At 40.3% G+C, this 115,343-nt stretch carries 75 protein-coding genes (1 of these 75 cut by a window edge); 40 read left to right on the top strand and 35 right to left on the bottom strand.

From position 1 onward, the window contains the following. From P162_RS02260 to mnmE, 3 genes are all read left to right on the top strand, one after another. Positions 1-2,593 carry the 3' portion of an amidohydrolase family protein gene (locus tag P162_RS02260; RefSeq protein ID WP_031425569.1) on the top strand. 392 nt of this gene lie to the left of the window's left edge, so only the last 2,593 of its 2,985 coding nucleotides appear in the window; the start codon falls outside the window, past its left edge; it ends in the stop codon at positions 2,591-2,593. Position 2,594: 1 nt separating this feature from the next. After that, a complete protein-coding gene (locus P162_RS02265; protein WP_031425570.1) occupies positions 2,595-3,884 on the top strand; it encodes an amidohydrolase family protein in 1,290 nt (429 codons plus the stop codon). A gap of 215 nt (positions 3,885-4,099) precedes the next feature. Further along, a complete protein-coding gene (mnmE, locus tag P162_RS02270) occupies positions 4,100-5,533 on the top strand; it encodes a tRNA uridine-5-carboxymethylaminomethyl(34) synthesis GTPase MnmE (protein ID WP_031425571.1) in 1,434 nt (477 codons plus the stop codon). Positions 5,534-5,566: 33 nt separating this feature from the next. On the opposite strand, the gene P162_RS02275 is transcribed toward mnmE, so the two are convergent. Continuing rightward, positions 5,567-6,334 carry a DUF1206 domain-containing protein gene (locus tag P162_RS02275; protein WP_051907742.1) on the bottom strand — a complete coding sequence of 256 codons (768 nt, stop codon included), beginning with the start codon at positions 6,332-6,334 and terminating at the stop codon, positions 5,567-5,569. A gap of 294 nt (positions 6,335-6,628) precedes the next feature. Next, positions 6,629-7,777 (bottom strand): zinc-dependent alcohol dehydrogenase, encoded by a 1,149-nt coding sequence (locus P162_RS02280; RefSeq protein ID WP_031425573.1) that lies wholly within the window; start codon positions 7,775-7,777, stop codon positions 6,629-6,631. 201 nt (positions 7,778-7,978) lie between these two features. Here P162_RS02280 and uvrA (P162_RS02285) point away from each other — a divergent pair, with 201 nt between their 5' ends. Then, entirely contained in the window at positions 7,979-10,534 is a 2,556-nt protein-coding gene (gene uvrA / locus P162_RS02285; protein WP_031425574.1) for an excinuclease ABC subunit UvrA, read from the top strand. A gap of 137 nt (positions 10,535-10,671) precedes the next feature. On the opposite strand, the gene hxlA is transcribed toward uvrA (P162_RS02285), so the two are convergent. Both hxlA and hxlB read right to left on the bottom strand, forming a co-directional pair. Next, on the bottom strand, positions 10,672-11,301 hold the full coding sequence (gene hxlA, locus P162_RS02290; RefSeq protein WP_031425575.1) for a 3-hexulose-6-phosphate synthase: 630 nt from the start codon (positions 11,299-11,301) through the stop codon (positions 10,672-10,674). 38 nt (positions 11,302-11,339) lie between these two features. Then, a complete protein-coding gene (hxlB, locus tag P162_RS02295; RefSeq protein WP_051907743.1) occupies positions 11,340-11,924 on the bottom strand; it encodes a 6-phospho-3-hexuloisomerase in 585 nt (194 codons plus the stop codon). Between the two features lie 192 nt (positions 11,925-12,116). On the opposite strand from hxlB, the gene P162_RS02300 reads away from it, so the two are divergent. Next, on the top strand, positions 12,117-12,965 hold the full coding sequence (locus P162_RS02300) for a helix-turn-helix domain-containing protein (protein ID WP_031425577.1): 849 nt from the start codon (positions 12,117-12,119) through the stop codon (positions 12,963-12,965). A gap of 279 nt (positions 12,966-13,244) precedes the next feature. After that, positions 13,245-13,964, top strand: a complete 720-nt coding sequence (locus tag P162_RS02305; protein ID WP_031425578.1) for an NUDIX hydrolase — start codon at positions 13,245-13,247, stop codon at positions 13,962-13,964. A 99-nt stretch (positions 13,965-14,063) separates the two neighbouring features. On the opposite strand, the gene P162_RS02310 is transcribed toward P162_RS02305, so the two are convergent. From P162_RS02310 to P162_RS02320, 3 genes are all read right to left on the bottom strand, one after another. Beyond that, a complete protein-coding gene (locus P162_RS02310; protein WP_031425579.1) occupies positions 14,064-15,530 on the bottom strand; it encodes a RagB/SusD family nutrient uptake outer membrane protein in 1,467 nt (488 codons plus the stop codon). A gap of 12 nt (positions 15,531-15,542) precedes the next feature. After that, complete coding sequence (locus P162_RS02315) at positions 15,543-18,566, bottom strand: SusC/RagA family TonB-linked outer membrane protein (RefSeq protein WP_031425580.1); 3,024 nt, start codon at positions 18,564-18,566, stop codon at positions 15,543-15,545. Positions 18,567-18,881: 315 nt separating this feature from the next. Then, positions 18,882-20,375 (bottom strand): xylulokinase, encoded by a 1,494-nt coding sequence (locus tag P162_RS02320; protein ID WP_031425581.1) that lies wholly within the window; start codon positions 20,373-20,375, stop codon positions 18,882-18,884. A 211-nt stretch (positions 20,376-20,586) separates the two neighbouring features. On the opposite strand from P162_RS02320, the gene P162_RS02325 reads away from it, so the two are divergent. The 4 genes from P162_RS02325 to P162_RS02340 all read left to right on the top strand — a co-directional run bounded on the left by P162_RS02325 (position 20,587) and on the right by P162_RS02340 (position 28,101). Continuing rightward, complete coding sequence (locus P162_RS02325; protein WP_031425582.1) at positions 20,587-21,648, top strand: LacI family DNA-binding transcriptional regulator; 1,062 nt, start codon at positions 20,587-20,589, stop codon at positions 21,646-21,648. 224 nt (positions 21,649-21,872) lie between these two features. Further along, positions 21,873-24,047 (top strand): alpha-glucuronidase family glycosyl hydrolase, encoded by a 2,175-nt coding sequence (locus P162_RS02330; protein WP_117434191.1) that lies wholly within the window; start codon positions 21,873-21,875, stop codon positions 24,045-24,047. A gap of 78 nt (positions 24,048-24,125) precedes the next feature. Further along, entirely contained in the window at positions 24,126-25,250 is a 1,125-nt protein-coding gene (locus P162_RS02335) for an endo-1,4-beta-xylanase (protein WP_035916775.1), read from the top strand. Between the two features lie 4 nt (positions 25,251-25,254). Then, complete coding sequence (locus P162_RS02340) at positions 25,255-28,101, top strand: glycosyl hydrolase 115 family protein (protein ID WP_031425585.1); 2,847 nt, start codon at positions 25,255-25,257, stop codon at positions 28,099-28,101. 365 nt (positions 28,102-28,466) lie between these two features. On the opposite strand, the gene P162_RS02345 is transcribed toward P162_RS02340, so the two are convergent. The 7 genes from P162_RS02345 to P162_RS02375 all read right to left on the bottom strand — a co-directional run bounded on the left by P162_RS02345 (position 28,467) and on the right by P162_RS02375 (position 45,225). Then, on the bottom strand, positions 28,467-30,662 hold the full coding sequence (locus P162_RS02345; RefSeq protein WP_031425586.1) for an endo-1,4-beta-xylanase: 2,196 nt from the start codon (positions 30,660-30,662) through the stop codon (positions 28,467-28,469). Between the two features lie 64 nt (positions 30,663-30,726). After that, a complete protein-coding gene (locus tag P162_RS02350; protein WP_206340674.1) occupies positions 30,727-32,088 on the bottom strand; it encodes a glycan-binding surface protein in 1,362 nt (453 codons plus the stop codon). 41 nt (positions 32,089-32,129) lie between these two features. Further along, positions 32,130-33,761 carry a RagB/SusD family nutrient uptake outer membrane protein gene (locus tag P162_RS02355; protein ID WP_031425588.1) on the bottom strand — a complete coding sequence of 544 codons (1,632 nt, stop codon included), beginning with the start codon at positions 33,759-33,761 and terminating at the stop codon, positions 32,130-32,132. Positions 33,762-33,771: 10 nt separating this feature from the next. Further along, positions 33,772-36,933, bottom strand: a complete 3,162-nt coding sequence (locus P162_RS02360; protein WP_031425589.1) for a SusC/RagA family TonB-linked outer membrane protein — start codon at positions 36,931-36,933, stop codon at positions 33,772-33,774. A 616-nt stretch (positions 36,934-37,549) separates the two neighbouring features. Beyond that, positions 37,550-39,925 (bottom strand): sugar-binding protein, encoded by a 2,376-nt coding sequence (locus P162_RS02365; RefSeq protein ID WP_081868360.1) that lies wholly within the window; start codon positions 39,923-39,925, stop codon positions 37,550-37,552. A 265-nt stretch (positions 39,926-40,190) separates the two neighbouring features. Next, entirely contained in the window at positions 40,191-42,143 is a 1,953-nt protein-coding gene (locus tag P162_RS02370; RefSeq protein WP_031425591.1) for a RagB/SusD family nutrient uptake outer membrane protein, read from the bottom strand. 10 nt (positions 42,144-42,153) lie between these two features. After that, entirely contained in the window at positions 42,154-45,225 is a 3,072-nt protein-coding gene (locus P162_RS02375) for a SusC/RagA family TonB-linked outer membrane protein (RefSeq protein WP_051907744.1), read from the bottom strand. A gap of 677 nt (positions 45,226-45,902) precedes the next feature. Between P162_RS02375 and P162_RS02380 the strand changes: the two genes are divergently transcribed. Then, positions 45,903-47,018: a glycoside hydrolase family 43 protein gene (locus P162_RS02380; RefSeq protein ID WP_031425593.1), complete on the top strand. Its 1,116-nt coding sequence runs from the start codon at positions 45,903-45,905 to the stop codon at positions 47,016-47,018. Between the two features lie 10 nt (positions 47,019-47,028). Continuing rightward, complete coding sequence (locus P162_RS02385) at positions 47,029-48,951, top strand: sialate O-acetylesterase (RefSeq protein ID WP_031425594.1); 1,923 nt, start codon at positions 47,029-47,031, stop codon at positions 48,949-48,951. A 99-nt stretch (positions 48,952-49,050) separates the two neighbouring features. On the opposite strand, the gene P162_RS02390 is transcribed toward P162_RS02385, so the two are convergent. Then, complete coding sequence (locus P162_RS02390) at positions 49,051-50,766, bottom strand: RagB/SusD family nutrient uptake outer membrane protein (protein WP_031425595.1); 1,716 nt, start codon at positions 50,764-50,766, stop codon at positions 49,051-49,053. Positions 50,767-51,123: 357 nt separating this feature from the next. Further along, positions 51,124-54,444, bottom strand: coding sequence for a choice-of-anchor Q domain-containing protein (locus tag P162_RS02395; RefSeq protein ID WP_051907745.1), 3,321 nt, complete (start codon positions 54,442-54,444; stop codon positions 51,124-51,126). A gap of 441 nt (positions 54,445-54,885) precedes the next feature. Here P162_RS02395 and P162_RS02400 point away from each other — a divergent pair, with 441 nt between their 5' ends. Genes P162_RS02400 through P162_RS02415 form a run of 4 tightly spaced genes read left to right on the top strand, consistent with a single transcriptional unit; the run spans position 54,886 to position 58,325 of the window. Next, complete coding sequence (locus tag P162_RS02400; RefSeq protein WP_081868361.1) at positions 54,886-55,539, top strand: DUF4159 domain-containing protein; 654 nt, start codon at positions 54,886-54,888, stop codon at positions 55,537-55,539. A 26-nt stretch (positions 55,540-55,565) separates the two neighbouring features. Next, positions 55,566-56,072 (top strand): TrmH family RNA methyltransferase, encoded by a 507-nt coding sequence (locus tag P162_RS02405; protein WP_031425599.1) that lies wholly within the window; start codon positions 55,566-55,568, stop codon positions 56,070-56,072. After that, positions 56,044-57,138: an AI-2E family transporter gene (locus tag P162_RS02410; RefSeq protein WP_031425600.1), complete on the top strand. Its 1,095-nt coding sequence runs from the start codon at positions 56,044-56,046 to the stop codon at positions 57,136-57,138. The genes P162_RS02405 and P162_RS02410 overlap by 29 nt, the downstream gene beginning before the upstream one ends. 5 nt (positions 57,139-57,143) lie before the next feature. Next, positions 57,144-58,325, top strand: coding sequence for a THUMP-like domain-containing protein (locus tag P162_RS02415; protein ID WP_031425601.1), 1,182 nt, complete (start codon positions 57,144-57,146; stop codon positions 58,323-58,325). Positions 58,326-58,414: 89 nt separating this feature from the next. Here the strand turns inward: P162_RS02415 and P162_RS02420 are convergent, their stop codons facing one another. The 4 genes from P162_RS02420 to bcp form a co-directional block, all read right to left on the bottom strand. Then, positions 58,415-59,494, bottom strand: a complete 1,080-nt coding sequence (locus P162_RS02420) for a 3-oxoacyl-ACP synthase III family protein (protein ID WP_031425603.1) — start codon at positions 59,492-59,494, stop codon at positions 58,415-58,417. Positions 59,495-60,023: 529 nt separating this feature from the next. After that, a complete protein-coding gene (locus P162_RS02425; RefSeq protein WP_031425605.1) occupies positions 60,024-61,838 on the bottom strand; it encodes a cytochrome-c peroxidase in 1,815 nt (604 codons plus the stop codon). A 70-nt stretch (positions 61,839-61,908) separates the two neighbouring features. Further along, the gene (locus tag P162_RS02430; RefSeq protein WP_031425607.1) at positions 61,909-63,504 is read right to left on the bottom strand and encodes a collagen-like protein; all 1,596 of its coding nucleotides are present in this window, start codon (positions 63,502-63,504) and stop codon (positions 61,909-61,911) included. Positions 63,505-63,817: 313 nt separating this feature from the next. Next, entirely contained in the window at positions 63,818-64,276 is a 459-nt protein-coding gene (bcp, locus tag P162_RS02435; protein ID WP_031425608.1) for a thioredoxin-dependent thiol peroxidase, read from the bottom strand. 35 nt (positions 64,277-64,311) lie between these two features. Here bcp and P162_RS02440 point away from each other — a divergent pair, with 35 nt between their 5' ends. Continuing rightward, the gene (locus P162_RS02440; RefSeq protein WP_031425610.1) at positions 64,312-64,962 is read left to right on the top strand and encodes an endonuclease III domain-containing protein; all 651 of its coding nucleotides are present in this window, start codon (positions 64,312-64,314) and stop codon (positions 64,960-64,962) included. A gap of 55 nt (positions 64,963-65,017) precedes the next feature. Here the strand turns inward: P162_RS02440 and P162_RS17645 are convergent, their stop codons facing one another. After that, positions 65,018-65,164 (bottom strand): hypothetical protein, encoded by a 147-nt coding sequence (locus tag P162_RS17645; protein ID WP_164076188.1) that lies wholly within the window; start codon positions 65,162-65,164, stop codon positions 65,018-65,020. Between the two features lie 59 nt (positions 65,165-65,223). Continuing rightward, positions 65,224-65,808: an RNA polymerase sigma factor gene (locus P162_RS02445; protein WP_031425611.1), complete on the bottom strand. Its 585-nt coding sequence runs from the start codon at positions 65,806-65,808 to the stop codon at positions 65,224-65,226. Positions 65,809-66,039: 231 nt separating this feature from the next. On the opposite strand from P162_RS02445, the gene uvrA (P162_RS02450) reads away from it, so the two are divergent. Then, on the top strand, positions 66,040-68,823 hold the full coding sequence (uvrA, locus tag P162_RS02450) for an excinuclease ABC subunit UvrA (RefSeq protein WP_031425613.1): 2,784 nt from the start codon (positions 66,040-66,042) through the stop codon (positions 68,821-68,823). 74 nt (positions 68,824-68,897) lie between these two features. On the opposite strand, the gene P162_RS02455 is transcribed toward uvrA (P162_RS02450), so the two are convergent. From P162_RS02455 to P162_RS02485, 7 genes are all read right to left on the bottom strand, one after another. Further along, a complete protein-coding gene (locus P162_RS02455; protein WP_031425614.1) occupies positions 68,898-69,278 on the bottom strand; it encodes a hypothetical protein in 381 nt (126 codons plus the stop codon). After that, complete coding sequence (locus tag P162_RS02460; RefSeq protein WP_031425615.1) at positions 69,271-69,879, bottom strand: nitroreductase family protein; 609 nt, start codon at positions 69,877-69,879, stop codon at positions 69,271-69,273. Before P162_RS02460 ends, P162_RS02455 begins: the two co-directional genes overlap by 8 nt. A 535-nt stretch (positions 69,880-70,414) precedes the next feature. Continuing rightward, complete coding sequence (gene katG, locus P162_RS02465) at positions 70,415-72,712, bottom strand: catalase/peroxidase HPI (protein ID WP_031425616.1); 2,298 nt, start codon at positions 72,710-72,712, stop codon at positions 70,415-70,417. Positions 72,713-72,946: 234 nt separating this feature from the next. Further along, a complete protein-coding gene (locus P162_RS02470) occupies positions 72,947-73,204 on the bottom strand; it encodes an acyl carrier protein (protein ID WP_031425618.1) in 258 nt (85 codons plus the stop codon). Continuing rightward, positions 73,201-74,481: a beta-ketoacyl-[acyl-carrier-protein] synthase family protein gene (locus P162_RS02475; RefSeq protein ID WP_031425620.1), complete on the bottom strand. Its 1,281-nt coding sequence runs from the start codon at positions 74,479-74,481 to the stop codon at positions 73,201-73,203. Before P162_RS02475 ends, P162_RS02470 begins: the two co-directional genes overlap by 4 nt. Next, entirely contained in the window at positions 74,471-74,923 is a 453-nt protein-coding gene (locus P162_RS02480; protein WP_031425622.1) for a 3-hydroxyacyl-ACP dehydratase FabZ family protein, read from the bottom strand. The genes P162_RS02475 and P162_RS02480 overlap by 11 nt, the downstream gene beginning before the upstream one ends. Beyond that, positions 74,916-77,315, bottom strand: a complete 2,400-nt coding sequence (locus tag P162_RS02485) for a zinc-dependent metalloprotease (protein ID WP_031425624.1) — start codon at positions 77,313-77,315, stop codon at positions 74,916-74,918. Before P162_RS02485 ends, P162_RS02480 begins: the two co-directional genes overlap by 8 nt. Before the next feature lie 193 nt (positions 77,316-77,508). On the opposite strand from P162_RS02485, the gene P162_RS02490 reads away from it, so the two are divergent. From P162_RS02490 to P162_RS02515, 6 genes are all read left to right on the top strand, one after another. Next, entirely contained in the window at positions 77,509-78,969 is a 1,461-nt protein-coding gene (locus P162_RS02490; protein WP_031425625.1) for a circularly permuted type 2 ATP-grasp protein, read from the top strand. Between the two features lie 160 nt (positions 78,970-79,129). Next, positions 79,130-80,074 (top strand): alpha-E domain-containing protein, encoded by a 945-nt coding sequence (locus P162_RS02495; protein ID WP_031425626.1) that lies wholly within the window; start codon positions 79,130-79,132, stop codon positions 80,072-80,074. A 124-nt stretch (positions 80,075-80,198) separates the two neighbouring features. Continuing rightward, the gene (locus P162_RS02500) at positions 80,199-81,158 is read left to right on the top strand and encodes a transglutaminase-like domain-containing protein (protein ID WP_081868363.1); all 960 of its coding nucleotides are present in this window, start codon (positions 80,199-80,201) and stop codon (positions 81,156-81,158) included. A gap of 182 nt (positions 81,159-81,340) precedes the next feature. Then, positions 81,341-82,447: a peptide chain release factor 2 gene (gene prfB, locus P162_RS02505; RefSeq protein ID WP_031425629.1), complete on the top strand. Its 1,107-nt coding sequence runs from the start codon at positions 81,341-81,343 to the stop codon at positions 82,445-82,447. Between the two features lie 92 nt (positions 82,448-82,539). Then, positions 82,540-82,890, top strand: a complete 351-nt coding sequence (gene arsC / locus P162_RS02510) for an arsenate reductase (glutaredoxin) (RefSeq protein ID WP_031425630.1) — start codon at positions 82,540-82,542, stop codon at positions 82,888-82,890. A gap of 88 nt (positions 82,891-82,978) precedes the next feature. Beyond that, complete coding sequence (locus P162_RS02515) at positions 82,979-85,483, top strand: TonB-dependent receptor domain-containing protein (protein WP_031425632.1); 2,505 nt, start codon at positions 82,979-82,981, stop codon at positions 85,481-85,483. Positions 85,484-85,739: 256 nt separating this feature from the next. Here the strand turns inward: P162_RS02515 and P162_RS17650 are convergent, their stop codons facing one another. After that, positions 85,740-85,907 carry a hypothetical protein gene (locus P162_RS17650; RefSeq protein WP_164076191.1) on the bottom strand — a complete coding sequence of 56 codons (168 nt, stop codon included), beginning with the start codon at positions 85,905-85,907 and terminating at the stop codon, positions 85,740-85,742. Between the two features lie 186 nt (positions 85,908-86,093). Here P162_RS17650 and fumC point away from each other — a divergent pair, with 186 nt between their 5' ends. Both fumC and P162_RS02525 read left to right on the top strand, forming a co-directional pair. Then, a complete protein-coding gene (gene fumC, locus P162_RS02520) occupies positions 86,094-87,491 on the top strand; it encodes a class II fumarate hydratase (protein ID WP_031425634.1) in 1,398 nt (465 codons plus the stop codon). 199 nt (positions 87,492-87,690) lie between these two features. Next, the gene (locus tag P162_RS02525; RefSeq protein ID WP_031425636.1) at positions 87,691-89,028 is read left to right on the top strand and encodes a 7TM diverse intracellular signaling domain-containing protein; all 1,338 of its coding nucleotides are present in this window, start codon (positions 87,691-87,693) and stop codon (positions 89,026-89,028) included. A gap of 169 nt (positions 89,029-89,197) precedes the next feature. Here P162_RS02525 and ccsA read toward each other — a convergent pair whose 3' ends face one another. After that, positions 89,198-92,434 carry a cytochrome c biogenesis protein CcsA gene (gene ccsA, locus P162_RS02530; RefSeq protein ID WP_031425638.1) on the bottom strand — a complete coding sequence of 1,079 codons (3,237 nt, stop codon included), beginning with the start codon at positions 92,432-92,434 and terminating at the stop codon, positions 89,198-89,200. A gap of 126 nt (positions 92,435-92,560) precedes the next feature. Between ccsA and P162_RS02535 the strand changes: the two genes are divergently transcribed. Beyond that, positions 92,561-93,328: a Rossmann-like and DUF2520 domain-containing protein gene (locus P162_RS02535; RefSeq protein WP_031425640.1), complete on the top strand. Its 768-nt coding sequence runs from the start codon at positions 92,561-92,563 to the stop codon at positions 93,326-93,328. Next, on the top strand, positions 93,309-93,842 hold the full coding sequence (locus P162_RS02540) for a KdsC family phosphatase (RefSeq protein ID WP_031425642.1): 534 nt from the start codon (positions 93,309-93,311) through the stop codon (positions 93,840-93,842). Before P162_RS02535 ends, P162_RS02540 begins: the two co-directional genes overlap by 20 nt. Before the next feature lie 176 nt (positions 93,843-94,018). Here the strand turns inward: P162_RS02540 and P162_RS02545 are convergent, their stop codons facing one another. The 4 genes from P162_RS02545 to P162_RS02560 form a co-directional block, all read right to left on the bottom strand. Continuing rightward, a complete protein-coding gene (locus P162_RS02545; RefSeq protein ID WP_051907747.1) occupies positions 94,019-94,948 on the bottom strand; it encodes an ATP-grasp fold amidoligase family protein in 930 nt (309 codons plus the stop codon). A gap of 375 nt (positions 94,949-95,323) precedes the next feature. Continuing rightward, on the bottom strand, positions 95,324-95,926 hold the full coding sequence (locus P162_RS02550; RefSeq protein ID WP_031425645.1) for a porin family protein: 603 nt from the start codon (positions 95,924-95,926) through the stop codon (positions 95,324-95,326). 346 nt (positions 95,927-96,272) lie between these two features. Then, the gene (locus tag P162_RS02555; RefSeq protein WP_031425647.1) at positions 96,273-98,597 is read right to left on the bottom strand and encodes an ATP-dependent helicase; all 2,325 of its coding nucleotides are present in this window, start codon (positions 98,595-98,597) and stop codon (positions 96,273-96,275) included. Between the two features lie 332 nt (positions 98,598-98,929). After that, on the bottom strand, positions 98,930-100,024 hold the full coding sequence (locus P162_RS02560; protein ID WP_081868364.1) for an acyltransferase family protein: 1,095 nt from the start codon (positions 100,022-100,024) through the stop codon (positions 98,930-98,932). A 545-nt stretch (positions 100,025-100,569) separates the two neighbouring features. Between P162_RS02560 and P162_RS02565 the strand changes: the two genes are divergently transcribed. From P162_RS02565 to P162_RS02625, 12 genes are all read left to right on the top strand, one after another. Continuing rightward, on the top strand, positions 100,570-101,778 hold the full coding sequence (locus P162_RS02565) for an amidohydrolase (protein WP_241077793.1): 1,209 nt from the start codon (positions 100,570-100,572) through the stop codon (positions 101,776-101,778). Positions 101,779-101,921: 143 nt separating this feature from the next. Then, entirely contained in the window at positions 101,922-102,341 is a 420-nt protein-coding gene (locus P162_RS02570; RefSeq protein WP_164076193.1) for a hypothetical protein, read from the top strand. Positions 102,342-102,583: 242 nt separating this feature from the next. Beyond that, positions 102,584-102,796 (top strand): hypothetical protein, encoded by a 213-nt coding sequence (locus P162_RS02580; protein ID WP_031425655.1) that lies wholly within the window; start codon positions 102,584-102,586, stop codon positions 102,794-102,796. Positions 102,797-102,856: 60 nt separating this feature from the next. Beyond that, positions 102,857-104,473, top strand: coding sequence for an FMN-binding glutamate synthase family protein (locus tag P162_RS02585; RefSeq protein WP_031425656.1), 1,617 nt, complete (start codon positions 102,857-102,859; stop codon positions 104,471-104,473). A gap of 70 nt (positions 104,474-104,543) precedes the next feature. Further along, complete coding sequence (locus P162_RS02590) at positions 104,544-105,065, top strand: hypothetical protein (protein WP_031425657.1); 522 nt, start codon at positions 104,544-104,546, stop codon at positions 105,063-105,065. Between the two features lie 74 nt (positions 105,066-105,139). Beyond that, the gene (locus tag P162_RS02595) at positions 105,140-106,978 is read left to right on the top strand and encodes an OstA-like protein (RefSeq protein ID WP_081868365.1); all 1,839 of its coding nucleotides are present in this window, start codon (positions 105,140-105,142) and stop codon (positions 106,976-106,978) included. Beyond that, on the top strand, positions 106,975-108,156 hold the full coding sequence (locus tag P162_RS02600) for an aspartate aminotransferase family protein (RefSeq protein ID WP_031425659.1): 1,182 nt from the start codon (positions 106,975-106,977) through the stop codon (positions 108,154-108,156). Before P162_RS02595 ends, P162_RS02600 begins: the two co-directional genes overlap by 4 nt. A 124-nt stretch (positions 108,157-108,280) precedes the next feature. Further along, positions 108,281-109,669, top strand: a complete 1,389-nt coding sequence (locus P162_RS02605) for a tetratricopeptide repeat protein (protein WP_031425660.1) — start codon at positions 108,281-108,283, stop codon at positions 109,667-109,669. Positions 109,670-109,708: 39 nt separating this feature from the next. Further along, positions 109,709-110,689, top strand: coding sequence for a DUF368 domain-containing protein (locus P162_RS02610; RefSeq protein WP_031425661.1), 981 nt, complete (start codon positions 109,709-109,711; stop codon positions 110,687-110,689). Beyond that, entirely contained in the window at positions 110,679-111,728 is a 1,050-nt protein-coding gene (locus tag P162_RS02615; protein ID WP_031425662.1) for a DUF368 domain-containing protein, read from the top strand. Before P162_RS02610 ends, P162_RS02615 begins: the two co-directional genes overlap by 11 nt. Next, positions 111,694-112,422 (top strand): shikimate dehydrogenase family protein, encoded by a 729-nt coding sequence (locus tag P162_RS02620; protein WP_031425663.1) that lies wholly within the window; start codon positions 111,694-111,696, stop codon positions 112,420-112,422. The genes P162_RS02615 and P162_RS02620 overlap by 35 nt, the downstream gene beginning before the upstream one ends. Positions 112,423-112,510: 88 nt before the next feature. Continuing rightward, entirely contained in the window at positions 112,511-114,793 is a 2,283-nt protein-coding gene (locus tag P162_RS02625; protein ID WP_035916785.1) for a DUF349 domain-containing protein, read from the top strand. Positions 114,794-115,343: the final 550 nt, after the last annotated feature.

A 115,343-nucleotide genomic window follows, 5' to 3' on the forward strand; every position in this document is an offset into this window, starting at 1 on the left:
AACCAATGCCATTGACGATTTTAAATACGATAACAAAGCCGCAGAGGCGATGCTTAAAGCGGGTTTTGGCACCGTGCAAACCCATAAAGAAGACGGTATCGCACGAGGTACCGGCTTGTTGGTGGCACTCAATGAGCAGGGAACTGCGGCAGATCGTTTGCTCAATGTAGGTTCTGCCCAGTTTTTTTCCTTTGAAAAAAGCAATTTATCAGACCAGTCTTACCCCGGTTCTATCATGGGTGCAACGGCGCTGATAAGACAGGTTTTTGAAGATGCAAATTGGTATAAAGAGGGCAACGTCCCTACCCGTGACCTATCCCTTGAAGCCTTGAACGCCAATATGGGTATACCGCAAATTTTTAAGGGAGACGGTTTGTATGATGACCTGCGCATCGCCAGTCTTGCGAAAGAAATTGAAGTGCCCTTCATTATCGTGGGTGGCGGGGACGAATATTTACGTATCGACGAGCTTAAAGAAACCGGAGCGCAATATATCCTGCCTATCAACTTTCCCGAAGCCTATGACGTTGAAGACCCATATCAGGCCAGTTATGTTTCCCTAAGTCAAATGCTGGAATGGAACCAGGCCCCTACCAATCCCGCAAAATTACAGGAAGCAGGACTTACATTTGCATTGACCACTAATGGGTTAAAATCTCCTGACAAGTTCATGGAAATGCTTCAGAAAGCTATGAAATATGGCCTTACCGAACAACAAGCATTGGCTTCACTGACTACTGTTCCTGCAAAATTGTTAGGTCAGGACGATAAAATTGGTAGTTTAAAAAAAGGTGTCTGGGCCAACTTTTTAGTCACTTCAGGACCTATTTTTGATAAGGAAACCGTACTTTATGAAAATTGGGTACAGGGAAATAAAAATATCATCAAAGATGCCAGTACGAAAGATATAGATGGCAGCTATGCACTAACCATAGGTGATCAAAAATACACCCTTGAGCTTTCAAAATCCACCGAAAAACCAAGCGTAACCGTTAAACAGGGAGACACTAAATTAGGCTCTAAAATTACCTATTCAGACGGCTGGCTCAATGTGACTTTTACCACTCCAGATACAGCAGAGAAAAAATACATAAGGCTAATTGCCCAGACAGATCAGGAGCCGTTAAGCGGAAAAGCAATTTTAGCAGACGGAACAGAAACCCGGTTTACTGCCACACCTACCGGTACCACTGTTGCTTCATCATCTGACACGGAGGAAGATAAAGAGGAAGAAAAGGAAGAAATGGATACGCCGAAAGTAATGCCCCTCACCTATCCTGATGTTGCGTACGGTTTTGAGACTCAACCCAAAGCGGAAACCCTTCTTTTTCAAAACGCCACTGTGTGGACAGGAGAAGATGAGGAAGCCCTGGAAAATACAGATGTACTTATCAAAAATGGAAAAATAAGTGCTATTGGCAAAGGCCTTTCTGCCGGTAATGCACGGGTCATTGATGCCACTGGCAAATACCTTACCGCCGGTATCGTAGATGAGCATTCCCATATCGCCGCTTTTGACATTAACGAATCTGGGCAAAATTCTTCAGCAGAAGTGCGCATGAAAGATGCAGTCAATCCAGATGACATTGATATTTACCGTGACCTTGCCGGTGGGGTAACCACCATTCAGCTATTGCACGGTTCGGCGAATCCCATAGGCGGGCAATCTGCCGTTATGAAGCTTAAATGGGGCGCTTCCATAGATGAAATGGTGCTAGATGATATTAAATTTATAAAGTTTGCCCTGGGTGAAAACGTAAAACAATCCAACTGGGGAAGTTTCAGCCGTTTTCCACAGACGCGTATGGGCGTGCAGCAGTTGTATATGGATTACTTTCAGCGTGCCAGGGAATATGAAGCCAAAAAGAAAAGTGGCAAACCGTACCGGAAGGATTACGAGATGGAAACCCTGGTGGATATTCTTAACGGAGAGCGTTTCATCAGCTCGCACAGTTACATTCAAAGCGAGATCAACATGCTGATGAAAGTAGCCGAAGATTTTGGTTTTCGAATCAACACCTTTACCCATATTCTTGAAGGCTACAAAGTGGCTGATAAAATGAAGGAACATGGCGTTGCCGGTTCTACATTTAGTGACTGGTGGGCCTATAAATATGAGGTGAACGATGCGATCCCTTACAATGCCGCAATTATGTGGAGCCAGGGCGTACTTACGGGAATCAACAGCGACGATGCAGAAATGTCCCGCAGATTGAACCAGGAAGCGGCAAAAACCATGAAATATGGTGGTGTTCCTGAAATGGAAGCCTGGAAGTTCGTCACCCTTAACCCTGCAAAAATGCTTCATATTGACGATCGCGTGGGCAGTATTAAAAAAGGTAAGGATGCAGATGTCGTCCTTTGGTCCACAAACCCGATGTCTGTAAGTGCCGTAGCGGAAAAAACACTCATAGAAGGCGTTGTTTACTTTGATATAGAACGCGACAAAAAGCTCAAAGAAGAAGTCATGCAAAAGAAGAACGAACTCACCAGCATGATGATCGCGGCAAAGAACAAAGGTCTTAAAACACAACCCGCGAAAAAAGAAGAAAAGCAGCGCATGGACTGTGAAACCCTAGAAACTATCAATTGATATGAAAAATATTAGAATTATACTAATTGCTTTCCTTATTGCCATCAACGCTTCGGCACAGCAAACACCCGCACCGCAGCATAAAGGCGAGATTACCCTTAAAGGAGGTACCGCGCATATAGGCAATGGAAAAGTGATCGAGAACAGCATCATTTTTATTGAGGATGGAAAGATAACCGGAGTTTATGATGCAAAGAGCACTACGATGGAGCCTAAAGGCGAGGTCATAGATGTTACCGGAAAGCATATATATCCCGGCTTTATTGCAGCAGATACCACTTTAGGACTGGTAGAGATCAGCGCCGTTCGCGCTACCGAAGATCAGGACGAAATAGGAGAATTCAATCCTCATATTGAAGCTATTATCGCCTATAATGCGGAGTCCAAAGTGGTGGAAAGCATGCGGCCCAATGGTGTGCTTATTGCTCAGACCGTTCCGCAGGGCGGGACCATAAGTGGTACATCATCTGTAGTGCAACTTGACGCGTGGAATTGGGAAGATGCCGTAGTGGAACGCGGCGACGGAGTTCACCTCAACTGGCCCAGTAGTTTTAAGCGTGGCCGCTGGTGGTTGGGCGAAGAACCTGGTTATAGCCCCAATAAAAGCTATACGGAAGATATAACGGAAATCAAAGATTTTATTAAACAATCCAGTGCCTACAGCGGTGGTGAGAATGACGTCACCAACCTGACATATGGTGCCATGAAATCCATTTTAGATGGAGACAACAACCTGTATATCCATGTAGACGGGGAGAAGGAAATACTGGATGTCCTCCGTTTCAAAACGGAAATGAATCTGGATCATGTAGTCCTGGTAGGTGCTTACCGCGGTTATAAAATTGCAGATGAAATAGCTAAGGCTAACGTTCCTGTAATTCTTGCCCGCGTGCACAGCTTGCCCGGTGCGGAAGATGATGATTATGACGTTTCTTTTAAAATGGCAAAAACACTTAGCGATGCCGGTGTACTGGTAGCCCTGGGAAATAGCGGTGAATACTGGCAATCCAGAAATATACCTTTCTACGCAGGTCAGATAACCGCGTACGGTATGTCTTTTGAGGATGCCCTTAGCCTGATTACCTTGAATACAGCAAAGATTATGGGGATTGATGCTACCTTAGGTTCCCTGGAAGAAGGCAAAGATGCAACCCTGTTTGTTAGCACGGGAAATGCGCTGGAAATGAAAGGCAATAATGTGGAAAAAGCCATGATCAAAGGCAGAAACATAAGCTTGGAATCACACCAGACAGAACTTTGGAAACGTTATATGGAAAAATATAGCAGGTAACACTTCTGGAAAATCTCTTAAAAAGTCGGTGTAGGAACTATTTATAGGCCTTACACCGACTTTTTTGATTTTGCAGACCTTTTAAACAAATAGAATATATGGTTTTCAACCAGAAAACGCTGAAATGAAAACATATAGATTTAATAATAAAATCAGATATAAGTGTTCCCTTTTGAGGGTTAGGGGGAATAATATAATTCCGTAATTTTGTTGCCATGCACATTCAAGATACCATTACTGCACTGGCCACCGCCTCTGGCGCAGGAGCGATTGCCATCATACGTGTTTCCGGAGAACGCGCTCTGGAAATTGTGGATTCTATTTTCAGCACTAAAAGTGGTAAATCTTTAATTAAACAAGATTCGCACACGCTACATTTGGGCAACATTCATGATGAGAACCGAATTATTGATGAAGCGCTGGTTTCGCTTTTTAAAGGAACCCGATCCTACACTGGCGAACCTACCGTAGAAATTTCCTGTCATGGGAGTCCATACATTCAACAGGAGATTTTGCAATTGTTACTTCGGAAGGGCTGCCGGGCAGCAAAAGCCGGTGAATTTACACTACGTGCATTTATCAACGGAAAAATGGATCTGAGTCAGGCAGAAGCGGTCGCGGATCTTATTGCCAGTGACAATGCCGGTGCCCATCAAATTGCGATGCAACAAATGCGTGGTGGTTTTAGTGCAGAAATAGCCAGTTTAAGGCAGGAATTGCTTGATTTTGCTTCCCTCATCGAACTTGAGCTCGACTTTGCCGAAGAAGATGTAGAATTTGCGAATAGGGAGGAATTCCAGCTTTTGATCTCTAAAATCAGCCGTGTCTTAAAACGCCTTATCGATTCGTTTGCTACCGGTAACGTAATCAAAAACGGCATTCCTGTATCCATTGTGGGCGAACCCAATGTGGGCAAATCCACATTACTCAACGCATTGCTCAACGAAGAGCGTGCCATTGTAAGCGATATTGCGGGGACGACACGCGATTCCATTGAAGATGAGCTATCCATAGGAGGAATTGGTTTTCGCTTTATAGATACCGCTGGTATACGGGAAACCACAGACGTTATTGAAGGACTGGGAATAAAGAAAACCTTTGAAAAAATAAGTCAGGCGCAAGTGGTACTTTACCTGATCAATTCCCCCTCAGCCTTCGGTAGCTCTCCTAAAGGGAAAGCATTTGCTGAACTACGCCTGGAAGTTGAAAAGATTAAAAACCGTTTTCCCGATAAACCTTTAGTACTTGTTGCCAATAAAATCGATAACCTGAGCGAAACCGAACGGCATACGATCAACAACCAACTTTCTGAATTGATACCTGAAAAATCAAAGTCGAGGGTGTCACTTATTTCTGCTAAGACCGGAACAGGTGTTGATGCGCTCAAAGAACAATTGCTTCAATTTGTAAATACGGGCGCATTACGCAATAATGAAACACTCGTAACTAATTCCCGACACTACGATGCACTTCTGAAAGCCTTGGAAGAAATCGAAAAAGTGCAGGAAGGTATTAATATGGGACTTTCCGGCGACTTAATGGCCATTGATATCAGGGAGGCTTTATATCATTTTGGGGAAATTACCGGGCAGGTGACTAATGATGAATTGCTGGGTAATATTTTTGCTAATTTTTGTATCGGGAAGTAATAAAACATTCAGCACCTACAAATAGTAAATACCTTAAAATTTCCTGTACTTCGAGAGCAACACATAAAAGCAGCCATAAGCAATAAATCCCAAAGCGGTAAGTGCCATAAAAATTCGGCCTAAAAGTGATTGATCCATAACCTGGAAAGCATCTTTTATTCCCTTTATCTCATGATTTCCGGTATAGATCCCTGCCCGCAGAAAGAAGAACGCAATAATAACCACAATAAATGCGCGAGAATAAAAACCAAATTTCCCCAGGAATCGAATAAATTTTGAGCCCTTTTGATGTTCAAAGTGAAATTGATCTAACAGCGGACCTTTAAAAACGCCTATGACCAAAATGATGCCCTGTATCGCAAGAATAACCCCAACGGCTATGAATAGGTAGGAAATGGTTTTAAAATCAAAAAAAACCAGATAACTTGAGCTTTTACCGCCGCTACTTACAAAAGTAAATAAATGGTAAAAAGATAATAGTGCAACAAAAACGTAGACTAATCCGGTAGTAAATAGCCCAAATCGCTGTGCTTTAGCCTTTTTGTCATCCCCTATATCTTCAGGATCTTTAAACGCCTGATAAAACATCCAGTACGAGTAACAAAGCAACCCCAATCCTACTAAAGCCAGGAGTACGTTTCCAAAGATTTGCTTTTCTAAAAACTTTAAGGCTTGATTTGTACCAGAACTTTCTCCTCCCAGGTTTAAAGCTGACAAGAGGGAAAGTATACCGATAATTATATAAATCAAGCCCTTGGCTATGAAACCAATAATTGCAATAAACTGAAATTTTTTCTTCAAAATAAGATGTTGTGTTGGGCAGGTCAAAGATACATGGATTGCATCGGTTATTTGTAAATACTGCTCTAGTTCTTTTCTCAGGAGCTTTTGATAAAAATAGCAGTGCAGATTCTTTTTGAGAGATTAATGAAATACGGTGCAGGTTAGAATAAGATTTTTAAAGAAATACATTAATCTTTACGACCAACTGATTTAAACTTACTTGAATTATAAATAAAAAACCATGTCAATTGCATGACATGGTTCTCATAAAATTCTATCAAAATAACTAAATCTTTTAAGCTACTCCACTAATTAAGGAGTAAGTACTACCTTGACACAATTGTCCTCTTTATTTCTAAATTTTTTGTAAGCCTCTGGTGCATCATCTAACTTCATTCTATGAGTTATGATAAAGGACGGATCTATTTTTCCTTCTTCCACCTTCTTTAGAAGGGGTTCTAAATAATGTTGCATATGCGTCTGTCCCATTTTTAGATTTAGGGATTTGTTCATGGCAATACCTAGTGGCAAGCCATCAACTTTTCCTACATAAACACCAGGAATTGAAACATTTCCAGCTTTTTTACAGCTTTTGAATATTTGAGCTAAAGCATCTGGTTGCGCTTTTGATAGGTTTTTGTTGAAACCTTCCGTTCCATGTGCCTCTGCGCCCACGCAATCAATACAGCAATCCGGACCTTTACCATTCGTCATTTCCATAAGAAGCTGATAGACCTGGTCTGCATCTACAGTTCTAATAAGTTCCACATTACTGCTCCTTTCGGCCATATCCAGTCGCTCTTTTACAACGTCTATTGCAATAACACGTTCTGCACCTAGCATCCATGCACTCTGTATGGCAAACTGACCTACAGGACCACATCCCCATATTGCTACGGTATCGCCCCTTTTTATATTGGCATTTTCCGCACCCATATATCCTGTTGGAAAAATATCGGAAAGAAATAAAACCTTATCATCGCTCAAAGATTCAGGAACTTTAATAGGGCCCACATCCGCGTAAGGGACTCTTACATATTCCGCCTGCCCACCTGCAAAACCACCTAGCATATGCGAAAATCCAAACAGTCCCGATATGGAGTGACCCAAATTTTCTTTACATAACTCATCATTGGGATTTGAATTGTCACACAAAGAGAACAGATCATCATTACAATAATCGCAATTTCCACATGCAATTGTAAAAGGGATCACCACCCGATCCCCTTTTTTAAACTTCTTTACCTCAGAACCTAATTCAACAACCTCACCCATAAATTCATGACCTAAAACATCCCCTTCATGCATAGTGGGCATAAGACCTCCATAAATGTGAAGATCAGAGCCACAAATTGCGGTAGAGGTCACTTTAATAATAATATCCGTTGGTTCTTGGATTTTAGGATCAGGGACAGTATTAACCTGTACCTTCTCCTTACCTTCATAACATAGTGCTTTCATAGTTGGATTTTTTATTTAGTTTCAGTCAAGTTAGTATTATAATATATCATTAATAACAATTAAATATTTTTTAACTTGTTTTTATAGTTAATTCTTACCCTGTTTCATAAATCCCTATAAACAGTATAAATCCTTTTAAAACCTCTTGTTTTATTAAGAAATCGGGGCATCTTGGTATATTTTTTGACTAATGTTGGACCTATGAATATACAACCTAACAAAAACGCTATAAAAGAGGGATTTGTCACTATAAAAGGAGCTCGACAGAATAATTTAAAAAATGTATCCCTTAAAATCCCCCGGGATGCATTGGTGGTATTTACGGGTATATCGGGATCAGGAAAATCATCACTTGCCTTTGGCACTTTGTATGCCGAAGCACAACGTAGGTATCTCGAATCGGTCTCTCCTTACGCCAGGCGATTATTCAACCAAATGCCCATTCCGGAGGTTGATGAGATTGAAGGATTGCCTCCTGCGGTTGCACTGCAACAACAACGCAGTTCGGGGAGTACGCGATCTTCAGTAGGTTCGGTCACCACTATTTCCAATTTGCTGCGCATGCTTTACTCCCGTGCGGGCGATTATCCAGAAGGGCAATCCATTTTATATGCAGATTCCTTTTCCACTAACACCCCTGAAGGTGCATGCCCCACTTGTCATGGGCTGGGCAGGGTTTATGAAGTAACAGAAAAAAGTATGGTTCCAGATGATACTTTGAGCATCAGGGAACGGGCTATAGATGCATGGCCAAAGGCCTGGCAGGGGAAGAATCTACGCGATATACTGGTAACTTTAGGGTATGATGTGGATATCCCTTGGAAAGAGCTTCCACAGAAAGACCGCGACTGGATTTTATTTACAGATGAACAACCACAGGTGCCTGTTTACAGGGATTTAAACCGCAAAGAAGTTGAAATTGCCTTAGAGGAAAAAAGGCAGCCCAGTTACAAAGGCACGTTTATGGGCGCTAAAAAATACGTCCTTCACACCTTTGCCAATTCACCCAGCGCACTAATGAAAAAGCGCGTATCTGAATATATGTTGAGTGAAAAATGCCCTGACTGTCATGGTAAGCGCCTGCGCAAAGAATCTTTATCAGTAACCTTTGCCGGTTTTGATATCGCAGATATGTCTAAGCAACCCCTTCAAAAATTGCTGGCTATTTTCAGTCCGTATAGCGATGGCTCAGCTCCCGCTTTAGTCAAATTAAAGAAAAACCATCAGGAAAAAGTAATGGTCGCGCAACGCATTGCCGAAGACCTTGTGGGAAGGTTAAACGTTTTGCTGGAACTGGGACTGGGTTATCTTTCTCTGGAGCGAAGTACACCTACCCTTTCTCCTGGTGAACATCAGCGTTTGCGGCTGGCTACCCAGGTACGCAGCAATTTATTTGGCGTTGTTTATGTTCTGGATGAACCTTCTGCCGGCCTTCATCCTGCGGATACGGAAGCTTTACTAAAAACCCTGGATCGGTTAAAAGCAAGTGGCAATTCCATCTTCGTGGTAGAGCATGAGCTTGACGTCATTCGTAATGCAGATTGGCTGGTAGATGTGGGACCAAACGCCGGTGAAGGTGGTGGCGAAATAATATACAGTGGCCCACCAGAAGGATTAAAGGGGGTCTCCAGGTCTAAGACAAAAGAACATCTGTTTAATACCCTTCCCACAAAAAATCCAATACCCCGCAAGCCTTCCGGCTGGTTGAAATTAAAGGATATTACCAGAAACAACCTCGACAAACTTGCGGTTTCATTCCCACTGAATACACTAACGAGCGTTACGGGTATTTCAGGTTCGGGAAAAAGTAGTTTGGTAAGTCAGGCGCTAGTTGATCTAATGGCTGCCCGGCTAGGAAAAAATACAGTTAACGAAGAAGATTCCGAAGATGATCTACAACACGAAATGGTTGAGACCTTAGGAGGAGAAATCGCTGATGGTGGTGATAATATCAAACGCATGGTTGTGGTAAACCAAAAACCCATTGGGAGGACACCCCGTTCCAATCTGGCAACCTACACCGGCTTGTTTGATGTGGTTCGTAAATTGTTTGCCTCAACCAAACTGGCAAAATCCCGTAAATACAAAGCAGGACGTTTCTCTTTTAACGTGGGCAAAGGGCGTTGCTCCAATTGTGAAGGGGAAGGTTTTGTGATGGTAGAGCTCTTATTCCTACCCAGTGTTTACGCACCCTGCCCTGTTTGTAACGGCACGCGCTACAATGATAAAACGCTGGAAGTAACTTATCGTGATAAAAATATCGCAGATGTACTCAACTTAACCGTACGCGAAGCTGTTGAATTTTTTCAGGAAGAAGAGCAGGTTTCTCGCCCACTCCAGGTTTTAAAAGAAGTAGGCCTGGGCTATTTGCGCCTTGGCCAACCAGCAACGGAACTTTCTGGAGGGGAAGCCCAGCGCATAAAACTAGCAAAAGAACTACAACGCGTAAATAGGGGGAATACGCTTTACATCTTAGATGAACCAACTACGGGCCTACATCCCTCTGACGTAGAAAAATTACAGTTTCAGCTAACTAAATTAGTAGATTCTGGCAATACGGTCATTGTTGTGGAGCACGATATGCAAATAATAGCGGCAAGCGACTGGGTGATAGATATAGGTCCAGGAGCTGGAGACGAAGGTGGCAATGTCGTAGCTTCGGGAACGCCTGAAACGGTTGCTAAAAACAAAGAAAGTAAGACTGCAGTATACTTGAAAAAGAAATTAAATGGTACTGCACAGCCTGTTTTTCAATAAGCTGTACGCGCCCTGAGTATTTAAAGCGAATACAAAGGATAATTTAGATTTCAAAATATATAATTACTTCTAAATCAGAAAAAGCCCTGTAAATCTAGGATTTACAGGGCTTTTTCTGACTTTATTAAAATGTCAATCTATGCATTTAATGCATCGTACAATTCTTTGGCGGCTTTAGCAGGATCATCTGCTCCATAAATAGCACCACCAGCTACAGCAACTACCACTCCAGAATCCTTGACAGCTTTAATACTATCTTTATTAACTCCACCAGCAATAGAAACAGGAACTCCTGCTCTAGTAGCCTCGTCAATCAAAACCTGGATAGAGTAACCATCCTGCCCCTGCTCATCAAGACCAGCATGCAATTCAACAAACGCTACACCCAGTTCTGAAACTTCGCGTGCGCGTTTTACGCGGTCCTTTACACCTATGGTATCAACAACCACAGCCCTACCATGTTTTTTCGCTGATTCCACAGCGCCTATAATAGTAGAATCGTCTATAGATCCTAAAATGGTAACATAGTCCGCACCAGCCTCAAAAGCTAAATCTGCTTCCAGTCCTCCTGCATCTGCAGTTTTAAAATCAGCAAACACTTCTTTATCTGGAAATGCATCTTTCATAGCTCTTATAACAGCTACCCCCTCACTCTTAATAAGTGGTGTGCCCAATTCTATAATATCTATGTAAGGAGCTACTTTTTTTGCCAGAGCCAGGGCATCTTCTGTTTTTAATAAATCAATTGCTACTTGTAACTTAGCCATAACGTTTTCTATTTTAATTGTTTATGTTGCATTCTCGGTTATTCCATATTTGCGTGACGCTCATAAAGCGTTTCTGCAGTACTGCCGTCAATCTTCCACAAGGTTTGTATCAAAGCGTCGAAGTATAGAAGCAATGCCTGTTCAAAAAGACTGCCTGCATATTGCTCCGAAACCGTGTTTTGATGTTGTTGTTTTTTTGCGGCAGGTAAAACGACAATATAATCTGCTTTCTTTGCCAGGGGGGATTCTTCATCTGTCGTGAAAGCTATTACAGTCGCTTTCTCTTTTTTTGCGGTTTCAGCTGCACGCAGTACACTGGTTGTGGTACCAGAACCAGAACCAGCGATCAATAAATCCCCTTTTCCTATGGCTGGCGTGGTGGTTTCTCCTACAACGTATGCCTCAAAGCCCAAATGCATCAATCGCATGGCCGCAGCTTTCATCATAAGTCCGCTACGTCCCATTCCCATAAAGAAAATAGCATTGGCCTTTTTAATTGGGGATACAATCGAAGCAAAAGTTTTGAAATCAACATGTTTTACCAATTCTAAATGCTCTTTTAATATGGCATCCATGGCATGTTCATTCCATAGCTTCAATTCTTCTTTTGTTGGTTCTTTCATTGGTATTGTTTAATTGGTTAGGCAAAATTACACTGCTCATCCTCGCTGCGATGTTACAATCTGACAGATGTATGGTACTATTTGCCCATTGCGTATAAATATTTGTTAATAAGGCCTAATTTTGTGGTACTATATGGAACCTATTGGGTTCGATGATGTGAATAATATAAATTTTCAAACCCCTTTGATAACATGCTAAGCGATAAGACGATATATATTCGTGATCTTACAAATTGTCCACCTTCCTATCTTAATGATCCCGGAAGGCGCGATTTTTTTGAAATCGTCTGGTTGAGGAATGAAAAAGCGCTCCACGAACCTCAGCATGATTTTCAAACCTTGCGGGGGGACTGGATCTATCTTATTCCACCCTATCGGGTGCACCAACTCAACAAAGCGGGCAAGAAAGGTGTTCTTATTTCCTTTAAACAAGAGCTGTTAGAAGATGATTTGAAGGAATTTTTACTGGACGTATTCCGCATTTTTAATGTTCAGGGCGAATTTTCCTGTCTTCAGGTAAATCAGGAAAGCGAGAAGACCTTGCGCTCCATTTACGATCTCATGCAGGAAGAATATGATCAGCAACAGGCCAACCTAACGATGATTAGGGCACTTCTCAAGGTTTTTCTACTCAAACTTATTCAGCTCAAAGAACATCATTTTACCTTGCAGGATATCAATGAAAAAAGGATCTATGAGTTCATGATGCTTTTAGAAGGGAATTTTTCAGATAAAAGAAAAGCCCAATTTTATGCTGAAAAAATGGGTTTGAGCACAAAAAGACTGAACCAGATATTAAAAGAAAAACTAGATAAAACCGCAGTACAGCTTATACACGATAGGATTATTCTGGAAGCAAAGCGGCAGATCATTCACAGCAAACATACGTTGAAGGAGATCGCTTATGACCTACAATTTAAAGATCCCTCTTATTTTAGCCGGTTTTTTAAATTGCACACCCAGCAGACACCAAATGAATTTCAGGATAAAGTGAATCAACATATTATAGCCTACAAAAACACCCTTTACGCTCAGGAATAGCACCTTATATTAAGGTACATTATAATAGCTAAAACATTAATCTCTAAAAATGATCGAAAAATGGCTATAATCTGCTATTTTTAGCGCTAATTCAAGGATTTTGATGATTATGCGAGGTTATTTTAAAAAAATGTAGGTAGGGACTTTTTCGTTAATATCTAGAATATTAACAGCTCGCTGCTATACATGAAGTGCGCTCTAAAACAGATCTTTAATTTCACTATATATTCCAAAGCTGAATTGTCATAAAGGCTAAATCCTTTAAGTCATGCCTTTTTAATGAAAAAAACTATAATAAACACGGAGACCGGCAGTATTGTCAAAGCCTCTGTGATGGATTCAATAACAATTGATTGCGTTATTTTTGGTTTCCGTAATTCTAAACTAGAGGTTCTACTTGCTAAACATGCTGTAGGTATACGTAAAGGGGAATGGGGGCTGCCCGGTGGCTGGATCAAAAAAGATGAAAGCATTGACAATGCCGCAAACAGGTTGCTGCATGAACTTACCGGGATAGAGAACATTTTCCTTGAACAGTTAAGGGCTTTTGGTGATCCTGATCGTTTTCCGGCCGGTAGGATCATAACTATAGGTTATTACGCACTTATAGATACCTCAAAATACGATATCAGACCGGGTTATACTGCCTCAGAAGTCAAATGGTTTATGATAGACCAGATCCCTGAACTTATATATGACCATTCTGAAATACTTCATGTAAGCCTTAAACAATTACGTCGCAGGGTGCGCCAGGCTCCCATAGGTTTTAATCTCCTGCCAGAAAGTTTTACCTTGTTACAACTGATGCAGCTTTATGAAGAAATTCTGGGAGTCTCCATGGATAAACCCAATTTCCGAAGAAAAATCCTGAGTATGAAATTATTGGTTGATCTGAAAGAAAAAGAAAAAAATGTATCGCACCGAGCGGCAAAATTATATCGTTTTGATGATGAAATCTATCGCAAACTGACCGAAAAAGGCTTCAATTTCGAATTTTGACAGTTACCCTATATTCAAAAAAAATACCAGATCTTTAAAAATCAAAAAGCTCCTTTTTAATTAAAAGGAGCTTTTTGATTAATAGTATGAATCAAAATTTTAGTATCCAGGATTCTGATCTGCAGAAGTCATGTTTTCATTAGAGCTAATCTCTGCATTTGGAATGGGCAACAGTTCGCTTTTGCCAGTTTGAAAACCAAATTGTCCCAATACCTCAGCTGCCATTCCCCAACGTACAAGATCTGCAAAACGAACCTGTTCTCCTGCTAATTCTACCTTACGCTCATGTACGATTGCATCAAATACCTGCTGCTTAGAAAGTGTATCCTCTAAATCAGACAGCCCAGCGCGTTCCCTCACCTGGTTGATATAGCCTGTTGCGGTTACCTGATCTCCCAGTTCATTGGCGCTTTCGGCCATCATTAAAAGAACATCTGCATAGCGAATTACTTTCATATTGATCCCAGATGCCTGGTCCTCGTTGGTATCTTTGTAGTAATTCTGATATTTTCTCCAGGCTGCCCTGCGATTATTAGGAATAGAGTTGATTGCAACCCCGGCTCCTGTGGTATCCCCCACTACATAGAAAGTTTCATCAAAGCGTATGTCATCATCTTCATACTCATCAATAAGATTATCTGCCGGATAGACGTTGAACCAGTCAAACATACCATATTCCTGCCCACGGAAAGTAACCTCATTAGGTCCTGCCCCACTTACGTTAGAATTCCATTTAGCGCCATCGCCAAGATCATCATTATATTCAACTTCAAAGATAGATTCTGGACCGTGTTCGGTTTCTTCCTGAAAATTATCCTCATAATCAGTTTCCAGGCTATAACCGGTAACTTGATTCAATGCCTGCAATGCACTTTCATAATTTTCACGATACAGGTAGACTTTTCCCAACAACGCGTATGCAGCACCTTTTGTGGCCCTTCCTTGTTCCTCGGCACCCTTGTCAAGTAAGGTAGTAGAAGCTTCCTGAAGATCTTTGATGATTTGATCATATACCTGCTCTTTAGGAGATCTGGGTACACCTTCTCCAGCTTCTGATATTGTCGTAATTAAAGGAACATCCCCAAAACGTGTTACCAGATAGAAATAATACAGCCCTCTTAAAAATTTTGCTTCCCCTAAAAATTTATCTTTTCTTGATTGCGTTAGAAAAGACTCAGGAATAGCATTTATGGCCTCCTCGTTGTTGAGTACAAAATTGGCCTTATTGATTCCTCTAAAGCAGCTATCCCAATATTCTGTTATACCACCGTGACTGGAATCAAAAGAGAAATTAAGATATTCTACCTTATCTGCTTCTAATTGTGAATTACCCGCATTTTCATGTGCCATATTATCCATCATAAAATACATATGCCTGGTATACATGCCAATTGTTTGCAGGTTCGCATAAATTGCATTAACAGAGGCTTGCACCTGGGATTCATTTTTAAAAAATGTTTCCGGTGAAAGTTGATTTGGGTTTGTAAGCTCCAGATCGCTTTCGTTACAGGAATTGATAAGGAATATACCCCCTAAAAAAACCATGATTATTTTTATTTTTTTCATAACATTATTTTTTTAAAATGATAGTTGTAATCCGAAGAGAAAGGACTTCGGCTGTGGGTAATTTCCGCGATCTATACCCAGTTCATAAGCACTTGAATTGATCACTGTAGAGTTACCCACTTCAGGATCTAGACCAGAATATCCTGTAAGGGTAATTAGGTTTTGACCACTTACGTATACCCTGCACTTACTTATGTAGTCTTTAAAAAACCGTAGAGGTATTGAATATCCAAGAGTCACATTTCTCAAACGGGTATAGGAGCCATCTTCAATAAAACGATCTGATGCAGATACATTTTGACCCGCACCCAGAGCGCGAGGAATTTCAGTGGATGTGTTTGGTCCCGTCCAGCGATCAAGGACCGCAGTACCAGAATTAAATAATCGTGTCATCCCCTGAAGATCATAAATATTGGTATTATATACATCATTACCGGCAACACCACTTACAAAAACGTTAATGTCAAAATTTTTATAGTTGGCATTGGCATTAAAACCATAGGTAACATCAGGGTATGGATTTCCAATTTTAGTTCGGTCATCGGCATTTATGGCACCGTCACCATTAGTATCAATAAACCGGATGTCTCCAGGTTTTACAATAGTCTGATCTGGATTTGCAGTAAATACCGCATCTACCTCGCCCTGGTTTTGATAAATACCATCAGTACGCAGGCCATAGAAATAAAATAAGGGCTCACCCACGGTAATCCTGGAAAGATTTTCACCTTCAAAGCCACCTCCATTAATTTCAGCTACGGTACCCAATGACTTTACTTCATTGGTACTGCTACCTAAATTCAAACTGGCTGACCAGGTAAAATCCCCTTCATAATCATTGTAGCCTAGGTTCATTTCAAAACCTTTGGTCTCAACAGAACCTACATTTTCAGTAATATTAGGATCATTGAACCCTAAGGATACAGATAAAGGCCTATTGATAAGTAAATCGTCACTCTCATTTTTATAATATTCAAGGGAGAGCGTTAATTTTTCATTGAAAAGTCCCATATCCAATCCCAGGTTCAACATAGTCGTTTCCTCCCATTTAAGGTTTGGGTTAGGCAATCCATTAGCCGTTGTACCATCTGCAGCGCCCCCAGCGATAGGATAAATAAAATCTGTAATCAAAGTAGCACTGTAGCGATAATCCCCTATTTTATCATTACCTACTACCCCATAACTTCCTCTCAATTTTAAGTTGCTGAATTTAGTATCCTGCATAAATGATTCCCGTGCTATGTTCCAACCCAGTGAAACCGATGGAAACCAACCCCATCTGTTATTAGGACCAAATCGTGAAGACGCATCTCTCCTTATAGAGGCAGAAAACAGATATTTTAAGTCATAATCATAATTTAAACGACCTAAATAACCAATACGGTTATACTCTGAAGAGGCAGAGCTTAAACCGGCCCCTGTGAGTGAAAGTTGATTAACTTCATCACTAATCGGGTTTTGACTGGTCGCGTTGATACTCTCATTTTTTATCTCTTGTTGTTCTGAGAGCAGCAAGAATTCAAAATTGTGAATATCTGCAACGGTCTTTTTATAGTTAAAGCTATTGGTAAAAGTTAAAGATTGAAAAATACCGGTATTCTTAGTAATTTGTGCAAAATCAAAAAAGTGAGTTGCACCTAAGCTATCATCATTGTATGAGGGAATAAAATTACTGTTTTTGAAATTACTGTAATCCAGTCCTACTTGAGATCTAAACGTAAGTCCCTCAACTATTTTATATTCTCCAAATACACTTCCAGTAATGGAAACCGATTTATTGATGGCTTCCCCCAGAGTTTGTGCCCGTACGGGATTTACCGCATCCTGCCCGTCTATAGAGCTGTTGGGGCCTTGAAAACCACCATTATTATTAACATTATAAACAGGAAGATAAGGAGCAGCTTTAATTGCATGCTCAATTAGCGAGCGACCTCCATCTGCACGTTCGGGATTCTGAACGTTAAACGAAATACCCATGGTCTCCCCAAAACTGAATTTACCTGTGGTAAAATTACTGTTGGCTCTAAAGGAAAACCGCTCAAACTCGGTTTCTATAATTGCACCTTCCTGATTCAAGTAACCAGCAGAGAACCTGAAATTACTGTTCTCACTACCTCCTGAAAGTCCGAGATTATAATTTCTTATCACCCCGGTACGAAATATTTCATCCTGATAATTCACATTATTATCAAGGATATCGGCATATTGAGGATCAGTAAAACGGGCGGGTATAGGATCTGTTATTGCCCTTGCATAACCTATATATTGATCAGTATTAAGCACATCATAACGCTGATCTATAAATTGAGTCCCGGTGTAAGCATCAAAAGTCAGTTTTGTAACTCCCGACTTAGAACCTTGTTTCGTGGTTACTAATACCACACCGTTAGAACCCTGTGAACCATAAACCGCTGTAGTAGAAGCATCTTTTAACACCTGGATGGATTCTATATCGTTTGCATTTAGATTTCCGATACCTGCGGAAATTACACCATCAATCACATAAAGCGGTGAATTGTTATTGGGCGTTCCCAATCCTCTAATGCGCACTTCAGGAGAAACACCGGGGGAACCACTGTTTATAACACTTACCCCTGCTGCTCTCCCCTGCAAAGCCTGATCTGCCGTTGCAACAGGTAAACTTGATATCTCTTCTGAATCAACAGATGATATTGCTCCCGTCACGGCTGCTCTGGATTGTGTACCGTAACCAATAACAACAACATCCTCTAGGGATGTAGAATTCTCTTCTAGTGTTACATCAAGACTTGTTCTGTTATCTAAAGGGATTTCCTGAGGATTGAACCCTACATAGCTAAATACGAGCGTTGCACCGGAATCTACATTCGCAAGTGAGTAATTCCCGTCAAAATCTGTTGTGGTACCATTTGTTGTACCTTTTACGATAACATTGGCGCCAGGTAACGGCCCTGTGTTATCTGAAACGATTCCTGTTATTGTTTGCTGTGCAGTAATCAGACCAAAGGTTAGAAAACCGAAAACAAACAAAATAAGATCGGAGTATTTCTTCTTCATAAATTGATTATTTAATTAGTTCTTATAGTCATCTAAACTATAATAAATAATGCAACTACGCAAACGTTTTCATAATTTAATCAATGTTTTATTATAAAGAACGTAACTACCGTATAAATCACTAAAAGTTAATTGATTATATTCGTGACGTATAAAAATGAGTAAGTTAACCTAAAAATCCAATCTGATCCAGTGAATTTGAATTCCCTGGATCAGATTGGATCTCATGATATAAAATTTACTTGAAAAATGGACTGGACTTTTAAGGTCAAATTCCATTGAAACTCTTAAAAAAAAGATAGAAGTTGATAAGGTTTATTTAAAAGTGGCCAATTTTTCTTCAAGGCACTCTTTCCATTTATCATAAGCCTTTTGATAATCTTCTTTTTTTTCTGATAAAGGTTTATAAACATGCTCTACCTTATCTGTAGCGGTAGCCTCATCAAAACTTGCAAAAGCGCCAGCAGCATAAGCTGCTGCGCGTGCAGCTCCTACAGATCCCGTAGTTTCGGTGATACTTATATTTTTACCTACAAGTGTCGCGATCGTATTGGAAAATACCGCAGAACGAAAAAGATTATCATTACCGGCCTTTATGGTAGTAAGTTCAATGCCATCGCCCTGTAAAATTTGCAAACCATAAACAAAAGAAAAAGCAATCCCTTCAAGAGCGGCCCTAAACAGATGCTTCTGCTGGTGTATATTGAAATTAATTCCATTCATGCTACTGCCCAGATTCCTATTCCTGAGCATACGCTCCGCCCCGTTTCCAAAGGGTAGGATCATAAGTCCATCAGATCCTATCGTCACTTCTTCGGCTAAAGCGTTCATTGCACCATAATCCATCGCATCGGTAAGTTGGTTTCGCATCCAGCTGTATTGAATTCCCGTACCATTTATACAGAGCATTTTACCAATGCGTGGAGCATTTTCATCATGGTTAACATGCGCAAAACTATTGATACGCGTGGATTCTTTTGTCCTGATTTGATCAGAAATGGCATAGACCACACCGCTTGTGCCACCGGTAGCGGCAATTTCACCTGGTTTAAAAACATTGAGCGCTAGCGCGTTATTAGGTTGATCACCAGCGCGATACATTACAGAAATACCCTTGGTTAACCCGGTTTGTTCAGCGGCCTGTTGCGTGACGCTGCCCTGATCAGAAAAAGTAGGTACAAGTTCAGGAATTAAATCTGTATGAATCCCTGCTTCGGCAAAAAGCCAATCTGCAGGTGCATGTTTGGTAAAATCCCATGCAATCCCTTCAGAAAGTCCAGAGGGTGTCGTAGTGATCGCACCGGTAAGTTTCATGGCAATATAATCCCCGGGCAACATAAATTTATCTACGCGCTTATAAAGTTCGGGTTCATTCTCCTTAACCCATTTTAACTTTGATAATGTAAAATTTCCAGGGGAATTCAAGAGTTGGCGTTCACATTTTTCGGTTCCTGCCTTTTCAAATAAATGTTCTCCTGTATCTACCGCCCTGCTGTCGCACCATATTATAGAGGGTCGCAATATTTTTTGTTCCTTATCTACAAGTACCAGACCGTGCATTTGATAGGAAATTCCTATACCCTTTATTTCCCTGGTATCAACTTCTGTATTCTTGAGTAGTTGCTGGGTTGCTATACAGAGGTTCTCCCACCACGATTCCGGGTCCTGTTCCCCCCACCCCGATTTAGGAGAGCGTATTTGCATTTCAACTTTGGGATATTGTGCAGTATCCACAACATTTCCATTTTCATCATTGATCAAAGCTGCTTTTATAGAGGAGCTTCCTATATCATATCCTATCCAGAACATAGTGTAATAATTTAAATCCTATTGAACAAACGAAATCGATTGCATGTAATTTGTGCAAATTTCCAAATTCCCCCATGCAATTGACCACAATATAAAAATTAAATCTCTAATTTGGCCAAAACCCACAAATAATGATCCTTTAGCTGATATGATCCATATTAATTTACTTTTGAGGGTATTATATACATGGTAACTTTACACTTTTACTTACATGAACAAAAAAAAGGAAATTACTATATACGATATTGCAAAAAAACTGAATTTTTCCCCATCTACGATATCAAGAGCCTTAAACGATCACCACAGTATCAGTGATAAAACTATAAAACTCATTAAGGCCACCTCCCAGACGATGGGCTATAGACCCAATACTATTGCGGCAAGCCTACGCAACAATAAAAGTAAAACACTTGGGATTATGATCCCGCGCATTAACAGGCCATTTACCGCATCCCTGATTAGCGGTGTTGAAGCTACCGCAAGGCAGGCCGGTTTTAACGTGATTATTACACAGAGCAATGATAGTTACGAAAATGAGGTGAATAACGCCAAGGCTCTCTATGATAGTCGTATAATGGGTCTCGTGGTTTCGCTCGCAATGGAGACAAAAGACCTATCACATTTTCAGCAATTTATAGATCAGGGCACACCTATAGCTTTTGTAGATCGCATTCCTAAAGGACTTGACGCTTACTATGTAATCATAGATAATTATATGGCGGGTTACAATGCAACAACACATCTTATAGAACAAGGCTGCACCCGTATTGCACATTTTGCAGGTGCGCAGCACCGCAATATATACAATGAGCGCAGAAAAGGTTATGAGGATGCTTTGCGCGCACATGATATTACCGTAGATCCTGAACTCATCCTTGAATTTAGTACCCTAAGCTCTTCCGAAGGAAAAAAAGCTACCAAAAAACTGATGAAGCTCGTCAACCCGCCTGATGGAATTTTCTCTGCTAACGATACTGCGGCTGTAAGTGCCATTCTTTATGCAAAAAGACATGGTGTGCGAGTACCAGAAGATCTGGCAGTAGTAGGTTTTAACGATGATCCCATCGCTTCAATTGTTGACCCGGCACTTTCTACGATCACCCATCCGGCACAGAAAATGGGGAAAATTGCTACCCAACTTGTTCTTGACCACAGCGACAAAAAACAGGACATCGACCTTACCGATATCAAAATGCTTAGAACAGAACTTAAAATAAGGGCATCTTCCCTCAGAAAAAAAATATCTGCGACTTCCGTCATCCTTGAAGGATAAGGTTTTAAAAAGCAATGATCCTAATCAGAAAACCTCCGTTTTTTATAATAATACGGTGTAAAATGTGTGTTTTTAACCTGTTTTTTCATGACTTAGGGCAAAATTAATACTGAATTTTAATATTTTAGACCTTTTCGCAATCGATTGCTAAAATAATCCTTTATATTAGTTTTGTCAAATTCGACCTTGTAGTCATCTGCACATTAACCCTTAACTTAAATCATTTGAAACCGCATCCTACATTCCTTTTTATACTCGTTTTTTTTGCGGGTCTGCTTCACATAACAGCTTCTGATGGCTATGACCTTTGGCTTCGCTATGTTCCCATAGAAAACCAGACCGTGTTGACCGACTATCAGGATATTTTCAGATCTGTTTATTTTGAAGGTGACAGTGATAAACACCTTGTTTCAAAAGATGAACTTAAACGTGGTACTCAGGGTATGCTTGGGCAAGAAATAGAACTGCTACCTTCCTATTCTGATAAGAATACCCTGGTCATCGCTCCTGCAACAAACTTAAATGAAGTTCTTTCTGCTGGGCTGAAAAAAGATCTAAAAACTATTGGAAAAGAGGGTTTTATAATAAAAACAGTACAAAATAAAGGTAAAAATATCCTCGTTGTTACGGCTAATACTTCAACGGGAATCTTATATGGAACGTTCAGATTTCTGATGTTGATGCAACAAAATCAGGATTTTTCAGCTATAAATCAGGTGGAGAAGCCAAAAGTTGACCTGCGCATCCTCAATCACTGGGACAATCTGGACCGCACCGTAGAACGTGGTTATGCTGGTTTTTCTATATGGAACTGGCAAAAGCTTCCGGGTTTTATTGATCAGCGTTATATTGATTATGCCCGTGTCAATGCATCTATTGGGATTAATGGTACCGTACTTACTAATGTAAACGCAAACGCGCTTGTCTTGACACCTCAATATATAGAAAAAGTCGCTGCGCTGGCTGATGTGTTTCGACCTTATGGCATAAAAGTGTACCTAACAGCACGTTTTTCTGCCCCCATTGAAATTGGCGGACTAGAAACTGCTGATCCGCTTGATCCAAAAGCAAAACAGTGGTGGAAAGACAAAGCTGATGAAATCTACAAGAAAATACCTGATTTTGGCGGTTTTTTGGTAAAAGCCAATTCAGAAGGACAACCAGGTCCGCAAAATTACGGCCGTAACCACGTGGATGGTGCAAACATGCTTGCCGAAGCAGTAGCACCTCATAACGGAATTGTGATGTGGCGCGCGTTTGTCTATTCCGAAGATGACGCGACAGATCGTGCAAAACAAGCTTTTAGTGAATTTGTACCTATGGATGGCAAATTTCTGGACAATGTGATCATACAGGTCAAGAACGGCCCAATCGATTTTCAACCACGGGAACCTTTTCACCCCATGTTTGGCGCCATGCCAAAAACACCGCTAATGATCGAATTTCAGAATACACAGGAATATCTGGGCTTTAGCACACATCTGGCCTATTTACCAAAATTATATGAAGAAGTGTTACAGGCTGATACATACCAAAAAGGAAAAGGATCCACCGTTGCCAAGGTTATTGATGGTTCGCTTCATGATAAAAAACTCACGGGAATGGCCGGAGTGGCCAATATAGGAACCGATATCAATTGGACCGGGCATCCATTCGCGCAGGCAAACTGGTACGGTTTTGGTCGGCTTGCCTGGGATCCTGAACTTGATTCCCGTGTTATCGCAAAAGAATGGCTTCGGGCTACTTTTTCCAATAATGAAGAATTTGTAGATACGATGGCAAAGGTCATGATAGATTCGCGCGAAGCGGTGGTTAATTATATGACACCGCTGGGGCTGCACCATATGATGGCCACGGGTCACCATTATGGCCCGGGCCCTTGGGTGGACAACCTTTCCAGACCAGACTGGAATCCGGTTTATTATCATAAAGCAGATAGTCTGGGCATTGGTTTCGATCGTACTAAAAGCGGCAGCGATGCCGTTGATCAATATGCGCCAGAACTGGCCAAAAAATTCAACGACCCCAGAACTACTCCGGAGGAATTATTGCTGTGGTTTCATCACTTGCCCTGGGAGTATACATTAGAGAGTGGTAAATCCTTATGGGACGGTATTGCGCTAAAATACCAGAAGGGTGTTGATGAAGTGAAGACGATGGCAAACACCTGGAAAAAAATGCAACCCTATGTCAACAAAGAACAATTTGAAGAGGTACGCATGTTGCTGGAGATTCAGCTGAAAGAGGCCAAATGGTGGCGCGATGCGTGCCTGCTCTATTTTCAGCAATTCTCACAAAAACCACTACCGGAAGGAGTAGAAAAACCAGCGGAAAGCCTGGAATATTACGAAGCTTTGCGTTTTCCTTTTGCACCGGGAATACGGCCACAATGGGATTAAGAACACTTTCCTGGGCATTGTGGACTTTTTGACTAACTACCTGGTATCGCACAATAATTAATTTAAAATTCAATCTGTATGCGCATTTTTAATTCAAGAGTTGTATTGCTTCTATTCGCTGTTTCCATAGGGCTTTGTAGTTGCAAAAACGAGACAAAAACCACTAATACTGATGTTGCAAAAACTGATCAGGAAGGATTAAAAGACTATTACAAAGAGTATTTTCCCATGGGAGTGGCCGTATCCCCACGCGCGCTAAAAGATTCTTCGCAGGCAGCACTCATTACAACACAATTTAAGAGCATGACTCCTGAAAATGTAATGAAAATGGGACCGCTCCACCCGGAGCAAAACCGCTACAACTGGGGACCTGCCGATGAGATCATCGCTTTCGCGGAAGCTAATGATATGATCGTTCGCGGCCATAACCTGATCTGGCACCAGCAATATCCCGACTGGTTTTTTAAGGATGCAGACGGGAATCAAATTACAAAAGACACACTCTATACCCGCATGAAAAAACATATTACAGATGTGGTTTCCCGCTATAAAGGCAAAATCTACGCCTGGGATGTGGTGAATGAAGCAGTTTCTGATGATAGTACCAAAGTATATCGAGAAGAATCGCCTTTTTATAAGATCGCGGGGGAAGACTATCTGGCCAAAGCTTTTGAATATGCCCATGAAGCGGACCCGGATGTAAAATTATATTACAACGATTATAACGCAGTGCGGCCCGAAAAAAGGGAGCGTATTTACACCTTGGTCAAAAAACTTGTAGATGCGGGTGTTCCCATAGACGGTGTGGGCATACAGGGGCACTGGTCCATTTTTGAACCTACCGAGGACGAACTCAAAAAAGCGATTGCTCAATACAGTTCCCTGGATCTTGATGTGCAGGTCACTGAACTCGATATTTCGCTTTACAAATGGGAAAAAGAAAGTCGTAAGAAACGGGCAGATGAGCAGGATGATTTTATTCCTGAACTAGAGCAAAAACAGATAGATCAATACGATATGGTTTTCAACGTTTTCAGGGAAAATAAAGGCACGCTTACGGGGGTCACTTTCTGGAATATCTCTGACCAGTACACCTGGCTGGACACCTATCCCGTACCTGGACGTAAAAATTACCCTCTGCTTTTTGACGAGAATTTAAAACCTAAAAAAGCCTTCTATAAAGTAACCGACATCAACGAATAAACCTATGCGATTCAGATCCTTATTTTTTCTATTTCTTTTTATTTTCAGTGCCACTTTAATTGCTCAGAAATCTGGTGATTATGTATCAAAAACACCGGTTTCAGGTGGTTTTTCGCTTATTTCTAAAGGTAAAACGCCTGATTTACTGGTAAGCGAAACAGATTTTCCGGGCATTTTTCGCGTAGCGGAAGATCTGCAAAATGATATGGAAAAAGTAAGCGGTACAAAACCAGAACTTCTAAAAGAGAAAAAAGCGGCAGAAAACCTTATTATCATTGGCACTTTGGGCAAAAGTGAACTTATTGATGATTTGGTTCAAAAAGGTAAAATCAACACCGATTCCCTTACCGGAAAATGGGAGAAATTTACCGCTCAAATCGTGAAGAATCCAATGGAAGGCGTAAAGCAGGCATTGGTCATTGCTGGGAGCGACAAACGCGGTACTATTTACGGGATGTACGACCTCTCCCGGCAACTGGGTGTTTCACCATGGTATTTCTGGGCAGATGTTCCGGTGGAAAAAGAAAGTGAACTGTACATAAAACCGGGGATTTATACCTGCGGCGAACCCAAGGTAAAATACCGCGGTATTTTTCTCAATGATGAGATGCCCGCGCTGGGCGGTTGGGCAGATGAGAATTATGGCGGTTTTACGTCAGGATTTTATGAACACGTTTTTGAACTCATCCTTCGGCTTAACGGGAATTATTTATGGCCTGCCATGTGGGGGCGTATGTTTTATGTAGACGACCCAAAAAATGCCGCCCTGGCCGATGAATATGGCATCGTAATGGGCACCTCACACCATGAGCCGTTGGCTCGCGCACACGCAGAATGGGATCGTTTTGGCGAAGGTGCATGGGATTTTTCTAAAAATGCAGATACGCTTACCAAATTCTGGACCGAGGGGATGCAGCGCCGTGGGAATACAGAAACACTTGTCACTGTAGGGATGCGCGGAGATGGTGACGAACCCATGACACAGGGCACGGCCATAGATCTTCTCGAAACTATTGTTTCCGCGCAACGGGAGATCATCAGTGAGGTGACAAGAAAACCTGCCGAAGAAACGCCGCAACTGTGGGCACTCTACAAAGAAGTACAGGATTATTATGATCAGGGCATGCGCGTGCCCGATGATGTAACGCTCTTATTTTCTGATGATAATTGGGGAAATATCAGAAAGTTACCTGAATTGAATGCTGAACCCCGCAAGGGCGGTTATGGTATTTATTATCATTTTGATTACGTGGGCGGCCCGCGCAATTATAAATGGATCAATACCACGCAAATTGAACGAACCTGGGAGCAAATGCACCTCGCTTATGAATATGGTGTGGATGAAGTGTGGATCGTAAATGTGGGCGATTTAAAACCGATGGAATTCCCGATTTCCTTTTTTCTGGATTATGCCTGGGATCCCGAAGCTATTGATGTGTCAAACCTTCAGCAGTATTATACCGACTGGGCAGCGAAAACGTTCAATGATCAAAAAACGGAAGAAATCGCCGATATTTTGAGGAAATGTACTAAATATAATTCCCGCCGCAAACCGGAAATGATTGACACCACCACCTACAGCCTTTTTCATTACAATGAAGCCGAACGCGTGGTACAATCTTACGATAGCCTTGCGGCGAAAGCCAAAAAAGTAGGAGAAGATTTGCCCTCGGAATATCAGGATGCGTATTATGAGTTGGTTTTATTCCCGGTGCTGGCCAGTGCAAACCTCAATGAACTGTATGTTGCTGCCGCTAAAAACCATTTATATGCCAGCCAGGGACGCGCTGCCACAAACATGTATGCCGAAAAAGTAAAGGAACTCTTTAAAAAAGATGCCGAACTAACCAATTATTACAATACGCAGTTAGCAGATGGCAAATGGGATCACATGATGTCGCAAACCCATATAGGCTATACGTACTGGCAGCAACCGGAAGAAAATACGATTCCCCCAACGAAAACAACCGAACTTCCGGAAGAAGCCTCTTTGGGAGTAGCGCTATCAGGTACTGAACAATGGTGGCCGCACGCAAAGGGAGAGGCACAACTACCCATATTTTATAATTTCAAAGATCAGAAACAAACGATAACCGTATTCAACCGCGGACAAAAAAACCTTGATTTTACCCTAAAATCTGTTCAAAAATGGGTGATTTTACCTGAAAAACAGCAAAAAACGGCACTTCAAAAAGAGATTCCGGTTGGCATTGATTGGGAACAGGCTCCCCCGGGAAAAAGTGAGGGAACTATTATAATTTCTTCTGGTAAGGAAAAGGTTTCCATAAAAGTAAGTATTGAGAATAAACCGGTTGACACTCTTGAGGGCTTTCAGGAAGAGAATGGCTACATTGCTATCGCTGCACCTCGTTTTTCGGCAAAAACGACTGAAAACGGCATAAATTGGATGATTATTGACAATCTGGGCAAAACAGGTTCTGCCATCACGTCCATGCCGGTTTCTGTAAGTACAAAGCAGATAACCGCTACTTCTCCCCGTTTAGAATATACGATTAACCTTGAATCTGCCAACACGGTAGAAGTGCACGCTTATTTCTCTCCCACATTGAATTATACCAGCGGTGACGGACTTTACTATGGTATTGCCATAGATGATGAGCAGCCACAACTTATTAATATACATACGGATAAGAGCGCCCCGGGCTGGAATAAATCGGTCGCTGATAACATTAAAGTTCTCACTACAAAACATAGTATTTCAAAACCTGGAAAACATACCCTAAAATACTTTATGGTTGATGGTGGCGTGGTGCTGCAAAAAATAGTAATTGATACCGGTGGTTTACGAAAAACTTATTTAGGACCTCCTGAAAGTAAAGTTGTGAAATAGGAGCAATTATAATAGATGAGAAAAGGTAAATTTAATTTTTAAAAAAATTATTTTTTGTCAACCTAAATTTGTTTCAGGTTCTCCTGAAATTCCCGAAGTGTGTTATATGATTCTGAAATAAAGCCAGAATGACGGACGGGCAGATTCAGAACGATGGATTTCTAGTTGCTAGAATATCCCCGCTATTTTTTCAGTCAAAATTATGTTGATGTACAGCATTTTAGCTTCCATTTTTTTGATTTAAAAAGAGAAAACTATAGCTGTTTTCTATCTTGCGCAAAGCACCTACAATTAAAAATCCATCATAAGAAGATTATTTTATGATAACAATCTTGTTATGATGGATTGATTTGCTTTATAAGCTTCTAATCTTCAAGCTCTCCAGTGAAATCCTCACTTACATCGCGACCAGCAAGACCATCAGCAACCCCTTTATAGGCATGCTTTCTTTCATAATCAGCATCCCAAACATTTGGGGATTCTTCTGGTAACCAAAATTCATGTTCATCAGCATTGTCAGAAACATTCCATAAGGTGATGCCATATTGTTGCTCTGCTGGTATATTTTCACGGTACATATCCAAAACATATTGATACATAGCAGCTTGATCGGCTAATTGCTCCATTGTGGGTGATGCAGTACCTAACCGCACATCGAGCTCAGAAATCTTTATCATTTTACCGCTAGCGGCAAGTTTATTAAACATCTCCACAATATTGTCCCTATTTGTATCTAGGGAAATATGCATCTGGGTACCAATACCATCAACCATCGCTCCTTGACTTTCTATATATTTGGTATATTCGATCAGTCCATCACATTTCGCTAAGCTGGCTTCAAGATTGTAATCGTTGATAAAAAGAACATCAGTGGGATTACCGTATTGACGTGCTAATTTAAACGCTTTTACCGCATAATCTTCACCTAAATATTTAACCCAATAAAAGTCATCTGCGGCTTGATCTGCTACATTACCATCCCGAAGAGTTCCGCCTTCTTTCATAGGCTCATTCACCACATCCCAAGCGGTAACTTCGCTTTTGTAATGTGTGAGCATTTGAGATATCCAATCTTCCATAGCACCACCGATAAGCTCCTCTTTTTCTTCGTCAGTCTTTTCTATAATAATAGGATCTGTACCGGTACTCACTTCTCCATTGGTCAATACTACATTATCTATATAAAAAGTAGTCGCAGATTCTCCAAAATCGAAAATAAATTTACCACGATCTGCAACAGAAGGGGTAATGGTTCTTACAATCTGCATCCATGAGGTTCCTACTTCAATGGCTCCAGAATAATCAGCAGAGTAATCGGGACTCTGAAATTCTACCTGTATGCTAGATGCAGTCTCGGCTTTGATATAGAATGAAAATGTCAATTCGGTACCTTGTTCAAGTGGTGCGTCAAACTCATATACTTGTTGGGCTTCATAAGATTGAGCAACTGTAGGATTAGTCAATACCATCGCATAACCTGTATCGCCGTATCCAGCCCCTTCTGCAGAAACCTCTCTGGTAGAACTGTTACCATATCCTGTCCAAGGGTCTAATGTACCCGATTCAAAATCCCCATTTGTGATGAGATTTACTGTTTCAGCTTCAGCATCCAGATCAACAACGCTGATATTATTTACATCAATCAAATAAGTTACCCCCGGTAAATAACCCAGGTCAAAATTGAATTTAAAAGTTGTTGCATCTGGCTTTATATCATCTACTGTAAATTTTACCTGTTGCCATTGTGAATTTGTTTCAAAAGCCTCAGTAAATTCTCCTCCGGTATTGTACCAATCTTTATATGGATATTGATTCGTCACATTTGCATCAAAAGAAATTCGGCCTTTACCGGTTAGATCTGATTTGATGTAAAAGGAGATTTCATACTCATGGCTACTTTCCACAGAAATATCAGGTGTAGCAAGTTGGAGGTTATAAGGTTCAGAAGAAGATGCACTCGCAATAAGCTGAATAGCTTTGGAATCGCCAGTTAAGCCTTCATTTTCGACAATTGTTATACCATCACCAGGATTATTGAGTCCCCATCCATTAAAGCTATTATCTTTTAAGCCTGATAAATCAAGGGAATTGGGACCGCTTGAACCGGGAATTACCGTAGGAGCGATCAAGCCGTTTAGGTAATTTGCGTTTTGGTTGGCATGCCATACCAAAGTATGCCCATATACATCAATTCCACCTTCATTTGCCAGTGCCATGAAATTGTCAACAGGTTCAAAATTAATTTCACCCTGAGCATTTACCATTGCACCATGTTTCATGGCATAACCTACGGTTACATCGTCAAAGTTTTCATTGACAAGATTCCTGTAAACATCGTTGCTTGTATACCTATCCATGATAATCCCTGCGCCCAGTACATAATCTGTATATGAATTCAAAACATCATATCTGGTGATCTTCTCTGCTAATTCTAAGGGCAGTTCAGCAGTAGTGACCTTGTTTTCTTCGGCCCGGTCCTGCCACTCCATAATATCGTCTTCACAGGACGATATAAGTAGGGATATTAATGCCAAAATGGGTAATAACTTTATGTATTTCATAGCTTCTTTTTTTAATTATTTTCAACAAATACTATTGAAAATTGAACATAGCATCTTTTATTTTTTATTCAGGAAAATCGGTAACGGTAGGTGTTTCTAACGAAACTATTCTCCAATTATCGGTAAAGACTTTTACGGAAGTGGCTGACGAAAGAAATTCTACATCGCTACTCCCTCTTGTGACATCACTTAACTGAATATCAGAGTTTTCAAAGAAGATGCCGAAATTTTTATAAGTGGCCGATTCTCTAAACGCCAATACATCTTCAAAGGTGTAATCCTCATCATCTTCAAAAAGATAAAAGTCTGTAAAGGGAACGGTAACCGTAGTCCAGCCTTCGGTTTGAAAGGGTTCAATTTCTCCGTCAACGATCCAGGGTACATAATTATAAACACCACCGCTCCATTCGCCGCCATTGAAATTATTTATTAAAAGAATCTTTAAATAACCTGAACCTTCCCATACTTCAGGAACATACACATCAAATTGAAAAGCTACTTCATCAAGTGGCGTTGTCGCTGGAATAAACGGAGTAAACTGAGAACGCCAGTTTTCATTACCGGAGGTAAACACTTCTGAAAGACGATTTTTAGCCGCCTCAAAAGATTCTATACTATCGGGACGGTGTGGCACATAATTACCCTGTGACACATTAATTTCGCCAATAGGGGCAGATTCTAGATTTGCCTGACGGATTGTATTACCAAATTCACCGAGCTCTCCCATACCATCAAAATTGAGGATAATCCCTTCCTTAAAATTAAAATAGGCTGGAGAATAAGCGGGACCATTTGCAGTCTGAATAAAAAGTGAGCCGCCGCTCTCTGAAACACCTTCAGGCATGGTGACGGTAAAAAACTCTGCATCCTCTTCATCGTATGTTATACCCTCTGTCACCACCACATCACCGGGAAAGGTAACGCTACTTACTTCAATTAAACCTGTACCGTATACCGTGATCTGTTCTCCAGGATTGGGCAATGTATTTGATACACTCGTAATTGAAGGCGGGGAAGATCTGATTTCAAATGGAATTACTATTTCATTATTATCATTTGTTAAACGAATGGTATTTCGCAAATCATCTTCTGCTTCTGTAATAGGTGTATCTCCAGAAACGCGTAGTAACATAGATGTTTCTGATACATATACAGGATTAAAAGAAGTCTGAAATCCATTAATATAAGCCCTTTTCAATCCGGTAAACCCAGAACCTTCAATACGTAAAAGTTGACCTAAACGGGCAAATTCCACTTGTCTATCAGGCACAGAAGAGTTAACATCTTCAAGATAGACGCCATCAATGGTAATCACTCCCCCAGCATCATCATCGTTGGAACAGGCTGTAAATATCATCGTTATAAACAGCAGTCCAAACAAGGACATGAAAATCCAATGGGCTTTAGTTTTACTATTATTATTCATATCAATTTATTTTTTAATTGTGCTTTATTGATTTTTCAATTTTAAAACAAGTCTGTTATCCGCTCTTCAGTAAACTCATAAGGAACGGGATCTTCCCTCAACAACGGGTTCTGTACCACTTCAGATTCAGGATAAGGGAGGATAAAAATACTTTCATCAACAACGCCTACCGCACGAGCAGCAGGATCCTGTGTGTCATCTACAGCGACCGTATTAGTTTCTTCATCATAGGTAAATGGGGTAATAGTACCTCTTTCCTGAGCGTCTATATAATTAACAACTTCTTGTTGTTGATAATATGATCTGCGTACCAGATCATACCAAAATTGTCCCTCCATACAAAGCTCAATCCTTCTTTCATGAAATATGTCATCAAAAGTTAGGCTTGTTTTCTCTGCTAATCCCGCTCTAGAGCGTAAGGTATTCACATACATCAATGCAGTCGCATCGGTAGTATTTGCGTTGTTTCCCAAAACAGCTTCAGCATAATTTAAATAAACCTCACCTAAACGTAACATATAGGTATTTAAACCTGAATTTTGCCTTGTGATATCAGGATTATCACTATTTGACCCTACAACACCTTTCTTCACATTTACATAGGTGTTTTCATGATCTACGGTATAACCACCATTTGCCTGACTTATTTCAGGGTAAAAATCACCATCTGCCATCCAAGTATCCTTACGGCGGGTATCATTACTTTCATATTCTTGCAAAATATCATAAGAAGCTCTTGTATAAAACCCATAAGCTGCGTCATCACCTGTAATTTCTGAATTCAGCGCGAAAAAAGCCTGATGGGGATTATTTACACCATATTCCCCATTGGGAACCCATTGTAGTGCAAACATAGATTCCGTATTGTTGTTGTTTTCAACTTTAAACAAGTCAGCATAATCATCTAATAGTGTATAAGGCCCTTCCTCAATCACTCTGGCAGCAGCCATTCTTGCCAAATCCAGAAGCTCTTGATTTCGGGTACCACTATTGGGGTTGTCGCTTAGGCCCGCATAAGAAAGGTAAAAACGTGATAACATGCCATAAGCGCTATATTTTGTAACACGCCCAGCCTGCCCAGCTTGCTCTGGTAAAAATTTTGCTGCATATTCTAAATCCCTTATGGCAAATTCATAGACATCTGCACGGGGGCTTTTGTTTATAATGGGATTGCTAATAATTTCTGCTTGGCTAGTTGTAATGATTGCATCACCCCATAAGGAAGCCAAATACCAATAGGCTGTTCCCCTCATAAAACGTGCTTCAGCGATATATGGTGCTTTCAATTCTTCATCAACGGCACTTTCACTTATTGCGGCAATCGTATTATTAGATTGCTGAATAACGATGTATAATGATCGCCATGCTTCTACCAATGGGCCGGTTAATCCTGTTTCTGTTAAATCGCTAAACGGATAAACATAATCGGAAAAAGGGGCATATAAATTATAAGACCGACCGTCGCCCAATCCGAAATAAAACTTATCGTTAAACGAGAACCAAACCCTATTGTATAAAGGTGCGGTTGCAGCCCTAAAATCTTCTTCAGATTGAAAAAAGTTTTCTTTCGCTATTTGATCCTGCGGTTCTATATCTAGCTCGTCACTACAGCTGTAAAACCCAGCAAATAGCATTATCGCAAGAAGTCTATATATTACTTTTTCTGTATTCATAATACTTTATTTAAAATTTGACATTCAGACCCAGTGTATAAATACGGGGGGAAGGGTAACGACCATTGTCAATACCCGTTAAAAGAGCATCTTGATTAATGGATCCTATTTCTGGGTCGTAGCCAGAATAGTTTGTAAATGTATATACGTTCTGTAAGTTAGTATAGATCTTTAAGTTAAGAAGACCAAAGCGTTCAATAAGATCACGTGGGAAATTATATCCAAAAGAAATATTCTGAATTCTCAAGTACGAGCCATCTTCCAGAAAGCGGTCGCTATATCTAAAATTAGAGGTAGAAGCTGCGGAAGAAGCCGCGATGCGTGGCATATACTTATCACCACTTACAATCTCAACATTCCTATAATCATTGGGACCGTCTGGGTTTATCAACCCTAATTGTGCATACCCTAATGCGGTGTGAAGCAAATTAGTGTTTTCTCTGGGATTTTCTAAAAAGCGTCTTTGGTAGTTGACTACCTCGTTACCATATATACCAGATAACTGAACATTAAGATCAAAGTTTTTATAACTAAAAGAATTGCCGATACCATAGCTAAAATCTGGCAACGGATTGCCAATGTAATCACGATCTTGCTCATTGATAACCCCATCATTGTTAATGTCGTCAAATATATAATCTCCTATCCACACGCCGTTTTCACCAATAGCCAATCCTTCCGGCAAGGCTGTAGGCGTAATCTGATCCTCACCATTTCTATAATAAAAATCGGTAGCATCCTCAAAACGGCCTATCACTTTATAGCCATAAAACTGACCTATGGGTTTGCCAACCGCTGTTCTGGTAACGATTGTAATATCTGAACCTTGTTGAAGCGTCCTGTTAAGGATGCCTGTCTCTGTGGCCAGTCCAAGTACTTTATTCCTATTTAGTGTAAACACAAGGTTTGATCTCCAAGAGAAGTCTTTATTATCAATGTTTACGGTATTTAATGTTAATTCTATACCTTTATTTTCAAGCGAGCCGATATTTACGTAAGGCGCGGAAGTCGCACCCACTCCAGTAGTTCCCGAATAATCAGGATAAGGAGCAAGGAGTAATAAATCTTTAGTTTTCTTGTAATATATATCTGCAATAAATTCAATACGGTTATTGAACATGTTAAGGTCTACACCTAAATTACTTGAATAGGTGGTTTCCCATTGCAAATCTGGATTTGCTGTGTTTGATGCTAATAATCCTGCACCAAATGGTGTAGGTGATGCCGCATAAATGGAGGTAAATGCATAGTTGGGCACACTTTGATTCCCCACCGCACCATAACCTACACGTAGCTTTAAATTATTTATATATTCATTATCTTTTAAAAAATCTTCATTAGAGACTTTCCATGCTAAAGCGGCCGAAGGAAACCATCCCCAACGATTTTCTTTGGCAAATTTTGAAGAACCGTCATAACGCAGGGTAGTCGTTAATAAATATTTGTCTTGGAATGAATAAAAAGCCCTTGCAAAATAAGAGTTTAACGTACTTTTAAAACTAGCATTACCGTTCCTAGCGGTAGTGGCGTCACCTGCATTTAAATCTGTTGCCCCGTTTGTTAAATATCCCGAACGATAACCGGAAAGATTTTCAAAATTAGACTCCTGAAATTCCTGCCCTAAGATTGCATTGATCGTGTGATCACCAAATGAGCGGTCATAGGTCAATACATTCCTAACATTACGGTATTTATTATAGCTTTTGGTCCGGGTTCCTTCCCTTACGGTATTTATTATGGCGCCAAAAGTATAGGACGGATTAAACGTATATCCATTAGAAACACCGTAATCGATAGAGTATTCAGATCTTAAACTAAGTCCTTCAAAAAAGTCAATTTCCGCGAATGTGTTAGCTCGAATACCAGCGCTTTCACTACGATTATCTCTTAAAGTGGCAAGTCCTACCGGGTTATTTTGTGTGAACTCGTCAGTTGCAGGCCCGTCAAAGCTACCATCCGAATTACGAACAGCAACATTTGGCGTCTGCCTTATAGCTGTTAATATTAATGACTGGTCAGAAAAAGTAGTGTTCTGATTAATATTGTTAAAGTTGAAAGTGATACCCACCTTTAAAAAATCCTTCACCTGGGAATCAAAAACACCGCGCATATTAAAACGTTCAAAGGAAGAGCCCAAAGCAATACCATCTTGATCTAAATAGCCCAAACTCATTGAATAGGTATTTTTCTCATTACCGCCAGAAATAGATAAATTGTGACTCTGCATCATGGCTCTTGTAAACATTTCATCTTGCCAGTCTGTACCTTCCCCTAAAAGATCAGGACGTATAAATTCTGGATCTTGCTGAACAATACCTAAATCTGCACGTGTATTTTTATGAATGGCATACTCTCGAAGATTGAGTAGTTCTAAGTTATTGGGAATTTCCTGATAACCTATATAACTGTCAAGTGTAATACTGGCTTCCCCATTTTTACCTCTTTTAGTGGTGATAAGGATAACGCCATTTGCTGCCCGCGAACCATAAATAGCTGTAGCGGAAGCATCTTTTAATATATCTATTGAAGCTATATCCGCTGGGTTTATTGATGCAAAAGCATTTTGACCGGCCTGTCCCGTATTGCTATCTACGATAACCCCGTCAATCACAAAAATAGGTTCGTTAGATCCGGTTATCGAGCTTATTCCTCGAATACGTATGGACGAACTCGCTCCTGGAGCACCACTATTTTGTTGAATCTGAACTCCTGCAGCACGTCCCTGCAAAACCTGATCAATCGTTGTAGGTATAGACTCTTCTATAGCCTCACTAGATACAGATACCACAGCCCCAGTGACATCACTTCGTTTCATAGTACCGTAGCCTACAACAACAACTTCATCTAATGCAGATATATCAGATTCTAGGGAAGTGCTAATTTCAGTTTGACCGTTTACTTCAATCTCTTTGGTTTTAAAACCCACATAGCTAAAAACAAGTACCCCATCGGCAGGAACATTATTAATACTATAGATACCATCAAAATTTGTAACAACCCCGTTTGATGTCCCCTTAACAAGAACAGAAACCCCGGGTAGCGGTCCTGTATCGTCGTTAACTGTGCCGCTGACTGTAGCTTGCGCAAAGGCTGTAAAACTAATTAGACTTAAAAAAATAGCGAGGCAAAAACCCCGAATCTTTAAATTTCCTTTAGGTAAATGTTTTGTCATTTTCATAGTAATTGGGTAACAAGTTTTTAAACGTTGATAAAATAAAAAATATCCTACATCGATTGAGTTATTAAATATACATAAAAAATAAGTTACACAATCGATTGTGTTAAAAAATACAAAATGTTCGTTTAGTCATATTTATATTTGATACATACAATTAAATTTAAGTTAGGATTTATGGGAATCCGGTCTGTTGTCTATCTTCAGTAGGTTTTTTATGTTAAGAGAATATATCCCTAATAAAACTATCAATGATTTTATGGTCACCGTTTCTTAAATCAATCTAAACAATTATAAAAAGTTCAAAAGCTACACAAGAATTAGAACACCAGAGATTTTGAGTCTATACTGGCTTGAGACATCACTCTTAGCAATACTAATTCTGTAATTTTTTTAATTTAAAATAAACTTCCCAATATCTAATAATACAATTGTATTCCCTCAGCCACAGCAATTAAAAATATCCAAAAAAAAATACATCATCCTTTAAAAAGACGATGTGGGGTGGTGGCGTAACACATCATGAGAGATTTTTGAAATTTAAATACAAACCGCCTAATTGTAAATGATTTTGAAATTACTAGATCATTCATAGTATATTGAAAATATACCTTTAACCTTTTATAAATTTCATAGTGCCGCTTTTTTGTTTATTTATGATTTTCAAAAAATACACGCCCTGAGCTAAATGCTCTATATTAATACTCTTATTGGCTTTTCCAGAGTGCACTTTATTTCCTGCAGCATTGATTATTTCATAGTTAAACTGGTGCTCTACCCCTTTAATCAATAACACATTTTTAGAAGGATTAGGATAGACCATTATATTTTGGTTTTCAATGATATCACCTATGGAAAGTGTTTCTCCTGCCAGCACCACCGTCCCAAAAACGGAAGTATTCTGATATGCAGAATCATTGGTTGCATGCCATGAAAGTTTAGCATCCCGATCACCGCCGTCATCGTCATCATTGATCATAAAATCAAAACCTATCATCATCCCATCTTCGGTAGTAATCCCTAAGTTTGCCAGCGGAATTTTAGCTTCAAAAATATATCCGGTGTCCGTGCCCTGCATTACGTATGCTATACCTTCGGTTGAAATGCCGTTACTGGTTCCCACAAAATCGCCATCATCCCATCTGAATGTGTATTGCACATCATTTCCGGGCTCATATGTATTGGTTTTGCCATTATTTCCATCTAAATAAATCTCTATATTATCATCCTGATAAATCGCGTTTGGACTATCATTGAGCTTGATATCATCAGTGACTTCGGCGAGGATATACATAAAGGTATCATCCCAGATTACTTTTGCAATTCCGCTAAGGTCAGTCTCTTCAATGGAGTCGCCCAGTAAAACATTTTCCGCCTCCAATACATTGATCTTGGCATTTTCCCAGAGGTCATCAATCATTCCATCAATTTCCGGTGGTGTGGTCACTTTATAAACCGAACTTGGCGGTGTGGTAACCGTTATTTTTATAACGTTTGAGTAACCCAATAATCCTTGTGCATCTGTGGCTTTTGCAGAAAGTTGGTAGGTTCCCCCTTCAAGGTTTTCCCAGGTAAAGGCATAAGGCGCATCTGCATCTTCACCCAAAAGTTCTGCACCGTTAAAAAATTCAACCTTTTGTACATCATCATTTTCGTCTGAAACCGTAGCGGTGATAGTGACCGTTGCGGGTGCCTCAAAAGTGGCATTATCTTCAGGACTGTTGATCATGATATTAGGCGTGTTGGGATCTGTATCGGTCCAACCAGATATCCAGCTCCTATAATCTACCGTATCCCCGTAAGGATTTACACGAATTTCGGTCTCTGCGGAAGTATCGTCAAAAAGAAATTTATCTACGAAAGCACGAATGGACGGCTGCTCACTTTCTGGGATTGCGCAATGGTTGTGATCGCCATCTATATAAAACCCAAAACGGTCTTCAATACCCAAAGCTTTGTAGACCTCTTCGGTAGCCCGGGCAGAAACATAAGCGGAAGGATTGGCCAGCCATTCATAGCTGGTGTTGCCCGTAATAAGCAAAGCACGTGGAGCGACCATAGCCATAAGTTCGTGATGATCATGGGGCAAAATGCCAACCCGACCGTCAAATTTAGCGCCCATATTGGGTAAAAACCAGGAATAATTGGTATTGTCAATTTTTTCCACATTGCCTATGGTTTCAGAAACACGCCATGCCGGAGCGCCACCACCGCCAGATTCCTGCGCAATAGTGAGGGCAATACGCTCATCAAAAGCGCCGGCAAAAAGCGCCATTTTACCAGCATAAGAGCAGCCTGTAACGGCAATATGCGAGACATCTGCCCGCAACTGATCCTGAACCATTGCTATACCATCTATTAAACGGCTTACGCCCCATGACCAGGCGCTGTAATTGCCCATGAGATAGGTGTCTTCATCAGGGTGAAATTCTGGGTACAGTTTAAAATAAGGATCATCGGGATTCCTGGAACCCTGAGAATAGCTCACCACCTGATTATGCATAAAAGGAATCTTTATCACACCTTCAAAAAGAGAGTCAGGAAGGCTCCCTGTGGCACTGTTCATCCCTATTACAACGGGAAAAGGGCCGTCACCTTCGGGCATGGTTACCTGAGACGTGAGGGTTAGTGTTTCTCCATCTTTCATAACATTAACAGTAAGCACGCCATCTGCGTATGAAGCAGTGATATCCGCTGGCGCTATGGGTTTTAATCCAATTTCGTATTCCTGGATTTCGGCCTTAATTTCATTGCGCCTGCACTCCCAATCGCTAAACTGGGTAGAGCGGCCAATTCCGTTTGACCATGCAAAAGGATCGGGCAATTTCGGGATATTCTGAAGATCGCCAGGATCTGGCAACGGCGGCATGTTACAATTGGATCCCGTATTTTCAGAGTTATAGACCAACGGAAGTTGACCATAGCTCTCGAAAGCAATCAATAATACTAAAAGCACAGATAAAACGGTAAGTTTAGATGTAGTTTTCATTTCATTTTTGTGGTTAGTTATTAGATGGTTTTAATTATTTAAAAGCTTTGTATATTACGTTTAAAGTTAGCATATTAAAACCAATTACGAAATCGATTGCGTGTTTTTTTTGTGATTTTATTTTACCATAATGACACTTTAAATTTTATACTCAGTTGAATAGGAATTTCTATATTTTCAGCCATTTATCGTAAATCAAAAAAGCCATCTCAATATCAACTATTGGATGGCTCTGCTTTTAGGTTATGAATACAAATAAACTGTCTTAATATCCCGGGTTTTGATAATTAGTTAGTTCTGCCGGACTCATATCAAGTCGGTCCATTTGAATCTGCGGTATAGGCCTCAGATATAAATAAGGCTCGATGGAACGTGTAATCGTCTGAGCTTCATGATCTCCAAACTGACTACCTGCAATTTCATAACTACCTGCTATTTCCTCCCATTTTTGAGTACGGATCAAATCATACCAGCGATAACCTTCTCCATAATATTCTCTTGAACGCTCCGCCAAAATATAATTGATATCTATAGCGCTTGGGGTTTCTGATGTAAGTTGTTCACTAAAATCATCGTTCCGTTCTTCATTTTCTTTATTATCAAATGTCCATACACCAGCTCTCGCGCGCAAAACATTTACTAATTCCCTTGCGGTATAACCTCCCTCAGGGCTAGCACCTTTAACAACTGCTTCTGCCGCAATCAAATAAAATTCAGAAAACTTGGCTATGTTAAAAGGTCTTGTACTTGCTGCATTGGGTTGTCCCAGATCGTCACCTGTATTGGTTCTGTATGGGCCCAACTTCCAAAGGCCTGGATAAACAATTCTGCTTATATCTTCTGGCCCTATAACATAATCAGCCCTTCCTGGTAGAACGCCAGCGCCTACGTTGCTATTTCCCTGATCATCTGGATACACAATGTTTTCGCCGGGCTGCTCGTCTAGAAAAGTAAGAATTGCATCTCCAGGTGCTACCGGTAAATTATTGGCATTATAAAGAACGGTCTGGTCCACTTGCGCTTTTGGCCAGTTACCACGATATGCCGTAGTGAATGTACCATCATATCGCGAATCCTGATCTTTGTTTGCAAAGGTTTCGGTAATCGCACCAATGGTAGGAGCCATCCTCGTCCACGGTCTACCAAGAAATTGTGAATCTTCCCGCTGTACTGATCCTATGATGTCGCCACCTACGGGTGCGGTAGAACTTCTAAGGTTTGTATAATTCCACGTCATCATCCAGCCAGCAAAATTATCTGGTGCACCGCCGCTGCTGTAGGTTAGGCTTCCGCCATTATAAAATTCACTGGTTTCGGTATGATCAGCATAAAACAGAATTTCGCTATTTCGGTCATTTGCAGCATTATTTATGGCAAAAAAGGATTCCTGAAGAGCAAACGGGCCTGGATTTTCGATACCCTCAATAGATAAATCATATGCTTGCTGAAAATAGAATCGTGCATCGTTACCATCAGGATCTATCCTGTTCGTTTCAGGATAGGTAGGGATGTTATTCGGGTTATCCAACCACCATGCATAAGTTAAGTAGGCTTTTGCAAGATAAAGTCTCGCAAGGGTTTGAGTTGCCCCACCGGTAACACGAGGCTGGGTGGGGAGATTTTCAATAGCGGTCAGCAAATCTGGAAAGATCACACGCGTGTACACTTCGGGAACTGTATTTCTCACAGATGTACGTGTGGGATTTGTATTGAACATAAGTTCTCCAGCACCAAGGTCTAGCGGCACACCGCCAAAAGTCTGTACTAATAAGAAGTAATCAAATGCCCTGAAAAAATTGGCCTCTGCGGTCAACATGGGTGAAATTCCCACTTCCGCAGCATTTTCGATTACACCATTTGCGGTGTTGATATTAGAATAAGCCGCCGTCCACAATACATCAGCCCTACTATCCTGTGGCGTGATATTTCCCTGACCGGAAACATCCATAACAAGAAAGTTCTGATCTGCGCTTTGACCATAAGTGACCTCATCTGTACCGGTCTCTGTGGTATTATAAAAATAGGCCTGACCGTAAATGTTTCTCAAGTGCCCATACATAGAGGTTATACCCCCAATAACACCTGTTTCTGTTCTAAAAAAGCCAGGTTCGTATGTCGCACGCGGAGTTTCTTCAAGAATATCGCTGGAACAGGAGAGTGTAAACAGACCCAACATTACCGTAGATATCGTAACTAATTTTGTCTTTTTATAGTTCATGATTTTATTTTTAAAATTTAAGGTTTACCCCTAGTAAATAATTTCTGGTCGCTGGGGTATTTGTACCTATGGTAAGTAATCTTCTTTGATAATTAGATGCAGCTGCATTTTCATCCCCATAAGAATTTGTTACGGGATCCATACCTGATTCATCGTGATAGGGGGAAAACAAAACGAAGGCGTTCTGAACCGTACCGTAGATCCTTAGATTATCAACGCCTATATTTTCCAGCAGATCTTGATCAAAGTTATACCCCAGGGTTATGGTACGTACTTTTAAATAGGAACCATCAAAGTAGCCCAATGTTGAACCATATTTAGGATTATCACTACTGACTACCCCTCCTGGTTTTGGGTATTTGGCACCAGTATTTTCCGGAGTCCAGTAATCAACATCCACATTGCCCTGACGGCCACTCAAAAGATTGAGGTAGCCAGAGGAGCCGTATAACGTACTTATTAACGTACCGCCATCTTGAAAGGTACCCACCACATTGAAATCAAAATTCTTATAAGACAGACGGGTATTAAAACCACCTTGAAAATCAGGCATGGTATTACGAACTTGTCTATCATCAGGACCTATCTGTCTTACAGGAGTGCCATCATCATTGTACTCACCAGTGTAACGTACCTTTATCATACCAACGTTACCACCTGGTTCTAAAATATCCAGATAGGGATCACCCTCTTGCCACAGCCCTATTCGCTCATAATCAAATATTACATTAATGGGACTTCCCACAAACCAGCTATTTCCCTCATCACGTTCCTGACCAGATGCTAATGCAACAAGTTCATTCTGGTTAGAATAAAGATTTACGCCCAGATCCCAACTAACACCCTCTGGATTATCTATGATGGTACCATTAAGGGAAACTTCAAAACCTTTATTTTGTGTTTCACCAATATTGGCAGTATAGCCATCAACTCCTGCCGTAGGTGGTAAACCTACACCAAGTAAAATATCATTGGTGTTCGTGATGTAATATTCGGCAGTACCGGTAAGCCTGTAATTGAAAAGTGAAAAATCAACACCAAAGTTATAGGTAGTTGAATATTCCCAGCCCAACTCTGCATTCGGAAGTTGATTCACATAATATCCTACCGCATAATCGTCTGGACCAAAGTTATAAGGCCTTGTACTTAATAATCCCAAGGTAGAATAAGGATCAACAGACTGGTTAGAGGTTTCCCCATAACCTGCTCGAATCTTTAAGGAATTTACCCAGGAAACATCTTGCATAAATTTTTCATTACCTATCCCCCAGCCCGCGGAAATTGCTGGATAAGTGTTCCATTTGTATCCCTGTGCCAAACGTGAAGAGCCATCAAACCTAAAGGTAGCCGTAAGAAAATAGCGGCTGTCGTATTCATATTGTGCACGGCCCATAAAGGACATAAGTCCGCTTTTATAATACCCCTGATTGTTGGGATCCACAATAATTTCACCGGTAGCCTGCCCTAAATTGTAAAATTGAAACTGATCTGCAGGTATGTCGCGCGCTGCTATGTTAGAACTATTGAAGCTGGTCTGTTCAGCGGAATAAAGTCCTACAATATTTAGTTTATGCTTATCATTGAAGGTTTTATCATACGTCATGATGTTCTCAACGAGATAACGCGTTGTGGTGGAATTATTTATTGACGCTGTTGAAGGATTATCTGGTGTAGCACTAAAAACTCCCTGACCGGTATAATTACCACCGTTTGTATTTCTATAATTCAAACCAAGATTGATCCTATAGCTCAACCCTTCAACTCCCGGAATTTTCACTTCACCAAAAAAGTTGTTGTAAGAACCGAATTCCCTACTTTCATCTATCCATGAATCCCCAAGTCCCTCTATGCTTTCATGGGTATATACCCATTGATCCTGTAAGGGCATACGTATGATTCTTTTCAGGCTACCGTCCTCATTATAAGGATCTGCAATGGGAGAAGAAACCAAATTTCCGAAAACACCAAGATTTCCACCTTTTCTAACCGAATAATTGGTAACCGTAGAAAGACCAAAGCGAATATATTCACCTAGTTGATCATCAAAGGTCGCATTAAGCGAATAACGCTGAAAGTTTTGATCTGGAATCACAGCTTCATCCCTAGTATAACCCAAACTTACATTGTAACTTCCACTTGTTGTACCTCCAGAAACGGCGATATTCTGACTGGTTATCAAACTACTTTGATAATATAGGTCCTGCCAGTCTGTATTTATATTGTCAAACTCATCTGGACCATTGCTAAACTGTCCGGCTGCTTCGCGCAATGCGACAAATTTAGGACCGCTCATCATAGGGTATTTTCCGAAAACGGTTTTAAGACCAGAAAAGGAGTCGTAACTAAACTGTGCTTCGCCAGAGGTCTGGCCAGTGTTTGTGGTTATTAGCACTACCCCATTCGCACCGCGCGAACCGTAGATAGCCGTAGCCGAAGCATCTTTTAATATATCCAGGCTCTTAATATCATTAGGATTGATATCATTCAAAGAACCTGCGAAGGGAACACCGTTAAGAACAAGTAAAGGATCATTGCTAGCAGTCAAAGAACGCACTCCCCGAATACGGATCTGTTGCGTTGCGCCCGGTTGCGAAGACGTTTGCGAAAGCTGTACACCAGGTAAACGCCCAGTTAGCGCTTCTGAGACATTTACTGTGGGAACTTCCCGCAAAGCCGCACCGCCTATAGAAGCTACAGAACCCGTCACGGCCTCTTTTCTTTGCGTACCATAACCTATGACCACGACTTCGCTCAATGCTTGTGAATCGGCATTAAGAACAACGTCGATCTGATTCCTTCCATCTACGGGAACCTTACTGGTCTCAAAGCCAACATAACTAAAATTAAGCACCGCAGTACTTGATACATTGTTAAGGGTATAATTACCATCAAAATCTGTTACGGTACCATTTGAAGTACCGTCCACAATAACGTTTACACCTAAAAGGGGTGTGCTACCATCAGTAACATTACCGGAAACGGTGACCTCCTGCGCGTAAAACACCCCGGTTGTGAGTAACAAACAACTTGCAAATAGCAATTGTTTGAAACTTAAAAAAAATAGTTTTTTTCTTTCTTCCATTGTTTTTTAATTAAGCTGAATAGAGTTGGTTTTATTAATGTTATAAACACTAATTACTAGTGGAGCTAAATATACAAGAAATATTAAAAAACGCAATCGTTTGCGCACAAAAAGATGTAATTTAAGAATTACCAGTTCTGCACTTCGCAATTCTAAAACTTCGGTAATCAAACTCATTATTTATGAGATTGGACTGAAAAATTCAATTCTAAAAATTTTCAAAAAACACCTTACTTTACTGAAAATTGAATGAGAAAATATTTCAAAAATTTGAATTACAGTTTTTTAAGATATTTTTGGTTGTAAAAAAATTCATGTGACAGCTTTATCATCGTCATCAAAACTGAATAAATTTGGACTAAAACATAGCGATTTTTTACTTTTAAAATAATAGTGAAGCGAACCAATTGTCAGATTATAACAATCTTACCAAACATATATGGTGGCGGAATCTTAATAAAAACGCCTATACCAAAGCAATCGATTGTTATAAATTTTCAATAGTTTGAGAAAAATTAGAATTCCTTAAATTTAACTTCCACATATTAGGCTCTATATAAGCTGAATACGTAATATTTAAATTTAAGAAAACGATTGATATTTTTTTCAATATATTAGCTACCTAAAAGGTATAATTTATAAATGCAAAAAACTAACACTCAAAATAAATTCCAAAAATGATTCAGAAAAAAAATAGCTTTCTTGACAAACTTCTAATTTTCAGCTTATTATGTTCAATTATCAGCTGCAAAAATAACACAGATAAAGATTCCGTAGAATCAGACGAAAAGCAAACTGCTGAAGAAAAGAATGAAAATACCATCAAAGGTCCCCTGGCAACAGATTTGTACACAGCAGATCCCTCTGCCCATGTATTTAATGACAAACTCTATGTGTATCCTTCCCATGATTACGATTCGGGAATTCCAGAGGATGATTTGGGCAGCCACTTTGCGATGAAAGATTATCACGTATATTCCATGGATAGCGTAGGCGGTGAAGTTATAGATCATGGTATCGCACTGGATCTTCCAGACGTACCGTGGGCAAAAATGCAACTCTGGGCGCCCGATGCCGCTGAAAAAGATGGAACCTATTACTTATTTTTCCCAGCTAAGGATAAGGACAGTATATTTAGAATGGGCGTAGCTACAAGCAAGAACCCACAAGGTCCCTTTACTGCCGAAAAAGAGCCCATAAAAGGCAGTTTTAGCATAGATCCGGCAGTTTTTGAGGATACTGACGGAGAGTATTACATGTATTTTGGCGGGATCTGGGGCGGCCAGCTACAGCGTTGGTCTTCTGGAGAATATAGCAAAGAAGACACCTATCCTGCTGACGATGCTCCCGCATTACATCCCAAAGTTGCAAAAATGGGCGATGATCTGCTAAGTTTTGCAGAAACTCCAAAAGACGTTATAATTCTCGATGAGAATGGAAAAGAACTGACCACGGGGGACAATGACAGACGCTTTTTTGAAGCGGCCTGGGTTCATAAATACAAGGATAAATACTACTTTTCATATTCAACCGGTGATACACACAACATCGTCTATGCTACCGGAGATAACCCCTATGGTCCATTTACATATCAAGGTGTGCTATTGAAGCCGGTGCTGGGTTGGACAAACCACCACTCTATCGTAGAGTATAATGGTAAATGGTACCTTTTCTTTCATGACAGTTCCCTTTCAAAAGGAAAAACCTATTTGCGCAGCGTAAAAATGACCGAACTTCATTATAACGATGACGGTTCCATACAGACTATTGATGCCAAGGTAGAAAATCCATAAAACATTTCCTTTGAAAAAAATCAACTTATTACTGTTTATAGCGCTACAGTGCGTATTTAGCGTATCCAGTGCCCAGATCAAACTGCCAAAATTAGTTTCTGACGGAATGGTTTTGCAACGGGATACTCCCGTAAATCTCTGGGGCTGGTCAAAGCCACAGGAAGTGATTAGCATTGTTTTTGCCGAGAAGAACTACACCACAAGGGCAGACAGTGAAGGTAACTGGAAGTTAAAGCTAGATGCTACTCCTGCCGGAGGCCCGTACACAATAGCGTTATCTGCAAGTAATACAATAACGCTAAATGATGTTGTATTTGGTGACGTCTGGCTGTGTTCTGGCCAGTCCAATATGGAGCTGCCCATGTCTAGGGTAAGCCCTTTATATGAAGATGAAATTGCGAGTGCAAATAATGCCGAAATACGCTATTTTGAAGTGCCAAAAACCTATGATTTTAAGGAGGAAAAGCAAGATATTACCTTTGGTAAATGGGAAAAAGTTACTCCAGAGACCATTGAAAATTTTTCTGCTGTGGCTTATTTCTTCGCAAAAAACCTAAATGCCGAGTTGCAAGTACCGATTGGCCTTATCAATTCAAGTCTGGGCGGTTCACCGGCAGAAGCATGGATTAGTGAAGAAGGTTTGAAAAAGTTTCCTGAATATTATACTGAAGCTGAAAGGTTCAAAGACAACGACTTAATCGATTCTATTGAGCAAAGCGACCAGACGCGCCGTGATACCTGGTATAAAACATTGAATGATACTGATCAGGGAATCATTAATAACTGGAAGTCAGCCGACTTTGATTTCTCAGGTTGGAAAATAATGAATATCCCCGGCTATTGGGCAGCGACAGAAATTGGCGACAAAAACGGTTCGGTTTGGTTTAAAAAACAGGTAGAAATACCTAAAAAATGGCTAAATAGACCTATAAAATTACTCATGGGGCGCATTGTTGATGCAGATTCCATTTTTGTAAACGACACTTTTATAGGGAATACCACGTATCAATATCCGCCACGACGCTATGAAATTCCGGCAGGAATTTTACGAGATGGAAAAAATACGATAACCGTTCGTGTACTAAACGAGTCCGGAAAAGGCGGTTTCGTTGAAGAAAAACCATATAAGCTTGTAATGGATGAACAAGAAATCGATCTTCGTGGTAAATGGCATTATAAACTTGGATCTGAAATGCCCTTTCTTCAAGGACAAACTTTTATACGCTGGAAACCTGAAGGACTTTACAACGCGATGATCGCTCCATTTACCTCAATGAATTTAAAGGGTGTTATCTGGTATCAGGGAGAATCAAATGCGGATACACCAGCAGAATATCAAGAATTGTTTACCACTTTAATTGAAGATTGGCGCAGCAAATGGAACGCACCAGAATTTCCATTCTTGTTCGTACAGTTGGCCAATTTTATGGCTACAAAAGAAGAGCCGGGAGATAGCAACTGGGCACGTTTGCGGGATGCCCAACGGAGAACACTTGCAGTTCCCCATACCGGAATGGCAGTTACCATAGACATTGGAGAGGGCAACGATATTCATCCTTTGAACAAAAAAGATGTAGGCGATCGTCTCGCGCAGGCTGCAAAGCATGTAGCACACGGCAAAAATGTAGTTGCTGGAAGTCCGCTTTATGATTCTATGGAAATTGAGGGAGATACGATCATAATTCGTTTTAAAAACACCGGTAGTGGCCTTATGGCAAAAAACGGTAAACCCGGTTATTTTGCGATTGCGGGCGAAGATCAAAAATTCATCTGGGCAGATGCCGTTATTAAGGACGATAAAATATTAGTCAGTAGCCCGGCAATTAAAAATCCCGTGGCCGTACGCTACGGCTGGGCAGATAATCCCGAAGGAGCTAATATTTATAACAAAGAAGGGTTTCCTGCCTCACCTTTTAGGACAGATAACTGGTAGAATAAACTATACAAATTCAGTAATTTTCTATAGACTCTAAAAACAATTTAAATTTTATTTTAAAATCGCATAAAAACATATAAAAAAAGAACTAATACATTAGTACCCCGGATTCTGTTTAATATATGGATTGATTGATATATCTCTCTGCGGTATGGGCCATATGTATTTATAATCTTCAAAATTTCTTTGATAGTTCGGGTTGTCTTCATTAAATGCAGCAATGATATCCGCTAGATTTTCTGTCCGAATCAAATCGTCTTTACGATGCCCCTCGTGACTCAATTCCTTCTTTCGCTCTGAAAGTACAGCTTCCAAAAATTCTGTGGTCGTTAAATTGGCCGGCAAATCATATGATGTACTGCCATAAGCTCTTCTCCTTACTTCATTTACTGCATCATAGGCTTTCATGGTTGGACCATTTACCCTATTTTCGGCTTCGGCGATCATGAGTAGAATATCTGCATAACGCAATACTGGAAAATCTAAAACTCCCGAATTGCCAGCAGCTGAATCAAAAAATTTATAGGGACGCCAGTCTACTAGCGCTTCAGCATTTACCTCTTCCCCATTAACCAACTTGAAGGTAGCGATATTGGTATAAAAACGCGAATCTTTAAGATCAATGGGAAAGGTTACAGGTTGTTCAAATTGCTCTTCTTCTGTAAGATAAGAGAATATATAATCTTGATTAAGAAGTAAAATATCGTGGAGCACGGTACCTTGTGGCCCCCAGTAGTTACCATAAGTATTGTGCTCATTACTTTCTTCAAATTCTATTTTAAAAATTATTTCATTACCGTTTGTATTTCCTCGATTGAAAATAGACGCATAATTGTTTTCCAACTCAAAACTAGCCTCTATTTTATTAAGTTGTTCAAGAGCCTTTGCATAATTCTCAACTCTTTTGAGCGGAAAACCGGCCGATTGTAAGTACACCTTACCCAATAAAGCCTGCGCTGCTTCTAACGACGCTTTATCTGCCTGTTCAAACGGTGGTAAATAATCTTGTGCGAAAAGAAGATCACTTATAATTAAATCATACAACTCATTCCCTCCTTGAATAGTAGCAGAGGGATCATAGTCAAGAGTTCCTGAATATTCTGCGATCAAAGGATTACCGAACCTTTTAACGAGGTTAAAATAGAGAAGAGCGCGTAAAAAGCGTAATTCTGATTCAAAAACTTCCAGTTGGGATTCCGGTTTCTCTGCTCGAGTTTCATACAATTTATTTAAACCATAATTGATATCGTTGATCTGGTTATAATGTTCATCCCAAATAAGACTTATTATGGAATTATTAGAGTCAAAAGAATATCTATCCATCATAGGATCAGCCGCGTTCGGATTTACATAGATCATATCTGCACCTATATCCCCCCATGTATTTACAAAATAATGCGGCTTATATATCTCCTGAAGGTTTGCGTAAACATTACTCAAAAACTCCCCAAAATCAAGCGGGCTCTCTTCTACGGGATCAATATCTAATGTACTAAATTCCAAAAAGTTATCTTCATCTAATCTAACTTCAACCTCCACCTCAAAACTATAATAATCAGATACATTCATAAAAACAGTATAAGTACCTGGACTAATGTTAACAAACCGCACAATACCTTTTGAGTTGGTTCTTAGGGTTTGCGTTTTAGGTTCAGTATAGATCTCTATATTAGGTACAGGGTCTTTATCACCATCTATAATTCTAATTGTTAAGCTGGTGCTATTTTCTTCTGTGTCCGGGTTATCATCATCGTTAGTACACGCTGAAATTAGGAATAACGTAAAAAATAGGAAACTCAATCTGCGTATCATAAATGATTATTTTAACATGTTTAAAGTAAAGAATAAATTGATCAAACAGAATAACTTTCCCATTTCAAATTAACAGTAATATTATAATAATTTTAAAAATATAGCTTTACAACGACATATATTGTCCTACAAGGATTTTTAATTTTTTAACTAATAAAAAATTAGTTGGATAACCTTCAGTTTTTTAATATTCGCTTAGTTAATTTCAACGGTTGACTTTTTTTGAGAGTCGCTAATTAATTTTTAAATCTGAAATTTTAAAATGATGCTTTTAAGAAATGGAATTTATTAATGAAAACTAAAAAGCCCCATTTATCTCGCGATAAATGGGGCTTTTTCTAATTTATATTTTAAGGACTATCTGCCCAAAACCATTTTCAATGATTCTACGGTGTTGCCGGTTACTAAACGAACTATGTATGTTCCCGTAGTTAGGGAATTTACATTCAATTCATTGATTCCAGATACTCCCTCTTGTGAAAGGACTGTTTTACCAGATCCTATTTCTATAATCGAAATATTCACTTTAGAAGTAACTGTTGCAGGAATATTCAGTTGAACCGTTCCTCCTCTTGATGGATTTGGGTAAAGAACACTTTTACTTAGTGAAGCTGCAATTACGTCATCAACACCTAAGGTCATTTGTGCCTCAAAAGCACCTATATCCCTTCTCCCTCCAAATACCGCCTCACCGCGCTGATCAAGATCAGAATCATTAGGATTACCAGCATTATATGCTGCAGAACCTTGATTAAGGGCATGCGTCATCGTAGGTCCACCATTATCAGCTAGTGCTTCTAACATAGGATCAACAGGACTTTCTGCAGTACCAACCAGATCATTGGACTTTGCAGGAAAAATATCTGTATCATCCTGACCGATTAAATTGTAATCACTGGAAACATAAGTACCCGTGTTAGCTACATCCATTCCAGAAGAAGCGCTATTCATAGCAACAATTGTATTTCTAAGAGTACTTGTACTTCCTTCCGGAGTATCAATTCCACCACCTATACCCCCAGCATCATTAAATGCTATGGTCACAACATTTGCAAAAAGGGATCCGGCAAGATTATAAATTCCACCACCAGTACCATCCGTATTATTTCCAGAAATAGTGCTTCTTCTAATATCCATAGTTCCTGCGCCATTCCATAGACCACCTCCTTGATTTGAAGCGTAATTATTGCTAACTGTTGTCCCTTCGATCCAGGAATTACCAGGGCCAGTGATATGTAATGCGCCACCATTGCCTGGAGCAGACGCTGTACTGTTATCATCAAGGGTAACTTCCATAAGCCTTACGGTACCTATATTTTCTGAAGAATTATCCTCTATACCACCACCGGCGCGCATAGCTTCGTTACCAGAGATTGTAGTTGAATTGACTGTTAAATTACCTCCTGCTACATTTTGAATACCACCACCAGAACCAGAAGCACCATCAGCTTTATTGTTCATAATATCAGAGTACCAGACGTTGAGTGTGCCTCCATTGTTAAATAAAGCACCACCACCGTTAGTTGAATCATCACCACTCGCGATGTTGTTACTAAACATACTGGTATAAACAGTCATTGTCCCGGTACTATTCCAGTAAGCACCACCTTCGGCGGCAGCAAAATTACCGTTAGCGCTAGTATTGTTGGTTTCTATGCTTCCGTTTCCAGTAATGTGAATTGCACCTCCATTACCCGGAGCTGCAGTAGCTGAAAAACCATCTATGGAAACTCCCGCACTGTTACCGGTAAAGTCTGTAAAATCGATTTTGGTTATTGAAGTATCCAAAGACCAGTCCTCAATGGCTCCACCAGCACGGTTTGCTGCGTTATTTGTAAATACTACCGGATTACCTTCAGTACCCTTAATGGTAAGGCTCGTATTTACCGCCATAAGGACACCACCACCAGATCCACCATTTCCTGTGGCATAATTATCATGAAAATTTGTATCTCCGTTTATTACCAATATACCGTTATCGTTTGCAAAAATTGCTCCTCCACCTTTTATTTCCAAAGGATCGGCCACGGTACTTCCCTGAGCGATATTATCGTAAAATTCGGTTCCATTTATGGTCATGGTCCCGCTTCCGTTCCAAAGACCGCCGCCTTCGTTTGTAGCGATATTTCCCCAGACGTTACCACCTTCAAAATTCACTCCAGTACTACCGGTTATGTGAACACCTGCTCCATTACCAGGTGCAGCTTTGTCGAAGAAATTTTTACGTATAGAAGATGTGATCACATTTAATGTACCATCAATCATCTCGATTCCGGCACCGGCACGGTTGGCATCGTTTTCTGCAATATGGGTGTTTTCCATAGTAATTGTTCCGCCATTACTTAAGATACCCCCACCAGAACCTGAGCTTCCGCTTGCATGGTTAAAAAACAACTGAATACCGTTTTCCATAGTTACCACACCACCATTATTATAGAGTCCGCCACCGCCATTGTTGGCCATATTCCCCGAAGCAGTGCTTTGGTTTACTATAACACTGTCCTTTAAATTCATTGTCGCACCGGCTTGATTCCAGAATGCTCCACCATCGCGTGCAGCCCTGTTTCCACTATATATACCACCTAGAATGTTTATCGTAGCTGCACCACTCACATGGAGTGCGCCACCATTACCTGGCGCTGCATTATTGGTATCAAAACGGTTATTTGTGAATTTACACATAATCATGTCAAGACTACCTTCAACAATTTCGACCGCACCACCGGCACGATTGGCCACATTACCTACAGCCCTAACGTTAGTAAGGGAAACGGCACCTGCCGTACTTAATAAAGCACCTCCAGAACCGGAAATTCCGTTGGCAATATTACCGGCGAACTCTGTATCTTCTGATATATTTAAGGTGCCGCCATTATTATATACACCACCACCACCATGATCTGCATCGTTACCTGAGGCGATATTGCTCAAAATTTGAACATCTGCAATATTCATGATACCAGTACCATTCCACAGCGCACCGCCTTCAGAAGAGGCGATATTGTCTTTGTATACACCACCACTGATAGTGATATTACCAGCCCCGGTAATATGAATTGCACCACCATTTCCAGGAGCAGCCGTTGCGGGAGCAACACCGGCGTTATTACCGGTAAAATCTGTGTCTGTAAGGGAAATACCCAGAAGATCGCCATAATCACCTTCTATTGCGCCCCCGGCACGATTTGCTCGGTTATTTTGAAAGGAGGAGTTTAAAGCGGTCAATTTAGCGCCCTCCCTTACTAGAATAGCCCCACCAGAACCTGATGCTCCATTTGCAATACTGTTTGAAATGGTAACATTATCGAGCATAAGCTCTGAACCTGCTACCATAACTGCACCGCCATTGTCTGCCATACCATTGGTAAGTGTTATATCCTTAAGTGAAGTGGTTCCCGAAGAAATAGTAAAGATTCTCGAATTTGAACCTGCATCAATGGTTACATCTCCTGTAATTGTAAGATCTTTATCAATACTGATCTCACTATTCAGGTCAATGGAACTGACTGAGAATGTAATGGTTCCGCCGGAGGGAGTATCGTTGATTTCAACACGCAGTGTCCCGTCAGAGCCATCATCTGCCCCGCTGGTCACTACCTGTGCATGACTTACGACCGTAAAGGCGATACAGGTTAAACAGCAGTAGATAAAATTGCTTAAAGTAGTTCGTTGTTTCATAATTGTTATTTTTGGTTACTTATAACATTTACGATACTACTATTGCTTAAGTTTTTGGTTTATAGTTAATTATATTACAATGATTATTACGCAATTACACATAATCGTCAATTAAATACCGATTATCTTAAATAATTCTCATAAGAATTATTTTATCTCAACTATTTATAAAATACACGGAATCAACTATTTAAATTTTAGATCCGATTTTGCACTTTAATTGGAGATGACTATACTTAAAAATATTGAATATAACCTTAGAAGTAGCTTTTATGAAAAATAAAGGCAATATAATACCCCATACTTCAAGAATGAATTGAATGAGCCGTCTCAAATTCTCTTTATAAACCACTACTAATTGTAAGTATTATTTCAAAAAATACCATCTTCTCAATAAAATCTTTACTTTCGTTGTATTCATTATTCCATTAAGCTTCACTTTTGCAATTGACTCTTAAGTATATAGTATGTTTTTCGTTGTTTTTGAGCCTTACTTGTTCTAATGCTCAGGAAATTGCGTTGCTTCAATATGAAGGCGGGGGCGACTGGTATGCCAATCCCACCTCCCTACCCAATCTAATCGGTTTTTGTAATAAAAATATCGGGACAAAATTAGCTACAAAACCACCTACGGTCAAAAGTACAGATCCTGGTATCCTGCAATATCCTTTTGTGCATATGACCGGCCACGGAAATGTATTTTTTTCTGATGATGCGGTGATAAATCTGCGGAATTACCTGATTAGTGGTGGTTTTTTATATATTGATGATAATTACGGAATGGATCAATACATTCGGCCAGAGTTAAAAAAATTATTCCCCAACGCAGAACTTCAAGAACTGCCTGCTGATCATGCACTTTTTAATACCGCCTTTACGCTACCTGATGGGTTACCAAAAATTCATGAACATGATGGCAAACCCCCACTGGCGTTAGGGATTTATGAAGAAGGAAGGTTGGTCTTGCTGTATACGACCGAGGCCGATCTGGGGGATGGCTGGGAAAATCAAGAAGTACACAACGATCCAGAAGATGTGCGATTAAAGGCTTTAAAAATGGGTGCAAATATTATTAAATACGTTTTTGAGAATTGATATACAGGCAGCTTAGGCATGAAGATATGGTTCTACAGAAGACTGCTACTTCTATAATCGTGGTATGCGACCGTGTTACAAGTCCTGCAAATGCAGGGGCCATTATCCGGCTTTGCGATGCCTTTGGGGTCCATCAGTTGATTTTTTGTGGAAATACCATTAATTTAAACAGCAACAGACTTAAAAGAAATTCGAGATCCGCTGAAAATAACGTAGAAATTCTACATGATCAAAATATAAATAATCTCCTGCTTCGGCTTAAAAAGGATAAGTATAAACTGGTAGGCCTTGAAATTACCTCAACCAGTATACCCATTCAACATTCTAATACACAAAATAAAAATACCGTACTGGTTCTGGGCAGTGAAAGAAATGGAATAGATAACCAGGTTTTACTTCTCCTTGACGAGACTTTACATATTACAATGTTTGGTAAAAATAGCAGTATGAACGTGGGTCACGCCGCCGCGATTGCACTTTATGAAATAACAAAACCCCTCCCCCATGAAAATCAAGTCAAAGATAATCGCTAACGGCATATTACGCGCTGTGGGCATCCTTGTTGCCATTCTCTTATTATTACTTTTCATTTATGAAGTTCAATCAGTGATCGCATTTGTTGTGATTGCCATGGTTATCTCGCTTATAGGAAGGCCTATCACAAAATTTTTAAAAGACAGGTTCAAATTTAGCCCCTCGCTTGCGGCAGTTTGTACCATATGTATCGTCATCGCTTTTATTGTGGGTATTCTTGCTCTTTTTGTTCCTATCATGATAGATCAGAGCGAGCATATCAGCAAAATAAATTTTGATGAGGTCAAGCATCATATTAATCGCCTCAATGTAGAATTGAGTCAATCTGTGGGCGTAGATCAGGTCACATTGATACAAAGTTTGCGCGAATCTGCTTTCTTACAGAACTTTGATGTTTCCGTCATTCCGTTGTTTTTAAATAGCTTGATAAGCAATCTTAGTTCCATGCTTATTGGTTTGTTTTCGATCATATTTATATCCTTCTTCTTTTTGAAGGATAGTGAGTTGTTGCTCAATAGTTTCCTTGTGCTTTCTAACCGTGGTGATGAAAATAAGTTTCGCCATGTTTTTCATAAAACAAAGCACCTCCTCTCCCGTTATTTTATAGGCCTATTTTTACAACTGCTCATTATATTTATACTGTATTCCATAATCTTGTTGAGCTTTAAAATACCGAATGCAATGGCCATCGCACTTTTCTGCGCCCTGCTGAATGTCGTACCTTATATAGGGCCACTCATTGGTGGTATGGTCATGCTTGTACTGGTAGTTTCGGGATATTTTACGGCAGACTTTGAGTCGGTTATCCTTCCCAAGCTCATATACGTTTTTGTAGGTTATTGTATTGTACAGCTCATTGACAACTTTGTAAATCAGCCGCTCATTTTTGGGAACAGTGTAAAATCCCATCCGCTTGAAATTTTTCTTATTATTATTATTTCAGGATTGCTTTTTGGCATTGTGGGCATGGTTGTGGCCATTCCCGTTTACACGGCGATAAAAGTTGTTGCAAAAGAATTTCTTTCGGAATATAAAATTGTTCAAAAGTTAACCGAAAACCTCTAAAACCTTTGAATTTACACCTACTTTTGCCTGAAGTTCAGGATTATCTGATCGCTAATGAACAGACAGATCTCTCCCGCTTTATCCTATCCGGAAGTCCCTTTGAGGATATCAATATCCAAGAACTCGCCCAACAACTAGAGGGTCTTCAAAAAACCAAAGAGAAATTGCCTTCCTGGCACGGAACAGCTGGGATATTTTTTCCAAAGAAAGTCAATCTGGAACAGACCTCCAGCGAACGTGCAGCTGCTTACAAAGCTTCATTGTTAGACGGAAATACGCTTGTCGACCTCACGGGCGGTTTAGGTGTGGATTCCTACTTTTTCTCGAAGAAAATGAAGCATGTGGATTACTGTGAGATCAATGAAGAGCTGGCTTTTATTGCTGCGCACAATTTCCAAAAGCTAGATGCCGGTTCAATTTCGCTAAACACACAAAATGGAATTGATTTTTTAAAAAAGCAGACCTCTTTTTATGACGCCATATACCTGGATCCTTCTCGTAGGGACAATGCTAATTCTAAAGTCTTTTTATTGAAAGACTGCGAACCGAATGTGCCGGAGCATATTGATTTTTTACTGAGCAAGGCAGAAAAAATAATGGTAAAAACAAGTCCGTTATTAGACATAAAAGCGGGTCTTGACGAATTAAAGGCAGTATCTGAAATACACATTGTAGCGGTAAAAAATGAAGTAAAAGAGATTTTATGGATCTTAAAAAATGACAATTTACCTTCAAAAATCACCCTTTTTACGGTAAATATTACACCAGATACAGCTATTTCTACCACTGCAGATTATTATGAAGCGCTACGTAGTGAACCCACATTTGCCCCACCGCAGCGTTATCTTTATGAACCCAATGCAGCACTTATGAAAAGTGGCCTGTTCAACTGGATCAGCGCTTTTTACAAAGTGGACAAACTACATACTAATACGCATCTGTATACCTCTGATGCCTTAATAGAATTTCCGGGTAGGCGTTTTGTTGTCAATAATACTATTCCCTACTCAAAAAAAGCGGCAAGTTTTTTCAAAGGAAAGAAGGCAAATATTACCACGCGAAATTTTAAGGAAAGTGTTGCCCAACTACGTAAGCGCTTCAAGATCAATCAGGGTGGGGACAATTATCTCTTCTTCACTACCTGCGAAGACCAGGCGCAGTATATAATAGAATGCAGCAAAGCTTAAGTATTTTGCGATTCGGGTTTTAAGATCAAATAGAACGCAAGCCAAATCTGCTTTTAAGGAAAGCAAAAAATAAAAATGCAGAACAGTTTCTAAAATTGATAAACAGCCGCATTGATGTTCATACCTGCACCCACCGAGGCAAAAACAACAAGGTCGCCCTTTTCAATAGTATGCTCCTCAAGTTCTCCCTTTAATATCAGATCTAAAAGCGTGGGAATCGTTGCCACCGAAGAGTTTCCAGTCCATGAAATGATCATGGGCATAACTTCGTAGGGAACATCATTTATACCGTATAAACTATACAACCGTTCCAGGATCGCATCGTCCATTTTACCATTGGCCTGATGGATAAGAATTTTCTTGACCGAACGTATATCTTTCCCACATTTTTCAAGACAGGCCTTGATGGATTTTGGTACGGTTTCCAGTGCATATTGGTATAGCTTCCTGCCGTTCATTTTGAGATAAAGATCATCTGCCTTCTCATTCTGAGCGTTGTAAGAGCCCGCCATTTTGAGCATTTGGGAATATCTATACGTATCTGAACGGGTTTTGTGGGCTAATAGGCCTTTGTCAACTTCTGTACTCGCTTCAAGAATGGTCGCTCCCGCACCATCCGCGTAAATCATACCATCCCTGTCATGCGGGTCTATCACTCGCGAAATCGTTTCTGCGCCTATAACCAGAATTTTCTTGGCATCTCCAGATTTTATAAAATAATCTGCCTGTATGATGGCCTGCAACCAACCTGGACAACCAAAGGGAAGATCATAGCTTATGCATTCTGGATTTTTTATTTTAAGACTGAATTTTACCCGGGAGGCAAGAGCAGGTACCATATCTGTACGGTTGCTCCCGTGCTTTACATCGCCAAAGTTATGGGCGACAATTATATAGTCAAGTTCCTCAGGATCTATAGCCGCATCTGCAATGGCCTTTTGGGCAGCTAAAAACGCGATATCTGAAGTTACCTGATCGTCCTGAACATACCGGCGTTCTTTAATGGTTGTGATCTCATAAAATTTATTGATCACATCCTGATTATCCTTATCTAATTTTCTACCATTAGTTTCATAAAACTCATGTTTCAGGAAATCAGTATTGACGATTTTTTTTGATGGCAAATAGGTCCCGGTTCCGGTAATCACGCTGTGCAGGGGGTTATTCATACATTAATTTGAAAAAAAATTGATCCTATTGAGTTTATATGTTCAATGGAAACACAATTAACGGTTATACTGTTTTAAGGCTATTATTTAAAATCCTGATGCGGAAGGTACATTTATTTTCTTACGCATATATACTAAAAGGCTGAACTTACAGTATCTAAATTGAATTATAAAGTCTAACATGCTGATTTTCATTACCTACACCATATATATTTGCTCATGTTGAAAATCTGAGGTCTTTTTATCCATCCTTCAAGGATAACCCTTGCTATGTTTTAAAAGAAGGCCTAAACAATACGTTATAAGAGCCTGGCTAATGCATTGCAAAACCTAAAAAATCAAAAGTTAAAGCAGAAAAGACTGCTTTTATAAATTTCAGCCTTTAAAAATAAAAAACTAAATTGAAATTGATCCTTTTATTTTAGGTAAATATTAACAATTCGGCAATTTTTGGATTCTTAAACGCAAAAAAACCGGATTTCTTAATTGAAATCCGGTTTTTTCGCATCTATTTCGGGTAAATTTCAGATCAAATATCTGTTGCGGTCAGGGTTTTTATAAATGCGACCAGTGCTTTCTGATCTGCGATACTTAAGTCTAGATTATCAAAAGGCAGAGTCTGCTGCGGCAGATCAAAACCCAGGCCACCACCGCCTCCTTTGTTATAAAAATCAATAACTTCTTCAAGCGTAGCGTACACGCCATTGTGCATATAGGGAGCGGTAAGTCCCGCATTTCTGATACTGGGCGTTTTAAACATGCCCCGGTGTATTTCATTACCATAACGCCAATAAAATCCTTCATCGGTGTCAAGGGATTTATTGGCCGCAGTGGCCGGTACCCCTATAACTTCTTTTTCTGTTTCTTTGTAAAACGGTGGTACCGTGCCGCTGGTCAATGGCATAAAATGACAGGTTGCGCACAGTGCTTCGCCCATAAACAGGTTGAACCCTCTTTTTTCTGAAGCGGTAAAGGTATTTTCTTCCCCCCGCATGTTTCGGTCAAATTTTGAATCAAAGGAATTCAGCGTTGCTATGTATGAGGAAATGGCTTTGATCACATCACTGTTTTTTTTGCTGGAAGGCCCAAATACCTTGTTAAAAGCCGAAACATACGTGGAATCTTCCGTTAGAGCGGTTGAAAATTCGTGTACAGATCCATTAAACTCCAATTTATTTGTGAAAACACCTGATATTTGATCCAGGAGCGTATTTGATCTTCCATCCCAAAAAAAGCCTTTTTGAAATACCGAATTGATCAGCGTGGGCGTATTACGCATTAGCTTTTTACCGGTATTATCCAGACTGGCCACAAGTCCATCAGCATAAGCCTTATCGGGAATATGGCATGTTGCGCAGGCCATCGCGCCATTAGAAGATAATTGTGGATCAAAAAACAGGCGCTTTCCCAGGGCGATCTGCTCATCCGAAGGATTTCTGTTTGCCGGCGGGGTAAAATAATTGACATTGAACGAATTATTTTCAAAAAACGTGGGGGCGTCAAAATTGAAAGGTTGGTTGTCCACTGGTTCCCAGATATCGCTTACCTCCCTTATGGCTACCCAACTTCTGGTTATGGGATTTAGATAGTCCCGTATAAAGGAAAACCGGTCAAAACTCTTAAAATCAGGATTCTTACCAATAAATTCAGTTGCCCGTTGTATTTGCGCCGTAAAAGTTGAATCCAGTGCTTTATCGTTTTTTTGAACAAGCGCTTTTATGCTGTGGTCATAAACCTCTAAAAGTCCCAAAAGCGAAATAGACGCCTCCCGCAGCCCTTCCCCGCTTACAGGAGTATCAAAATTTGCCATTGAAAAACTTAAGATGCGAAGCAATTGCTGGTGCGTGGCAATAAAAAAACGCTGTGGATCAAGCTTTCGGTTTTCGATATTTTTTCTCAATACATTTATAAGTCCGCGCGTAAGTTGTATTTCCCGGTTCACGGTAAGACTGTCCACACCGCCTTCGTACAGACTTTCTTCTATTTTTTGAAGTCCCAGGGGTTCCAGTACCCGCTCTGTATCTTCCGTAAAAACAGGTAGTGCGGGACCGTTTGCCCTATGACCTACCTCTGGATTGAGATAGGATGCATACGGCTCTGCCTTCTTAAAGGCTATACGGGCCTTTTTAAAATAGTGTTTTACCTGCTCACTTGCTATGGGCACCCGACTCACAGAATCCAGGTAAAGATCTGTATTTTTAATATTGGTCAGGTAGTAGTCCTGCGCGTAATCCCAATTAGGGACTAACTGTGCCGTTTCCTGCTCGGCAGATCGGTTTTTGCAGGACTGCCAGGTCACCAGCAATAGCAGTGCAATAAGACAAAATAAAAGGTTTTTTTTCATAATCTTATGATACGGCAAAGACCTCCAGCGTGGAGGTCTTTGTTATTTGAAAATTTAGGGTTGAAAATTATTAACGGGGAAGACCTTGCAACAAAACGATCTGGCCGCCTTGATTATCTTCATAAGTACTGTTTATGTGACCGTCCCTACCTTTAAATGTTTCATCTTCCCAGTAATGTGGCTGCAGGTTGAGCATAAAAGTCCCGGGAACGCCCACTTTGTCTGAGACGTCTGTTAGCGCACCAAATTCCCCGCTGTAGCCTACACTAGCATCTGGTGAAAGATCCTGACGGATTACCAGTTCAAGTACAACCCGCGAATTGTTTCCGTCTAAATCAGACTGGTAGATATAGGCTGCATGGTTGCGTGAAAAAGAGTTGGGATCTTCCTGAAAGTAAACGAAGTTCTCAGTAACACAAATGTTATCTGGGCTTTGTAGTACAGCCAGGTTTCCGTCAGCATTGTTCGTATCAGTGTTACCGCTGATGATTTGTGTCAATTTACCTGTAAGCGGAGAATCATCGTCCAGTTCCAGTTTGTAAACCGTACCCCAATCATTATAGGTACCTGCACCTGGTCCTCTTCCGGTAACGGCAAAATAAACGTTTCTGGCATTTGCATCGCTCCCCTTTTGATAATCTACATCTTCTACACGCATAAAAGCGGATATACCGGCAGCAACGCAAGCATCCTCCATTTCGTTTTTGGTCATATTTTTTCCATTGGGAATTTCAACAAACTCCACATCGTAAGAAACCGCACGGTCAAGATTGCTCTCATTATAGATCGTACCTTCTTCAGCATCCAGAATGATGGGCTCTACATTCCCATTGTCATCAGGTGCCGTAAAACCTCCGGAAACCTGTTTGAATTTTAGCGCGTAAATACTTCCATTCTCCAGGTCTGCGTCGCCATTTTCTGAATAATAAAGTGTTACCTGACCTTCTGAACCACTGGAGTCATCATCGCCGCCCACAATTACCGTTCTACCAGCATAAGCTCCCTGTGGCAGGGGAACTGCATTTTCCCAGGAGAATTCCCCCAGCGCGTCAAGACCAAAATCTGCACCCGGAGTAGGCGTTGTAACATAAGGATCTATCCCTTTTACATCATAACTGATACTTTCTGAAGCAGAAAGGAACAGGTCTTTAGAACCGCCGTGAATGGCAGCTTCCCACATCGTACCTGAACACTGGCGGGCAAAATCTGCCACGCTTGAATTCAGCAGCCATTCACCGGAAATTGGCTTCATTTCTTTGTCAAGTTTAATCCGGGATACGGCATAAGTATCTTCGGCATTTACGATATACAGATAGCCATCACTATCAGGATCTTTTAAAAGTCCGGCGCCATCCTGAGCTCCCACGAGTTTAAAATCATTGCTCAAAGTATCTGAAGAACTTAGGAGCGAATAGGCTTTAACATAATTGAATTGTGGCATCATGGCCACGAGGGGCTCCATATTAGACTTATTGGAAAAAATACCCGGCTCAGGGGTAAAATCTTCCCCGTCTGTACCATTTTCTCCATCTGCGCCGTCAGCCCCATTGGCACCATCTGCGCCATTTATTCCATCAATACCATCTTCGCCATCGCAGCTGGTATAAAAACTTCCAACTGCACATAAAAGAAAACAGTTGAAAATTAATTGTTGTAGTTTTTTCATCACTAGATAAGTTTGGTTTGTTAGGTCACAAATCTATCTATGAAATTTCCAAAGGAGCTTAAGGGAATATTGTCTGTATTTTAAGAAATAAACAATACAACATTATGTGAGTTAATTTGACGTTACCTACGCACACTTTTAAATAGCAATTTAAAGCACATAACATTCTGATTTTTTGATAAATAAGCAACAATTTTTACCGGTCTTAACATTGGCTTTTCGTTGAAAAAAGTGGTTTTGGTCATGATTGTTTAAAAAAAACGGTCAAAAACCAGATGTTTTTGACCGTTTTACTGAACGTATTACCTATTTATCAGGCATTTTCCAGAATTTGAACGGCATGATCTTTTGTTTTTACTTTATCGATCACACGCTCCACTATTCCCTTTTCATCTATTAAAAAAGTTGTGCGGTTGATACCTTCATATTCCTTACCCATAAATTTTTTAGGGCCCCAAACGCCAAAGGTTTCTATTACCGTCTTGTCTTCATCTGCCAAAAGCGGAAAAGGAAATTCATACTTTTCCCTGAAATTGGTCTGCCGTTTTTGAGAATCTGCGCTTACGCCCAGAATGGAATACCCAGCGTCCTGAAGTTCTTTATAATTATCGCGTAAGTTGCATGCCTCTGCCGTACAGCCTGGTGTAGATGCTTTGGGGTAAAAAAATACCACCACTTTTTTTCCGCTGTAATCGCTTAGTTTTATTGTATTTCCATCTTGATCTTTTGCTTCAAAATCTGGTACTTTATCGCCTTCTTTTAATGTGCTCATATTAACTATTTTTGTTTTCCTCTAAAATAAAGAAAATGACCAAGGCCGAAAAGGTAAGCTTCGTTATAGATACGTTAAACCGTATTTACCCAGAAATCCCCATTCCGTTAGATCATCAAGATCCCTATACTTTACTAATTGCCGTTCTTATGAGTGCGCAAAGTACAGATGTACGCGTGAATAAAATCACACCGCTACTCTTTGAAAAGGCAGATAATCCTTATGATATGGTTAAACTCACGGTAGAAGAAATCAGGGAAATTATAAAGCCCGTGGGTCTTTCCCCTATGAAATCAAAAGGTATTCACGGACTCTCCCAGATCCTTATTGATAAACACAATGGCGAGGTACCACAAGATTTACAATCGCTTGAAGAACTTCCCGCGGTAGGCCATAAAACGGCAAGTGTGGTTATTTCACAAGCCTTCGGGATACCGGCATTTCCCGTGGATACGCATATCCACCGACTCCTGTACCGATGGGGATTGACCAATGGAAAGAATGTGGTTCAGACCGAAAAAGATGCAAAACGTCTTTTCCCGGAAAAAATCTGGAACGACCTGCACCTGCAAATTATCTGGTATGGTAGGCAATACTGCCAGGCGCGTGGCTGGGATCTCGATAAGGATATTATAACAGCGACGGTGGGCAGAAAAAGCATTTTGAAGAAATATTACCAGAAATAACCCATTTTTTACCCATTTTATAAAGAAAAAGCCCGTTTTTCAACGGGCTTGACAATTAATTGAGAAGTGCTTCGAACTTCTCGCCATTATAATTAATAACACTTAAAGCTTTGGAGTAGTTTAAAAGAAACTGAATCGTTTCCTTTTTAGGGCTACTTCCCTCCCCATATTGCATTTTTTTCTTCGAGTAAAGGTGGGCCATGAATTACGTTTTTAGAAATTTATTTAACTACAACGTAATTCAAAAGCTTTTAGTTTGTATTAATTTGTTAAAATTATATTGTGTTTGTCAATTAGTTTACGCAGATTGATTAAAGCGTAGCGCATACGGCCTAGTGCGGTATTGATGCTTACATCTGTTTTAAGCGCTATTTCCTTAAAGCTCATATCTTTATAAATACGCATGACCAGAACATCCTTTTGATCATCTGGCAATTCTTCGATTAGACGGCGCACATCGGTTTCTACCTGCTCCTTGATAATTTGCTTTTCAGCATTGAGGTCGTTATCGCTGAGCACGGAAAAAATATTAAAATCACCCGAATTGTCAAACTTGGGCATTCTCTTATTTTTTCTGAAATGGTCAATGACTAAATTGTGGGCAATACGCATTACCCAGGGCAGGAACTTTCCTTCTTCATTATAACCGCCCCTTTTTAAAGTACGTATTACTTTTATAAAGGTATCCTGAAAAATATCTTCGGTGATATCTTTATCATATACCTTAGAATAGATAAAACTGTATATGCGTTGCTGGTGCCTGGAGATTAATGTGGAAAGGGCAGCCTCATTGCCTTTAATATAATCGCTAACTAAAGTAGCGTCAGAAGTTAACATATCTTTCATAGAATTGCTTTTTAGGGTTCTCAAACCGGGGCAGGTTTGGTTTTCAATACGCTTAAAAGTAATACTATGCTATAGGCTATTAGGTTTTCGTTAACAACGGTTCAAATATAACAACTTTCATTCCAAATAAAAAAGAGCCAGAGACAATTTTAACATTAACAGGACGTTGGGGCATTTCAGAGGCTACAATTTACTGGTATAAACTATCTTTGCATACGTAAAAAATCTGCTATGCATATAGACGTTTCTTCGGCAAAGCCGAAAGAAAATATCATTATAAAAGGAGCAAAACTCCACAATCTTAAAAATATCAATGCGATCATACCGCGCAACAAGTTGGTGGTGATCACAGGTCTTTCTGGCTCGGGAAAGTCAAGTCTTGCTTTTGATACGCTGTATGCGGAGGGCCAGCGGCGGTACGTAGAAAGCCTTTCTTCTTATGCCAGGCAGTTTCTGGGCAGGCTGGATAAACCTAAAGTGGACTGGATCAAGGGGATTGCACCGGCAATCGCCATTGAGCAAAAGGTTAATTCCACAAATCCGCGTTCTACCGTAGGCACTTCTACTGAAATTTACGATTACCTGAAACTGCTTTATGCACGTATAGGTAAGACCTTCTCCCCTATTTCTGGAGATCAGGTCAAAAAAGATACGGTTACAGATGTGATTGATTTTGTAAAAGGAAAGGAAGACCGTACCAAATTACTGCTCCTGGCCCCAATAATCCTTGAAAAAGGCCGAAAAATAGCCGATAAACTCAATATTTTACAGCAACAGGGATATGCCAGGATCAAAGTAAACGATGAGGTTGTACGTATTGAGGAAGCCGAAAAGGTTAAGGCAAAGGATAAAATTTACCTTGTCGTAGACCGGATTATCACAAAAGACGACGAAGATTTTTACAACCGCCTGGCTGATGCCGTACAGACCGCTTTTTTTGAAGGAAAAGGGGAAGCGATCATTGAAGAACTTGAAACAGGAAAACAACGCGTTTTTAGCAACAGTTTTGAGTTGGACGGAATGCAATTTCTTGAGCCAAACATTCATTTATTCAGTTTTAACAATCCTTATGGCGCCTGTCCCACCTGCGAGGGTTACGGTGATGTAATAGGGATAGATGAGGAACTGGTGATTCCCAATACCGCACTTTCCGTTTATGAACGCGCCGTTTTTCCCTGGCGTGGTGATAGCATGAGTTATTATAATGACCAACTTGTAAACAACGCATACAAGTTTGATTTCCCCGTTCACAAGCCATTCTTTGAACTGACCGAAGATCAAAAAAATCTGGTCTGGGAGGGCAATCAATACTTTGAAGGATTGAATGAATTCTTTAAACATCTGGAATCCAAAGCTTACAAAATCCAGAATCGCGTCATGCTTTCCCGCTATCGTGGAAAAACAAAATGCCGCACCTGTAACGGTAAACGCCTAAGAAAAGAAGCCGAATATGTAAAAGTGGGCAATACGCCCATTACTGATCTGGTCAACCTTCCACTTAAGAAAGTCGCAGTTTTCTTTAAGGAACTTCAACTTGATGACCACGATGCACAGATCGCAAAACGTTTGCTTACCGAAATCAATAGTCGGTTGGAATTCCTGAATAAAGTAGGCCTGAGCTATCTTACATTAAATAGGAAATCAAACACGCTTTCTGGTGGGGAATCACAGCGAATCAACCTGGCGACATCACTAGGGAGCAGCCTGGTAGGCTCCATGTATATCCTGGATGAGCCCAGTATAGGCTTGCATCCCAAGGACACTGAGCGCCTGATAGGCGTATTAAAAGACCTTCGTGACCTTGGCAATACGGTAATTGTCGTGGAACATGATGAAGATATCATGAAAGCGGCAGATGAAATTATTGACATAGGCCCTGAAGCGGGCACCCTGGGTGGCGATGTGGTAGCCGTAGGAAATTATGATGGTATTTTAAAAAGCGACTCCCTTACCGCAAAATACCTAAATGGGGATATGGAAATTGAAATTCCGAAAAAACGCCGGACTTCAAAAAAAGGGGTTGATATCAAAGGCGCCCGGGAGAACAATCTCAAAAATATTGACGTTCACATTCCACTGAATGTATTTGTGGCCATTACAGGTGTTTCCGGTAGCGGAAAAAGTACATTGGTAAAGAGAATTCTTTATCCCGCCATGCTCAAAGAAATAGGTGGGCACGGCGAAAAAGCGGGGCAATTCAGTAGTATTTCGGGAAGTTTTGACCATATTAAAAACATTGAGTTTGTAGATCAGAATCCCATAGGACGTTCTTCACGTTCCAATCCCGTGACCTATATTAAGGCCTACGATGACATCAGAACACTTTATTCAAAACAAAAACTGAGTAAAATACGCAACTTCAAGACAAAACATTTTTCCTTTAACGTAGATGGAGGCCGCTGTGAAACTTGCAAGGGCGAGGGCGAAGTAACCATTGAAATGCAATTTATGGCAGATGTTCACCTGGAATGTGAAACGTGTCACGGCAAGCGTTTTAAAAAGGAGGTCCTTGAGGTTCAGTTTGAAGGGAAAAATATAGATGACATCCTTAACCTTACCATTGATGACGCGGTGGCCTTTTTTGAAGAGAACAAAGAAGATAAGATCGTACGTAAACTCAAACCCTTACAGGATGTAGGTTTAGGCTATGTCACGCTGGGTCAGAGTTCATCTACGCTTTCTGGCGGGGAGGCACAGCGTATAAAATTAGCTTCGTTTCTTGTAAAGGGAACAACCAGCGATAAAACCTTTTTCATCTTTGATGAACCTACGACTGGCCTGCATTTTCATGACATTAAGAAATTGCTGGCGTCTTTTGAAGCCTTGATTAAAAACGGTCATTCCATTTTAGTTGTAGAACACAATCTTGATTTGATCAAATGTGCAGATTATGTCATAGACCTGGGACTTGACGGTGGTGAGGAGGGCGGTCACCTTATCGCTTCGGGAACGCCGGAAGAGGTTGCGAAAAATAAAAAATCGTACACCGCGCCCTACCTCAAAGAAAAATTATAAACACAAAAAACGGACTAAAAAGCACCATAATCTGGTGTTTTTAGTCCGTTTTCCTATTTATTTATGACTAAATCCTAGTTCTGGATTTTCATGCTCAGTTCTTCAAGCGGTTGGAGGCTCGGTTTTGTCCTCAAGTACAAATCGAACTGTTCCTGCGTCAGTACATCGCGCATTTCGCCGTTTTCCTGTTTCCCAAGTTCATAGAGCGCCCTCAACTTATCCTCACCTTTCATTTCCTGCCGAAGTTGCTCTTTTTCAAGGTAAAATGTCTGTAATTTTTCCTTGAAAATCACTTCTTGCTTTCCTGTAAGCACCAGTTTTTCAGTATAGTTTTGAGTCAGGCTATTTATAATTGAATCCTGAGTAACGGTGGGCACCTGCGCATGAAGGTTACCCGCTAGTAAAAAAGCGAGAAGTAAACCCGCTGTACTAACAATTTGTTTAAACCTATTCATTCTCTTTCTGTTTTTGTTCTTTAAAATTTCCATTGAATACGAACGCATTTTGCGGCATACGTTTCCGTTTATTATGTTCCTGCTCATGAAGATCGTCTGAAAGTTGGCTTTTTGCGTCGCCTCCATAATATCCCATGCAAACCGCGGTTGCAACATGATATTCTTCCGGGAAACCGAAATCTTTTTTTGCTTTTTCAAAATCGATACCGGCCATCTGATGGACTCCTATGCCCATATCATGCGCCTGTATGCTTGCCATTCCAAAAAATAAACCCAGGTCATGCAATGCATGAAAATTTTCCTGTCCTTTTGGATTGGTTTTTTTATAACAACCCAGCATAAGCACGGGCGCATTTTTAACCCACGACTGATTAAATTCAACCAGACAATCCATTATCCTATCATACGTATCACTGCCTTTAACACCATATATAATACGCCATGGCTGCAGGTTATTTGAACTTGGTGCCCATCGGCCTGCTTCCAGAACGGTTCTAATAGCCTCTTCACTAACCTCTTTTTGATCAAAAGCACGTGGACTCCAGCGACCGCTGATCAAGGGATGAATTTCGTATGCCGTAGGCGTTTCTTTCTTTATCATAGTAAAATAGGTTTAAATCAAGTAATAAAAATTATTTACCAAAACGTATAAATAACAGGGTATTTAGCTCTGAAAATACTCATTTTTGTCCATATTTTAAATGTTTTAACACCTATTAACGTGACATCAATCACATTACCATTTAGCAATTGTTATAGAAACAATGTACTTCGATGTTAAGCTTATTACAAGAACTGGAATTACTTTTGATCATTCGAAAACAACCATGATCTACCGTCGTCCTGAATTTTTAAGGATTTGATTAAAACCATAAGTTGATTGAAATTAAATAGTATTTTAAAAAAAATGAAAGAGCAAAAAGGAAAAAATTAAGTAGTATCATTTTGCCAAGATCGCAACAATTAAGGCTAGCCCTAAACCTATAATAGTCGCCCAAATAGTAAAACCCACCTTCGCAAAAGACTAACTATTTATGAGTAAATTTTCTCCGGGAATAGAAATGCTTAGCAATAAAAAATCCCAATTCCATAAAATGAAATTGGGATTTTCCTAAAGTATTCCTTTTACAAGAAATTTATTCGTCTTTCACGTCATAACGGTCAAGCATCATCACCTTGTCCCATGCAGCGACAAAGTCTTTTACAAAACGCTCTTGCCCGTCATCTGCGCCATAAACCTCAGCAAGGTTACGCAATTGTGCATTGGAGCCAAAGATTAAATCACAGCGCGTAGCGGTATATTTTGTAACACCGGTTTCGCGATCGTTCACATTAAAAAGTTGCTCTTCTTGTCCCTGCGGAACCCACTCATAGTCCATACTGGTGAGCACCTTGAAGAAATCATTAGTCAATTGACCGGGACGTTCTGTAAATACGCCGTGCCTGGAGTGATCGTAATTTTGATCAAGCACCCGCAATCCACCTACAAGAACCGTCCATTCTGGCGCGTTCAGGGTCAATAATTGAGCCCGATCCAGGAAAATACGTTCTGGCGGTACGCGGTAACCCACCCTATCATTATGATAATTCTTGAAACCATCTGAAACAGGTTTGAGCCAGTTAAAGCTTTCCACATCTGTAAGTTCTAGCGTGGTATCCATACGACCCGGTGTGAAAGGTACTTTTATATCCATCCCAGCATCTTTTGCCGCTTTTTGCACTGCCATACAACCACCAAGAACCACTAGATCTGCAAGTGAAACTTTTTTGTTTTCTGTTTGCTTGTCGTTGAACCTGCCCATGATATCCCTGAGCGTTTGAAGCACATTACGAAGTTCTTCCGGGCGATTGAGATCCCAATTGTTCTGTGGCTCAAGACTTATCCTTGCACCGTTTGCACCACCGCGCTTATCTGAATGACGGTAAATGGCAGCGGCAGACCAGGCAGCAGAAACAAGTGCAGAAACGGAAAGTTCACTTTGAGCTATTTCCTGTTTCAACGCGTCAATATCTGCATCAGTAATAAGGTCATGATCCCTTGTTGGTACAGGGTCTTGCCATAGGAAATCTTCTTCTGGTACTTCTGGCCCAAGATAACGGTCTTTTGGACCCATATCACGATGCGTCAACTTATACCAGGCTTTTGAAAATGCCGTAGTAAAATAATCAAAATCATTGAGGAATTTCTGACAGACTTCATTATATGCGGGATCCACTTTAAGGGCGATATCTGAAGTCATCATCATCAGGTCATTCATCTTGCCTTCCACGTGCGCATCTGGTGTTTTAGGTGCGCTGTCATCAATAGGAGTCCATTGTAGGGCACCGGCAGGACTTTCCACTTTTTTCCACTCAAACTTAAGCAAATTGGTAAGGTAGTCGTTGTCCCACTGTGTAGGATTCGGGATCCAGGAGCCTTCGATACCATTAGTCATCGTGTCTGTACCGTTACCATTACCTACGGGATTATGCCAACCGAAACCCTGTGCATGTAAAGGGGATATTTCTGGTGCGCCTCCTATTTTTTCGGCAGGAACCATACCATGACTTTTCCCAAAGGCATGGCCACCAGCAATAAGCGCCACGGTTTCCTCATCGTTCATCGCCATACGTTTAAAGGATTCCCGTATATTACGTGCCGAATCCTGAGGATCTCCATTTCCGCCCGGTCCTTCGGGGTTTACATAAATTAGCGCCTGATGTGTAGCCGCCATTGGATTTTCAAGATCGTGATACTCATCTTTTGGCGCTCCTACCCAACGCAGGTTTTCGTTCACCATTTCACCGGGATGCCCTTTATGGTCTCCGGTCGCCTGGGATTCATTAAAAGGTTTCCCATTCCAGAATTCTGGACCCCAGTACGTACTGCGGTCTGGCTCCCATGCATCACGACGGCCGCCGGCAAAACCATAAGTTGGAAAATTCATTATTTCAAGACTGCAGTTTCCGGTAAGGATGATTAAATCTGCCCAGGAAAGGGAAGCTCCGTATTTTTTCTTGATAGGCCATAATAAACGACGGGATTTATCTGTGTTCCCATTGTCCCACCAGGAATTAATTGGCGCAAAACGCTGCATTGCCTGTGCTGCGCCACCGCGGCCATCTGCAATACGATACGTCCCTGCGGAGTGCCATGCCATACGGATCATCTGTGGGCCGTAATTGCCATAATCTGCCGGCCACCAGCTTTTAGAGTCCACAAGCATTTCTTTGATATCTCTCTTGAGTTCTTCTAAATCAATTTTATTGAACGCTGCCTTGTAATCTTCATCACTAATAGGATTTGCGGCAGGTTGATCTTGATGAAGCAATTCCACCTGAAGGCGGTTAGGCCACCAGTCGTCTATTTGTGGTGCAGTACCCAGGGCACCGCCTACGCGTGTACCGCGAAATGGGCATTGCTCAAGATTTTCGGGATTGTTAATCGGTCTCATAGTATATTTTTTTTTAATTAAATGGTATTGAACATGATCTTATTAAAAAGTCAATAAATACATTGTAATCTAAAGAAAATAGTACTTTATAGCGCGATCTATCTATAATGAATATCAATTCAATAATTGAATCTTTGAATTGCCAGTATAGCTTTTAAAAAATTTTCAATTGTATTGCTAGATAAATTTGATTGGTTAAATTATTTTATCTTTTAAAGATTTTACAGAAAAGCGCTAACCTTTCGATACTCTTTTTTCGGAAATGAGGGCCAGGGAACCTGCAACGGTATCCATATCTTCGAGTTCGTCGTCCTCAATGGTAATGTCAAAAGCGTCTTCAATGTCCAGAACAATATCCACTAAATGCGTCGAATTTATGTTCAGGTCGTTTATTAAATGACTATTCTCTTCAATGTCCTCAACGGAGACATCTTCTGGAAGATATGGTAGTATTATTTTCTTAAGGCGCTCATAAGAATCTTGGGTCATCATAAGTTAGGTTTATATATGCTAAAAATAAGGCAACAGTTTACATCCCCAAAGCCAAAACTTGCTTTAATAAGCGTTTGTAATGGAATATTTATTTTATTGAGCGGAATTTTAGATATATCTACCTCCTCGAGAATCTCAGGATGAACTTCTGTTATGTTTATATTAGGGAACAGAAAATCATTTTTCAACTGAAGCACCGAAGCCACACATTCTATGCTACCGGAGGCGGCAAGACAATGGCCCACCATTCCTTTTAGGGAATTGATATAAGGAAAATCCATTCCTTTTAACCCAAGCGCGGAAGACCAGTTCTTTATCTCCTGCGCGTCCATCGTAGTAGCTGTAAGATGACCGTTAATGGCGTCTATTTGTTGTGGAGCGATCTTAGCATCAGCCACCGCTCCTTTAATACAGTTGACAACAGCCTCAGAATTTGGTGCAGTCATGCTCCCTCCCTGACGCTGGCCTCCACTATTGCTATGGCCACCCAGGATTTCTGCATAGATCGTAGCATTACGCGCTAAAGCGGAATCCAGACTTTCAAGAACCAGCGCGCCCGCACCACAGCCAGGCACAAATCCGCTGGCGTTTGAATCCATGGGTCGGGATGCTGCCTTTGGATCCTTATTATATTTGGATGGCAAAATACGCAGTGCATCAAAACCGCACCATACATAAGGGCCACCATCACTGGTGCTACCGGCCAGCATTCGCTTGGCCTTTCCATATTTTATACGCTCATAGGCAGTTAAAATGGCTTCGGTACCTGTAGCGCAGGCTGAAGAATTGGAAGTCACTAAATTCCCCAGACCCAGCATACCACCCAGATAGGCACTTACCCCACTGCTCATGGTCTGTTGTACGCTCGTACTGCCCAGGCGGCGCACATTGCCATCATCAACCTTATAAATACTTTCCCTGTATTTATCTACACCAAGCGTGCCCATTCCGAAAACAGTTCCGCTATCAAAATCGGGTATCTCATGCTCTGTTTTCAAACCGGCATCTTTCCAGGCATCCATACCGGCAATGACGCCGTATAAAATGCCCGCGCTATTGAAATTTCGTAATTGTAGCGGTGTAAAATAATCGTCAATTTTACGCTGCGGAATAAGTGGCATCGCCCCTATCTGACAGGAGAATTTGAGATCGCGTAATTCGCTAAAAAAACGCACCCCGCTTTTTCCGTCAGCGATGGCTTCCTTAAAATCCGGGACGCTCACCGCGTTAGGCGCACAAACACCCAGACCTGTAACCACGACACGATTAGTTCCCATCATCAGGAATTAAAATTCCGGAAAGTACACCGCTGCAAACCTCTTCTCCAGCACTGTTGAGCATTTTTACTTTACATTTTAATTTATGCATCCTAAAGTATTGCTTTTGGGAATGTACGGTCACTTTTTCACCCGGATAAACCGGTTTTTTAAAAAGCACATGATTTTCAGTCATGGCTACTTTTGCGTTGCTTTGAAGGTCATGGCCTTTTTCGGCCAACAAATAAATCCCCAGACATACCAGGCCAATTTGTGCCATACATTCAGTAAGTATAACCCCGGGTGTTACAGGATGGTTTACAAAATGACCTTTATAAAAATAAGAATCCTCTGGAAACGTATAGGAACCCACGATATGCTCCTCTGAAACTTCCTCTATATGGTCAGCAAACAAAAAAGGTTCGTCATAGGGCAGCCTTGTTATGAGTTGGTCTCTATTCATATAAATTTACTGGACACATATAACTTCCTATGGGAGAACCATCAGGAATTGTAGGTGATGGAAGCGCTTCAAATTTTTGAGGTTCTTTTAAAAACTGCTCTATATCTGTAGTTACATACCTATTTTCATCGCGTGCATTTTCAGCAATTTTCGTCAATTCTGAATAAATCTTTGCCTTAACCTGTGGAATCGCTTTCTTACTTACATAAAGGTTCTTGAGATGTTTGATCACGTTGTGATTGATCGTATGCTGTACCTCTTTCTTATAATCGTCTTTTATCTTGTTCCCCAAAGTTGCATTTTCCAATGCTTCCAGAAGGCCATCTAAACCCAACTGATCGTTATCTATAGCGTGATTTTCAACTAGACGGTTGGCACGCTCGGGATTAAGCAGGAAAGTTAACGTCATATCGCTCGCAGTCGCCGCGGCGCCCAGCGCATCAAAGGTAACACCGGTGTCACCCTTAAAACTTTCCCGTGTACGCTCATAGCCAAAAGCACGTGGGGGAAACAACGCCAATTTATCCTTTGGAATCGCCAGATGTTCCGCATTTAGGGTCAAAAGGACCGATTTTAGCGCGTCTTCCTGAGTTTTTGTATCAATAAATGCGACCGGAACAAGATTAGGATCCCCTTTTACGGCATAATTATATTCCTGACCGCCTATGACTTTTATGGCCGCCTCCGTCTGGTACCGGTGATAGAAATACAGAGGGACAAATACGTCTTCCAGTACGCTGTAAGCCTCCCCATCCTTAATATTATCTATCGAGAAATTTTGTATTGCCTGTTGCCGAAGTTTCAGCACATTTTTAAGTTCCTCACTGGCGCTTGCGCCATTGTCCCAAAGATGTGCATCAGGATGTGCACCATCTGCGGCGCGCGCATCGCTGTCCGTTATAAATCGTAATCCCTTAGCTTCGGCGTCCGTAAGGATTTTATCTAAGAATTTCTCTTCTGAATCTCCATCGGGCGCATTTCCGTAGGCATAGGCTACCGTGACTTTATCCCACTCCCCTATTCCCGTGTCGTACGCGTTGCTAAAGTCCACTTCTTTTCCTTTGAGCGTCAACGTGGGATGGGGATAATCCATCACCGAAGCACGATCGTTTACACTTGCCGCAAAATTATGGGAGAACCCTAAGGTATGGCCAACTTCATGCGCGCCCAACTGCCGAATGCGGGCCAAAGCCATTTCAAGCATAGGTTCATAATTATCATTGGATTTTGCAAAAGGCTTGTTCATCAAAGCCTGTGCGATCAAAAAATCCTGCCTAATCCTCAAACTCCCCAGACTTACGTGACCTTTTAAAATTTCGCCTGTCCTTGGGTCGCTCACACTTGCTCCATAACTCCATCCGCGGGTACTGCGGTGTACCCACTGGACCACATTGTATCGCAAATCCATAGGGTCTGCACCTTCCGGAAGCATTTTTACCTGAAATGCATTTTTGTAGCCCGCTGCGGCAAAGGCCTGATCCCACCAGCTTACCCCTTCCAGCAATGCTGACCGTACCGGTTCTGGTGTACCGGGGTCCAGATAATAGATTATAGGTTCTACCGGTTCACTGATCTCGGCTTCGGGATTTTTCTTTTCTAAGCGGTGACGACGAATAAAACGCTTGGTAATGGATTCCTGTATGGGAGAGGCAAAATCCATAAAAGTGACCGCATTAAGTCCCGCACGCGGATCGAATTCGCGTGGCGTATAACCATCATCGGGAAGTTCTACAAAAGAGTGGTGCTGTACAATGGTGACGAGCCCGGGAGTGGGAACGACAGTGCGCAGCATTTTACCCTCTGGATCCCCTTTTAAGGTCAATAATGCCTCAAATTCGGTGTTTTTAGGGAAGGATTTTGTGTTTTCCATCAGTATGGCGCTCTTAGTGGCGTCTACCTTATAAGTGCCTTCCTTTGCTTTTTTCAACTTATCGGTCACTTGGTGCGCATCTTCCATTAAAAAGGGAGTGAGATCAATTACGTAGGTTTTCCCTTTTGTTTCTTTGATCTCAAAACCGTAAAGCACCGATTTCCCAAACGCTTCGGCAATCGATTTTTTCTCTGCGCTATTATCGGTCATCGCCCGGTAATCCTGGTTGCGTTCCATGAGGAGCAGTTTATTTCCTGCCTTGATAAATTTCACGATGGAAGTCCCGCCCAGCTGCCCACGGTCCAGGCCCAGATCATTTGAACCAATACCACTTTTAAGGGAATGCACATACAAAAATTCTGTATCGAGCTCATCGACTTCCATATAAATTTCACCTGAAGAATCATCGTAGTGAAATGTAAAAAAACCATTTGCAGTCTGTAAATCAGTCTTTTTACTTAAAAATTGGGCAAATGAACTTTGGATTACAAAAGATAAGATTAAAAGTATTCTTAGAGTCATAAAATGTGGTATTAGTAGGATTTAAAGTTAGTCAAATATTCGATTTAAAAAGGTTTTTTCAGGATTTGAAATATTTAATAAAATTGCACTATATAGAGAGAATAGATGAAAATAAAATAGCCTTAATACCAATTTTAGTAAATTATTGACATAAAATTCCTATTTTAACCCTTATTTTATTAAAAACAACTTTATGCCCGACACTCCATATCCCATTTTTTCTTCCTATCAAAAAGATCATCGGTTTTATGATGAAATTTTTAATCAGGATGGTAAAGTAAAAGAAATATATAAGACCTTATTTGACCTGTATAGTGGTCATTCCGTACAGGATTTTGTCAATCTCAATGATAAGGCAAAATCTTCTTTTTTTAATCAGGGCATAACGTTTCAGGTTTATGGCGAACAGGAAATCAAGGAAAAGATATTTCCATTTGACCTCTTTCCACGTATTATAGATTCCAAGGAATGGGACCACATAGAACGCGGGGTTTTGCAGCGCAGCAAAGCACTCAATCTTTTCCTGTGGGATTTGTACCACGACAAAAAAATCATCAAACAAGGTATAGTGCCCCTTGATTTAATAAGTTCATCGGCGAATTTTCTGGATCAGATGAATGGGGTTGACCCTCCAGGTGGCATCTACAATCATATTTCTGGAACTGATCTCATAAAACATGCTGATGGTGACTATTACGTTCTGGAAGATAATATACGTTGTCCTTCTGGTGTGAGTTATGTCATTTGTAACAGAACGGCTTTAAAACGGGCTTTATTCGGTGTTTTTAATCATTATCAGGCGCATACGGTAACTAATTATGGTGAAAACCTGCTGGAAATCCTGGAAACGGTAAAACCCAATGGTGTTGATGAACCTAATTGTGTTGTGATCACACCGGGAGTCTACAATTCGGCTTATTATGAGCATTCGTACCTGGCGAAATCCATGGGCGTAGAACTGGTTGAAGGACGGGATTTGTTTGTAGAACATGATTTCGTTTACATGAAAACCATTAGAGGACCACAGAAGGTAGATGTCATTTACAGAAGGATTGATGATCAATTTCTCGATCCGCTAGAGTTCAAACCCGACAGTGCACTGGGGGTTCCCGGTTTGTTTTCGGCTTATAAAAAAGGAAATGTTTGCCTGGTCAATGCCCCCGGGACCGGCGTCGCAGATGACAAAGCTGTCTATACGTATATGCCAGAGATCATAAAATATTATCTGGATGAGGAACCTATTCTTAACAATGTGCATACTTATCATTGCAGCCGTCCTGACGAACTAAAATATGTGCTGGAAAATATTGACAAACTCGTTATTAAACCGGTTGATGAAGCCGGTGGTTATGGTATTTCCATAGGAAATAAATTAACCAAGGAAGAAATCGAGAAAGTAAAAGTCACCATACAGGCAAGCCCCAGAAAATATATCGCCCAGCCTATTATGGCGCTTTCCGTTCATGCAACATATATAGAAGACACTAATTCTTTTGAACCCCGGCACGTAGACCTGCGTACATTTACATTACTTGGTAAGGACAAAGAATTTGTACTCAAGGGCGGTCTTACCCGTGTCGCGCTTCAGCGGGGCAACCTTGTGGTAAATTCATCCCAGGGAGGCGGTTCTAAAGATACCTGGGTGCTAAAATAAATCCCCCTAACCCCAAAGGGGGAGATGACTTATGCAATGCACGGTCCCAAACAAACATTCGATCAAAAGAAAAAAATATTATTAATCCATTTTCCCTACGAGAAACTCTGCGCCCGTGTAAGAGTTCGCCCTTCGGGGGCTAGGGGATAACATTAAATTTATGCTAGCAAGAGTTGCCAATAACCTATTCTGGATGGGTCGTTACATAGAACGTGCAGAACATGTGGCCCGTTACCTCAACGTGAATTATTTTTCATCCCTTGATGCCCCCAATGCACTTTCCCAATCCCGCCAACATGTTTTGCGTTCGATGCTTTTTATGGCAGATGATGCCGTTGCCGAAAATGTAGAACTTAGTGAAGAGGACGTGCTTTTTGACATTGCTTTAAATGATGAAAAAGCCTATTCTATCATTAATTGTGTGAAAATTGCCCGAGAAAACGCAAATAGCGCAAGAGACCTCATCTCTACCGAATTATACGAAGCCATCAATAAATTTTACCATTACGTCCTCAATTACGATACAGCTTATTTTAAAAACAAGGGACTTTACGATTTTACGGTAAACGTAGCAGAATTTACAGCCGTCCTTCGCGGGAAAATCCGTGGGACTTTACTTCATGACCGGGTCTACGCCATTATCATGCTTGGCATCAACATAGAGCGATCTACGCAAATCGTGCGGATTATCCACGCCAAATATATGGATGCCAAACAAGCGAAAGGCAGTTATGGCGACCAGTTCAAGCACAGTTATGAATGGACTACTTTGCTAAAATGTGTAGAATCCTATGATATGAACCGTAGGTTTTACAGGCAGACCCCTACCAGTTTTACGACTTTGGAATTTCTGATTCTCAATCCGCAGTGTCCACGTTCTGTCATGAACAGTATCAATCAGGTAGCGGAGCATATCAATACCTTGAACGAGGATAAATTCCCTGCAAAGGATTCTGCTGCCTTTCTTATAGGAAAAACCCAGGCAGAGTACAGGTTTAAATCCATTGACACGATTGAGGGTGATGTTTCTGAGTTTATAGAGGAGATTTTAGATTGTCTATGGCTAATGGCTCAAAAGATTGAAAAAGAGTACTTTAATTATTAAAAATGGTATAAAATAGGCTGTTTTTAGACTAAAATGACTGTTTTCTAATGTTCAAGAGCTAATTTTTAGGCGAAATCTCTATTTTAGCAGTATCTAAGTTTGACGTTTAACCTCACTTTTCCCTTTGGAATATACCATAAAATACAAAACCATAAACCAGTATAAAAAGCCGGTGCAGCGCGCATACTGGCAGTTTCTGATCGTTCCCGAAACGAACGATTCTCAAAACCTGGGGGAGTCCTCATTTAAAAATTCGCTGGATATCCCGGTACAAAATTCAATAAATGGTTACGGATTTGAGACGTATAGGGTCGCACCCAACAAAATTTTCCAGAGCATAGAATTTGAAGCAGAATTTCGTCTTACAAAAGAAATTCTAAATCCTTTCGGAAATCTTGATTATCGCGATCCTGCTATCGATTTTCAAGAAATTAGCTCCCTTGAATTCCGAAGCGACCATGAACGCTTTTTAAAAGAAACACAAAGTACCGCCCTTCCCAAAAATTCAGAACTGTCTTTTAAATTCGATAGTTCCATTTCCTTATTTGACAATCTTAAAAAGCTCAATGCCTGGATCTTCAACACATTTACCTTCAAGCCGCAGGTAACGCAGATCAATACCAATCTCAGCGAGATTTTAGAACATAAACACGGCGTTTGTCAGGATTTTACACATCTCTTTTGTGCCCTTGCGCGTAAAAACGGTATGCCCACACGCTATGTTTCAGGTTATTTACATCAGGGAATTGGCTATTTAGGGGATTCACAAATGCACGCCTGGGCAGAGAGTTTTGTGCCTGGTGCTGGCTGGGTGGGTTTCGATCCTACAAATAACCTGCTTGCGGCAGAAAATCACATTAAGGTCGGGCATGGCAAGGATTATGCAGATTGTCCACCCCTCAAAGGTGTCGTATATACTGCCGGCGGCAATACTACTTCCTATACGGTTGAGGTCATTGCTGATCAGGAAGGAATGCGCCAGGTTCAAAATGGCGATGGCAGTATGCAACAGGAAATGGGCACAATGGTTCAAAAAATGGAATTCAGGGATTTATTCCAAAAAAACGACCTGCCTGACCAATAATCTCTGTTTTACGGTAATTTAAATCCTTCCGAGGGTAAAAAATATCAATCAGTTTGCCATAAAAACTGCCTCACAGGCTATAAAAACGGTACCTTCGCCTTAATTTAGATTGAGGTTTTTTATTTTACGGAACGTCATTCAAATCAGCATTCACGAATTTTTCAAGGTTAAAAAATATACTAATGGTTACTACAGATCAGGTTAAAGATCTTAAACAGCGCATAGAATCACTTAAACATTATTTAGGTATAGAGCAAAAACGTGTTGAGATACAAAATGAGGAAGAAAAGACCTTTGATCCACATTTTTGGGACGACCCTAAAAAAGCCGAACTCATCATGCGCGAAATTCGCGGAAAGAAAAACTGGGTAGAGGACTATAATAAAACCAAAACCTGGACAGAAGAGCTGGAAGTGCTGCTGGAGTTTCACAAGGAAGGAGATGCATCTGATGAGGATGTGGAAACGCAGTATGAAAAAACGGCCAACCTAATTGAGAAAATGGAGTTTAAGAACATGCTTTCTGAAGAGGGAGATGACCTGAGTGCCGTTTTACAGATCACAGCGGGTGCCGGTGGTACAGAAAGTTGTGACTGGGCCTCGATGCTTATGCGCATGTACCTCATGTGGAGCGAGAAAAACGGCTATAAAATCAAAGAACTAAACTATCAGGAAGGTGATGTGGCGGGTATTAAAACGGTCACGCTTGAGATAGATGGGGAGTATGCCTTTGGGTGGTTAAAAAGTGAGAATGGGGTACACCGCCTGGTGCGCATATCCCCTTTTGACAGCAATGCAAAACGTCATACGTCATTTGCTTCGGTTTATGTGTATCCTTTAGTTGATGATAGCATCCAGATCGAGATCAACCCGGCAGATATCAATTGGGATTTTGCCCGTTCCAGCGGTGCCGGAGGTCAAAATGTAAACAAAGTAGAAACAAAAGCGATACTTACCCACCATCCTACCGGGATCATCATACACAATAGTGAAACCCGCTCCCAACTCGAAAACAGGGAAAAAGCAATGCAGATGTTGAAATCCCAATTGTACGAGATCGAATTAAAAAAACGCCAGGCCGCGCGTGATGAGATAGAATCTGAAAAGAAAAGTATAGAATGGGGTTCGCAGATACGCAATTATGTGCTGCATCCTTACAAATTAGTAAAAGACGTGCGTACCTCTGAAGAAAGTGGGAATACAGATGCCATTCTTGATGGAGACATTGACGCTTTTCTAAAAGCGTACCTTATGATGACCGGTCAGAAGGAAGACGACAACGAACTTTAAGAAATGATGAATTTTGTTCGTTTTCAGGATAAATCACCTTCCTTCGTGTCTATTTTATCTAAGCCAAAGAGCATTATTAAAAAAAAAAATCCATGTTAAAAATATATCACAATCCACGTTGCGCAAAAAGCCGGGAAGGACTTGCCATTTTAGAAGCTTCCGGAAAGGAATTTGAAATAATAAAATATCTTGATAATCCGCCATCGTATATTCAATTATCGGCAATCATTGGTAAGTTGGGCATTCCCGCTATAGATTTGGTCAGAACCAATGAAAAAGTCTGGAAAGAAAACTACAAGGGAAAAGAATTGAGTGAAAAAGATACCATACAAGCCATGGTTGACGATCCTAAACTTATAGAGCGCCCCATTCTGATACACAACAATGAAGCGATTGTGGGCAGACCTCCAGAGCAATTTAGAAAGCTGCTCCAGGAAAATTAAATTCTGTTTTAACAGGAGTTTAACCCTGCTCTATTTTAAACCTACTGGATCTTGAGAGTCTAAACTTTTAAGAACCAAAAAAAAAACTATGAAAATTAAATTCCTGCTAACATTATTGTTGGCATGTTCCTTCATTACGTATGCACAAGATTTAGATGACCAGTTTGCTATAACTGGTAAAGTTGTGGATAATGAGAGTGGGGCACCGCTTGAATATGCCACTGTAAGTATCACCAGTACAGATGACCCCAGCAATGTGACAGGAGGGATTACTGACCCTTCAGGTAATTTTGAAATTTCAGTTTCCGCAGGAACGTATGATATTAAGGTGGAGTATATCTCATTTACACCACAAACCTTTGATAACCGCACCGTAGACAAGGATACAAATCTGGGTAAAGTTGTCCTGAAGTTCGCTACAAACAGTTTAAACGAGGTCACCGTCGTGGCCGAAACTACCACGGTAGATGTTCGCCTGGATAAGAAAATCTACAATATAGGCAAAGACCTCACGACCGCTGGCGGTACCGTCAGCGATGCTTTGAACAATGTCCCATCGGTTTCTGTGGATGTTGAAGGTGGGATTAGCCTTAGGGGAAATGACAATGTGCGTATTCTTATAAACGGTAAGCCATCTGCAATTGCGGGTTTTGGTTCTACTGATGTGCTAAGGCAACTTCCGGCAGATGCCATTGAAAGAGTCGAAGTGATAACCTCACCTTCTGCACGATATGATGCCGAAGGAACGGCGGGTATCCTTAATATTATCTTAAGAAAAGAAAAGATCCTGGGCTTTAATGGATCAATCAATACCAATGTGGGAAATCCAGACCTTGCAGGTATTTCGGCCAACTTGAACTACCGTACTGATAAATACAATCTCTTTACCACGACCGGTTACCGTTATTCAGACTCACCGGGAAATGGTTTTTTTGACACACGCTACTTCAATACAGACACCATAACACCACGCTATGACCGTATTATTGAAGACCGCGACATTGACCGAATCAACAGAGGATTTAATACAAATTTTGGTATGGAATATTACCTGACCGAAAAATCCTCCTTAATAGGTAGCGTCTTTTACAGAAATGGGAATGATATTGATCAAACCACAAATGCAACCCAAAGTTTTATAGGCGATAATCGTGTCCTGGAAACTATTAGAACCGAAAAAGAACGCGAGCAGGACGATAGCTATCAGATCTCATTAAATTACAGTAACAATTTTAATGACGAAGGACACAAACTGACCGCTGATTTTCAATATGAAAATGATCAGGAAACCCAAAATACTTTTATAAATGAGGATATAACCTTTAATGGACAGGATAATCCAGGCATTATAGGTGAGCGCGCCGTAACAACTGAAAAGCAAAACGAATACTTAATTCAGGCAGATTATGTACTTCCCTTTGGCGAAGATTCTCAATTTGAAGCAGGTTACCGTGGGAATTTTGAAAATGAGGTGACAGATTACAGCTTGAATCAAGAGAGCATGCCGGGAACAGAAATATATAGGCAAAATGATACTTTGACCAATATTTTTGATTATACTGAAAATGTAAACGCATTTTACACGCAGTTAGGAACAAAGTGGGGACCTGTTTCCATTCTAACAGGATTGAGGTTAGAAAACACCCAGTTGAAAGGGGAAATCACCTCTGAACTCCCTGAAAATCAATTACAGGATATTTTTGGTTTTCCTATAAATACCTCTTTTGACAATAATTATTTAGGTTTATTTCCCACGGTTAATGTAATCTTTGAATTGGCTGAACAGGAAAATATATCACTAGGCTATAATCGTCGTATCAACAGACCTCGAGGGTGGTATATCAATCCCTTTCCAGATCGCGATAGCAGGAATAATGTTTTTCAGGGAAACCCCAACCTGCAGCCTGCATTTTCAAATGCATTTGACGTAGGCTACCTTAAGCGCTGGAAGAAATTAACCCTTACCTCATCTGTTTATTACCAAAAAGAAACAGATGCCTTTGAGCGTGTAGAAGAAATTATTGATTTGCAGGGCCAGGGAAATACAGGCCAGGGCACTACCGTAATACGTACCATACCAGTGAATTTATCCAGTAATGAGCGTACCGGTGGGGAACTGGGATTGTTATATAATCCTGCGGACTGGCTACGTCTCAACGGAAGTTTCAACTTCTTTCAGTTTACTACGGAAGGATTTTTCAATGGTGTAGATTATGGGGCTAAAAATACCAGCTATTTTGCACGATTCAGCTCTAAAGTGACGTTACCGTTTGCAATTGACTGGCAGACCAATGCTTTTTATAGAGGGGCCTCACAAAACGCGCAGACAGATACAGACGGACTTCTTTCCATTGATCTTGCTCTTAGTAAAGACGTATGGAACGAAAATGCCACCATATCCCTTAACGTAAGCGATTTGTTGAATGGCAGAAAGAGAAATCAGGTAACCACAAATCAATTGTTTACCAGAGATAGCGAATTCCAGTGGAGACAGCGCCAATTAAATTTATCGTTTATCTACCGTTTCAATCAAAAGAAAAACCAAAACGATCGCAGGGATAGGGATAATGGAGATGAAGACTTTGAAGGTTAGAAAAATCAACTATTCCCGACCTTAGAATTTTTAGAAAATTAACATGTACTGAACTACTTGTTTAGTCAGCCTTGGGTAAAATTTTAAATATAAAAGCCGTTGATCTCATATGATGAACGGCTTTTATATTTTAATATTAATCCGTTGAAACGGAAACTATTCTAACAAGAGCTTAATTCAAGACTGGCCCTAAAAGAAAAAACCATCTACTTACATAGATGGTTTTTATATATTTTAAAATCAAAATTAGTCAGACTTATTCTTGCTTTAATTTACTCTTTTTTCTTCTTTCCTTAAACTCTTCGGTAAGTGCGCCACCTATCCAATAAGGAATAATCCCTACGAGGAAAAACATTAACCAAAAGCCAATGCTTAAAATGGTAATAAAGGCAAGAAAACCGAGGTATTGATCAAATTCAAACATACTATCTAAAGTTTATGGGACAAATTTATAATTTAATAATCTAAAAACACAGCTTTAAATTAAATTTTACCGCTTTTTTAGAAATTTAATGGTGATTGTAATATCTGCAAAAAGGATACAAAAACTCCCATTAAAAGCCCGAATAAAACTACAAACCACTATTTTTGTAAGACCAAAAATCTGATTATGAAATACCGTATAGAGAAAGATACCATGGGCGAAGTACAGGTGCCCAAAGATAAATTGTGGGGAGCGCAAACAGAGCGTTCGCGCAATAATTTTAAAATAGGAAAACAGGCATCCATGCCTCTTGAAATCATTTATGGTTTCGCATATCTTAAAAAAGCCGCTGCTTACACGAACTGCGAGCTTGGTGTGCTGCCCATAGAAAAAAGGGATATGATCGCTACCGTGTGCGATGAAATTCTCAACGGTGATCACGACAAACAATTTCCCCTGGTAATCTGGCAGACCGGTTCTGGTACACAGAGCAATATGAACGTTAATGAGGTCATCGCAAACCGCGCACACCAGCTTGCCGGTAAAACGATCGGCGAAGGAGAAAAAACGCTTCAGCCTAATGATGATGTGAACAAATCACAGTCTTCTAACGATACTTTTCCCACGGGAATGCATATTGCCGCATACAAAATGATCATGGAGACCACCCTGCCCGGTGTGATCAAACTTAGAAATACGCTGAATCAAAAATCGGAAGCTTTCCGTAAAGTGGTTAAAATAGGCAGAACGCACCTTATGGATGCTACCCCCCTAACCCTGGGACAAGAATTTTCTGGTTATGTATCCCAGTTGGATCACGGTATTAAAGCACTTCAGCATACGCTTGATCATTTGGCCGAACTTGCCCTGGGCGGTACGGCGGTAGGCACCGGCCTGAATACTCCGCAAGGTTACGCCAAACGCGTATCAGAGTTTATAGCGAAATTCACAGAACTGCCTTTTAAAACCGCCGATAACAAATTTGAGGCATTAGCTGCACATGATGCGCTTGTTGAATCTCACGGTGCGCTAAAACAGCTTGCGGTATCCCTTAATAAGATCGCACATGATATTCGTATGTTAGCGTCAGGACCACGCAGTGGTATAGGTGAACTCAACATTCCCGCAAATGAACCGGGGTCAAGCATTATGCCGGGCAAAGTAAACCCAACTCAGTGCGAAGCATTAACAATGGTATGTGCCCAGATCATAGGTAATGATATGGCCATCGCCGTGGGAGGCATGCAGGGCCATTTTGAACTTAATGTGTTCAAGCCTGTAATGGCATCTAATTTCCTGGAATCTGCCAGATTGCTGGGTGATGCCTGTGCATCTTTTGAAGAGCATTGTGCGGCCGGTATAGAACCTAATAAAGAGCGTATAAAATCGCTTGTAGATAATTCGCTGATGCTTGTTACTGCATTAAATACTAAAATAGGCTATTATAAAGCAGCCGAAATTGCCAATCTGGCGCATGAAAACGGCACGACTTTGAAAGAAGCGGCAGTGTCTTCTGGTCACGTTACAGCAGAAGATTTTGATGAGTGGGTTCGACCGGAAGATATGGTGGGTACCGGTAAATGATAATAATCTGTTTTAAAATTATAAACCCTTATAAATCAATTTATAGGGGTTTTTTATGTATTGCATAAAAATATACAATAATATTATTGCAGATCAAGATTTTTAAACTCTTTTGACTAAATTAACGTGAGATTAAAAAACCATAAAATTTTATATCTAGTTTGGTTACAATACTCTAAACTAAAATTTTGATGGATCCATGCGTTATCTATGCCTTCTACATTTACTTCTTTCATTTAGCACAATCCAATCTCAGGAAATACTGAGATATATACGTGTAGAAAAAAATTCCAACTACAATATTGATATTGAAAATGCCATATTTAATCCTCTCGATGAGGATAATTATGGACTTAAAAATGGTTATTACTGGATCAAAGTGGAGAACACCCCCAGTATAGATGATGAAATTTTGAGCTTAGAAGGACATCATATTTTAAGTGTGATGGGTTATACATCCAGAGGTTCTTTATTGAAACCTTTGGAAAATACAAGATATCCCGGCTTTGAAATAAATACCGATGCTACTTTCCCCTTGTTTATTAAGGTCAAGCTAGAAAATGAGGCTTATCTACCCGTAAAGTTTTACACAAGATCGTACTTTGAAAAAAGACAACAAAGTATTTTGTTCAGTTACGGGCTCTTTTATGGAGCGCTGATTTTCATCTGTGTTATTATGATCATATTATTTATGGTCACCGGGGATGATAATTTCTGGACCTATGCCATATTGCTTTTATGTATAGGTATTGCACTTTTATTTAGGGATAATATACCGTACCTGTTTGGTTGGAAAGATAGTTTTTACTATAATCTTGAACTTGCTACACATATTCTTATAGGCATCTTTGGCGGATACTTTGCTTATAGTTTTATAAATCTACGAAAGGAAAAATCATTCACAGGTAAGATGCTGATCTTTATTTTTGCGACAGGCGCGGTGCTCAATATGTTTTTGTACTGGCTATTGAGCGATTTCATTTATTACGCAATTGCAGATACGCTAATCTTTCTTTCCATATTGAGCTTATGGATCTCAAGTTTTATCGTTAGTAAGAAAAACGCGCAGATGTATTGGGTACTTGGGATATTTGCTGTGAATATTTACTTCATTTTTGAATTTCTAGTCCTTTACAACTTTGGTCTGACCCTTTTGGGTCTTAGCCCGGCGGTTATTAAAATTGGTATTTTAATGGAGATACTTATTATGTGTTTTGCATTGCTCAATGAATGGCAAAGGTCTAAAAAGAAGACGCTATTTATGCGTAACGAACTAAACAAAAGAAAAGAGGAAATCAAGATGTTGAGCCAATATAAACGTGAGGATGACATGAAAGATATTTACCTTGAAAATCTTATAAAAACCTACGATCTTACAGATAGGGAAGTTAAAATACTACAACTTCTTTCCTCTGGCCTTAACGAAAACCATATTGCGCGTATGCACGGCATCACCAATGCCCAACTTAAAGCGAGAATAAAATCTCTTTATTTTAAAATAGGCATCTCCAGTGAGGATGAAATCGATAGTATCTAATATGCGTTTCTTTTATATAGAAAATAATCTATCAGGTTATTTCAAAAGAAGCAATTTTTCTTATTTCATGAACCATTAATAAAGATTTTGTAATAGAATCAGAATACTTTTAAATGGTCCTTAAACTCCTAAATCAGCGAATTCTCCCTAAAAATGAACAGCTTTAAACCTATTTTTTGTAGAATTTCTTGTATTTAGGATATGCAAGTAGAGCAAATACGATCACCGAGCCAAATATAATCAGAGCTCGATTTAAATTTAAAACATTGTCCCCACTTGCATAACTGTGAAGTCCCGAAAGCCAAAAATTAACCCCAAAATAAGTCATCAGAATACTGCCGTAAGCCAAGACGGCCATAAGGTTAAAAAGCCAGCGGCTTCGCAATCCCGGAACCAAACGCATATGTATTACAAACGCGTAAACCATTATACTAATGAGCGCCCAGGTTTCTTTAGGATCCCAACCCCAGTAACGTCCCCAACTTTCATTGGCCCATTGACCACCTAAAAAGTTACCTATTGTTAGCATCACGAGCCCTACAGTAAGGGACATTTCAGTAATGATGGTAATTTCTTTTATGTTCAGATCCATTTTTTTCAAGTTCTCCTTATTGGTAAGCAATATTAGGAGTAAGCTCACAAGACCTAAAATAGCCCCTAATGTGAAAGGGCCATAACTTGCCACAATAACTGCCACGTGAATCATAAGCCAGTAACTGTCAAGTACGGGCTGTAGATTTTCAATTTCGGGATTCATCCAGTTCATGCTAGCTCCCCAAAGTATAAAGCCAGCCACAAAAGCAGTACTTGCGATAGTTAACGTACTTTTTCGGCCAAAAGCCAGGCCAAAAAACATTGTCGCCCAACCTACATAAAGTACCGATTCATAGGCATTACTCCACGGCGCATGACCGGAAAGATACCAGCGCCAGATCAAACCACCGGTGTGCAACAAGAATAAAATAACCACGGAAACCACTCCTATGCCTACCATGCTTTTCAGGAACTTGTTTTCTTTAAAGATGCGTGCGATTACAAAAACAAATAGAAAGGTAGAAGCTAACAGGTACAGCCAGTACAGCTTGGTAAAAATATCATGCTTGTTATAGTAGACCTCTGCATCGATCTTATCTTCAGAAGGGATTACCTCGCTGCCATATTTTTCCTGAAAACTGCGTATACTGCTCAAAAATTGATCTGCCTTGGCATAATTACCCGAAGCTTTTGCTTCCCGCACAGCATTAAAGTACAAAGGAAGAATCTGACGCGTGTATACAGAATCTATTCCTTTAAAGTTGGACGTTCCCAATTCAGGATGGGCGACCCACTTATTATTGGGATCATCAGGAATGGGAAAAATCCGCAAAACCTTCCCGCTCAGCGCGCGGTCCAGTAATCCCAACCGCTCTGAAATATCTATAAAATCCTTATCAAAATTATTTTTGGTTTCTGCCTGATAGGCACTTTGTAGATAGGGAGCGAGTACAAACTCGCCCTTATCGTTGAAGAAATCTATTGCTTTGACATATTCACGATCTTTGGGAACTCCTATAATACTACGAATACTATCGTTTGCCGGTTTGAGGTAAATAAAGTTCACATTGTACCAGAATACGGGAGATTCTATCATAGAATGAAAAACCTGATCTGCGTTCATTCCGTTATAAGTATCCTTACGGCTCATTTTCCGCAGAAGTTTACTGGCGAAGGTATTTACCGGCATCATTCGCCCTTTTTCTTCCTGCACGACGAGTTTACCAAACTTTGACGCAAACTCTTCGTTTACTGCATTAGCGGTCAAAATGGAATCTACCTGCGCATCTGTATTTTGCATATGGCTGGGCACATGGTCGCCCTGTTCTATATCCTGCGTAAGTCCCTGCGCTGTCTCTACTACGGTCGCATTTCCATTTTCAACAACCACAGAATCCTTTTCCTGACCAAAAATACTTCCGCAGAAAAGCAATAACGCAATAAGCGGAAGGGATGCTTTTTTCGCTTTTACTTTATCAAGCCTTCTTTTTAGATCGCCAAAGCGGCTACCCTTATCAAAAAGGATAAGCATGAGTCCCAGATAGAGTAAAAAATAACCCGCATACGTAATCCATGTGCCCACCACATCATGGTTTACTGCCAGTATGGTGCCCTGCTCGTCTGGATCAAAACCAGATTGAAAAAAACGATAACCGTCATAATCGAGTACGTGGTTCATATAAATATCATACTTAAGATCTTCTTTGTTTTCTTCTTTAAGGGTAACCTGACTTTCAAAAGAAGAAAAAACATTCTCGGTACCAGGGTATTTTGCAGCTATAAAATCGTTTAGGGTAATCGAAAATGGAAGTTCTAAAGCTTTGCTTCCATAGGAAACATGAAAACTAAGTTCGCCAATTTCAATTTTCTTCATATCGTTATTAGTTCCCTTTGCCCCAAGCAGTCCAACGCTCTCTTGCCCACTATTCGTTTTGATATTCACAAACAGGGCATCCTGTTGGTTTTTTTGTTTTGGAAAAGCTTCTACTATTCCTGTGTTCCCTTTTACAACAGGCTCTGGAAATACAAATTGCATGGCCCCTATCTGATAAAGTGCACGAAGTTTCAATTCTTGCAAGGAATCTTTCACCACCGCAAAATTTTCCTGGGTGGCCATTACTGTGGTCTGCCCTTCAAAAGGAGATTTCAAACTATATTCACCATTCTCAAAAGTAATGTTCACGGCACCATCAGTTGGTTCATTGAAAGCGAACAAAAGATTGTGAATATTAGCCACTTTTCCTTCTTCAAGCAAATGCTCGTGGCGCTCACCATCCCCAGCCTCTACGATCTTCAATTGGTTTAGACCGTTTTCACTTTCTACCAGCCCCTCTTCTGCACCATCGATGAACTTTTCAAAAGATATGGTAATGGGCTCATCATTATAATCTGTTTCCCAGGTAAAAGTATTATCCAGACGTGGGGAAAGATCCAGGCGTTTTTCTATTTTGCGACGTTGCGGCACGCCATCCCGCTCACCATCTATAAATATATTGAGATAGGTTTTTTCAGTAAGAAAGGTGTTTTCTGTTTCCCCTTCGCGTATAGGCATTACTCCTTCAAAACCTATATAACGCGTCCACGCAGCTCCAAATATGATGAGGATAAACGAAAGGTGAAAAAGAAGTGTGGTCCATTTTTCTTTTTTCCACAGTTTAAAACGCCAGATATTACCCACAAAATTGACAATAAACAGAATATGTATGAGTTCAAACCACCATGCATTGTAAATAAAATGACGTGTGTAGGGCGTGGGGGAAGTTTCCTGGCCAGCGTCTAATATCGTACCGGTCGCCATTGCAACGGAATAAACAATAAATAAAATAGCCATTAATCGGGTAGAAAACAGGAAATCTGCTATACGTTTCTGCATGTGTAGGGAAGCAATTTTTTATGCTGCAAAATTACAAAAGAAAAGGCCATTTCTCAAGTAATTGCCAGCGCATTATCCGCTATAATCCTTAGCTATGGTTTTAGTTACTTTATGTACTTTTGAAACGTGCAGAAAATAACGATCATAGGCAGCGGTAATATTGCATGGCATCTCAAAGAGGCCATTGCAAAAAGTACAAACTATAAACTAAGCCAACTCGTGGGACGCGCAAATAAGCCTTCCCCTTATTTTGAAGAAATCCCGGTTTATACAAACAATATAGAACAGCTCGCAACTACAGATATCATAATCGTCGCGGTTAGCGATGCAGCCATTGCCGATGTTGCAAAGAAACTCAGAGATACTTCTGCCCTTGTGGTACACACTTCAGGCAGTGTGCCTATATCTATTTTTGAAGAATTAAGTCATCATGGCGTGCTCTATCCTTTGCAAACTTTTACAAAAGGGCGTTTTATCGATTTGCAAGAAGTCCCTTTTTGTATAGAAGCAAACACGACGAAAAACCTAAAAGAAGTAAAGAAATTAGCTTCCGCTTTTAGTGAAAAAATTGAGCAAATGGACTCAAAAATGCGTGGAAAATTGCATTTTTCGGCTGTTTTAGCCAATAATTTCGGCAATCATTTGCTAGCGCTTACCGAATCCTATTGTATAGACAACAACCTTTCTTTTGAACTCCTAAAACCATTAGTAATGGAAACTACCCGTAAAGCCTTTGATATGGGAGCAATGGAAGCACAGACCGGACCAGCGCGTCGTGATGATAAAGAAACCATAAAAAAACAGCTTGCTGTTATTGACAATGATCAACTACGACAATTATACAAAACAATAACCAACAGTATTTTAACGACTTATGGAAAAGAAAAATTATAAAGAAGTCCTAAATCAGATCACCACTTTTATTTTTGACGTTGATGGCGTTCTCACAAATGCCGGTATACAGATCAATACAAATGGTGAGATGCTTCGCACTATGAATACTAAAGACGGTTACGCGCTTAAAACTGCCATAGAGCAGGGATATAATGTGTGCATAATTTCTGGAGGGAAAAACGAGGGAGTGCGTGCACGCTTAAAAGGACTGGGCATTACTGATATTTACCTTGGGGCTCATGAAAAGATAGAACAACTGGATGAATACTTTGATATTTATAATATAAAACCAGAAAATGTACTTTATATGGGTGATGACATACCTGATTATCCGGTAATGAAGATAGTGGGCCTGCCCTGCTGTCCTCAAGATGCGGTAAAAGAAATCAAGGAAGTAGCAACATATATATCCCATAAAAATGGAGGAAAAGGATGTGTACGTGATGTGATTGAGCAAGTACTGAAAGTACAGGGAAAATGGATGAAAAGTTTTAGTGCCCGGCTTTCAGATTAGATAGGAGACTCAAAAAAAATTAAAATACATCTATTAAAAGGTAAAAAACCACCAATTTATATCAAAATTGGTGGTTTTTTAATCGAATTTATCCAAATAAATACTTCTTTTAAGCAATTACAGGTGCTATTATAAGGATATTTATCATTTCTCTATAAGCAAATGCATTCTGGGTACTATATTGAAGCCTTTCTTAAAGGCTGAACATGTTGGGATAGGCTGGTAATCATTTTTTTGCCCGCTGGTATTCTTGGTAATTTGATATAATCGCCCAGTGTTCTGTTATAACTTTCAGGATCGAATTCCGTTTTGCCATCTGCAGGATAAAAGGTCATCTCACCAAATACGATCTCACCATTAATATTGTAAAGATCAACGCGAACAAAAGGAAAATCTGCAGATAGTTTTTTTGCTATTTCAACCATCTCTTCAAACCTAGGGGGCTTATCCATTCCGTTTTCACCTTCGCTGTATCCTTTTTTAGCAAATGGGAGCTTGTTCCACTCCGTATCGTAATAAAATTTACAATGATTATTTCCACGGTCAAAATCAACGGTAAGGAACATGGGATTGCCATCAAAACAGAAGAATTTATAATCGTTGATAGTACTCTTATCCTTTTCTTCAAGAAAATTCTCAGCTATAATACGTGGTTTTATATCCTTATAGGCCCACTCCATACCAGCATTATAGTGATTCACTTTAAGCCAAATAGCAACTGTTTCTTTCGCCCATTCTTTATTTAACTTTGACTTATCCCTCACGACTATATTCATGTTATAGCCATGTGTTGCCTTTAAAACGAACCGCTTTGGTAAGGCAGCGAAATCAATAGCCTCTACAGTTTCATAAACCCCATAGACCTCATTCAAATACTGTTTTCCCGCTTTTTCGGTGACGTATTCCCTTACATCATATTTATCAACAAGCTTGTTTAAGATCGCTGGTTTAAAATATACTTTTAGCCATTGTATCTTTTCATTAAAATCCCTGGGATCTTTAAGATTGAGCTCTTTTCCAGTAAAATGCTTATAATGCAATTTCACAAATAATTTCTGCGGAAGTATTTTAGTTTTTCGTAAAATCTTGTAGAGGTAGTTATTCATAAGTTGGGGTATGGTGATGGGGTTTGTGTTAGTTTAAAAAACAAATAACAACGGTCTTTTCATGCTATTGATCGATGTTTGATGCGTTTTAGACTACAAAACTACAACATATCACAAGCCCTTTTGTCAACGAAAATCGCATAACCTACCAAAAACAAATTACGTCGGTAAAAAACATGGTTTTAATAATTTTTAACATATGAGATGTGTTATTTAATCGTCGAACCATCTCGATCCATGTAAGTTTATTCTTTCCATTACAATTTCTGAAAGGAATACGTTTGACGGGAACTAATGAAATCTCATAACAAAAAAACGAGCAGCCTAAGCCACTCGTTTTCTTTAAATAATAGTTCTTATGTAATTATGCTCTTATTAGAACATAAACCCTAAACCTGCCTGAAATACAGAATTGTGAACATCACCCTGATCTAGAATGTCTGTAAAACCATAGTTGTAACGGCCCTGAATAAAAATACCACTAGACAGCTTATATTCTAAACCTACAACACCGCCTACTTCAAATCCTTTTGCTTCATCCACGTTGATATCACCATCATCGTCTAAGGGTGCATAATCAATCTCTTCATTTACTTTAAAGTTAAAAGAAGGTCCTGCCTGTACACTCAAACCTTCTACAAGATAGATTTTTGCTAAAACAGGAACGTTGATGTAGTCCAGTTGATATTCCGTATTGTCATCAGTATCTAAAAAATTATCCTGATCCCGCTGTGCAATTGTAAAGCCCTGACCAGAATACATTACTTCAGGTTGAATAGAGAACAAGTTATCTACAATGGGAAGTTCACCAACAAGACCAGCGTAAAAACTAGTCCTACCATCTGCATCACCAAAATCATTTCCACTTATATTCGCGAAGTTTATACCTGCTTTTGCACCAAACCCCCATTCTTGTTGAGCCTGTGCCGCAGTTGCGCCAAATACGATCATTGCGATCAATAAAAAACCTTTTTTCATAATTGTTGTTTTTGAATTAGGTTAGCGAAATTACCCCCTATACTCTTAAAAAAAAGTTAGACAAACCTAAAGTATTACTAAGGTTGGTAGATCAATCTGAATGAAATTAACATCTAAAATAGCCTGAATACTTGGTGTTTCACGGGGATAACTACTCATACTAGACAGATTTCCAAAGGAGTGCTCCTAAATAGAAAAATCGTGGAACGACATTAAAACACTTTTATGGTGTTAAAGCTCTTTGGGGGTGAATTCTTACAAAACGTCATTAAATTTCATATTTGATCATTTTTTCTGAAAAATAATTCTTTGGTCATTTATTATCCCGTCTGGGATAATGATGAGATCAGTCAAGTACTTTCAATTTTGCAAAGCGCAGCAGCAATTTTTTAATACCGCCATTCTGGAACTCAATTTCTGCCTTTTGATCCTGTCCGGCGCCTTCCATGGCAAGAACTTCTCCCCTACCAAAGCGCGAATGTTCTACTTTAGTTCCTTTTTCCAGCGCATTTCCCAGGTCAGAAGTTACGCGGGGTGCGGCATCGGTTTGTGGTTTAAGTTTTCTCAAACGCCGCAGCTGTTCCTCTGTAGGTTTACCTGCACGTGGTGGTGCACTGTTGCTTGGTTTGCTCTGGCGCAGTTTACTCTTATCAACATCGCCAAAAATATCGCTATCTATAAGTGGTTTATACCGGTAATTATCATCTGGCGTTTGTACATCAAGATAATCGTCATCAATCTCCTGAAGAAAACGACTGGGTTCTGCATCAATAAGCTTGCCCCAGCGGTAACGTGACTCGGTATAGGTAAGATATGCCTGTTTTTCTGCCCGGGTAAGGGCAACGTAGAACAAGCGGCGCTCTTCTTCTAGTTCGCTGCGCGTGTTCATACTCATCCCACTGGGAAAAAGATCCTCCTCAAGACCTACTATAAAGACATAGGGGAATTCCAGCCCTTTTGCAAGGTGGATGGTCATGAGTGAAACGCGGTCATCGTCTTCCACTTCTTTGTCCATATCTGTGGCAAGGGCGACATCTTCCAGAAATTCGGCCAGGGAACCGGTCGCATCAACAATTTCTTTCTGACCTTCCACAAAATCACGAATCCCGTTTAAGAGTTCTTCAATGTTCTCTATACGTGCAATACCTTCTGGCGTGCCATCCTTTTTTAATTCCTGTAACAATCCTGTTTTTCGGGCCACTTGTTCGGCAACCGTAAAAGCATCGGCATTTTCACTCAAGATTTTAAAACTCTGGATCATGGTCACAAAGTTGTAAAGCTTGTTTTTTGTGCCGCTATTGATGTTTATTTCCAGGTGCTTTATATTCTCCATTACTTCAAAAATGGACTTATCGTACTGTTTTGAAGCAACCACAAGCCGATCTATGGTTGTATTCCCAATACCTCGCGTGGGATAATTGATCACCCGTTTAAGCGCCTCTTCATCCTTATTATTTACTAAGAGCCGCAAATAAGAAAGCACATCCTTGATTTCCTTACGCTGGTAAAATGAAAGACCGCCGAATATTCGGTAAGGAATTTCACGTTTACGCAGTGCATCCTCCATGGAGCGGGATTGTGCATTGGTTCGGTACAAAATGGCAAAATCGCTGTTTTTGAGTTGGTTGTTCATCCGCGTCTCAAAAATACTGCTGGCCACATAGCGCCCTTCTTCCCCATCAGTGGGCGAACGATGAACCACAATTTTGGGTCCGTCATCATTTGCCGTCCATACGACCTTATCCAGTTTGGTCTGGTTTTTATCGATTACGGAGTTTGCCGCGTTGACAATATTTTTCGTAGAGCGGTAATTTTGCTCCAGGCGGTACACCTCTGCGTCGTCATAATCTTTCTGAAAGTTGAGAATGTTATTGATATTTGCCCCACGGAAGGCATAAATACTCTGTGAATCATCACCTACCACGCAAATATTCTGAAACCTATCGGCTAAAGCCTTTACAATTAGGTATTGGGAATGGTTGGTATCCTGGTACTCATCAACAAGAATGTATTGAAAACGTTTCTGATATTTTGCCAGGACTTCTGGAAAACGGGCCAAAAGTTCGTTAGTCCTCAGCAAAAGGTCATCAAAGTCCATCGCCCCGGCTTTAAAGCAGCGGTCTACATATTCTTTATAAATTTCACCCAGACGCGGTTTTTTTGACATCGCATCAGCCTCCTGAAGTTCCTGATTTTGAAAATAGGCCTTTACGGTAACCAGGGAATTTTTGTAAGAAGAAATACGGGAATAGACCTGCTTGTATTTATAGACATCTTTATCAAGTCCCATCTCTTTGATAATTGCAGCAATCAAACGCTGGGAATCCTGCGTATCGTAAATAGTAAAATTAGATGGAAAACCAAGGTGGTGCCCTTCTATTCGCAGTATTTTTGCAAATACCGAGTGAAAGGTTCCCATCCAGAGATTTTTAGCTTCGGTACTGCCCACAATGGTACCAATACGCTTTTTCATTTCTTTGGCCGCCTTATTCGTAAAGGTGAGTGAAAGTATGTTGAAAGCATCAACACCCTTACTCATTAAATAGGCGATGCGCATGGTGAGTACCCGCGTTTTACCAGAACCTGCACCTGCAATTACCATCAGCGCGCCTTCCTTATGTAGCACTGGCGCACGCTGCGCCTCATTTAATCCTTCTAAATATTGCTCCAAAACTTCTCTTTTTCTTTGAAGCGTGAAATTAAGGAAATTCAAAGACATCTACACTCCTTAAGAAGGTTTCTGTCTTTTATAACAAGCAAAGGATCTAAGGTGAGATTTCCGTTTTAAAACGGAAAAATACTAGGGATAAAATGACTTTTTACCACAATAAATGACCGTTTTCACCCACTAATCTTCACTGAATACGTATAAATTGGCAAACAATACCAGATTGAAAATCGTAATTGGCAATATTAGAATAGCACGCGTAATCCAAAACTGATCTAAAAACAGAACCTCAAATGCGCTGAAATCGCTACCGCGGTCTCGTTATATAACCATTGTTAAGCACCTATTATCATACGCGAATAACGGCCCAGAACTTTATTGAGCGCCATACTTATAAGTAAGGTAAGAAGCAATATGACCACGGCCACGAAAAAGATATACAGTACGGGTGCATGGTTAATATAAGGCCGCAAAGGTGCTAAATACATAATCTTCTGTATGGGATACTGTATAATGGTATGTAGAAAGTAAATAGAGAAGCTGTATACGGCAAGATAATCCAGCCAATTGATCCGCCTATTATCAAACCGTTTTAGGTAATACAATAGTAAAAATGATATCCCCAGCTTCTGAATATAGAAAAGACCATAATATACATTTTGTTGCAGAAAATAGGAGTCATCTGGTAATCTTAGTGAAAAGCTAAGGATAAAACTTGATAAGAAAACAGCAACCAGAAGCCAGATTTTATAGCATTTTATCAGAGTAAGGACTTCAGTATAATTTCGTGCAACCAGCATGCCCAGCATATATACGGGAAAGTAATATACAAAGTGCCAAATACTAATTACTATGGAAGGACGCGTCCCCAGTAACGGAAGGAAGATCGCAAATAGCGTAATCTTTTTAAAAGTCTGATCTGAAAGCATTAGAAAAAACGGACTTATTAAAAATACAACCGCCACAAAAGGAATATACCAGAAAGGGGTTAAAACCGTACCCAGCAGTACATTTTTCAATAAAATTGTAAAAAAGGACAGGGAGAAGCCTCCAGTTAGTAAATGCCATTCTTTTAGTAAAGTAACTAAAAAAGTGATAATAACATAGGGAAGTATGACAGTCTTGAGCTTGACTCTGTAATAATCCTCAATCCTTATTTTATAGGCCAGATATGAAAATAAGAAGCCTGCAATAAGCACAAAATACAAAGTACTGTCTGAAAAAATCAATTCCACGATTATACGGGCTTTTTCAAATAGCGCTACATGTTCTCCTAAATAAGGGAAAAGCAGGTGAATCATCGCAATATTGACGATTGCAAAACCTCTAAAATAGTGAATGTGCTGTAAAAAAGGTTTCTTTTTATCCTTTCTCAAAACTTGCTCCCTATTTTGAACTTGTTGTATCTTCTTGTCGAAGTATGTAAACATTTGGGGTGTCTTATCCAGTTGTCCTTAAACCTACTGGAATATTTAATCTTAAAACTTTCTAAAAAAGTTCAAATATAGGTGTATTTATTATATAAAAACTAAAAATGAAAAACTTTACCCTAATCTCTATATTTCAGTTTATGAAACCTTAAGTATTGTATGGTTAACATTCCGTTTTTATAGACTATTTATTATAATTGTACCGATAATTCCTCTTTTACACCTGTTTTTCCTGAGAAAACATTATTTTAACACTTTATATTATACAGTTTATGATTAGCGTTCTTCCTATTCCTATCCTCTTTAGCTACGGCAAAAGGAAATTTATTAGTCTACACTCCACAAACCTTGAAGATCTATCAATATAAACAGCTTTCAATAATTCAGGTTATAGATTACCAACTTGAATTCCCTGTTTTTTACTCGGACGAAACACAAACAAATCAATTTTATTAACACCAACTTTTATGAGAAGAACATTAATCACATTATTTGGACTTTTTTTAGTCCATCAAACGCAGGCACAAACGCCAGATGCCACACTTATGGCAGATGCAGATGCTATTGAAGACCAGGTAATAGAATGGCGCAGGGATATTCATGAGCATCCAGAACTAAGCAATCGCGAAACAGAGACCGCAGAAAAAATCGCAAAACATCTCAAGTCTTTGGGTATTAAAGTAGAGACCGGTGTGGCTAAAACTGGTGTCGTTGGAGTTTTAAAAGGTGACAACCCTGGCAAAGTCGTTGCGCTAAGGGCAGATATAGACGCCCTTCCGGTAACAGAACGCAATGACTTGCCGTTCAAAAGCGAGGTGAACACTACGTTTCTAGGTTCTGAAACCGGTGTGATGCACGCCTGTGGCCATGATACGCACGTAGCCATCTTAATGGGCGCTGCCGAAATTCTTTCAATGCATAAGGATAAGATAAACGGAACCATAAAGTTTGTTTTTCAGCCAGCAGAAGAAGGGCCACCTCCAGGGGAAGAAGGTGGTGCAAAGCTGATGATTAAAGAAGGTGTTCTCAAAAATCCTGATGTAGATGCGATTTTTGGACTTCATATCAATTCTGCTACCCCCGTAGGTACCATTGCCTACAAACCTGGCGGAACCATGGCGGCGGTTGAGCGTTTTGTCGTGAATATTAAAGGAAAACAGACCCATGGTTCAGCGCCTTGGGACGGTGTGGATCCTATTTATATTGCGGCAAAAATCATAGACGGTTTTCAATCTATTATAAGTCGGGAGTCAGAATTGACCAAAGAAGCTGCTGTGATAACGGTAGGAAAAATCACTGGCGGCGTACGCTTTAATATCATTCCTGAAAGTGCAGAACTGGTGGGTACCGTACGTACGCTAGATCCTGATATGAGAGAACTTATCATAAAGCGCATGACCGAAATGGCAGAAGGACTTGCCAAAACCTATGGCGGTAGTGCTACGGTAGATTTTCAGAATACCACGTCCATTACCTACAATGACCTTGATCTCACCGCACAAATGTTGCCCACGCTACAACAGGTTGCTGGTGATGACCATGTAAAACTGGTAAAAGCCACTACAGGAGGAGAAGATTTTAGCTTTTTTCAAGAAGAAGTTCCCGGTTTTTACTTCTTTTTAGGAGGTATGACCCCGGGCAATACAGAACCTTACCCTCATCATACGCCTGACTTTAAAATTGACGAAGATGGACTTTTGCTAGGCATAAAGGCTATGACCCAGTTACCAATCGATTATCTGAATGCGCAATAAATGAAAGAGATTAGCAGACTTACAAAAGGTAAGCTTACCATTTAGTTCATAGCACGTTAACCGATTTTCATTGTTCAAAATTTTTGAAAATCTATGTTTACGAGCCACAAAAAATCATACCTTCATGACCTAATTATATGGTTATGAAGGTATTTTTATTGTTGATGACTCTGCTTTTGTCAACTTCAGCATTTGCTCAGGAATTTACTAAAAAAGAGCAAAAAACGCTTAAAAAGTTTAACATTGACCCGGTTGCACAGAATTATGATAACGAAGTTAAATATGACGAACTTCACTCATTTTTAAATTATGACAAACAGTATAGAAGCAAAAAGAAATGGGGATTTATCTTTGCTGGCGCAGGCACTTTATTAACCACTACCGGCATCTTATTATTCACACAGCGAGACGGTTCTGTAGACACCTATCCTTTAGAAGATCTTGCTGGCGGTGCCTCTATCATTCTTGGCGGCGCTTGTCTTGGAGCGACATTTCCCATTTTTAATTCCTCCAAAAAGTTTAAGAATAAAAAGGAGGATTTGCTGGAAAAAACTAAAGCGTAATCTTGATGAAAAAGCACATTGAAAAGTTAATGAACCTAAATTTTTTTTCAATAGTTATCCTTCTAACCTTTTCTTCGGAATCTTTTTCGCAAGAATCTAGTAAACGGGAGCGACATAGGTTAGAAAGGTTCGATATAGCATTTGATTCCATTAAACAGTACAACGAAATTGAATTGTTGAATCTCAATGCTTTCTTAAAAAGCGACAAACAATATAGACGCCGTTAAAAGACCGGAATAATTATGGCAAGTGCCGGCGCCCTTATGGCAGGATTGGGAATTATAACTATCACCTCAAATGATGCTGATTACGAAGCAAAACCATTTGTGAATATTCTGGGAGGATTCATTATTGCCACCGGTTCAGCTACTGCGGGACTGTCTATTCCCTTCTTTTGTTCTTCCAACAAGAGAAAACGACAGAGAAATGCGATAATCTCAAAATTAAGGGACTAAAATCGTCAATCGTGGGATAAACAGTATCTTTGGATTCTCAAATCAAATATCCTACTTTTTATGACTGAAGTTCTCGATTTTCTCCAACAAATACCCTGGTGGTGTTGGTTGTTGGTTGCATTGGCACTACTCGCCATACGCGATATTTTTTTCAACAAAAAACATATAATCACTCATAATTTTCCAATTGTAGGGCATTTTAGGTACATGCTTGAAAGTATAGGACCAGAATTGCGCCAGTATATTGTGGCAAACAATAGAGAAGAACTTCCCTTTAACCGAATAGAACGTGGCTGGATCTATGCTTCTGCCAAGAATGAGAACAATTATGAAGGTTTTGGTACAGACCGTGATATTTATGCGCCAAATTATATTTTCATTAACAACGCGATGATGGCCTACAAAGTCGAGGAAGGGCATCCCAATGAAAAAGATCCTTATTTCTTGCCCAGTGCAAAAGTTATGGGCGCGTACAACAAGCGCCGCAAACCCTTTAGACCTGCCTCTATAATCAATGTTTCTGCCATGAGCTTTGGCTCCTTATCGGCGAAAGCTCTGGAATCTCTAAATCTAGGATGTAAAAAAGCACATGCGTATCACAATACGGGCGAAGGCGGCCTTTCACCCTATCATAAAATGGGAGCTGATGTCATTTTTCACTTTGGTACGGGATATTTTGGCGTGCGCGATGATGATGGGAATTTTTCCATGGAAATGCTTGAAAAACTGGTAGCGGAAAATCCGCAGGTAAAAGCTATAGAAATCAAGCTTTCCCAGGGTGCAAAACCCGGAAAGGGCGGTGTGCTCCCTGCTTCAAAAATAACAAAGGAAATTTCAGAAATACGTAATGTGCCCATGGGCAAAGATGTGCTCTCCCCTCCTACCCACTCGGCATTTAATGGTATAAAAGGTTTATTGGAATTTATTGAACAAATCGCCGAGGCGACGGGACTTCCCGTGGGAATAAAAGCCGCCATTGGCAAACTTGACCAGTGGCGTGACCTGGCAGATCTTATGGTAAAAACCGGAAAAGGCCCTGATTTTATCACTATAGATGGTGGTGAAGGTGGTACGGGTGCCGCGCCGCCCAGTTTTGCGGATCACGTTGCCCTTCCCTGGGTTTACGCGTTCGCAGATATGTACCGCCTTTTTAAAGATCGCCACCTTACCGAACGTATCGTTTTTGTGGGCAGCGGTAAACTGGGACTTCCCGCACAGGCCTCCATGGCATTTGCCATGGGCGTTGATGTCATCAACGTTGCCCGCGAGGCCATGTTGTCTGTAGGTTGCATACAGGCAAAGGTCTGCCATAACAATACCTGCCCTTCTGGCGTGGCTACACAGAACAAATGGTTGCAGGCGGGTATCAATGTTGAAGATAAATCAGTACGTGCTCATTTTTATTTTAAGAATTTTAGAAAAGAGCTTCTTGAGATTACGCATGCCTGCGGTTACGAGCACCCCTGCCAGATGACCATGGAAGATGTTGACTTTAGCCTGGGAGACAAAAACCTGACGCAAACCCTGGCGAGTTCCTTTGGCTATCACAAAATAAAAGTACCTTTTACAAATATGAAAACCCTACAGGAGTGTGAGTTTCTGGGAGGGCATTACAACACAAAACGTGAAATGGTAAAAACGCAAATAGCCGAAAAAGAAGAAGAAGTACGGTATTAAAAATAAATTGAATAAATAGCTATAAAATGCCCTTTTTCGGCTTTAAAAGCTACTTTTTAGTAAATATTTTATGGAAACCATTTTGATCGAAATTTTAAAATCACTGCTCCCTGCGGTAATTGTAGCACTTCTGGCCTATTACTTTTTTAACGGTTTTATAAAAAATGAAGATGGAAGACGCCGGTTTTTATTACAAAAAGATAATCAGGCAGATGCGCTCCCCGTTAGACTACAGGCGTATGAACGCCTGGCACTCTTCTTGGAGCGAATCAAACCCAGCCAACTCTTAATTCGTATTTCTCCCCAGAGTGATGATAAATCTGCTTATGAGCAACTTCTCATATTGACGATAGAACAGGAGTTTGAGCACAATCTTTCCCAGCAAATCTATCTTAGTGATGAGCTTTGGAACATTATCAAATCTGCTAAAAACGGGACGATCCAGATCGTACGTCAAACGGTCCATAACCCTACAATAACTACGGCTGGCCAACTTCGGGAGCATATTCTCCAGGAACTTCTGGATAACACGCCACCTTCTTCCGTGGCTCTTGAATATCTCAAAAAGGAAATAAAAGAAGTGATAGGCTAGCGATTTGCCCTATATCTCACGTAGCTGTATACGCAAGCCGCTGCTTTTTCCGTTATCTTTGCACAAAATTAGTTATGCCGAAATTGAAAAAAGTCTGTTTTTCACTGATTTTCTTGCTGTTTCATTTGATTTCATTAGCACAGGACAGTCCTAAAAAAGGGAAGGAGATCAGGATAGATTCTGACCTCGAGGAAATTGATGAAGCTACCTATCCGGGTGCGCTTATTATGCGCAAAATGGACAATCAGGTTTATATTCAGCATGAGGGTATAAAAATGTGGTGCGATCTTGCCTTTCATTATCAGGAAGAGAACTTCGTAAAAGCTTATGGAAACGTGCGCATCAACCAGGGAGATACCATAACGATGACCAGCCGCTACGCAGAATATAATGGTGATACCCAGTTTGCGTACGCATCTGGCCAGGTGGATATGCAAAGCCCCACCGCTACCCTTTCTACAGATACGCTCTATATGGACCGTATAAAACAGGAGGCCTTTTACCGCAGCGGCGGAACCCTAAAAGATACCGCAAGTACTGTAGTGAGCAAGATAGGACGTTATTTTATGGAGCAGGATAAATATTCCTTTATCCAGGATGTTGTACTCACTAATCCAGAATATGTCATAGACAGCGAGCAACTGGATTATTTTTCAAATCCCGGGCACGCCTATCTGTATGGCCCATCAACAATTACAAGTGATAGCAGTGTCGTTTATTGTGAACGCGGTTTTTACGACACGCATGCCGATATAGGATATTTTGTGAAAAATTCGCGTATTGACTATGACAACAGAACCGTTTACGGTGACAGTCTCTATTTTGACCGAAACAATAATTTTGCATCGGCCACCAATAATATTAAGGTTGTAGATACAGCAAACAACAGTGTTATACGCGGTCATTATGCCGAAGTTTACAAAGCTAAAGACTCTGTTTTTATCACAAAAAGGGCGGTTGCGATCACCAAGCAGGAAAACGATAGTATTTATATACATGGCAACCGGCTCGTTGTGACGGGCAAGCCGGATGATCGCATTGTCAGGGCGTATCCCAATGTGCGTATTTTCAAAAAAGATATGAGCGGTAAAAGCGATTCCCTGGTAAGCGATCAACATTCTGGCCTCACAAAAATGCTGGGTAATCCCATACTGTGGAACGGCCGTAGCCAGATGACCGGTGATACCATTCATTTAAAAAGCGATCCAAAAACCGATAAATTGGATTCGTTAAAGGTTTTTGACAATGCTTTTATAGCACAACAGGATTCCATAGCATTATCCAGTGATCCACAAGATCTTGGGTACAATCAGGTTTCTGGAAAAACACTTTATGGCATGTTTAAAGAAAACCAACTCTATCAGGTTGATGTAGTGACCAATGCAGAAAGCATCATTTATCAACGTTCCGAAGAGGGGATACTACAGTCTATCGACAAAGGGAAAAGCGCCTCTTTACAGATAAATTTTGAGGATCAGGAAATTGTCGAGGTGACAAAACGCAAAGATGTCGTGGGAAATGCATATCCATTGTCTAAATTTCCTAAGAAAGAACGCTCCTTTCCCGGACTTAATTGGCGCGGAGATGAGGAAATCCTGAAAAAAGAAGATATTTTTAAGGGCGATCAACCCTATGAACTGGCCATTATTAAAGGAATTCCACCGCCACAGATTGAAGAAGACTTTTTTGCAACAAACAATGAAGACAAACCGCAAGAACTCCCCGAAGTCTCAGAACTCAATCCTGAGGATCTTGAAAACCGTGAGGAAGATGCCCCTAAAATTGGTATACCCGTCAACGATAAAGCAACAATACAACGGGATTCGCTTGCTCCGCAGGTCTTGCCTCAACCCGGTAAACTGAAAAAGGAAAAAGTCAAAAAAAATATCCTTAAAAATAGAAAAGACCAGTGAAAGAGGACTTTTTAAATTATCAGGCACAGACTACGCCCCACCCTTTGGCTCTTGAGATTTCCCATGCAAAAGGGTCTTACATCTATGATTCCTATGGTAAAGAATATTTAGATTTTGTAGCCGGTGTATCGGCATGTACTCTGGGGCATACACATCCCTCGGTAATAAACGCCATTAAAGAACAAAGTGAGAAGTACCTGCACGTTATGGTGTATGGTGAGTATGCCCAGCACCCAGCGGTAGCGCTCACACGCCTACTTGCAGAACAGTTGCCTGAACCCTTAGAACAAACCTACCTCGTCAATAGTGGTACGGAAGCTATTGATGGAGCAATAAAATTAGCGCGTAGAAGTACGGGAAGGACCCAGATTATCGCCGCAAAAAAGGCGTATCACGGCAATACCTATGGTGCTTTGAGCCTAATGGATTTTAAGGAACGTGTTGCCCCTTTTGAACCCGTCATTGGCGATGTGGATTTCATCACTTTCAATGCGGTTTCAGACCTGGAAAGTATTACTGAACGTACAGCGGCCGTAGTTTTGGAAACCATTCAGGGTGGAGCAGGTTTTGTTTTACCTGAAAATGGATATCTAAAAAAAGTAAAGAAACGCTGCGAGGATGTGGGTGCCCTTCTTGTTTTAGATGAGATCCAACCGGGTTTTGGGCGTACGGGCAAGCTTTTTGGCTTTCAGCATTTTGATGTGGTGCCAGATATTCTCGTTATGGGAAAAGGTATGGGCGGTGGGATGCCCATTGGGGCATTCACAGCTTCAAGGGAACGCATGCAATTGTTGTCAGACAAACCAAAGCTAGGGCATATAACTACCTTTGGCGGGCATCCAGTTATCGCTGCAGCCGCGCTCGCCACGCTAAAAGAGCTTTTAAAAGAGGATCTGATTGCCGAAACCCTTGAAAAAGAAAAACTGGTGCGTAGTCTGCTAAAACATCCTCTAATTGAAGAAATTAGGGGAAAAGGACTTATGCTTGCTGCCATTATGCCAGAAGCCGCTATCGCAGACCAGGCTATTCTTGCCTGTCAGGATGCCGGTCTTATCTTATTCTGGCTACTCTTTGAAGGCCGTGCCATCCGCATCACCCCGCCCCTTACGGTGAGCTACGACGAAATCGAAAAGGGATGTAAAATACTTTTACAGGTTCTGGATACTATTCAAAAGTAAACACCTTTTGATCAAAAAAGGTCTGATTGTTGATTACTTTGTTGATAACAAAACGTATTTTTAGAACGTACGCAGTTTTGCCTTTATAAATTTAATAAGGCTGAAATTATAAATATTCCGGTGTATGAAATTCAATCACGAAGAAGATTTCCCGCTTATCCGTTTTGAATCGATGTTAAAAACGAATCATGTGGTTTTCTTTGATTCAGAAGAGTTTGAAGATATTGTGAATCATTATCTGGAAAACGGTAAAATGGCCCTTGCCAAAAAAGCCGTTAAACTCGGTCTTGATCAGCATCCCACGTCGTCAAACCTTAAATTGTTCGGTATAGAAATCCTGATCTTTGAGAATAAGCTTGAAGAAGCTGATCGTCTCTTAAATGAGCTGTATCTTATAGAACCTCAAAATGAAGAGATTTTTATTCAAAAGGCAAATATTTTTTCTAAGCAGGACAACCACGCAAAAGCAGTAGAGCTTTTAGAGTCGGCCCTTGAACTTACAGAGGATGACGCAGATATCTATTCCCTTATAGGTATGGAATATCTTTTTATGGAAGATTTTCAAAATGCCAAATTCAATTTCATGAAATGTCTTGAAGTTGATGAGGACGATTATGCCTCACTTTATAATATAATTTACTGTTTTGATTTTCTTGATCAGCATGAGGAGGCCATTGAGTATCTTAATATGTTCCTGAACAAGAATCCATATAGCGAAGTGGCCTGGCATCAGGTGGGCAAGCAATATTTTGACTTAAAACTTTACGACAAAGCCCTTGCAGCGTATGATTTTGCCATCATAAGTGATGACACTTTTATAGGTGCGTATTTCGAAAAAGGAAAAGTACTTGAAAAACTGGGTAAATTCAATGAAGCCATTGAAAACTATCAGATAACCCTGGGCCTTGATGACCCTACTTCGTTTGCTTACCTGCGCATTGGGAAATGTTATTTAAAACTTAAGTGTGATGATCTGGCGCTGGATTACTTCAGCAAAACCGTACATGAAGATCCTTTGCTTGATAAAGGCTGGATTGCGATAACCGACTTCTACGTGCGCAAAATGGATTATCAAAAGGCGCTGTATTATATAAACAAAGCCATCAATATAGACGGTGAAAATGTACTGTACTGGAAACGGTATGCTAAAATAAACGACCGTCTTAAATTTTATGAAGAGGCAGAACGCGGCTACAGCAGAACGCTTGAACTTGGTAATTATGAACTTAAAACCTGGATTTCAAGGACTGATATTTTAACCAATTTAGGTGAATTTGAAGCCAGTATCGAGAATTTGCACCAGGCAATTGAATTTTACCCTGAAAATCCTGAAATTGAGTTCCGTTTGGCAGGTTTATATTTCACACTGGGTGAAGATTTAAAAGGACATTTTCACCTCAGTAACGGCCTCAACCTGGAGCCTGAATATGAGATGATCCTTGAAGAACTCTTTCCATACGCTTACGCAAAAAAATCTGTGCAACAGAAAATACTACAGGCCAAAAGTTCCTAATAGTTTTCCTATTTTTGGCGGCTATCCAATTTCTTTATTATGCCAAAATCACGGAAACCGTTTGATTATTTTGTAATTACGTTAAAAGGTCTGGCCATGGGTGCAGCAGACGTTGTGCCGGGTGTTTCTGGTGGCACTATTGCGTTTATTGCGGGCATTTACGAAGAATTGATCTCTACGATTGATCAGCTCGATACCGGTTTTTTCAAAGTATGGAAAAAAGAGGGCTTTAAAAATGCTTTTCAAACGTACAACATATCCTTTCTACTGGCATTATTTGGCGGTATCGCCATAAGTATCCTGTCACTGGCTAAACTGATAACTTTTCTATTAGAAGTTTATCCGCTTCTCTTGTGGGCATTTTTCTTTGGGTTGATCATTGCCAGCATCGTTTATATTGGTAAGCAGATAACAAATTATAATGTAGGTGTGATCATAGCCGGTATTTTAGGTATAGTTATTTCTTATTATATCACTATCGCAGAACCTGTACAAACGCCCAACAGTTATCTTTTTATTTTCCTTTCAGGCTTTATTGCGATCATTGCAATGATTTTACCTGGAATATCAGGATCTTTTATTTTGTTGCTCCTTGGATCTTACGCTGTGATCCTGGGGACTGTGCAACGCTTTGTAGATAGCCTTGTGGCTACGGACTGGGACGCGTTTAAAGATGCTTTCCTAAAGTTACTCACCTTTATGCTGGGTTGCGTTATAGGCCTCAAAGTATTCTCAAAAGCGCTTACCTACCTGTTTAAAAACTATCAGAATATCACACTTTCTTTGCTTACCGGTTTTATGATAGGCGCTTTGAATAAAGTCTGGCCATGGAAAGAAGTACTTTCATTTAGGGAAAACAGTCACGGCGAGCAAGTGCCACTTCTGGAAAAAAGTATCCTTCCTACGGACTTTGATGGAGATCCAAAAATAATATTGGTAATAGTATTCACTATCATTGGTTTTCTCACTATTTTTCTATTGGAACGATTTGCTAACTCCAAAGAGAAAAATGAATATTGAAACCCGAACGTTTTCAGACAAAATCTGGCTGATTCTTAAAGGTCTTGCCATGGGCGCGGCCAATAAAGTACCCGGTGTTTCTGGTGGTGTGGTTGCTTATGTTGTGGGTTTTTATGAAGAATTTATTCAATCCCTGCAAAAAGTAAATGGTAAAGCTTTCAAGCTACTTTTAAATGGGCGTTTCCGAAGTTTTGTTCAATATGTGAATGGCAAGTTCCTTGGACTTCTTATGCTTGGGATGGTTATCAGTTATTTTAGTGTTTCAAAAGTATTGGACCTTGCGATAGAATCCTATCCACTCTACGTATGGAGTGCATTTTTTGGGATGATCATAGGCAGTATTTATTACATAGCAAAAGATTTTGAAGCCTGGACGCGTAAAAATATTACGATTTTATTGTTGGGCGTTATTGCGGGTGTTGGCATTAGTTTGCTGGAACCGGCCGCACAGAACGACGATCTGATTTTTGTGTTCTTCTGTGGTATAATAAGCGTTTCAGGAATGACACTTCCAGGTCTTTCCGGTTCATTTATTCTCATTTTAATAGGCAATTATGTACTGCTTTTAGTAGATTCTGTCAATGCGCTTTATGATACCCTTTTCAGTATTGCCCAGTGGGATTTTTCTTTTGTTGACAGCGCTACGCATATGCGTCTGCTTCAGGTACTTGCGGTATTTACACTAGGTTCGCTTGTAGGCCTGGTTACACTATCCAACTTTTTAGGGTATCTTCTCAAAAATTTTAAAAATGAGACTAACGCGTTGATCATTGGTTTCATTACAGGCTCCCTTGGCGTGGTATGGCCATGGAAAATATTTATTTATGAACGTACGGCTGAAGGAACGATAAAATTGGATCGCGTGGGGGATCCCGTTCTCCAGAACTACGACCGCTTTTTGCCTACTGAATTTTCAGTGGAAAATGTGGTCGCCCTGGCATTTATTATTTTTGGTATATTGATCGTTTTTGCTTTGGGCAGGTATGGCGATAAAAACAAAGAAAATGGACAAATTCGGATTGATAGGAAAGAACATTGACTATTCTTTTTCAAGAACTTATTTTACAGAGAAATTCAAAAAGGAGCAAATAGACGCGCACTATGTCAATTTTGACTGCAAGACTATTGAAGAACTTAAAGCACTTTTGACTAACCAGAGTGATGTAAAAGGGTATAATGTCACCATTCCTTATAAAGTGGAGATCATACCTCTTTTAGATGACCTCAACAAACATGCGCAATCCATAGGGGCAGTAAATACAATCAAAAGGTTGAGCGATGGACGTTTAAAAGGCTACAATACAGATTATGTAGGCTTCCAGAAAAGTTTAGAACCTTACCTTACTAAAATGCACGAGAAAGCATTGATTTTAGGCACCGGCGGTGCATCAAAAGCGATTGCGTATGCCCTGGAGTTAAAAGATATAGACTATACTTTTGTATCGAGAAACCCCTCAAAAGATCAGTTGGGCTATAGCGCGCTCAATGCCGCAATACTTTCTAAGCATTTGCTCATCATCAATTGCTCCCCACTGGGCACGTATCCTCATGTTGAACAAGCTCCTGCCCTTCCCTACCGCCTGCTCACAAAAGAACATCTACTTTTTGATCTTGTCTATAACCCGGCAAAAACCCGCTTTCTCAAGAACGGGGAAGAACATGGGGCGACCATTATTAACGGCCAGGGCATGCTAGAGTTTCAGGCGGAGGCCGCCTGGAAAATCTGGAACTAACAGGTTCACAACACTTAGGTACGTTGGCTATGTAAACAGTTAATAGTATCTTTAACGCCTCTAGCAATCTACATTAAAAAGGACGACCATGGCCGAAGAGCAAAAAGGGAGCAAAGAAGAAAGCAAAAATGATGATCTTGCCGAAAAAGCAATTATAAAAGAATCTAAAAATACTAACGATTCCAAAGCGGAAGGTCTGGATGAAAAGGTAGAATTTTCAGGCGTAAATCAAGATGATGCGCTGGTAACAGAATCGATAGACGTTATTCAGGATGCCACATCAGACACAACCGAAACAGAAAAGGAACCTGAACCTTCGGGAAAAGACCTCAAACAGTCTGAAAAATCAGTCAAAGAAGGCGAAAAACCGACTGAAAACACCGAAAAATTGGCTGATAAGACGGAAAATCAAACTGCGGAAAAGACGGCTACAGAAAGCTCCAATGCTGCTGAAAACAAGGCAGAAATTGGCCAAAACCAGTCAGATTCCGACTCAAAAGGAACAAATACCGCTGTAAAAGCAAATACAGAGGAATACGAAGATTTTGCGGAAGAAGAGGATGATGAAGAGGCTAAGGCTGATAATGTAGACGACGCCCTCACCGAAGACAGCGAAGATGAAAGCGCCTCAGAACGTGATACGATCCCTAAGAAAGACTACGAGAAACTTGGCAAAGAAGAACTGATCAAAGAATTTAGATACCTCCTTTCTAAATATAAGGTACAGGCGATAAAAGAACCTGTCAATGAAATTAGATCTGTATTTATCTCCCAGTTTGAGGAAGAGCAGGATGAAGCTAAAGAGAAGTTTCTTGAAGAAGGCGGCAATATCATAGATTTCAGGTATTACAGTCCGTTAAAAAAGGAATTCAACACGCTTTATTTTGAGTACCGAGACAAGCGCAACAATTACTATCAAGGACTCAAAAAGGATCTAAACGCCAATCTGGAAAACCGCAATGCACTCATTGAAGAACTTAAGGACCTTAAGGACGAAGTGGGCGGCGAAGACAGTATAAATACGACCTTTGATAAGTTTAAAAACATACAGGAACGTTGGAGGAATGCTGGTAATATACCGCGTGACCGCTACAACCTGGTTTGGAACAATTATCATCATCATGTAGAGAATTTTTACGATTTTCTTCACCTTAACCGCGAATTCAGGGATAAGGATTTTAAAGAAAACCTAGATAAAAAACTCAAACTTGTAGAGCAGGCAGAAGAATTGGCAAAGGCACAGGATGTGACCCGTTCCTTTAAAGAGCTGCAAATGCTGCACAAAATGTGGAAAGAAGAAATAGGCCCCGTTGCACAGGAATACCGCGAGGAAATCTGGGAGAAATTTAGCGCAGCCACAAAAAAAATACACGATGCCCGACAAGTGTATTTTGATAACCGCGAAAAAATTCATGAAGAAAACCTCTCCAAAAAAGAGGCCGTAATTGAAAAAATTGAGCAGATCGCGGCAGAATCCGTAAAATCACACAATGCCTGGCAAAACCAGATGAAGAAAGTGGAAGCGCTTAGGGATGAGTTCTTTCAAATAGGAAAAGTGCCCCGCAAAAAGAGTGATGGAATGTGGAAAGGTTTTAAAAAAGCCACACGAACTTTTAATCGGAATAAAAACGCATTCTATAAAGATCAGAAAAAAGAACAGTACGAGAACCTGGAGAAAAAAATGGAACTCGTTAAAATTGCTGAAGACAACAAGGACAATGAGGATATGGACACAACCGTAGAACTCATGAAAAAAATTCAGTCTGACTGGAAAAAAATAGGCCACGTACCCAGAAAAGACAGCGATAAAATCTGGAAACGATTTAAGGCAGCTTGTAATCACGTTTTTGATAAATTACATGCAGAGAAGAATGAGGCCCTTGAAGAAGAAAAAGGCAACCTGAAAGAAAAGAAAGAATTACTTACCAAAGTCAAGGAGACTAAAATGTCTGGTGACCGTGATGCAGATCTCAAAACCATAAATACTATAATTACAGAATGGAAGGAAACCGGTAGGGTACCTTTCTCTCAAAAAGGGATAGAGAGGGATTTTAATAAGGTGCTTGACACGCTTTTCAAGGATCTTGATCTTGGCCGTAAAGAGACTGAAATGATCAAATATGACAACCGTATCGCTGCTATGGCAGATCGGGATGATGAACGGCAAATTGAGAAAGAACGTTATTTTATTTCCAAAAAGATAGATGAAGTAAAAGCAGATATCAATCAGTTGGAAAACAACCTCGGTTTCTTTCAACATGTTCCGGATGACAATCCGATGGTAAAAGAGGTGCACAAGAATATTGCAAATCATAAAAAAGATCTGGAAATATGGAAAGCCAAAATGTCCAAAATCAAAACCTTATCTTAATTGTTAAGTAAGTAATAGTTCTTATTTTACAGGGTATAAATTACTTAAAATAGGTCATTTTTGACCTAAAAAAGCCTTTAACCGCTCGGTTAAAGGCTTTTTTTTGTTTTTAACTGTCATGATAATTTTAAATAAAATCGAATTAATTAAATGTCAAAAAAATTTAAAATTTCATAGAAAATACTATAAACCAAAAAAAATTATCAGAGATTATCTACGACACAGAAACGCTCTTTGCGTTAGGGATTGAAGTGGAAATCCTTTTTGTGAGGCACGAATAAAAAGATTGCAGCGTAAAGCCCGACCCCCAGGGTAACGCCCAAAAACAGAATAAAACACTTCAAATATGGAAGTTTTGTAGGTGAAAAAGGCTATAAAATTTGAGATGCGATCTCTTGTTACCTCAGAAAAAGCGGCTCTGTCGAGATGACAAAAAACATATTAAGAAAATCACTTATTTATCCCCGCGTTAGGGATTGAAGTGACAATCCTTTTTATAAGGTACGAACAAAAAGATTGCAGCATAAAGCCCGACCCCCAGGGAAACGCC

Source organism: Flavimarina sp. Hel_I_48 (assembly GCF_000733945.1).
Classification (GTDB): Bacteria; Bacteroidota; Bacteroidia; order Flavobacteriales; family Flavobacteriaceae; genus Leeuwenhoekiella.

Excerpts from the sequence above, each read along its gene's own strand:
- P162_RS02265 (WP_031425570.1), top strand. The coding sequence starts at position 2,595 with ATGAAAAATATTAGAATTATACTAATTGCTTTCCTTATTGCCATCAAC.
- mnmE (WP_031425571.1), top strand. The coding sequence starts at position 4,100 with ATGCACATTCAAGATACCATTACTGCACTGGCCACCGCCTCTGGCGCA.
- P162_RS02280 (WP_031425573.1), bottom strand. The coding sequence starts at position 7,777 with ATGAAAGCACTATGTTATGAAGGTAAGGAGAAGGTACAGGTTAATACT.
- uvrA (WP_031425574.1), top strand. The coding sequence starts at position 7,979 with ATGAATATACAACCTAACAAAAACGCTATAAAAGAGGGATTTGTCACT.
- hxlA (WP_031425575.1), bottom strand. The coding sequence starts at position 11,301 with ATGGCTAAGTTACAAGTAGCAATTGATTTATTAAAAACAGAAGATGCC.
- hxlB (WP_051907743.1), bottom strand. The coding sequence starts at position 11,924 with ATGAAAGAACCAACAAAAGAAGAATTGAAGCTATGGAATGAACATGCC.
- P162_RS02300 (WP_031425577.1), top strand. The coding sequence starts at position 12,117 with ATGCTAAGCGATAAGACGATATATATTCGTGATCTTACAAATTGTCCA.
- P162_RS02305 (WP_031425578.1), top strand. The coding sequence starts at position 13,245 with ATGAAAAAAACTATAATAAACACGGAGACCGGCAGTATTGTCAAAGCC.
- P162_RS02310 (WP_031425579.1), bottom strand. The coding sequence starts at position 15,530 with ATGAAAAAAATAAAAATAATCATGGTTTTTTTAGGGGGTATATTCCTT.
- P162_RS02315 (WP_031425580.1), bottom strand. The coding sequence starts at position 18,566 with ATGAAGAAGAAATACTCCGATCTTATTTTGTTTGTTTTCGGTTTTCTA.
- P162_RS02320 (WP_031425581.1), bottom strand. The coding sequence starts at position 20,375 with ATGTTCTGGATAGGATATGATATAGGAAGCTCCTCTATAAAAGCAGCT.
- P162_RS02325 (WP_031425582.1), top strand. The coding sequence starts at position 20,587 with ATGAACAAAAAAAAGGAAATTACTATATACGATATTGCAAAAAAACTG.
- P162_RS02335 (WP_035916775.1), top strand. The coding sequence starts at position 24,126 with ATGCGCATTTTTAATTCAAGAGTTGTATTGCTTCTATTCGCTGTTTCC.
- P162_RS02340 (WP_031425585.1), top strand. The coding sequence starts at position 25,255 with ATGCGATTCAGATCCTTATTTTTTCTATTTCTTTTTATTTTCAGTGCC.
- P162_RS02345 (WP_031425586.1), bottom strand. The coding sequence starts at position 30,662 with ATGAAATACATAAAGTTATTACCCATTTTGGCATTAATATCCCTACTT.
- P162_RS02350 (WP_206340674.1), bottom strand. The coding sequence starts at position 32,088 with ATGAATAATAATAGTAAAACTAAAGCCCATTGGATTTTCATGTCCTTG.
- P162_RS02355 (WP_031425588.1), bottom strand. The coding sequence starts at position 33,761 with ATGAATACAGAAAAAGTAATATATAGACTTCTTGCGATAATGCTATTT.
- P162_RS02360 (WP_031425589.1), bottom strand. The coding sequence starts at position 36,933 with ATGACAAAACATTTACCTAAAGGAAATTTAAAGATTCGGGGTTTTTGC.
- P162_RS02365 (WP_081868360.1), bottom strand. The coding sequence starts at position 39,925 with ATGAAAACTACATCTAAACTTACCGTTTTATCTGTGCTTTTAGTATTA.
- P162_RS02370 (WP_031425591.1), bottom strand. The coding sequence starts at position 42,143 with ATGAACTATAAAAAGACAAAATTAGTTACGATATCTACGGTAATGTTG.
- P162_RS02375 (WP_051907744.1), bottom strand. The coding sequence starts at position 45,225 with ATGGAAGAAAGAAAAAAACTATTTTTTTTAAGTTTCAAACAATTGCTA.
- P162_RS02380 (WP_031425593.1), top strand. The coding sequence starts at position 45,903 with ATGATTCAGAAAAAAAATAGCTTTCTTGACAAACTTCTAATTTTCAGC.
- P162_RS02390 (WP_031425595.1), bottom strand. The coding sequence starts at position 50,766 with ATGATACGCAGATTGAGTTTCCTATTTTTTACGTTATTCCTAATTTCA.
- P162_RS02395 (WP_051907745.1), bottom strand. The coding sequence starts at position 54,444 with ATGAAACAACGAACTACTTTAAGCAATTTTATCTACTGCTGTTTAACC.
- P162_RS02405 (WP_031425599.1), top strand. The coding sequence starts at position 55,566 with ATGGTTCTACAGAAGACTGCTACTTCTATAATCGTGGTATGCGACCGT.
- P162_RS02410 (WP_031425600.1), top strand. The coding sequence starts at position 56,044 with ATGAAAATCAAGTCAAAGATAATCGCTAACGGCATATTACGCGCTGTG.
- P162_RS02420 (WP_031425603.1), bottom strand. The coding sequence starts at position 59,494 with ATGAATAACCCCCTGCACAGCGTGATTACCGGAACCGGGACCTATTTG.
- P162_RS02425 (WP_031425605.1), bottom strand. The coding sequence starts at position 61,838 with ATGAAAAAAAACCTTTTATTTTGTCTTATTGCACTGCTATTGCTGGTG.
- P162_RS02430 (WP_031425607.1), bottom strand. The coding sequence starts at position 63,504 with ATGAAAAAACTACAACAATTAATTTTCAACTGTTTTCTTTTATGTGCA.
- bcp (WP_031425608.1), bottom strand. The coding sequence starts at position 64,276 with ATGAGCACATTAAAAGAAGGCGATAAAGTACCAGATTTTGAAGCAAAA.
- P162_RS02440 (WP_031425610.1), top strand. The coding sequence starts at position 64,312 with ATGACCAAGGCCGAAAAGGTAAGCTTCGTTATAGATACGTTAAACCGT.
- P162_RS17645 (WP_164076188.1), bottom strand. The coding sequence starts at position 65,164 with ATGGCCCACCTTTACTCGAAGAAAAAAATGCAATATGGGGAGGGAAGT.
- P162_RS02445 (WP_031425611.1), bottom strand. The coding sequence starts at position 65,808 with ATGAAAGATATGTTAACTTCTGACGCTACTTTAGTTAGCGATTATATT.
- uvrA (WP_031425613.1), top strand. The coding sequence starts at position 66,040 with ATGCATATAGACGTTTCTTCGGCAAAGCCGAAAGAAAATATCATTATA.
- P162_RS02455 (WP_031425614.1), bottom strand. The coding sequence starts at position 69,278 with ATGAATAGGTTTAAACAAATTGTTAGTACAGCGGGTTTACTTCTCGCT.
- P162_RS02460 (WP_031425615.1), bottom strand. The coding sequence starts at position 69,879 with ATGATAAAGAAAGAAACGCCTACGGCATACGAAATTCATCCCTTGATC.
- katG (WP_031425616.1), bottom strand. The coding sequence starts at position 72,712 with ATGAGACCGATTAACAATCCCGAAAATCTTGAGCAATGCCCATTTCGC.
- P162_RS02470 (WP_031425618.1), bottom strand. The coding sequence starts at position 73,204 with ATGATGACCCAAGATTCTTATGAGCGCCTTAAGAAAATAATACTACCA.
- P162_RS02475 (WP_031425620.1), bottom strand. The coding sequence starts at position 74,481 with ATGGGAACTAATCGTGTCGTGGTTACAGGTCTGGGTGTTTGTGCGCCT.
- P162_RS02480 (WP_031425622.1), bottom strand. The coding sequence starts at position 74,923 with ATGAATAGAGACCAACTCATAACAAGGCTGCCCTATGACGAACCTTTT.
- P162_RS02485 (WP_031425624.1), bottom strand. The coding sequence starts at position 77,315 with ATGACTCTAAGAATACTTTTAATCTTATCTTTTGTAATCCAAAGTTCA.
- P162_RS02490 (WP_031425625.1), top strand. The coding sequence starts at position 77,509 with ATGCCCGACACTCCATATCCCATTTTTTCTTCCTATCAAAAAGATCAT.
- P162_RS02495 (WP_031425626.1), top strand. The coding sequence starts at position 79,130 with ATGCTAGCAAGAGTTGCCAATAACCTATTCTGGATGGGTCGTTACATA.
- prfB (WP_031425629.1), top strand. The coding sequence starts at position 81,341 with ATGGTTACTACAGATCAGGTTAAAGATCTTAAACAGCGCATAGAATCA.
- arsC (WP_031425630.1), top strand. The coding sequence starts at position 82,540 with ATGTTAAAAATATATCACAATCCACGTTGCGCAAAAAGCCGGGAAGGA.
- P162_RS02515 (WP_031425632.1), top strand. The coding sequence starts at position 82,979 with ATGAAAATTAAATTCCTGCTAACATTATTGTTGGCATGTTCCTTCATT.
- P162_RS17650 (WP_164076191.1), bottom strand. The coding sequence starts at position 85,907 with ATGTTTGAATTTGATCAATACCTCGGTTTTCTTGCCTTTATTACCATT.
- fumC (WP_031425634.1), top strand. The coding sequence starts at position 86,094 with ATGAAATACCGTATAGAGAAAGATACCATGGGCGAAGTACAGGTGCCC.
- P162_RS02525 (WP_031425636.1), top strand. The coding sequence starts at position 87,691 with ATGCGTTATCTATGCCTTCTACATTTACTTCTTTCATTTAGCACAATC.
- ccsA (WP_031425638.1), bottom strand. The coding sequence starts at position 92,434 with ATGCAGAAACGTATAGCAGATTTCCTGTTTTCTACCCGATTAATGGCT.
- P162_RS02540 (WP_031425642.1), top strand. The coding sequence starts at position 93,309 with ATGGAAAAGAAAAATTATAAAGAAGTCCTAAATCAGATCACCACTTTT.
- P162_RS02545 (WP_051907747.1), bottom strand. The coding sequence starts at position 94,948 with ATGAATAACTACCTCTACAAGATTTTACGAAAAACTAAAATACTTCCG.
- P162_RS02550 (WP_031425645.1), bottom strand. The coding sequence starts at position 95,926 with ATGAAAAAAGGTTTTTTATTGATCGCAATGATCGTATTTGGCGCAACT.
- P162_RS02560 (WP_081868364.1), bottom strand. The coding sequence starts at position 100,024 with ATGTTTACATACTTCGACAAGAAGATACAACAAGTTCAAAATAGGGAG.
- P162_RS02565 (WP_241077793.1), top strand. The coding sequence starts at position 100,570 with ATGGCAGATGCAGATGCTATTGAAGACCAGGTAATAGAATGGCGCAGG.
- P162_RS02570 (WP_164076193.1), top strand. The coding sequence starts at position 101,922 with ATGAAGGTATTTTTATTGTTGATGACTCTGCTTTTGTCAACTTCAGCA.
- P162_RS02580 (WP_031425655.1), top strand. The coding sequence starts at position 102,584 with ATGGCAAGTGCCGGCGCCCTTATGGCAGGATTGGGAATTATAACTATC.
- P162_RS02585 (WP_031425656.1), top strand. The coding sequence starts at position 102,857 with ATGACTGAAGTTCTCGATTTTCTCCAACAAATACCCTGGTGGTGTTGG.
- P162_RS02590 (WP_031425657.1), top strand. The coding sequence starts at position 104,544 with ATGGAAACCATTTTGATCGAAATTTTAAAATCACTGCTCCCTGCGGTA.
- P162_RS02595 (WP_081868365.1), top strand. The coding sequence starts at position 105,140 with ATGCCGAAATTGAAAAAAGTCTGTTTTTCACTGATTTTCTTGCTGTTT.
- P162_RS02605 (WP_031425660.1), top strand. The coding sequence starts at position 108,281 with ATGAAATTCAATCACGAAGAAGATTTCCCGCTTATCCGTTTTGAATCG.
- P162_RS02610 (WP_031425661.1), top strand. The coding sequence starts at position 109,709 with ATGCCAAAATCACGGAAACCGTTTGATTATTTTGTAATTACGTTAAAA.
- P162_RS02615 (WP_031425662.1), top strand. The coding sequence starts at position 110,679 with ATGAATATTGAAACCCGAACGTTTTCAGACAAAATCTGGCTGATTCTT.
- P162_RS02620 (WP_031425663.1), top strand. The coding sequence starts at position 111,694 with ATGGACAAATTCGGATTGATAGGAAAGAACATTGACTATTCTTTTTCA.
- P162_RS02625 (WP_035916785.1), top strand. The coding sequence starts at position 112,511 with ATGGCCGAAGAGCAAAAAGGGAGCAAAGAAGAAAGCAAAAATGATGAT.